Origin of the sequence: Camelimonas fluminis (genome assembly GCF_014656355.1) — a bacterium.
Lineage (GTDB): Bacteria > Pseudomonadota > Alphaproteobacteria > Rhizobiales > Beijerinckiaceae > Camelimonas > Camelimonas fluminis.
Genome location: NZ_BNCG01000012.1, coordinates 1 through 115,343, shown reverse-complemented (window position 1 = coordinate 115,343; position 115,343 = coordinate 1). Strand labels below are relative to the sequence as shown.

93 protein-coding genes and 1 riboswitch (1 of these 94 running past the window's edge) are annotated in these 115,343 nt (G+C 64.8%); of the genes, 42 read left to right on the top strand and 51 right to left on the bottom strand.

The genetic code is table 11. The features are described 5' to 3' along the window. Nucleotides 1-253, top strand: the 3' end of a protein-coding gene (locus tag IE243_RS14005; protein ID WP_191320013.1) for a TetR/AcrR family transcriptional regulator. Its footprint begins 428 nt before the window's first position; the window shows 253 of its 681 coding nt (coding positions 429-681); its start codon lies beyond the left edge, outside the window; the stop codon is at nucleotides 251-253. A gap of 71 nt (nucleotides 254-324) precedes the next feature. Here the strand turns inward: IE243_RS14005 and IE243_RS14000 are convergent, their stop codons facing one another. After that, a complete protein-coding gene (locus IE243_RS14000) occupies nucleotides 325-1,548 on the bottom strand; it encodes an ABC transporter substrate-binding protein (RefSeq protein ID WP_191320012.1) in 1,224 nt (407 codons plus the stop codon). 299 nt (nucleotides 1,549-1,847) lie between these two features. Here IE243_RS14000 and IE243_RS13995 point away from each other — a divergent pair, with 299 nt between their 5' ends. Then, a complete protein-coding gene (locus IE243_RS13995) occupies nucleotides 1,848-2,912 on the top strand; it encodes a phosphotransferase family protein (protein ID WP_191320011.1) in 1,065 nt (354 codons plus the stop codon). Nucleotides 2,913-3,110: 198 nt separating this feature from the next. On the opposite strand, the gene IE243_RS13990 is transcribed toward IE243_RS13995, so the two are convergent. Further along, the gene (locus IE243_RS13990; RefSeq protein ID WP_191320010.1) at nucleotides 3,111-4,385 is read right to left on the bottom strand and encodes an acyl-CoA dehydrogenase family protein; all 1,275 of its coding nucleotides are present in this window, start codon (nucleotides 4,383-4,385) and stop codon (nucleotides 3,111-3,113) included. 138 nt (nucleotides 4,386-4,523) lie between these two features. Between IE243_RS13990 and IE243_RS13985 the strand changes: the two genes are divergently transcribed. Both IE243_RS13985 and IE243_RS13980 read left to right on the top strand, forming a co-directional pair. Further along, nucleotides 4,524-4,916 (top strand): hypothetical protein, encoded by a 393-nt coding sequence (locus IE243_RS13985; protein WP_191320009.1) that lies wholly within the window; start codon nucleotides 4,524-4,526, stop codon nucleotides 4,914-4,916. A gap of 135 nt (nucleotides 4,917-5,051) precedes the next feature. Further along, a complete protein-coding gene (locus IE243_RS13980) occupies nucleotides 5,052-6,314 on the top strand; it encodes a TetR/AcrR family transcriptional regulator (RefSeq protein ID WP_191320008.1) in 1,263 nt (420 codons plus the stop codon). Between the two features lie 34 nt (nucleotides 6,315-6,348). On the opposite strand, the gene IE243_RS13975 is transcribed toward IE243_RS13980, so the two are convergent. Beyond that, nucleotides 6,349-7,488: an acyl-CoA dehydrogenase family protein gene (locus tag IE243_RS13975; protein WP_191320007.1), complete on the bottom strand. Its 1,140-nt coding sequence runs from the start codon at nucleotides 7,486-7,488 to the stop codon at nucleotides 6,349-6,351. A gap of 195 nt (nucleotides 7,489-7,683) precedes the next feature. On the opposite strand from IE243_RS13975, the gene IE243_RS13970 reads away from it, so the two are divergent. From IE243_RS13970 to IE243_RS13935, 8 genes are all read left to right on the top strand, one after another. Continuing rightward, entirely contained in the window at nucleotides 7,684-8,907 is a 1,224-nt protein-coding gene (locus tag IE243_RS13970) for an acyl-CoA dehydrogenase family protein (protein ID WP_191320006.1), read from the top strand. A gap of 581 nt (nucleotides 8,908-9,488) precedes the next feature. Beyond that, nucleotides 9,489-10,271: a Crp/Fnr family transcriptional regulator gene (locus tag IE243_RS13965; RefSeq protein ID WP_244643167.1), complete on the top strand. Its 783-nt coding sequence runs from the start codon at nucleotides 9,489-9,491 to the stop codon at nucleotides 10,269-10,271. Nucleotides 10,272-10,967: 696 nt separating this feature from the next. Beyond that, entirely contained in the window at nucleotides 10,968-12,392 is a 1,425-nt protein-coding gene (locus IE243_RS13960; RefSeq protein WP_191320005.1) for an ABC transporter substrate-binding protein, read from the top strand. A 48-nt stretch (nucleotides 12,393-12,440) separates the two neighbouring features. After that, nucleotides 12,441-13,373 (top strand): ABC transporter permease, encoded by a 933-nt coding sequence (locus IE243_RS13955; protein ID WP_191320004.1) that lies wholly within the window; start codon nucleotides 12,441-12,443, stop codon nucleotides 13,371-13,373. After that, a complete protein-coding gene (locus IE243_RS13950) occupies nucleotides 13,370-14,230 on the top strand; it encodes an ABC transporter ATP-binding protein (RefSeq protein WP_191320003.1) in 861 nt (286 codons plus the stop codon). Before IE243_RS13955 ends, IE243_RS13950 begins: the two co-directional genes overlap by 4 nt. A 147-nt stretch (nucleotides 14,231-14,377) precedes the next feature. Further along, nucleotides 14,378-15,760 carry an arylsulfatase gene (locus IE243_RS13945; protein WP_191320002.1) on the top strand — a complete coding sequence of 461 codons (1,383 nt, stop codon included), beginning with the start codon at nucleotides 14,378-14,380 and terminating at the stop codon, nucleotides 15,758-15,760. 204 nt (nucleotides 15,761-15,964) lie between these two features. Then, nucleotides 15,965-16,837: a formylglycine-generating enzyme family protein gene (locus IE243_RS13940; protein ID WP_191320001.1), complete on the top strand. Its 873-nt coding sequence runs from the start codon at nucleotides 15,965-15,967 to the stop codon at nucleotides 16,835-16,837. Between the two features lie 125 nt (nucleotides 16,838-16,962). Continuing rightward, nucleotides 16,963-18,477: a SulP family inorganic anion transporter gene (locus tag IE243_RS13935; protein WP_210319863.1), complete on the top strand. Its 1,515-nt coding sequence runs from the start codon at nucleotides 16,963-16,965 to the stop codon at nucleotides 18,475-18,477. 590 nt (nucleotides 18,478-19,067) lie between these two features. Here the strand turns inward: IE243_RS13935 and IE243_RS13930 are convergent. Then, complete coding sequence (locus IE243_RS13930; RefSeq protein ID WP_191320000.1) at nucleotides 19,068-19,742, bottom strand: helix-turn-helix domain-containing protein; 675 nt, start codon at nucleotides 19,740-19,742, stop codon at nucleotides 19,068-19,070. A gap of 306 nt (nucleotides 19,743-20,048) precedes the next feature. Beyond that, complete coding sequence (locus tag IE243_RS13925) at nucleotides 20,049-21,404, bottom strand: sugar porter family MFS transporter (RefSeq protein WP_191319999.1); 1,356 nt, start codon at nucleotides 21,402-21,404, stop codon at nucleotides 20,049-20,051. 238 nt (nucleotides 21,405-21,642) lie between these two features. Here IE243_RS13925 and IE243_RS13920 point away from each other — a divergent pair, with 238 nt between their 5' ends. The 5 genes from IE243_RS13920 to IE243_RS13900 all read left to right on the top strand — a co-directional run bounded on the left by IE243_RS13920 (nucleotide 21,643) and on the right by IE243_RS13900 (nucleotide 27,741). Then, nucleotides 21,643-22,974 carry a DegT/DnrJ/EryC1/StrS family aminotransferase gene (locus IE243_RS13920; protein ID WP_244643166.1) on the top strand — a complete coding sequence of 444 codons (1,332 nt, stop codon included), beginning with the start codon at nucleotides 21,643-21,645 and terminating at the stop codon, nucleotides 22,972-22,974. 85 nt (nucleotides 22,975-23,059) lie between these two features. Beyond that, nucleotides 23,060-24,481 (top strand): sugar porter family MFS transporter, encoded by a 1,422-nt coding sequence (locus IE243_RS13915; RefSeq protein WP_191319998.1) that lies wholly within the window; start codon nucleotides 23,060-23,062, stop codon nucleotides 24,479-24,481. Next, on the top strand, nucleotides 24,478-24,804 hold the full coding sequence (locus IE243_RS13910; protein ID WP_191319997.1) for a hypothetical protein: 327 nt from the start codon (nucleotides 24,478-24,480) through the stop codon (nucleotides 24,802-24,804). The genes IE243_RS13915 and IE243_RS13910 overlap by 4 nt, the downstream gene beginning before the upstream one ends. Continuing rightward, the gene (locus IE243_RS13905) at nucleotides 24,797-26,428 is read left to right on the top strand and encodes a GMC oxidoreductase (protein ID WP_191319996.1); all 1,632 of its coding nucleotides are present in this window, start codon (nucleotides 24,797-24,799) and stop codon (nucleotides 26,426-26,428) included. The genes IE243_RS13910 and IE243_RS13905 overlap by 8 nt, the downstream gene beginning before the upstream one ends. Before the next feature lie 44 nt (nucleotides 26,429-26,472). Beyond that, nucleotides 26,473-27,741: a carbohydrate porin gene (locus IE243_RS13900; RefSeq protein WP_191319995.1), complete on the top strand. Its 1,269-nt coding sequence runs from the start codon at nucleotides 26,473-26,475 to the stop codon at nucleotides 27,739-27,741. A gap of 428 nt (nucleotides 27,742-28,169) precedes the next feature. Here IE243_RS13900 and IE243_RS13895 read toward each other — a convergent pair whose 3' ends face one another. From IE243_RS13895 to IE243_RS13870, 6 genes are all read right to left on the bottom strand, one after another. Beyond that, complete coding sequence (locus IE243_RS13895; protein WP_191319994.1) at nucleotides 28,170-29,696, bottom strand: WS/DGAT/MGAT family O-acyltransferase; 1,527 nt, start codon at nucleotides 29,694-29,696, stop codon at nucleotides 28,170-28,172. A gap of 736 nt (nucleotides 29,697-30,432) precedes the next feature. Next, nucleotides 30,433-30,903 (bottom strand): phasin family protein, encoded by a 471-nt coding sequence (gene phaP, locus IE243_RS13890; protein ID WP_191319993.1) that lies wholly within the window; start codon nucleotides 30,901-30,903, stop codon nucleotides 30,433-30,435. 101 nt (nucleotides 30,904-31,004) lie between these two features. After that, complete coding sequence (locus tag IE243_RS13885) at nucleotides 31,005-31,817, bottom strand: alpha/beta fold hydrolase (protein WP_191319992.1); 813 nt, start codon at nucleotides 31,815-31,817, stop codon at nucleotides 31,005-31,007. Between the two features lie 572 nt (nucleotides 31,818-32,389). Continuing rightward, a complete protein-coding gene (locus IE243_RS13880) occupies nucleotides 32,390-33,385 on the bottom strand; it encodes an AraC family transcriptional regulator (protein ID WP_244643165.1) in 996 nt (331 codons plus the stop codon). 404 nt (nucleotides 33,386-33,789) lie between these two features. Further along, complete coding sequence (locus tag IE243_RS13875) at nucleotides 33,790-34,551, bottom strand: N-acyl homoserine lactonase family protein (protein WP_191319991.1); 762 nt, start codon at nucleotides 34,549-34,551, stop codon at nucleotides 33,790-33,792. Nucleotides 34,552-34,772: 221 nt separating this feature from the next. Next, nucleotides 34,773-35,969, bottom strand: coding sequence for an MFS transporter (locus IE243_RS13870; protein WP_191319990.1), 1,197 nt, complete (start codon nucleotides 35,967-35,969; stop codon nucleotides 34,773-34,775). A gap of 112 nt (nucleotides 35,970-36,081) precedes the next feature. On the opposite strand from IE243_RS13870, the gene IE243_RS13865 reads away from it, so the two are divergent. Continuing rightward, a complete protein-coding gene (locus tag IE243_RS13865) occupies nucleotides 36,082-36,882 on the top strand; it encodes an AraC family transcriptional regulator (protein WP_191319989.1) in 801 nt (266 codons plus the stop codon). Between the two features lie 3 nt (nucleotides 36,883-36,885). On the opposite strand, the gene IE243_RS13860 is transcribed toward IE243_RS13865, so the two are convergent. Further along, nucleotides 36,886-37,491 (bottom strand): TetR/AcrR family transcriptional regulator, encoded by a 606-nt coding sequence (locus IE243_RS13860; protein ID WP_191319988.1) that lies wholly within the window; start codon nucleotides 37,489-37,491, stop codon nucleotides 36,886-36,888. A gap of 70 nt (nucleotides 37,492-37,561) precedes the next feature. Between IE243_RS13860 and IE243_RS13855 the strand changes: the two genes are divergently transcribed. Continuing rightward, on the top strand, nucleotides 37,562-39,589 hold the full coding sequence (locus IE243_RS13855; protein WP_280514598.1) for an oxidoreductase: 2,028 nt from the start codon (nucleotides 37,562-37,564) through the stop codon (nucleotides 39,587-39,589). Between the two features lie 163 nt (nucleotides 39,590-39,752). Beyond that, a complete protein-coding gene (locus tag IE243_RS13850) occupies nucleotides 39,753-41,555 on the top strand; it encodes an acyl-CoA dehydrogenase (protein ID WP_191319986.1) in 1,803 nt (600 codons plus the stop codon). 57 nt (nucleotides 41,556-41,612) lie between these two features. Here IE243_RS13850 and IE243_RS13845 read toward each other — a convergent pair whose 3' ends face one another. From IE243_RS13845 to IE243_RS13785, 13 genes are all read right to left on the bottom strand, one after another. After that, entirely contained in the window at nucleotides 41,613-42,170 is a 558-nt protein-coding gene (locus IE243_RS13845; protein WP_191319985.1) for a helix-turn-helix domain-containing protein, read from the bottom strand. A gap of 173 nt (nucleotides 42,171-42,343) precedes the next feature. Continuing rightward, nucleotides 42,344-42,595: a helix-turn-helix domain-containing protein gene (locus IE243_RS13840; RefSeq protein WP_191319984.1), complete on the bottom strand. Its 252-nt coding sequence runs from the start codon at nucleotides 42,593-42,595 to the stop codon at nucleotides 42,344-42,346. A 2-nt stretch (nucleotides 42,596-42,597) separates the two neighbouring features. Beyond that, nucleotides 42,598-43,653, bottom strand: coding sequence for a FecCD family ABC transporter permease (locus tag IE243_RS13835; protein WP_191319983.1), 1,056 nt, complete (start codon nucleotides 43,651-43,653; stop codon nucleotides 42,598-42,600). Further along, a complete protein-coding gene (locus tag IE243_RS13830) occupies nucleotides 43,640-44,620 on the bottom strand; it encodes an ABC transporter substrate-binding protein (RefSeq protein WP_210319862.1) in 981 nt (326 codons plus the stop codon). Before IE243_RS13830 ends, IE243_RS13835 begins: the two co-directional genes overlap by 14 nt. Further along, complete coding sequence (locus IE243_RS13825; RefSeq protein WP_191319982.1) at nucleotides 44,617-45,456, bottom strand: ABC transporter ATP-binding protein; 840 nt, start codon at nucleotides 45,454-45,456, stop codon at nucleotides 44,617-44,619. Before IE243_RS13825 ends, IE243_RS13830 begins: the two co-directional genes overlap by 4 nt. Nucleotides 45,457-45,530: 74 nt before the next feature. Beyond that, nucleotides 45,531-47,678 (bottom strand): TonB-dependent receptor, encoded by a 2,148-nt coding sequence (locus IE243_RS13820; protein WP_210319861.1) that lies wholly within the window; start codon nucleotides 47,676-47,678, stop codon nucleotides 45,531-45,533. Between the two features lie 167 nt (nucleotides 47,679-47,845). Next, nucleotides 47,846-48,041, bottom strand: a riboswitch (cobalamin riboswitch). Nucleotides 48,042-48,174: 133 nt separating this feature from the next. Then, nucleotides 48,175-48,813 (bottom strand): 2-hydroxychromene-2-carboxylate isomerase, encoded by a 639-nt coding sequence (locus tag IE243_RS13815; protein ID WP_244643164.1) that lies wholly within the window; start codon nucleotides 48,811-48,813, stop codon nucleotides 48,175-48,177. A 5-nt stretch (nucleotides 48,814-48,818) separates the two neighbouring features. Beyond that, nucleotides 48,819-49,538, bottom strand: coding sequence for an ABC transporter ATP-binding protein (locus IE243_RS13810; RefSeq protein ID WP_191319980.1), 720 nt, complete (start codon nucleotides 49,536-49,538; stop codon nucleotides 48,819-48,821). Next, on the bottom strand, nucleotides 49,535-50,287 hold the full coding sequence (locus IE243_RS13805) for an ABC transporter ATP-binding protein (RefSeq protein ID WP_191319979.1): 753 nt from the start codon (nucleotides 50,285-50,287) through the stop codon (nucleotides 49,535-49,537). Before IE243_RS13805 ends, IE243_RS13810 begins: the two co-directional genes overlap by 4 nt. Then, on the bottom strand, nucleotides 50,284-51,240 hold the full coding sequence (locus IE243_RS13800) for a branched-chain amino acid ABC transporter permease (RefSeq protein ID WP_244643163.1): 957 nt from the start codon (nucleotides 51,238-51,240) through the stop codon (nucleotides 50,284-50,286). The genes IE243_RS13805 and IE243_RS13800 overlap by 4 nt, the downstream gene beginning before the upstream one ends. Further along, the gene (locus IE243_RS13795) at nucleotides 51,237-52,103 is read right to left on the bottom strand and encodes a branched-chain amino acid ABC transporter permease (RefSeq protein WP_191319978.1); all 867 of its coding nucleotides are present in this window, start codon (nucleotides 52,101-52,103) and stop codon (nucleotides 51,237-51,239) included. Before IE243_RS13795 ends, IE243_RS13800 begins: the two co-directional genes overlap by 4 nt. A 271-nt stretch (nucleotides 52,104-52,374) precedes the next feature. After that, nucleotides 52,375-53,571: an amino acid ABC transporter substrate-binding protein gene (locus IE243_RS13790; RefSeq protein WP_191319977.1), complete on the bottom strand. Its 1,197-nt coding sequence runs from the start codon at nucleotides 53,569-53,571 to the stop codon at nucleotides 52,375-52,377. Between the two features lie 282 nt (nucleotides 53,572-53,853). Next, a complete protein-coding gene (locus IE243_RS13785; RefSeq protein WP_191319976.1) occupies nucleotides 53,854-54,423 on the bottom strand; it encodes an SOS response-associated peptidase family protein in 570 nt (189 codons plus the stop codon). Between the two features lie 187 nt (nucleotides 54,424-54,610). Here IE243_RS13785 and IE243_RS13780 point away from each other — a divergent pair, with 187 nt between their 5' ends. Beyond that, a complete protein-coding gene (locus IE243_RS13780; RefSeq protein ID WP_191319975.1) occupies nucleotides 54,611-55,867 on the top strand; it encodes a L,D-transpeptidase family protein in 1,257 nt (418 codons plus the stop codon). A gap of 66 nt (nucleotides 55,868-55,933) precedes the next feature. Here IE243_RS13780 and IE243_RS13775 read toward each other — a convergent pair whose 3' ends face one another. Next, nucleotides 55,934-57,295, bottom strand: coding sequence for an ATP-binding protein (locus IE243_RS13775; protein WP_191319974.1), 1,362 nt, complete (start codon nucleotides 57,293-57,295; stop codon nucleotides 55,934-55,936). Further along, a complete protein-coding gene (locus tag IE243_RS13770) occupies nucleotides 57,292-57,957 on the bottom strand; it encodes a response regulator (RefSeq protein WP_191319973.1) in 666 nt (221 codons plus the stop codon). Before IE243_RS13770 ends, IE243_RS13775 begins: the two co-directional genes overlap by 4 nt. 131 nt (nucleotides 57,958-58,088) lie before the next feature. On the opposite strand from IE243_RS13770, the gene IE243_RS13765 reads away from it, so the two are divergent. From IE243_RS13765 to IE243_RS13750, 4 genes are all read left to right on the top strand, one after another. Next, nucleotides 58,089-58,736 carry a DsbA family protein gene (locus IE243_RS13765; protein WP_191319972.1) on the top strand — a complete coding sequence of 216 codons (648 nt, stop codon included), beginning with the start codon at nucleotides 58,089-58,091 and terminating at the stop codon, nucleotides 58,734-58,736. Nucleotides 58,737-58,869: 133 nt separating this feature from the next. Then, nucleotides 58,870-60,732, top strand: coding sequence for a protein-disulfide reductase DsbD (gene dsbD, locus IE243_RS13760; protein ID WP_244643162.1), 1,863 nt, complete (start codon nucleotides 58,870-58,872; stop codon nucleotides 60,730-60,732). Further along, a complete protein-coding gene (locus IE243_RS13755) occupies nucleotides 60,729-61,532 on the top strand; it encodes a TlpA disulfide reductase family protein (protein WP_191319971.1) in 804 nt (267 codons plus the stop codon). The genes dsbD and IE243_RS13755 overlap by 4 nt, the downstream gene beginning before the upstream one ends. A gap of 78 nt (nucleotides 61,533-61,610) precedes the next feature. Then, on the top strand, nucleotides 61,611-62,276 hold the full coding sequence (locus IE243_RS13750; RefSeq protein WP_191319970.1) for a L,D-transpeptidase: 666 nt from the start codon (nucleotides 61,611-61,613) through the stop codon (nucleotides 62,274-62,276). An 86-nt stretch (nucleotides 62,277-62,362) separates the two neighbouring features. On the opposite strand, the gene IE243_RS13745 is transcribed toward IE243_RS13750, so the two are convergent. The 4 genes from IE243_RS13745 to IE243_RS13730 all read right to left on the bottom strand — a co-directional run bounded on the left by IE243_RS13745 (nucleotide 62,363) and on the right by IE243_RS13730 (nucleotide 66,118). Next, nucleotides 62,363-62,848, bottom strand: a complete 486-nt coding sequence (locus IE243_RS13745) for a GlcG/HbpS family heme-binding protein (RefSeq protein ID WP_191319969.1) — start codon at nucleotides 62,846-62,848, stop codon at nucleotides 62,363-62,365. 104 nt (nucleotides 62,849-62,952) lie between these two features. Then, the gene (locus IE243_RS13740) at nucleotides 62,953-63,561 is read right to left on the bottom strand and encodes a response regulator transcription factor (RefSeq protein ID WP_191319968.1); all 609 of its coding nucleotides are present in this window, start codon (nucleotides 63,559-63,561) and stop codon (nucleotides 62,953-62,955) included. Next, the gene (locus tag IE243_RS13735; RefSeq protein WP_191319967.1) at nucleotides 63,558-65,096 is read right to left on the bottom strand and encodes a sensor histidine kinase; all 1,539 of its coding nucleotides are present in this window, start codon (nucleotides 65,094-65,096) and stop codon (nucleotides 63,558-63,560) included. The genes IE243_RS13740 and IE243_RS13735 overlap by 4 nt, the downstream gene beginning before the upstream one ends. 113 nt (nucleotides 65,097-65,209) lie before the next feature. Beyond that, a complete protein-coding gene (locus IE243_RS13730; protein ID WP_191319966.1) occupies nucleotides 65,210-66,118 on the bottom strand; it encodes an alpha/beta hydrolase in 909 nt (302 codons plus the stop codon). 366 nt (nucleotides 66,119-66,484) lie between these two features. On the opposite strand from IE243_RS13730, the gene IE243_RS13725 reads away from it, so the two are divergent. From IE243_RS13725 to IE243_RS13690, 8 genes are all read left to right on the top strand, one after another. Further along, entirely contained in the window at nucleotides 66,485-67,723 is a 1,239-nt protein-coding gene (locus IE243_RS13725) for an acetyl-CoA C-acetyltransferase (RefSeq protein WP_191319965.1), read from the top strand. Between the two features lie 380 nt (nucleotides 67,724-68,103). Continuing rightward, on the top strand, nucleotides 68,104-68,970 hold the full coding sequence (locus IE243_RS13720) for a helix-turn-helix transcriptional regulator (RefSeq protein ID WP_191319964.1): 867 nt from the start codon (nucleotides 68,104-68,106) through the stop codon (nucleotides 68,968-68,970). Nucleotides 68,971-69,124: 154 nt separating this feature from the next. After that, complete coding sequence (locus IE243_RS13715) at nucleotides 69,125-71,299, top strand: TonB-dependent siderophore receptor (RefSeq protein WP_191319963.1); 2,175 nt, start codon at nucleotides 69,125-69,127, stop codon at nucleotides 71,297-71,299. A gap of 56 nt (nucleotides 71,300-71,355) precedes the next feature. After that, on the top strand, nucleotides 71,356-72,123 hold the full coding sequence (locus IE243_RS13710; protein ID WP_191319962.1) for an alpha/beta hydrolase: 768 nt from the start codon (nucleotides 71,356-71,358) through the stop codon (nucleotides 72,121-72,123). After that, nucleotides 72,120-73,244: an ABC transporter substrate-binding protein gene (locus tag IE243_RS13705; RefSeq protein WP_191319961.1), complete on the top strand. Its 1,125-nt coding sequence runs from the start codon at nucleotides 72,120-72,122 to the stop codon at nucleotides 73,242-73,244. The genes IE243_RS13710 and IE243_RS13705 overlap by 4 nt, the downstream gene beginning before the upstream one ends. After that, complete coding sequence (locus IE243_RS13700) at nucleotides 73,241-74,308, top strand: FecCD family ABC transporter permease (protein WP_191319960.1); 1,068 nt, start codon at nucleotides 73,241-73,243, stop codon at nucleotides 74,306-74,308. Before IE243_RS13705 ends, IE243_RS13700 begins: the two co-directional genes overlap by 4 nt. Further along, a complete protein-coding gene (locus IE243_RS13695; RefSeq protein ID WP_191319959.1) occupies nucleotides 74,305-75,150 on the top strand; it encodes an ABC transporter ATP-binding protein in 846 nt (281 codons plus the stop codon). The genes IE243_RS13700 and IE243_RS13695 overlap by 4 nt, the downstream gene beginning before the upstream one ends. Before the next feature lie 77 nt (nucleotides 75,151-75,227). Continuing rightward, complete coding sequence (locus tag IE243_RS13690; protein WP_191319958.1) at nucleotides 75,228-76,349, top strand: siderophore-interacting protein; 1,122 nt, start codon at nucleotides 75,228-75,230, stop codon at nucleotides 76,347-76,349. A gap of 82 nt (nucleotides 76,350-76,431) precedes the next feature. Here IE243_RS13690 and IE243_RS13685 read toward each other — a convergent pair whose 3' ends face one another. Further along, nucleotides 76,432-77,577, bottom strand: a complete 1,146-nt coding sequence (locus IE243_RS13685) for an acyl-CoA dehydrogenase family protein (protein ID WP_191319957.1) — start codon at nucleotides 77,575-77,577, stop codon at nucleotides 76,432-76,434. Between the two features lie 113 nt (nucleotides 77,578-77,690). Between IE243_RS13685 and IE243_RS13680 the strand changes: the two genes are divergently transcribed. Beyond that, nucleotides 77,691-78,899, top strand: a complete 1,209-nt coding sequence (locus IE243_RS13680) for an acyl-CoA dehydrogenase family protein (RefSeq protein WP_191319956.1) — start codon at nucleotides 77,691-77,693, stop codon at nucleotides 78,897-78,899. Between the two features lie 211 nt (nucleotides 78,900-79,110). Here the strand turns inward: IE243_RS13680 and IE243_RS13675 are convergent, their stop codons facing one another. Next, entirely contained in the window at nucleotides 79,111-79,554 is a 444-nt protein-coding gene (locus IE243_RS13675; RefSeq protein WP_191319955.1) for an SRPBCC family protein, read from the bottom strand. 190 nt (nucleotides 79,555-79,744) lie between these two features. On the opposite strand from IE243_RS13675, the gene recQ reads away from it, so the two are divergent. Next, the gene (gene recQ / locus IE243_RS13670) at nucleotides 79,745-81,541 is read left to right on the top strand and encodes a DNA helicase RecQ (RefSeq protein ID WP_191320027.1); all 1,797 of its coding nucleotides are present in this window, start codon (nucleotides 79,745-79,747) and stop codon (nucleotides 81,539-81,541) included. Nucleotides 81,542-82,427: 886 nt separating this feature from the next. Here recQ and IE243_RS13665 read toward each other — a convergent pair. Then, complete coding sequence (locus IE243_RS13665; protein ID WP_191320026.1) at nucleotides 82,428-83,264, bottom strand: arylamine N-acetyltransferase family protein; 837 nt, start codon at nucleotides 83,262-83,264, stop codon at nucleotides 82,428-82,430. A 280-nt stretch (nucleotides 83,265-83,544) separates the two neighbouring features. On the opposite strand from IE243_RS13665, the gene IE243_RS13660 reads away from it, so the two are divergent. Together IE243_RS13660 and IE243_RS13655 are read left to right on the top strand one after the other, a co-directional pair. Next, nucleotides 83,545-84,030 (top strand): pyridoxamine 5'-phosphate oxidase family protein, encoded by a 486-nt coding sequence (locus IE243_RS13660; protein WP_244643159.1) that lies wholly within the window; start codon nucleotides 83,545-83,547, stop codon nucleotides 84,028-84,030. Beyond that, complete coding sequence (locus IE243_RS13655; protein ID WP_191319954.1) at nucleotides 84,027-85,367, top strand: pyridoxamine 5'-phosphate oxidase family protein; 1,341 nt, start codon at nucleotides 84,027-84,029, stop codon at nucleotides 85,365-85,367. Before IE243_RS13660 ends, IE243_RS13655 begins: the two co-directional genes overlap by 4 nt. Nucleotides 85,368-85,539: 172 nt before the next feature. Here IE243_RS13655 and ccoS read toward each other — a convergent pair whose 3' ends face one another. The 11 genes from ccoS to IE243_RS13600 all read right to left on the bottom strand — a co-directional run bounded on the left by ccoS (nucleotide 85,540) and on the right by IE243_RS13600 (nucleotide 97,770). Continuing rightward, on the bottom strand, nucleotides 85,540-85,716 hold the full coding sequence (ccoS, locus tag IE243_RS13650; protein WP_191319953.1) for a cbb3-type cytochrome oxidase assembly protein CcoS: 177 nt from the start codon (nucleotides 85,714-85,716) through the stop codon (nucleotides 85,540-85,542). Then, nucleotides 85,713-88,094 carry a cation-translocating P-type ATPase gene (locus IE243_RS13645; protein WP_191319952.1) on the bottom strand — a complete coding sequence of 794 codons (2,382 nt, stop codon included), beginning with the start codon at nucleotides 88,092-88,094 and terminating at the stop codon, nucleotides 85,713-85,715. The genes ccoS and IE243_RS13645 overlap by 4 nt, the downstream gene beginning before the upstream one ends. After that, on the bottom strand, nucleotides 88,091-88,582 hold the full coding sequence (locus IE243_RS13640; protein WP_191319951.1) for a FixH family protein: 492 nt from the start codon (nucleotides 88,580-88,582) through the stop codon (nucleotides 88,091-88,093). The genes IE243_RS13645 and IE243_RS13640 overlap by 4 nt, the downstream gene beginning before the upstream one ends. Then, the gene (gene ccoG / locus IE243_RS13635) at nucleotides 88,579-90,141 is read right to left on the bottom strand and encodes a cytochrome c oxidase accessory protein CcoG (protein WP_191319950.1); all 1,563 of its coding nucleotides are present in this window, start codon (nucleotides 90,139-90,141) and stop codon (nucleotides 88,579-88,581) included. Before ccoG ends, IE243_RS13640 begins: the two co-directional genes overlap by 4 nt. A gap of 255 nt (nucleotides 90,142-90,396) precedes the next feature. Further along, nucleotides 90,397-91,266: a cytochrome-c oxidase, cbb3-type subunit III gene (gene ccoP, locus IE243_RS13630; RefSeq protein WP_191319949.1), complete on the bottom strand. Its 870-nt coding sequence runs from the start codon at nucleotides 91,264-91,266 to the stop codon at nucleotides 90,397-90,399. A 1-nt stretch (nucleotide 91,267) separates the two neighbouring features. Beyond that, a complete protein-coding gene (locus IE243_RS13625; protein WP_191319948.1) occupies nucleotides 91,268-91,420 on the bottom strand; it encodes a cbb3-type cytochrome c oxidase subunit 3 in 153 nt (50 codons plus the stop codon). An 11-nt stretch (nucleotides 91,421-91,431) separates the two neighbouring features. After that, nucleotides 91,432-92,163: a cytochrome-c oxidase, cbb3-type subunit II gene (gene ccoO, locus IE243_RS13620; RefSeq protein ID WP_191319947.1), complete on the bottom strand. Its 732-nt coding sequence runs from the start codon at nucleotides 92,161-92,163 to the stop codon at nucleotides 91,432-91,434. A gap of 12 nt (nucleotides 92,164-92,175) precedes the next feature. Then, nucleotides 92,176-93,798, bottom strand: coding sequence for a cytochrome-c oxidase, cbb3-type subunit I (gene ccoN / locus IE243_RS13615; protein WP_191319946.1), 1,623 nt, complete (start codon nucleotides 93,796-93,798; stop codon nucleotides 92,176-92,178). A gap of 726 nt (nucleotides 93,799-94,524) precedes the next feature. After that, nucleotides 94,525-96,063 (bottom strand): copper-containing nitrite reductase, encoded by a 1,539-nt coding sequence (gene nirK / locus IE243_RS13610; RefSeq protein WP_244643157.1) that lies wholly within the window; start codon nucleotides 96,061-96,063, stop codon nucleotides 94,525-94,527. 44 nt (nucleotides 96,064-96,107) lie between these two features. After that, a complete protein-coding gene (locus tag IE243_RS13605; protein WP_191319945.1) occupies nucleotides 96,108-97,292 on the bottom strand; it encodes an NnrS family protein in 1,185 nt (394 codons plus the stop codon). 40 nt (nucleotides 97,293-97,332) lie between these two features. Next, nucleotides 97,333-97,770 carry a pseudoazurin gene (locus IE243_RS13600; RefSeq protein WP_191319944.1) on the bottom strand — a complete coding sequence of 146 codons (438 nt, stop codon included), beginning with the start codon at nucleotides 97,768-97,770 and terminating at the stop codon, nucleotides 97,333-97,335. Nucleotides 97,771-97,905: 135 nt separating this feature from the next. Here IE243_RS13600 and IE243_RS13595 point away from each other — a divergent pair, with 135 nt between their 5' ends. Further along, nucleotides 97,906-98,664: a Crp/Fnr family transcriptional regulator gene (locus IE243_RS13595; protein ID WP_244643155.1), complete on the top strand. Its 759-nt coding sequence runs from the start codon at nucleotides 97,906-97,908 to the stop codon at nucleotides 98,662-98,664. A 366-nt stretch (nucleotides 98,665-99,030) separates the two neighbouring features. On the opposite strand, the gene IE243_RS13590 is transcribed toward IE243_RS13595, so the two are convergent. Next, entirely contained in the window at nucleotides 99,031-101,820 is a 2,790-nt protein-coding gene (locus tag IE243_RS13590) for a bifunctional aconitate hydratase 2/2-methylisocitrate dehydratase (protein ID WP_191319943.1), read from the bottom strand. Between the two features lie 981 nt (nucleotides 101,821-102,801). Here IE243_RS13590 and IE243_RS13585 point away from each other — a divergent pair. After that, entirely contained in the window at nucleotides 102,802-103,599 is a 798-nt protein-coding gene (locus IE243_RS13585) for a potassium channel family protein (RefSeq protein WP_191319942.1), read from the top strand. 79 nt (nucleotides 103,600-103,678) lie between these two features. Here the strand turns inward: IE243_RS13585 and IE243_RS13580 are convergent, their stop codons facing one another. Further along, the gene (locus IE243_RS13580) at nucleotides 103,679-104,092 is read right to left on the bottom strand and encodes an HD domain-containing protein (protein WP_191319941.1); all 414 of its coding nucleotides are present in this window, start codon (nucleotides 104,090-104,092) and stop codon (nucleotides 103,679-103,681) included. 316 nt (nucleotides 104,093-104,408) lie between these two features. Here IE243_RS13580 and IE243_RS13575 point away from each other — a divergent pair, with 316 nt between their 5' ends. The 3 genes from IE243_RS13575 (at nucleotide 104,409) to ku (IE243_RS13565) (ending at nucleotide 106,996) form a co-directional block, all read left to right on the top strand. Beyond that, nucleotides 104,409-105,767, top strand: a complete 1,359-nt coding sequence (locus IE243_RS13575; protein WP_191319940.1) for an MBL fold metallo-hydrolase RNA specificity domain-containing protein — start codon at nucleotides 104,409-104,411, stop codon at nucleotides 105,765-105,767. Between the two features lie 137 nt (nucleotides 105,768-105,904). Further along, nucleotides 105,905-106,159 carry a metallothionein gene (locus IE243_RS13570; protein ID WP_191319939.1) on the top strand — a complete coding sequence of 85 codons (255 nt, stop codon included), beginning with the start codon at nucleotides 105,905-105,907 and terminating at the stop codon, nucleotides 106,157-106,159. A gap of 24 nt (nucleotides 106,160-106,183) precedes the next feature. Further along, nucleotides 106,184-106,996, top strand: a complete 813-nt coding sequence (gene ku, locus IE243_RS13565; protein WP_191319938.1) for a non-homologous end joining protein Ku — start codon at nucleotides 106,184-106,186, stop codon at nucleotides 106,994-106,996. 80 nt (nucleotides 106,997-107,076) lie between these two features. On the opposite strand, the gene ligD is transcribed toward ku (IE243_RS13565), so the two are convergent. From ligD to IE243_RS13545, 4 genes are all read right to left on the bottom strand, one after another. Further along, on the bottom strand, nucleotides 107,077-109,683 hold the full coding sequence (gene ligD, locus IE243_RS13560) for a DNA ligase D (protein ID WP_191319937.1): 2,607 nt from the start codon (nucleotides 109,681-109,683) through the stop codon (nucleotides 107,077-107,079). Continuing rightward, the gene (ku, locus tag IE243_RS13555; protein ID WP_191319936.1) at nucleotides 109,684-110,592 is read right to left on the bottom strand and encodes a non-homologous end joining protein Ku; all 909 of its coding nucleotides are present in this window, start codon (nucleotides 110,590-110,592) and stop codon (nucleotides 109,684-109,686) included. A 199-nt stretch (nucleotides 110,593-110,791) separates the two neighbouring features. Beyond that, nucleotides 110,792-113,080, bottom strand: coding sequence for an arginine/lysine/ornithine decarboxylase (locus IE243_RS13550; protein WP_191319935.1), 2,289 nt, complete (start codon nucleotides 113,078-113,080; stop codon nucleotides 110,792-110,794). A 624-nt stretch (nucleotides 113,081-113,704) separates the two neighbouring features. Then, on the bottom strand, nucleotides 113,705-114,919 hold the full coding sequence (locus IE243_RS13545; RefSeq protein WP_191319934.1) for an ABC transporter substrate-binding protein: 1,215 nt from the start codon (nucleotides 114,917-114,919) through the stop codon (nucleotides 113,705-113,707). Between the last annotated feature and the right edge of the window lie 424 nt (nucleotides 114,920-115,343).

The following is a 115,343-nucleotide window of genomic DNA, read 5'->3' as shown; positions in this document are numbered from 1 at the left end:
GACCTGCCTGCGTCCCCTGGCCGAGACCATTGAGCGCGTGATGGACGCCGACATTGCGCGGATGGCGGCGGAAGCCGGCGTCGTGGATGCGGAGCCGCTGCGCATCCGCTCCCGCGCGATGATCGCCGCCATGCGTGGCTTCTCGATGGAGCTGATGTTCAACGCCGACCGGGCGGCAATTCATCAGGCCATCCGCATGACCCGGGCCGACTACGACGATTTCCTGGCGCGCATACTGGAGGCCGGCGCCTGAGCGCTGGCCCCGCCGGAATGCACGCGGATGGCGGTTGGAGATTGGCTCGCCGCGCGCCGTCCGCGAATGGGTCAGTTGGCCTCTGACCGATCGGTGATGATCTCGCCGAAGCGGATCCAGCGCGCGCCGTCGAAGCGCATCATCTGCATCTGCCGGTTGACCTTGTAGCTGTTCGCCGTCGCCGTCGTGATGCCGGGCAACATGAGATCCGGGTCAAACCCCTGGATGTTGGTGACCTGCTTCATGATGTTGTCGCGCGTCAGGTCATCGCCCGCCTGGCCCAGAATGTGAACCAGCAGTTTCGCCGCCATGTAACCATACATGGCGATGCCGCTGTTGGGGTCTTCGCCGGGCATCCATTGCGCCATGAACGCCTTGAAACGCTTCATGCCCGGATCGTCGGCCCATTGGGCGTCGGTCGGGTCCTTGACGTAGGTCGCGGAGATAATGCCCCGGGCGTTGTCGAAGCCCGCTGGCCGCAGCGTCTCGCTGGGGGCGCTGTTGCTGTCGATGATGTAGACCGGCTTCCAGCCGATCTGCGCCACCTTGCGAATGGCCTGGGCGCCGAATTTCGGCGAGGTGACAGCGAACAGCACGTCCGCGCCCGACGTCCGGAGCTTCACAATTTGCGAATCGATCGTCGGGTCAGCCAGTTCGTAAGGCTCCTCCGCGACAATCATCGTCCGGGCCCTGTCGCCGAGGCCTTCCTTCAGACCGTTGAGGTAATCGCGCCCCTGGTCGTCGTTCTGATACAGGACGCCGATCCGGGCTGCCGGATGTTCCTTCAGGAGGTAAGCGGCGTAAATCTTTGCTTCTGATTTGAAGCCGGGGTTGAACGCCGTCGTCCACGGATAGTTTTTGGGGTCGGTAAAACGGGCGGCGCCCGTTGAAACCAGCAACTGGGGGACTTTCCGGGCATTCAGATATTTCTGCACGGCCGCATTGGCCGGCGCGCCGATGATCTGGAATGTGGTGAGCACCTCATCCTGCTCAACCAGACGCCGCACGTGCTCGACGGTTTTGGGGGGATTATAGGCGTCGTCGTACTGGATGAGATTGATCCTGCGCCCGTTCACGCCGCCCTGCGCATTGATCATGCGGACATAGGCGGCCTCGGCGCGGCCGATCAGCCCATACGCAGAGGCCGGGCCGCTCATCGGCACGGTCTGGCCAATCCGGATTTCCGTGTCGCTGGCGCCCGTATCGTACTGCTTTGCCGCGGCCCACGCCGCGGCGTCTCCCAAAAACATGCTTGCGACCAGCGCGAGGCATGCTGGAAGTCCTGAAGACTTCATGAGGTTTCCTCTCCTTGCGAGCGCGGTCTTTGCCGCGTCGGAAAAAACTAGTCAGCAATGCCTGGGCTGTCGATCCCAATTACGTAACCAGAGGCGAGACTGGCCCCTGGGGTGGCGGCGTCATCGGCATCAGAACGGGCAGGGCGGAGCGTCAGTCGCGCCGACCGGGGCGCGCGTCAGGCGGCGCCGGTCAATGGCGGGGGAAATCCCGCCCAAGCGGGGCTGTGGGATTGACGTTGGGGAACGCCCGTGCAGCATGCGCGCCAACGCAAGTGCTTGATGACAGGGATGGAAACGCAATGAATCTGGGCGATTTGCCGCTCCGGGACGTATTGCCGGCGCACCGCTTTGATGCTGGACGTCTTGAAGACTATCTGGCGGCGCGGATTGCGAATTTCGGCGCGAACATGAACGTCCGCCAGTTTGCCGGCGGCGCGTCGAACCCGACATTTCTGTTGTCGACAGCAGCGCCCGATGGCGACCGGCATTTTGTCCTGCGCAAGAAGCCGCCAGGCAAGCTGCTGGCCAGCGCCCACCAGGTCGATCGCGAGCATCGCGCCATGCAGGCGCTGTCGCAGACCGATGTGCCGGTTCCGGTCATGCGCCACTATTGCGATGATCCGGAGCTTGTCGGCACCGAATTCTACGTCATGGATTTTCTGGATGGACGCGTGTTCCGGGACGCGACCCTGCCGGATCTTTCGCCGGCGGAACGGGCGGCGGTATATGATGGCCTGAACGACGCGCTCGCCCGGCTGCACAAGGTCGATTACAACGCGGTCGGTCTTGGAGATTTTGGCCGCAGCGGCGATTTTTTCGCGCGACAGCTCAAGCGCTGGACGAAGCAGTACCGGGACGCCCAGACCGAAGACATTCCGGCCATGGAGCGTCTGCTGGAGGAACTGCCGGCGCGCATTCCCGCCGATGACGCTTCAACCATCGCCCATGGCGACTATCGTCTTGGCAACGTCATGTTCCATCCCACGGAGCCGCGCGTCATCGCGGTGCTTGACTGGGAGCTGTCGACGATCGGCCACCCGCTCGCCGATCTCGGATACAACTGCTTCATGTGGCACACCGATTCCGTCGAACTCGGCAGCCTGAAGCATGTCGACTTCACCCGGAGCGGCATTCCCACCGAGGCGGACTACGTCGCCGCTTATTGCCGCCGCACCGGACGCGCCGGCATCGACGACTGGAATTTCTATCTGGCGTTCGCGGCTTTTCGTCTGGCGTCGATCACCCAGGGCGTCTACCGCCGTGCGCTCGACGGCAACATTTCCACCGAGCGCGAGGTCGTCAACGGCGCCCAGGACATGTCGGCGGTCGCGCTGGCGCTGCTCCACCGTACGCCGCAGTTCTGAGTTAGGCCCCAGGGCGAAGATCCGCTCCACTGAACGGGTTTTCGCCCTGTCTGACTGGCCGCGTTGCCGGCCGGAAGCTGCTCCGTTCCACTGGAAACGCTCTGGCTGGCCCTGTTTATGGCGACGCATGCAAAAACGCCCCGGGCGCTGGCCCGGGGCGTTTTTGCTTCATCGGCGACAGGCGCCGCCCAGCGTGGATCAGATGTTGATCTCGTAGCGGCCGACGACCATGTGGTGCACCTCGTCCGGGCCATCGGCGAAGCGCAGGTGGCGCACGTCGGTGTACAGTTCGGACAGCGGGAACCACTGGGAGACGCCGGCGGCGCCGTGGATCTGCATGGCCTGGTCGATGATGCGGCAGGCCTTTTCCGGCACCATGGCCTTCACCATGCTGACCCAGACGCGCGCTTCCTTGTTGCCGAGCACGTCCATGGCCTTGGCGGCCTTCAGGACCATCAGGCGCATGGCCTCGATCTCGATGCGGGCGCGGGAGATGTGCTCAAGGTTGCCGCCGAGCAGGGCCAGCTTCTGACCGAAGGCTTCACGGGTGTTGCCGCGCTCGACCATCAGATCCAGCGCCTTCTCGGCCTTGCCGATGGTGCGCATGCAGTGATGGATGCGGCCCGGACCAAGGCGAACCTGCGAGATCTCGAAACCGCGACCTTCGCCGAGCAGGATGTTCTCCTTCGGCACGCGCACGTTGTTGAAGCGGATGTGCATGTGGCCGCGTGGCGCATGGTCATGACCAAACACGTGCATGGGGCCGACGATCTCGACGCCCTTGGCGTCGATCGGCACCAGGATCTGCGACTGCTGCTTCGAGGGAGGCGCGTCCGGGCTGGTCTTGACCATGGTGATCATGATCTTGCAACGCGGGTCGCCGGCGCCGGAGATGTAGAACTTCTCGCCGTTGATCACCCACTCGTCGCCATCGAGCACGGCGGTGGTGCTGACGTTCTTGGCGTCGGAGGAGGCGACGCCCGGTTCGGTCATGGCGTAGGCCGAGCGGATCTCGCCGTTCAGGAGCGGCTCAAGCCACTGCTTCTTCTGCTCGGGCGTGCCGACGCGCTCCAGCACTTCCATGTTGCCGGTGTCCGGCGCCGAGCAGTTCATCACCTCGGAAGCGAGCGGGCTCTTGCCCAGTTCGGCGGCGATGTAAGCGTAGTCGAGGTTGCTGAGGCCGACGCCGGATTCCGCGTCGGGCAGGAAGAAGTTCCACAGGCCTTCGGCCTTGGCCTGGTCCTTGGCCTTCTGCAGGCACTCAAGCTGGCCCGGAGCGAAGCCCCAGCGATCTTTCTTCGTCGCGTCCAGCCGGTAATACTCCACCGACATCGGATCGACGGTGTCGCGGATGAAGCGCTTGACGTGATCGAACAGCGGCCGCGCCTGTTCGGACATGCGCAGGTCGTTCAACTCGCTGTCTGGCGACAGCGAATAAGGCGTCTGGCGCGGCGTATATGCTGCTTTCGTCAATTTCGATCTCCCTACGTGTTATTTTTCGAACGGCTATCTGCAGGCGTTTGCGCCCCGTGGCGCACGTTGACCCCCGGCAGGCCGCCTGTCGTCTGTTTTCTGCGATTGGCGGTTCGCATGCGATTTCATGCGGGCCGCATGAGCTGGAGCAAAATCCGTTCATGCCTGAACCGGATCCCGCCCCATGCTTTTGAACGGTCGCGCTTTCCTCGCGCGAAGCGGGGCCCACTTCGCGAAAAAACGCTCAAGCCAGAATTTCTCCACCTGCATATGCGTTGTCTGACCGTCCTCAGTCAAGGCAAATCGAACGCGGTGTACGCGCTGTCGCGCCGCTGGCGGGTGCATGGCGTGATGACCACATGCAGTGATTTTAACTCATGCGGATTTAACTCGCGTGACGGTGGCTATCGCGTCGCCTCGCGCGCATGGCTGGCGTTTTTCGAAAATGGTGTATGGTCAGTTCTGCCTGCGGCGTTTGCTGGGACGTTTCTTGGGACGTTTCCTGGCGTTTCTCCGGGACGCCCGGAGTGACAGGCGAATTCTGGCCATGACGCTGGCGGCCCGCCGCGGCGTCGGGCCATGGCGTTGGTGAGCGCAAGGGATGGGTGGCGTGAGCGGAGCCAGCATTTTGAGGATCTGCGGCGCGGCCCTGGAGCGTGCCCGGGCATGACGGACGAGGCCGTCGCAGGCCAGGGGCAGACCCGCCGGTTCATGCGCAAGCGTGAGGCCGTTCTCGACGCCGCCGCCCTTCTGTTTAACCAGCGTGGCATTCGCAACGTCACGTTGTCCGACGTCGCCCGCAGCGTCGGCCTCGCCACCAGCAGCGTGACCTATTACTACAAAAAGAAAGATGATCTTGTTCTCGCCTGCATGCGCCGGTCGGTGGAGGTTTTTGAGGAACTGCTTGCCGACGCCGGGAAGGCTGAAGGGCCGGAACAGAAAGTCGCGGCTTTCGTGACCGGCTTTTTTCAACTGCTTGCAGATGTCGAGCGTGGTGAGCGGCCGGACTTTGTGACCTTCTCCGACGTCAGCACCCTGATTGACGGACGCACGGACGTCGGCGCCGGGCACGCCCAGGTGTTCCGGCGCGTCCGTGATCTGATCGACAGCGCCAACCCGGCGCAACTGACGCATGCGGAGCGGAACGCGCGGGCGCATCTGCTGTTCACACTGGCGCAATGGGCCCGTTACTGGATCGACCGGCACGAGGTCGCCGGCTACGCCAGGGCGGCCCGCCGCGCCGCGGATATCCTGCTGCATGGCCTTGGCGGCGCAGGCGCTGTCTGGACGCCGCCGCCTGTCGCCACGCTGACGGCCGCCGCCGTCATGGACGATGTCTCGCCTGACGCGTTTCTTCGCGTCGCCACCCGGCTGATCAACGAAGAGGGCGCGCGGTTCGCCACGGTGGAGCGCATATCGTCGGAGCTCAAGGTCACCCGGGGATCGTTTTATCACCACAACGACAATATCGATGATCTCGTTGTCGCCTGTTTTGAGCGTTCGTTCGAGGTCATCCGGCGCGCCCAGCAACTTGCCGGGGCCTGTGAGACCGGCTGGGAGAAACTGGGCGCGGCCGCATCAGCGCTGGTGCGGTTTCAGCTGTCCGCCGATGGCCCCCTGTTGCGCATGACCGCGCGAAGCCGGCTGCCCGCGACCGTGGCGGACGGGATCTGGCGCACCATGCACCAGCTTTCCGAACACTTCGCCGGGGTGATCGCCGACGGCGTCATCGACGGGTCGATCCGGCCTGTCGACCAGGCCATCGCCGCCCAGATGGTCAGCGGCATGATCAATGCCTCTGCTTCGGCCAGGCGGTGGGTTCCGGACGCATCGCCGGCCAATGTGGTGGATCTTTATGCGCGCCCGCTTTTCATGGGCATCCTGTGCCCGTCAGCGTCTGGCGGCCATGAGGGCGGGCGTCGCGGTTGAAAGGGCGGCGCGCCGTCGCCCTGTTCGTCCATGCTCAGGCGTCCACGGCGCCGGCGTGCCGCCCCAGCCGGGCGTAGCGGGCGACGTGGTAGTCTCGCGAGCCGAACTGGCTCTCAATCACGGTCGCCCGACGGAAGTAGTGTCCCAGCGGCAGTTCCTCGGTCATGCCCATGCCGCCGTGCAGTTGCACCGCGTTCTGGCCGATGAACCGCGCCGATCTGGCGATGGTCGCCTTGGCGGCCGAGGCCGCCCTTGCGCGCTCCGTCGCGTCGGCGTTGAGGCTGGAGACCAGTATCTGCACGGCGGCGGCGGACTGCTCCAGCTCCATGAACATCTCGACCATGCGGTGTTGCAGGCTCTGGAAATCGGCAAGCGCCTGGCCGAACTGGCGGCGTTGCCGGGTATAGGCGACGGTGTCGTCAAGCATGCGCCGCATGACGCCGACCGCCTCGGCGCACAGCGCCGCGATGGCTTCGTCCATGACGGCTTCAATGACCGGCAGCGCGGCGCCTGCTTCCCCCAGCAGGGCGTCGGCCGGAACACGCACCTGCTCCAGCACGATGTCCGAGGCGCCGCGACCGTCGATCAGCCGGTAGTCGTACGCCGACACGCCATGAGCGCCGCGTTCGATCACGAAGAGGGATATGCCGTCGCGGTCGCGCTGGCCGCCCGAGGTGCGGGCGCTCACCAGCAGGTGCGTCGCCGAGGGCGCGCCCATGACCACGGATTTCCTGCCCTCGATCACCCAGCCGCCGTCGCTCTGGCGCGCGCTCGTGGCGACGTCTTCCAGGGCATGACGGGTGGAGGCGTCCCAGGCCGCAAACGCGGTGCGGACCTGGCCGGCCAGGGCGCCGGCGAGCAACTCGCGCGCCAGCGGCGCATCGTGGCGACCCAGCAGGCCGACGCCAATGATCGCCGTTTCGAGGTAGGGCTCGAGAACGAGGGCCTTGCCAAGTTCTTCCATGACGATCATCGCGTTGGCGACGCTGCCGTCAGCCCCGGGCGCCGCGACGCCGAGAATCGCCATGCCTGACGCGAATTCCGACCACACCGGCGGCGAGAAGCCGCCGTCCGCGAGAATGGCGCGCCTGCGCTCGAAGCCGTAGTTCGCCCGCAGATACTGCGACACCGAATTTCTCAACAGGGCCTGTGCTTCATCCGGCGCGAACGTCATTTTCCACCCATCATCGTTCAGTTCGTTGCCACGACATGTGACGGTATTCGCCGGATTGGGCAAGCAGGCTGCCGGCCCCGCAGCAGGTCCCCTGACAGGTTCCTGGCTTGTCGGCCCGCCGCACATGAGGCAAGAGGACTGGAAGAGCGCTCGATACAAGAGCATCGGCAGGAAACGCAGCGAACGGGGCGTCACATGAAGAACCAGGCGGCATTGCAGGCAACTTCGCAAGAAAGTTTGGGCGATGCGCTGCATGGCGCCTTTCGTCAGGAGGTGCGCCGGTTTCTGCAGGAAGAATATCCGCAGGATATTCTGGCCAAGGCGCGCGCCGGCGGCGTGCTGTCGCGGGAGGACCAGATCCGCTCCCAGCAGGCGCTGCAATCGCGGGGCTGGCTCGCGGCGACGTGGCCGGCTGAACATGGTGGCCCTGGTTGGGACCCGGTCCAGCGCTATGTCTTCGAGGACGAGCTTGACCGCGCTGGCGCGCCCACCCTGCAGCCGATGGCGCTCATCTATGTCGGCCCGGTGATCTATACTTTCGGCACCGACGAGCAGAAGCGCCGCTGGCTGCCGGACATTCTGTCCTCGAAAGCCATGTGGGCGCAGGGTTATTCCGAGCCGGAATCCGGCTCTGACCTGGCCAGCCTTGGATTGCGCGCTGACCGCGACGGCGACCACTATATCCTCAACGGCACGAAAATCTGGACGTCCTACGCCCAGTGGGCGGACTGGATTTTCTGTCTGGCGCGAACCTCGCGCGAGGAGCGGAAGCAGGCGGGCATCAGCTTCATCTGCGCCGAGATGTCGTCGCCGGGCATTACCGTGCACCCGATCGTCTCCATCGACGGGTTCCACCACCTCAACCGGGTGGAGTTCGAGAACGTGCGCGTGCCGGTTGACCAGCGCATCGGCGAGGAGGGCAAGGGCTGGCATTACGCCACCTTCCTTCTGCAGAACGAGCGTCTGTCTTACGCCCATGTCTCCCGCCGCAAGGCCGAACTGGACCATCTGCGCAAACTGGCGGCGACCTTGCCGTCGGACTTCGGCGGCGTCATGGCTGACGATCCCGATTTCATCCGCCGTCATGCGGAGAGCGAGATCGCCGTGGGCCTGCTCGAGAAAATGGTGCTGAACGCGCTCATCGCCGCCGACCAGACGACGCCAGCCCAGGTGTCGGTGCTGAAGATCCAGGCCACGGAAATCCAGCAGAAGATCACCGAGCTGGCCATCGACCTGGCGGGCCGCGGCGGCGCGGCGTGGGCCGACCGGGCGCATGACGGCTGGCGTGAGACCATGCCGCTGGTTCCGGCATTCGCCGCGCCGGCCATGGGCGGCTACATGTTCGGACGCGCCGTGACGATCTATGGCGGCGCGACGGAGATCCAGAAAAATCTGGTCTGGCGCATGATCGGAAGGTGAGGCGGAAGTCTCCCGCGCTTCCACCGGATCGTGGAATCCGGCGGAAGCGACCGCCTCCGACACGGGAGCGCGCTCCGGAAAGCGGCGGACGTTTCCGTGCCGGGGAGGGGCGTCAACGGTCGACTGTAGAATGCAAATTCGCGTCTTGGGCGCCGCATGTTAGCCAGGCCAGAGTGGCGTGGTCGTGGGATGGCAGGGCTTCCAGCCATCGGGGTTTTCTCCGACGAAATTGAACCATGAGCCGGCGTGACGAACGCAGGCATTCAGATCGCGCTGCCACCTTTTGCCAATCCTGCCAGTTCGCGCCGACGCTGGCCGCCCGGCTGGCGCGTCATTCCCCGCCCGAACCGGGCGCCGCCTGCGCCGCCTGCGCGCCTGCTGGATCAGGTCCGTCTCCAGCGTAATCCGCCGCCCGCATCCTCGCTGACATGATCCCCGGCCCAATGGAGCCGTTATGATGGGTCCCGCAGGTCCGTCCCCGGTTCTGGCGCCAGTTTTGCTTGGGTGAAGCGCGTGATCAGGGCGGCCTGTTGCTCATGCCGCCGTCAGGCGCAGGTCCGCCAGGAAAGGAGCAGGAGCTATTGGCTGTCAGATCGTCAAAATCGGAGCATCCCCCGCAGGTCGCCGGCGGGGTCCGGTTCGGCGCCATGCTCGTGGGCGATTCCAGCCTGCGCCGGAGCAGCGCGCCTTATCTGCTGGATGGGCTGACGGAGGAGGAGGTGGCTGAGGTGCTGGCGGCCGGCCGGCGGCTGGTGGTGCAACGCGGCGCCCGCGTGTTCTCCCAGGGAGCATTGCAGGACGGCATCTATCTGATCGAAACCGGCCGCATCAAGGTGTTCTACACCGCGCCCACCGGCCGGCAGATCACCCTGGCCTACTGGCACCCGGGGAACTTCGTTGGCGGGCCGGAGATTTTCCGGCGCGGCGTGCATATGTGGTCGGGTTCCGCGGCGGCGAACAGCGCCGTCATCCACCTGCCTGGCAACGCCCTGCAACGCATGGTCGCCGCCATCCCGGCGCTGGCCATGCGGGTGATGGAAGGCCTGATTTTCAAGGGAAAATGTTATTCAGCCCTGGCGCAGATGCTCGGCACCCGCTCCGCCCAGGAGCGGCTGGCCTATCTGCTGCTTCACCTGGCCGATCTCTATGGGGTGGAAGAACAGGGGGGGACGATGATCGCCGCAACCTTCACCCACGCCGACCTCGCCCACATGACAGGCGTTACCCGGCAGGGCGTATCGACCGGCATTCGTCAACTGGGCGAGCGTGGCGTCATCGATATCCGCGACGGCCGCATCGTGGTTTTGCAACCGGACGCGCTGGCGGCGCTGCGGGCCGGTTCAGCGGTGAAAACCGACCCCTGATCCTGATCGTCCGACCCCGGCGCCAGGCTCTCAGCGGATCGCCGCTCAGGCCCCCGAAACCTGCATGGCCATGATCAGGCCAGCCGCCATCATGGCCCAACCGATGGGCGTGGCGAAAATGATCGAACCGGCTGATTTGATGGCGCTCATGTCTTTGTCCCCCGGAAGCATCCCCGCTTCCAAGCAAACATAGCCGGCTTCGACCCGCGGCGGCGTGCGCTGCTACACATCCGCAGGCGATGGATGACTGCGAGAAAGGGGAGGGGTGCGCCTCATCCGTCCGGTCGTGGGCCTGGATGGCCGCCTGTCGATCACCTCCCCGATCCTCCCTTGTCCCACGGCCCCTCTTGCTTCCTTTGCAATTGGTTGCGCCCGCGCCTGTTTTCATGCCGCCGGATCCTGCGCAATGCGCTGGCTTTACGCCCGCCTGGCGGGCGCCAACGGCGCCTGGGATTTAGGCAACGACGGTTTTTCGGCAACCGGTTGCCAGCCAGCTCGGATCCGCGTTGCCGCGCCGCTCCCCGCGCCGGAAAGTCTGATCATCACGCAACGGAAGGCCGGCTGCATTGCCGGCGACCCGCGCGTCGCCCCGCCGACATCTCCGCATCTGGCCCGCCTTTTGCAGGGAGTGTCCTGGAAGCACCGACCCCGACGCCCTTCCGCGTCGGGCGGAGATCAGAACTAGAGGGGAAAGCAATGCGTTCTTTCAGGGACTATTGCCGCTATTCCGGCGTTTTGCCCGCGGTGTTCTTCGCCGCCGCCGCCGCATCGTCACCCGTTCTGGCTGAAACCATCACCATCGGCATCGGCACGCAGAACACCACGACCAACACGGCGACTGGCGGCGTCGTTCTCAAGGAGCTGGGGCTTCTTGAAAAGCATCTGCCGAAGACCGGCAAGTATAAGGACGTCAGCTACAGGTTCAACTGGCAGAACTTCACCTCGGGACCGCCGATCACCAATGGCATGATGGCGGACACCATTCAGATTGGCATGATGGGCGACTATCCGCTGCTGGTGAACGGCGCCACGGGACAGGCCTCCGGCAACGAAACCCAGCTTGTCGCCGTTATTGCCTACAATCCGGTCGGCGGCGGCAATGGCGTCGTCGTGCACAAGGACTCGCCCTATTTCGAACTGGGCGACCTGAAGGGCAAGGCCGTTTCGGTTCCGTTCGGCTCCGCGGCCCACGGCATGATGTTGCAGGCGTTGCAGGCCCGCGGCGCGCCGGCCAGCTTCTGGAAGCTCGTCTCGCAGTCGCCCGAAGTCGGCGCCACCAACCTGCAGGAAAAGCGCATCGACGGTCACGGCGACTTCGTGCCCTTCGCCGAGTTGCTGCCGCGTCGTGGTTTCGCCCGCAAGATTTTCGACGGCGCCGAGACCGGCGTCCCGACCTTTCACGGCGTCGTCGTCCGCAAGGATTTCGGCGAGAAGTATCCCGAGATCGTCGTCGCCTACATCAAGGCCCTGATGGAGGCCAATGACTGGGTGCGCGCCAATCCAAAGGACGCGGCGCAGAAGATCGAGGACTGGACCCGGATCGACAAGGAAGTCGTCTATGTTTTCCTTGGTCCCGGCGGCGTCCACACCCTCGACCCAACCATCAAGCCGCTTGAGGTCGACGCGCTCAGGACCGGTTATGGCGTCCTCGACAATCTGAAGATGATCAAGCCGATGGATATCGGCAAATGGGTCAACGACAGCTTTGTCCGCAAGGCGTTCGCCGAACGGGGCCTCGACTACGAAAAGCAGAAGGCGTCGCTGGCCGGCTATCAGGTCGGCGGGCATGATCCGGTCTGCGACAGGCCGGTGACGGACGCGAAGAAGGCCGGCGAAATCTGGATCGCCGGCGGCGACATCATCCCGCTCAGCTCGCCCGAATGCACCCTGAAAGGCGTGAAGACATTCGAGGCAGAGGGCAAGAAAGCCGCCGCCGTCTACGTTGTCGACAACGCGCTCGGCATCAAGGTCTTCGCCGACGCCGCCTTCTACGCGCTCACGGGTGCGTCAGGGCAGCAATCGGTGACGCCGTTCCTGCTCAAGAAGGACGCCGAAGCTTTCGCCGCAAAACACAACGGCAAGCTCGCCACCTGGTCGGAGGCGCTTGCGGCGAGCCCGTGAGGCCTGCCGCCGTCCCCGCCCGCCATTTCTCCGTTTCGAGCGACCGCCATGCAGCCAGCGCCCATCTATCTGATCGACAAGGCCCCGCCGACGCCGCCGGAAAAGGCGCCCCGGAGCCAGCCCGAGGCTGCGCCCGCCGCGCCGCAGCCCACCGTGCGCCCGCCATCGGCGCTGCTGCAATCCATCGCCGACCTGGCGCAGCGCAAGGCGCTGACCATGTTGCTCGGCGTCATCTCGGTCGGGAGCCTGTTTCTGTTCTGGTATGTGGGCACCCGCTACCAGCTGGAGTTCTACATCCGCTTCAAAAACATTCCGACGCCCTGGGCCGTCTATGAAGAAGCGGTCAAGGTCCTGGCCAGCGGCGACTTCTACGTCAACGTCGCCTACAGCCTGCGCCGCATTCTCTCCGGCTTCCTCATCGCCATCCTGATCGGCGCGCCGCTCGGGTTGCTGATCGGTCAGTACCGCCGGGTCCGGGAGATGTTCATGCCGGCGGTGGAAATCCTGCGGCCGATCCCGGCCATCGCCTGGGTGCCGATGGCGATCATGCTGTGGCCGACCAGCGAGGCCAGCATTGTGTTCATCACCTTCATCGGAGCGTTTTTCCCGATCCTGCTGAACACCGTGCATGGCGTGCACAGCATGGACGGCGTGCTGCTTCGCGCCGGCAAATGCCTCGGCGCCAGCGAACCCCGGCTGTTCTGGCATGTGATCCTGCCCGCGTCGCTGCCGCAAATCTTCACCGGCCTGACCGTGGGCATGGGCGTGGCGTGGGTGTCGCTGATCGCCGCCGAGATGATCTCCGGCCAGTACGGCGTCGGCTACTACACATGGGAGGCGTACTCCCTCGTCAACTACCCAGCCATCGTTCTCGGCATGATCACCATCGGCGTGCTCGGCCTCATCTGCAGCGGCGCCATCCGCCTCGCCGGCGTGATCGTCATGCCCTGGCTGGCCTTTGCACCGGGAGGCAGGAAATGAGCGAACTGAACAGAGGCCTCATCGAGGCGCGCGATATCGGCGTGGTCTTCGGCTCCGGCAGCGCAAAAGTCCAGGCGGTCAGGAACGTCGACCTCACCGTCCAGCCCGGCGAGTTCGTCTCGCTCATCGGCCCCTCGGGCTGCGGCAAGTCCTCGCTGCTCAATATCGCCGCCGGCTTTGTCCGGCCGACGTCCGGCGCCCTGACGGTGGACGGCGTTCCGGTCACCGGCCCCGGCTCTGACCGTGGCGTGGTGTTCCAGCAATACTCGCTGTTTCCCTGGCTGAGCGTGCGCAAGAACGTCGAGTTTGGGCTGCGCATGGCCGGGGTGGCGAAGAGCCAGCGCGAAAGCTCCGCCCGAACCCTGCTTGGTCTCGCCGGCCTGCTCGCCTTCGAGAACCATTATCCGGACCAGCTCTCCGGCGGCATGAAGCAGCGCATCGGCATCGTCCGGGCGCTGGCCACCAGCCCCCAGGTGCTGCTGATGGACGAGCCCTTCGGCGCGCTCGACACCCAGACCCGCACGGTGATGCAGGAAATCCTGACCAACATGTGGCAGCGCTTTCGCATCTCCGTGCTGTTCATCACCCATGACATTGATGAATCGGTGTTTTTGTCCGACCGCATCTACGTCATGACCTCCCGTCCCGGCCGCATCAAGGCCGAGATCACCGTGCCGCTGCCGCGCCCGCGCACGGCGGCCATGACCCAGACCCCGGCGTTCGTCGACCTCGTCAACCGCCTCAAGACCCTGATCCGCGAGGAATCCCTCTCGGCCATGGGGTCGGAGTTGCAGAGCGGCGGCGTCTCCGGGTTCGGAATCGACGTCGGCCCGGAAGGGGTCGGCAAGCTGATCTGAGCTGGCGGGCGGCCCTGTTGCTGAAAACAGGTTCGCATCAGGCGAAAGCAATGCGCCGGTTCAATGCGTGAAGATGTAACCAACCTGTCCCTGGCTGAAGCGTCTTCACGGCCAAATTCGCCAATTTTACGCGAGGAGAACAACAAGATGACCTCCAGGAAGCCAAATATCCTGTTCTTCCATGTCGACAATCTGGGCATGGGCGAGCTTGGCTGCTATGGCGGCGGCCGGCTTCGCGGCGCCGATACGAAGCGGATGGACCAGTTCGCCACCGAAGGCGTCAAGCTCACGCATTACGTCGTGGAGCCGCAGTGCACCCCGACCCGCTCGGCCCTGATGACCGGCCGCTTCCCGATCCGCTCCGGCAATCACACCATTGCCCTTGGCGGCAATGGCGGCGGCATCGTCACCTGGGAGCGCACCGTGGCGGAAATTCTGGCTGAGGCCGGCTACGCCTCAGCCATCTACGGCAAGTGGCACATTGGCGCCGAGGACGGCCGCTTCCCGACGGACCACGGTTTCGACGAGTGGTATGGCCCGCTGCGCACCTATGACGAATGCATGTGGCTGGAAGACCCGCACTACAACCCCGAGCGCGACGGCTATTCGCACATGCACGAGGGCCGAAAGGGCGAGGGAGCCTGGCCGCTGCTCGACGAGCAGCTCACCATGGACACCAAGAAGAATTGCGATCTGGAATACCAGAAGCGCGCCATGAAGTTCATGGAAAAGGCCGTTGAAGAAGACAAGCCGTTCTATGTCTACTTCAACCATTCACTGATGCACTTCCCCATGAGCCCGCGCGACGAATTCGTCGGCAAGAGCAGCAACGGCGACTGGGGCGACTGCCTGCTGATGCTCGACCACGACTTCGGCGTGCTGCTCGACAAGCTCGATGAGCTGGGCGTGCGCGACAATACGATTGTGGTCATGTGCGGCGACAACGGCGCCGAGGACCATCTGGCGGGGCGCGGCACCGGCGGTTTCTTCGACGGCTCCTACTTCAGCTCCGCCGAAGGCGGCATTCGCACGCCGCTGCTGATCCGCTGGCCGGACCACGTCCCGGCGGGCGTCGAAAGCAACGAAATGGTGCATGTCACCGACATGTTCACCACCGTTCTGAAGTTCGCGGGCTGCGAGCCGCCGAAGGACCGTCTGATCGACGGCGTTGACCAGACCCCGTTCTTCCTCGGCGAGCAGGAAACATCCAACCGCGAATCCTGCATTGTCTGGCTCAAGGACGAACTGCATGCGGTGAAGTGGAAGGACTTCAAGATCAACTTCAAGCGCCAGCAGCACTTCCACGATCCCGAGCTGGACCTCGGTTTCGCCCGCATCACCCACCTCATGGAAGATCCCAAGGAGCGCGAGCCTGTCAACCAGCGTTACGTGCGCTGGTGGGTGATGCAGCACGCCCACCGCATCGTCCGCGATTTCGAGGATAGCGTGAAGAAGGAGGAGCTCATCCCTCCAGGAGCAGCCCTCGACTTCGTCCCCGTCCAGTACAGGCGCCAGGCCGCGGCTGAGTAAGCCGGCGAACCAGGCAGAGCAAGGAGGCGCGCCATGCGCACGATGACCGGACAGCAAGCCGATGGAAGCCCAATTTCCGACGCAGGTTGTTGCGGGGCGTCCGCCCGGCGCGCCTCCAGCCCGCAGCCCGGGACTGGCTGCCCGCCGGAGGCCGGCGGCGCCCAGGGGGCCTGTACAGCTTTGGCCGCGCCGGCGCCCGCGGGCATGGTCTGGATACCGGGCGGGGCTTTCCTGATGGGCTCCGACCGTTTCTACCGTGAGGAGCGGCCGGCGAAGCCGGCCGTCGTCGACGGCTTCTGGATGGACGCCGGACCCGTGACCAACGCGGACTACACGCGCTTCGTCGCGGCGACCGGCTATATGACCGTGGCGGAGCGCCAGCCCGATCCGGCCATGTATCCGGACGCTGATCCGGCGTTGCTGGCTCCCGGTTCGCTGGTGTTCCGCAAGCCCGCGCGGCCCGTCAGCCTGCGCAACAATCTGGCCTGGTGGTCCTATGCGCCCGGCGCTTGCTGGCGCGCGCCGCAGGGGCCGGGTTCATCGGTGGACGGCCTGGCAGACCATCCGGTTGTGCATGTTGCCTATGAAGACGCCCTGGCCTACGCCGCCTGGGCGGGCAAGGCGCTGCCGACGGAGGCTGAATGGGAGTTCGCCGCGCGCGGCGGCCTTGACGGCGCCGTTTACGCCTGGGGCGATGACCCCGCGCCAGGCGGTCGCATCATGGCCAATACCTGGCAGGGGCGTTTCCCATGGGAAAACCTTGCGGAAGATGGCTTTGAAGGCACCTCGCCGGTGGGAGCGTTTCCACCCAACGGCTATGGGCTGCTTGACGTGACCGGCAACGTCTGGGAATGGACCTCCAGCCTTTATGGACCGACCCCGGATGCTGGCGAGACAGCCTGCTGCCGCGCGCCGGTCCAGACCAGCCAGATCGAGCAGCGCGTGGTGAAGGGCGGGTCGCACCTGTGCGCTCCGAACTTCTGCCTGCGCTATCGCCCGTCGGCCAGGCAGGGTGAGGCTGTGGACAGCGCGACGACCCATATCGGCTTTCGCTGCATCATCCGGCCGCCATCCTGACACGCCAGATCTGAAGCGTTTTCCAACAGGGCGGACGCTGTCTCGCCTCAGGAAACCCGTCGAATGACGACGACCGGCAAACTCCGTTTCAGGTTGAATGGAGTCTGCCTGGGAATTTGGAAGAGATGACCGACATGACCGCGCCCTCCGTCGCGCCTCCCGCCCAGCAGGGGCATGAGGACTCTCCCTCCGTCGTTGCGGTGTTGCGCGCGCCGTCCCTGCTGACCCGGGAAACCCTCGCAGGCGTGGTGACGGCGCTGGCGCTCGTACCTGAAGTCATTTCGTTCTCCTTCATCACCGGCGTCGATCCGAAAACGGCGCTGATGTCGTCCATCGTGCTCTGTCTGGTCATGTCCGCCCTTGGCGGCCGGCCAGCCATGGTAACTGCCGCCGCCGGCTCCATCGCCCTGGTGGTCGGGCCGATGGTCAAGGTGCATGGCGTCGCCTACATCCTGCCCACCATCCTGCTGGCGGGGGGCATCCAGATCGTGTTTGGCCTCACCGGCATGGCGCGGCTGGCGCGGTTCATCCCGCGCTCGGTGATGCTCGGCTTTGTCAACGCTCTGGGCGTGCTGATCTTCGCCGCCCAGGTTCCGCACGTTCTCGACGCGCCGTGGGCGGTGTATCCGCTGTTCGCGCTCACCGTGGCGCTGGTGCTGCTGACGCCGCGCGTCACCACCCTGATCCCGGCGCCGCTGGTCGCCATTGTCGTCGTCACCGCCATCGTGGTGTTTGGCGGCGTCGTCGTGCCGAACGTGGGCGGCGAGGGCGACATGAGCCCCGGTCTGCCGGGCCTGACGCCATTTCTGGCGCCTCTGGAATGGAAAACCCTGGCCATCGTCTGGCCCAGCGCCCTGTCGGTGGCTTTCGTCGGCCTGCTCGAAACCCTGCTCACCGCCAAGCTGGTGGACGAGATCACCGACACCCGTTCGCACAAGGGCCGGGAGTCCTGGGCGCTTGGCGTCGCCAATATCTGCGCCGGCTTCTGGGGCGGCGTCGCCGGCTGCGCCATGATCGGCCAGACCGTCGTCAACGTGAAGATCGGCGGCGGGCGCACGCGGATTTCCACCGTGGCGGCGGGGCTGACCCTGTTGTTGCTGGTCACGGCGCTAAGCGGCGTGATGGCGCGGATCCCCATGGTGGCGCTGGCGGCCGTGATGATGATCGTCGCCGTCACCACCATCGACTGGCGCAGCGTCAGCCCGGCGACGTTGCGGCGCATGCCCCGTTCTGAAACCGCGGTGATGCTGGTGACCCTTGGCGTGACCGTCGCCACCAGTAATCTGGCGCTCGGCATCGCCGCCGGCGTGCTGCTGGCCTTCGCCCTGTTCGCCCGCCGGGTCGCCCATGTGGTCAGCGTCGAGCGCAGCCTGTCGCCGGATGGTTCGGCCGTTCTCTACACCGTCGATGGGCCGCTGTTTTTCGGCAGCAGCAACGATTTGTTCGAACGCTTTGCTTACGCGGCTGACCCCGCTGATGTGACCATCGATTTCAGCCGCGCCCAGATATGGGACGCCTCTACCGTCGCCACGCTGGACGCCATCGCCAGCCGCTATCGCGGCCATGGGGTGGATGTGACGTTCAGCGGCCTGGATAGCCGCAGCTCCGCCTTTCACGCCCGGTTGTCGGGAACCTTGTAAACTGGCGCGAAACCTGCCGCGCCAGCTCAGCCCGGCGTGGCGGGTCGCCAGAAAAATGCGTCGACAGGCCGGAGTTCAGCGGCCCCAGACGCGCAGGGGGCTTGTCGAAAGCCCGGCCTGGCAGTCGGGGCTGACGCGCGATCAACAGAAAAAGCACCGGCGCGGCAATCGCGAACCTTGGCGCCGTCATCGTCAGCGGAGGCGCGGTCATCAGGCCGAACTTGGTCATCGGAATCGAAAAGCCCCGGATGACCGCGAGGAGCAGCATGGCGCCGATGTTGCCGGGGGACGCCGGCGCATTGCGCCGCGCCGCGTCGGGGCCCGGGCGATGAGAGACAAAGCCCGCCGCGCTTTCAGTCGGCATCTGGATAACCCCTGGGAGTTTGCCTGACGCGCCTTTCAGGGTGAGCGGGGACACGCGATCCATGCGCAGCGGGGCGCGCCAGGTCGACCTTGCTCACGACGATCTGGAGGATGCCGCCCCGATCGTTCTGAAAACCCGCCAATACAGCAACAGCGGCCGGGCCCGCAGGTCAATGCTGGGGTTCAATGTCCAGCGATCTGTCCCCAGGCTGCGACATCGGCGGCGCTCAATCGCCATTCCGCCGGTTGAGCCACAGGCTCATCAATCCGGCCCGGCTTCGCACCCCAAACTTCCGGTAGATGGCGCTGATGTGCTGATGCGTGGTGGACACCGCCATGCCGCACTGGTGCGCGATCCATTTTTCCGTGGCCGCGGTGAGCAGGAGTTGCAGGACTTTCTGCTCGGTCGGCGTCAGCGGTGCAGAAGCCAGCAGCAATCCATGACTCAGCATCAGGCGGCGATGAAACCATTTGATGCCCCGCAGCGCGTACGCGACAAGGGCTATGTCCTCGCCGTTCATGGGCTGGTCTGACCAGAAACCGAAATGCGATTCACAGTCCTGGTTGACCGGGAAGGCGACAAACGTGGCGTCCTGAATGCCATGGGCGCCGTAGTGGAGCTGAAAGAACGGACTCGAGAACCAGCCCGCCGGCAATTCCTGGCGGAAGGTGTAATGTCTGAAGCGCCCAAGATCTCGCAAGGGTATGTCCATCGAGACGTCCGTCTCGGGCTTGTCGTAAATCCTGTGAGGCGGGGGGATATAGGGGTGCATTGATCGCGTCGCCGCGACACGCCAGCGTCGCATGACGTCGTCATTCCGGATCCGCTCGCCGCTCGGCAGGCGGACAGCTCCAGCCCAGGTGATGTTGCTGATGTTTGCAAGGCCGGACAGCGCCGCCATCAGATGATCGGACGCAGCGTTTGACTGGTTGGCGTCGAAATCCGACAGCTCATCCCAAAGGGTGTGAATGGCGTCAAGATGACTGGCCAACATCGCCGCCTCCCCATGCATCCGCCTTCCGCGATGACGATGGGTGCAGAAGAGGCAGGCTGATGGAGCCAGTTTTCCTCTGCGATCGGTATCCCCTCTTCAGGGTATTGGCTGCGGCCGGGAGGCGTATCGAAAGGTCACGTTGCTGGCCCATTCTTCTGCGCGCGGCCTGGCTGCCGACGAAGGGCGCGGCGCAGCCTGTCGTGACCGGCAGTTTCATGAAGGCGCTCCGCCAACCAGACGGACAGGCTCTCCGGCCAGCACGCGCTCCTCGATTTCCTCAAGGGTGGCGCCTCTGGTTTCGGGGACAAAAAGCACGGCGACGACAAACGACGCCACGCAAACTCCAAGAAACAGACTCATGGCTACCGTCAATCCCACGGCCTCCACGAGACCGGGAAAACCAAGGGCGATTGCGCCATTGAACAGCCAGCTGATCGTGGTCGCGACAGCCACGCCCTGTTCGCGAATGGCCGCCGGAAACAGTTCCGACATCAGTACATAGGGAAGGGGGCCAAGGCTCAGCGCAAATGCAACGATGTAGAGGGTCAGTCCCGCAAGACCAACCCATGGCTGATCAAGCAACGCCGCGGCCACCGTGAGGCCAAGCCCCGCGACCATCGCCGCCGATCCCCAGACCAGAAGCGGGCGCCGGCCCGCGCCGTCAACCAGCCGCAGGGCGATGACCGTTGCGATGAAATTGGCGATGCCAAGACCAAAGGTCGCGGCGAGGGCGGCGACGCCGGCGTTGAACCCGAGTTTTCCGAAGATGGAGGGCGCGTAGTAAAGTATCCCGTCGATGCCGCTCAGGTTTTGCAGGATAAACAGCAGGCTGCAAAGCAGCAGCACGGTCAGGGTGCTGCCGGCGGCAAGGACGCCCCAGCCGCCATTTTGCGCCCGCGCGGGGGGATAATCCACGCTCCATGTCATTTCATCTGTCAGGCCAAGGCGGTGCGCCGCGTGTTGCGCGGCTTGGGTTTCGCCCTTCGACAACAGCCAGCGTGGGCTTTCCGGAACCAGCATTGTCGCCGCCAGGCAAAGTCCCAGCACCAGTGCGCCGCTGCCCAGAATGGTGGCCCAGCGCGCATCGGCAAAAGCCAGCGCGACGCCATAGGCAAGCATGATCCCGGCAGTGATGGCGAGCTGGAAGATGGCGACGACGGCGCCGCGATAGCGCGCCCGCGTCGCTTCGGCCGCATACATCGGCGCCACCATCGAAGAAAGGCCGACGCCAAGTCCGACCAGCAGGCGCGCCAGGGCCAGCCAGGTGAACCCGGGGCTCGCGAACATGATGAAAAAACCAGGCGCCGCCACAGCGATGGCCGCCAGAAGCGTCCGGCGTCGCCCGATCCTGCCAGACAGGAAGCCGGCGGCGATCGAGCCCAGGCAACACCCGGCCACCAGCGAAGCCACCAGGGCGCCGGTCGCAAGGCTTCCGATGGCGAGATCCCGCGTGATCGTCTCCAGAACGCCGGCGATGCTGGCCGTGCTGAAACCGAACAATACGCCAAAACTTGTAACAAGACTGGCGACGCGAACAGGGGATGTTGTTGCACTATCAGCAGAAATCATGTGACAGCGGCCGCTTTTCCTGAGTTGTTGAGGATTTTTTACAGGAACAGGCTGGCGCAGGCCAGATATCCGGGCGTGATCTGGCATCCTCTAATTAGAGGATAGGAAGCTGAAGGAGAGCTGTTTACACCAGTTGTAACTGGCGCATGTCGCTGGGGAATTCGTGCAGGCGGCGGGTAGAACCGGCTTGCAGCGACCCTGGCTGAAAGTCGCCGGATCCTGATGGGTTTGGGGGAACATGATGGCATCCGTTGGGTCGAAGTCCGCGGGCGAATACGCCAATCGGCTCGCGGTCGAAGGCGGCGCGCCGGTGCGAACGACGCCGTTGCCATGGGAGTTGCCGGGCGCGAACTGGATTGGCGAAGAAGAGCGGGAGCTCGTCGATCGCGTCGTGCGGGCGCGCAGTCCGTTCCGGTTCTACGGCCCGGATCCGCAGCATATGGTCGAGACGTTCGAGCGCGAATGGTGTGAAACCTTTGGTCATCGCCACGCGGTCGCCGTTTCGTCTGGCACCGCGGCCCTGAGCATCGCCATGTCGGCGCTCGAGGTTGGGCCCGGCGACGAAGTTCTCATCCCCGGCTATCTGTGGGTCAGCTGCGTGTCGGCGGTGGTGCGGGCCGGCGCCATTCCCCGCCTTGTTGATATCGACGACACCTTCTGCATGGACCCGGAAGATCTTGCGCGGAAGATTGGTCCGCGCAGCCGGGCGGTCCTGTGCGTTCACATGAGCGGCGCTCCGGGACGCATTGAGGACATCGCCCGGATTTGCCGGGAGCGCGGCGTCGCCCTGATCGAGGACTGCGCCCAGACCGCCGGGGCCGGACAGCACGGTCGGCCGGTCGGGCGTTTCGGCGACATCGGCATTTTCAGTTTTCAGCTCAACAAGAACATGACCTCTGGCGACGGCGGCATGATCGTCTGTGAGGATGACGCGCTGTTCCGGCGCATCATCGCGCTGCACGATCTGGGATACGCCCGCAACGTCGCCGGTCGCCTGGATACGTCGGACGAGACCTGCCAGCTCTGGGGCATTGGTGCCCGCATGTCAGAGCTGGCCGGCGCCATGGCGCTGGCGCAGATGCGCAAGCTGCCGCGGATCACCGGGGCCATGAAGTCGGCGAAGTGGCGCATCCGCGAGGCGCTGGCCGATATTCCTGGCCTGGACTTCCGCAATATCATCGATCCCGCCGGTGACAGTGGTCCCTTCCTGATCACGCTGTTCCGGGATTCCGCCGTCTGCACGCGCTTTGTCGAGGCCGTGCGCGCTGAAGGCATCGTCGGCCAGCCGGGCAGCCTCACCTGCATCACCATGCGTGAGTGGGGGCTGCACTGGTACTCGAACATTCCCAGCCTGGTGCACAAGCGCTCCAACAGCCGGGACGGGATGCCGTGGACCCATCCCGCGAACGCCTTTGCTGAAGCGTACGACTATGGCCACGGCGCCCTGCCGGGATGCGACGACCTGCACGCGCGCGGCGCACTGCTGGCGATCGCCTCCAACCTGAACGACGCCGACGTCAACGACATCATCACCGCGTTCCGCAAGGTGGCGCGAGTCGTTCTCGCCTGATCCGGGGCCGTATGTCCCGGCGCGCCGGGGAAAAAAGAACTTGGACAAGGCTGGCGGTCACGGGTCGCCGGGCGGGGGGAATGCGATGATTTACCTGGTCGCAGCAATTGCCGGCATGGCGGGGTTCCTGTTCGGCTTCGATGAAGGCGTGATCGCCGGCGCGCTCGGCATGTTGCGCGGCCAGTTTGGCATGACCCCGTTCCTTGAGGGGCTCGTAACGTCGGCGGTGCCGTTCGGCGCGTTGTTCGGCTCTCTCGTCGCAGGGTGGATGGCCGATGCGCTGGGCCGCCGGCGCACCCTGCTGCTGGCCGGCCTGCTGTTTGTGCTGGGGGCGCTCGCCGCCGGCGGGGCGCTGGGCAACGCCACCCTGGGCGTCGCGAGGCTGGCGCTCGGCTTCGCCGTCGGTTTGGCGGCGATTGTCGCGCCGCTTTACATTTCGGAGAATGCTCCGGCCGAGAAGCGCGGCATGCTGGTCTCCATCTACCAGCTCGCCATCACCCTTGGCATTCTGGGCGCCTATCTGGTCGGTTACGCGTTCTCTGACTCGTGGCGCATCATGTTCGCGATCGGGGCGTTGCCGGGCGTGGCGCTGGCGCTTGGCATCGCGCTGATGTCGGACACGCCGCGCTGGCTGACAACCCAGGGCAAGGTCGATGAGGCCCGCGCCGCCATCGCCCGGGTGCGCGGCTGGACCGTGAACGATCCGCGCGTGGACAATGAGTTGCAGGCGATCCGCAGCGCCGCTGCGCTGGAAAAAGGCTCCACGGGCAGCTGGGGAGACCTTGTCACGCCAGTCGTGCGACCTGCCCTGGTCGTTGGCGTCGGCCTGTTTTTGCTGCAGCAGCTCAGCGGCATCAACGCCGTGATCTATTACGCGCCGACGGTGTTCCGCGAGGCGGGGTTTGACGCCCACTCCATCCAGTTGCTCGCCACCATGGGCATCGGCATCGTCAATGTGCTGATGACCTTCGTCGGGATGGCGTTCATCGACCGCATCGGCCGGCGCAAACTGCTCTACTGGGGTTTCGCCGGAACGGCCCTGGGCCTTGGCATGATCGCGGTTGGCGCCGCGACTGAAGCCCGCGCCCTCGACATGATCGCGATCATCGGCCTGACGGTGTATGTCGGCGCCTTCGCCGCGAGCATTGGCCCACTGCCGTGGGTGATGATGTCGGAGATCTTCCCTCTCAAGGCGCGAGCCCAGGGCATGAGCATCGCCTCTGTCGCCAACTGGGGCATGAACTTCATTGTCGTCTTCAGCTTCCCGGTATTCGTAACGTCATTCGGACTGGCGTGGGTCTTTGGCTTCTACGCGCTGTTTTGCCTGATTGGCCTTGTCTTCACCTGGCGTCTCGTTCCGGAAACAAGCGGCATCTCGCTGGAAAAGATCGAAGAACATCTGCGCTCCGGCCGGCCATTCCGTGAGCTGGGCGGGCGCTCCGGCGCCCTGGGCGCCGCCGCCGCTTCCCGTGTGGCGGCTCATAACCGGGCGGGAGGTCTGCAATGAGCGTCGCCAGCATCCCGCATTCATCGTCTGGAGCGACGACGAAACCCGCCGCCCTGCTGGAACAGTTCATCGCGAAGAGCCCATACCGCGCCATGCTGGAGCCGATCGCCGCCGACGTGGAGCGCGTGGCCTTGCACAACAACCAGATCCAGGCGGCGCTCGCGACGCTGGCGTCGCAACCCGGTTTCCGGCCGGGCGGATGGTTGCGGCGGCCAGGAGCCGACGAGCGCGCGGTGCGGGCGTTCCTTGAATTTGTCGCCTTCGCATCTCCCGCCTTTCTTTCGTCCGTGGGCGAATGGCCGATGGGGCAAATCCGTGGCTGATGCTGAATTTTGCGACGTATGCGTGGTGGGCACCGGCGCCGGCGGCGGCGTTCTGGCGTACGAGCTGGCGAAGGCCGGTTTGAATGTCGTCTCGCTTGAGCAGGGCGGACGTCTCCCGGCCGACCATTTCCGTACGACCGATCGCCCTGGCGCCGCCACCGATTTTGGCGTCCGCGCCGGCACTGTCTGGCCCAGCGATCCGCACGACAGCCTGTTCGTGCACGAACTGTTCGCCGGCGCCGATACGGGTTCGGCGGTCCAGCGACCCGGCGGGTTCCGGCAGTACCAGATTCATGCCGTCGATGGACTGCAGTCGCTGTGGAACGGCGTGAGCGTCCGCTTCTCACCCGGAGATCTCGCGGGTTGGCCGTTTGGCTATGATGAGCTGGCCGGGCACTACGCCGCCGTGGAGCGTCGCATCACCGTTTGCGGCACCGCCGAAAACATTCCGGAGCTTCCCGACGGTGATTACATCCCGCCGAAGCCGCTGCGACCAAGCGACCGGATGATCGTTGACGCCGTCAGGCGGCTTGGCGAGCAGGATGCGTACGCCATCCCCAATCGCAAGGCGATCAATACGCGCGCCGGCATGGAGACGAGCTGCATTTCCACCGGGATCTGCACGTCCGGCTGTCCGGTTGGCTCGGTCTACAAGTTTTCGGCCCGCCTGCTGCCGGAGATCGCCAACCTGCCCAATTATGAACTGCGGACCCACGCCAAGGTGGTGCGCTTGCTGCGCGACGGGGACGAGCGGCGCGTCGAAGCCGTCGAATATATCGATACGCGCACCGGCGAGACACGTCGCCTGCGCGCGGGCCTCGTCGTGCTGGCGGCGGGCGCCATCGAGACGCCGCGCATCCTGTTCAATTCAGCCGATGAAAGAGACCCCGCCGGCCTGGCCAATCGCAGCGGCCAGCTTGGCCTGCGGCTGCAGGACAATCCCAAGGCGGTGCTGTCGACCTCCCTGTGGAAGCTGTGGGGCAAGCGTCGCAACTACGACATCGGTTACGGCGATTTGCTGATCCTGATGGCCCGGACCGGCCTGCCGGACGGCGAGGCATTCCCGTTTATTGGTCACGCCATCCACGGCATTCCCGATGCGCCGCATTATCTCGGCGGGCTTGCGCCGTTTCCGGCGCCGGTCAAGCGCGAGCTGGCCCGTCTGATGTTCCACAGCTACGTGACGCTGGGGCTGTTCTGCGCCGGGGATCCCAACCCGGCCAACCGCGTGCGGCCAGGGCGCCAGCTGGATCGTTTTGGCGTGCCGCAGGTGGAGATTGATTTCACCGTTTCCGCGCGCACCCGGGACATGATGCAGGCGATGGCCGTCTGGGGCCGGCGCGTGCTGCGCAAGGCCTCCGCCACCTCAATCTATGAGACGTCCGACAACAGCGGCACGGGCATTCACTACGCCGGCACGACGCCGCTGTCGGCTGACCCGGCGCAAGGCGTCATCAACGCCGACCTGCGCAGCCACGACATCGACAATCTTTATATCTGCGACGGCGGCGTCATTCCGACGCTGCCTGACAAGCACCTTACCCTGACAATCATGGCGCTGTCGCACCGGCTTGGCCGGCATATCGCCGCCCGCTCCGGGCGCGACCAGCTGCAGGCCGCGTGAGACGAGACGATATGCCTGCACGGTTTTTTCAGCGAACGGCCTACATGGTTTCTGTATCCGCATCCCTGGCGATCGCGGCGACCCTGCCGGCGCGGGCGGAAGATCCCCCGCCGCAACTCACGGGCGATTGGGGCGGCTGGCGCACGGAGCTCGCCAACAGGGGCATCGAGTTCCAGATTGGCTATACTGAAGAGGCCGCCGGAAACGCCAGCGGCGGCCAGCACAATTATGTCCGCGCCGCAGGCCAACTTGTTCTGGGGTCGACGCTTGATCTGCAAAAGCTGTTTGGTGTGAGCGGCGCGACCATGCAGATCACCCTGACGAACCGGAATGGCCGTAATCTTTCCGATGACGCCGGGCTCAACACGCTGCAGCAGGTTCAGGAAGTCTATGGTCGCGGAAACATCTGGCGGTTGACGCAGTTCTGGTACGAACAGAAGGCGTTCGACGGCGCCGTCGCCCTGAAATTCGGTCGGGTGACCCTGGGCGAGGATTTCGCGGCCTTTTCATGCAATTTCCAGAATCTGACTTTCTGTGGCTCCACGCCGGGCAACCTTGCCGGAAATTACTGGTTCAACTGGCCGCTGAGCCAGTGGGGCGCCCGACTCAAGGTCAAGTCCGGCCAGGTCTATGTTCAGGCCGGCGCCTATCAGGTCTCGCCGCGCAACAGCGACCCGGACCGTGGTTTCTACCTTGGTTGGGAACAAACAAGCGGCGCCCTGCTGCCGGTGGAATTCGGCTGGACGCCAACCGTCGGGGGCCTTCCCGGCAAGTACACCGCAACGCTCTGGTATGACACGTCGCACGCCAATGACGTGTTGCGAAACCGCCAGGGCCTGCCGCTCGCCGTTTATGGCGGCGATCCACGCCGCGAGCAGGGCCGCTATGGCGTCAGCTTCCAGTTCCAGCAGCAGCTTACCCGGCCTGACGTCGCTGATCCTGTGCGGGGATTGAGCGCGTTTCTCAATATAACCCAAACCGACCGCCGCACCTCGCAGACGGATAACCAGATCGCATTCGGTCTGTTTTATACGGGATGGCTCGACAGCCGGCCGCGCGACGTGATGGCGATTGCGATCGGGCGCACCCAGGTGAACGGGCGCTATGCGGAAAACCAGGCTCTGGCGAACTTTAACGCCAGGGGGTTCCTGCAACGGCCTGAAGCCGAGTATGCAATCGAGGCCTATTATAATCTCAATTTACACAGCGGCCTCGATATCCGCCCCAATATCCAGTTCATCCGGCATCCTGGCGGCATTACCAACGCAAAAGACGTGCTGGTGCTGGGCGTCAAGGCGATCGTCAATCTTTGAGGGGGATGGTCCCGACAGCGCCGGCCGCCCGCTGATCCGGTCGGCGCCTGCTGAACCATCCGCGTGACGCGGGCCTGGAGCCTGAACTCGCCAGTATTGCCCGGAGCCGGTTTCCTCCGAGGATGCGTCCGGTGTCAGGGGCCGGGCCGGATGCATTTCAGTTTCCGCGAGCCAGCCGTCCGGATGCGGCGTTCTCAAACCGGATCACCGGGATGCTGACGCGCCGGTGCTCCGCAAGGCGCCTGGCGGCGCCGGGTTTTGAGATTTGAGCCTGTCTGGAAATGTTGGACAGTCCGATCCGGCGGGGCTGGCTTCGTCCCGCCGCGTCGCCAATCCCGCCAGCATCAATGGATGCTGGCGGCGCCGGTTTCGTCGCAGGGCGCAAAAACCTCCGCCGGATCGCTGTCGCTGAATTCCCCAACCGGCGGTTATGCCGGCTTTGGCGTCGCGGCCCGGGCCGTGGACGTCGCCCTGGCGGCGGGGGCTGGTTTGTCGGCGTTTTGACTCTCTGGCGTCGCTGGCGAAACCGGGGGGGCGCCAGCAACGGGAGGCAGCGCCTCGATTTCGTGCAGCGCTTCCTTCAGGCGTCCGATCATCTCGTAGGATTCCTCCTGGGACAGGACGCGCCGGCAGCACGTCAGTCCAAATTCCAGCTTTCCGGCATAGCTCTGCACGGTGATGTTCAGCGCGCTGCCATGATAGGGAATCGACACAGGGAAATAGTGGCGCATGAGGGCGCCAGCCAGGTAGAGCGGCGTTGCCGGACCAGGCACATTCGAGATCATGACGTTACCGGCCGAGGGAAGCCGGCCGAAGAGATTGGAGCGACCGATCAGGGACGCCAGCCCGGTCATCAACCAGGGAGCGCCGGTGATTGGAATATTCATTCCCAGCACAGGCTTGAGTTCCCGGACCACGGCCTTGGCCGCTTCCGATGAGGCATGAATCGCCTTGAACCGATCAGGCAGATCGGCGATGTCGGTTGCCAGATCAACGCGCACCGCGGAAACCTGATTGTTCATCGAGCTGTCGCCTTCGGCGCGCAGGCTGACGGGAACCATTGCAATCAGCGTCTCGTTGGGCAGCAGGTCGCGCTCCTTGAGAAAGCGATGCAGGGCGATGCTGCACATCGCCATCACGATCGTATTCACGGTGCCCCCGACCCGTTTGCCGAGCGCCTTTATGTCAGCAAGCGGAACGGACAGCGTGGTGTATGAACGCTGGTTGGTGATTGATTCATTGAAGATCGTCACCGGCGCAAGGCCAAGGTTCAGAGGGCGTTCGCCAGCTTTTACCCGCTGGCTGGCGACGATGTTTGCCGCGGCGCTGAACGCTTTCATCGCGCTTGGCATGGTCTCGGCGATCTTGAGATACTGCTGCGCGGTGTTTTTGGCTGCCGCCTGCAACAACTCCGTGACGCCGAGCTGATACTGGCCGCTGGAGCGCCGGCGACGTGGTGGACGCACCTCGCGCATTTCCGGCGTGGTGTCATAGAGAACCTTTGCAAGCTCCACGCCTGCCTTGCCGTCGACGCCGCTGTGATGGGCCTTGGTGTAGAAGGCCATCTGGCCGCTCTCGAGCCCGTCGATCACGTACATTTCCCATAGGGGGCGGCTGCGATCGAGCAAGGTGGAATGAAGGCGCGCAACCAGTTGTTCAAGTTGCGCCATGGAGCCAGGACGGCGGAGCGTCACAGCCCGGACATGGTAGTCCAGATCGATGTCATCATCTTCGATCCAGGCGGGCTCAGCCAGTTCGAATGGCATGGGCGCCAGCTTGCGCGTCAGCACCGACGCCAGATGGAGTCTTTTGGCAAGCATTCCCCTGACGTCATCGTAGTAGTCGCCTGTATAGCCCTTTGGGAGATCAAGCAACATGAGACTGCCCACGTGCATCGGGGTCTCAGGTGTTTCAAAATGCAGGAATGACGCGTCGACGCCGCTGAGATGGTCCATTGTCGCCTCCTCCAATGTCACATTACTTCAGTTTTTATGTACTCTTTCGGGATGACGTCGCGAGCGTCCGCCAATCACAGAAGGCGGAGCGTCGCGGTCTAAAGCGATACGTCTGGTTCCCCGGAGCTTCGGTTTTGTTATTTGTATCTGGTGGCAATCAACCTGCGGCGACATCAGCCTCGCCCAGACACTTTAGTCTGCACAAGTTCGGGCGACGAGCAATACACGTTTGCTTGCCAATGTCCTGGATTTGCATCGGGGGACTGATTCTTTGGGAATAATCTCCCGTATCTTTTCAGGGTATATTCGCCGGGCGCTGCTCTCCACCGCGAAGTTCATGGCCGGGGTGGTGGTCAACTGCATGAGTATTGGAGCGCCGCAAATCCACCGTCTGAATGCGGGGCGCTCCCATGGGTCAGGCGATGACAAATCTGAACCAGCCCCCGGGAAAATATCCGTACGTTGGGCCTGTCGCTTCGCTTGACCTTCAGAAGCCTCTCAAGAGCACGCAATGACTTCTGGCGCCCGGCCAGAGTATAAGTCGCTTGCATAATTTTTCTGAGGCTGGAGCTGGCCCGTCAAAACCCGCATGGCGCCCCCAACATGACGCGGCTCTTGTAAGCCGCGTCACCTGTTTTGCTGCACATCCTGTCCGGAATCCCTGTTTCCTGTTCGCCCGTGACTGGCGCACCGGCCAGCATCAGAATCTCGGAGACGCCTCCAGGACGACAGCGACTTACTTTTCTGTCTTTTCTGTCTGTTCCGTCTTTTGGGCCTTGAGCAGGTTCTGGAGGTTGCTCATGTTCTCCCGCATCCGCTCCTGCACAACTTTCCATGCATTGGCGTGCGCCTGCACCTCCAGTTGCGTCAGTTCACGAAAATTGGCGACGGCCTTTTCAACGCTGCGGCGGGCCATATCCGTCCGCTTGGACAATGGGTCGGTGGCGTTGAAGGTTTTGACGGCGCCCTGCCACTCGGCAAAGGTCTCCGACAGGATTTCCTGGCGACGTTCGATCAACGCGCGGATGCCTTCGTTGGCTTTCTGATTTGCTTCAACGAGGGCTTCCATGTCCTTGCGATGCCATTCGAGCAACGCCGTGACGTCGACGTTTGGCAACCGGTAGCGTTCAACCAGTTTTTTGAAGTCATCCAGTCCGGGTATCGCGCCCGCCACGCGCTCCGCCTGCTTGTCGTTATCTGCTGCCATGAGGGACCCCTTTGTCGTTTCTTCTGTCGTGAGACGTCGCCATGCGGCCAGACCTTCGTAGCGTTGCCAGGCATGGCGCCGTATGGCCCTTCACGTCATGTTCAGGACGCGAAAGATCTGCTGCGGAAAAAGCTGGCGCAATTATCTTCCCTACGATCGGGGTCGGGGTACACCAGGCCCCGAACGCCGCTACGGTCGAATGGGCGCCATTCCCCTTCCTTCTGGGCAAGGCGATCCGCGATGGCGTAGAGCACCGCCGGATTGTGGCCGAGACCGCAATGACTTCCCTCCACCTCGATATTCTGCGTGGTGCTGGAGGCCTGTTCGCGGCAGCCCTGCCAGGCGACGACGCCGTCCGTACGCGAGTAGATCGCGGTGCTTGGCGCTGGCGGGGGCAACTTCATGCCCTCCCGGTCTGGCCAGTCCTCAACCTTGCGATCGCTGAGGAACTCATAGACCCGCCAGGCGTTGCTCGCTTTTGGCTCGCTGGCGAACGGGCTGCCAAGCGTGATGACCTGACGGACCGCCGATGGCAGGCGCCGCGCCAGTTCACGGGCGAAAATCCCGCCAAGGCTCCAGCCAATCAGGCTGACCTTGCGCTGGTAACGTTGGGACAGCTCAGAAAGCCTTGCCTCCATCGCATCCTCAACGCCAGGGCGCGGGCCACGATTCTGGCCGAGCTTCCAGCCATGAGCAGCGTAACCCTGAGCCTTCAGATACGTACGCAAGGGCCTGGTGGATACGTCGCTGGCGGAAAGGCCCGGCAACACCAGCACAGGACTGCCGTCTCCGCGCGGCGCGCGACGGAGCAGGGGATAGAGCGCGAAGAATGCCTGCAATTCCCAGATGCCGCGGGCTTCAAGCGCCAGGAGGAGCTTTGAGGGCGGGTTAATCTGATTGGTGTTGACGCTCATCCTGAACACTTTCCTGAATGTCGCGACAGCTTGTCCCGCCTGTTGCCAATGTTCCGAACCCAAAACGCTATCGAGGGTTTGGAAGTCGGGAAAGGTGCGATTGGCCATGTCAGGCAGCTATTTTTGGGGTAAATTGCCCCGGCGACATGGCCTGTGCGGCATGCGGGCGCCGATGTCGTGGATCACATGATGGTTGCAAGGGGGGGCATATTTCACGTTTCTGACGCCATTCGATGATCAGTGCTGCCCCTGAAATGCTTTGCCGAGCGAATTCGGCTCTCATTTATGAAGATTTTCCCTTAAGGAAAGCATGGGAAGTCATTCCCAGAACAAGACGGCGACCCTGCCTGCGGATGGCCGCGGCGCGGAGGTTGGACGCTTCAGTGCGGGGCGCCTCCGGGCGTCATCTCCGGGGCGTCATCTCCGGGCGTCATGAAGAATTGATGACGCCGCCGCTTTGACAGCCTGAACGCCAGGCGTCATGGACGCGGTCGTGCGACAGACCCACAGCACGACGGATTGTCGTGGATGATCGAGGGCTCGCCCGGTTTGGCCGGTGTTTGTCCGGCGCATCATTCCAGGCGCGTCGCCTTGCGGAAACTGGATGGGCTCTTGCCGGTCCACCGGATGAAGGCATGACGGAAATTGGCGGCGTCACTGTAGCCGACGAGGCCTGCGATCTCCTCGATCGTCATATGCGTCTTGCGCAAATATTCCATGGCCAGGCGTGTTCTGACCTCAGCCAGCACATCGCGATAAGAAGCGCCCTCCATCTCAAGTTTCCGGCGCAATGCGCGCGGATGCATTTGCAGCCGCTCCGCCATGGTCTGGATGTTTGTATAGCGTCCCGGCTGTTCCACAAGGATTCGACGGATCTCTGCAGTCACGCCTCCGGTCCGGTTAACCTCTTCCAGCAATTGTTCGCACATCTCACGCGCTATCGCATGGCTGCGCGGATCGGCAAGCCTGACGCGGCCATCTTCCTTCGGGCGCTCAAAGCCACAATTCCGCTGCCTGAAAACAACATCACATTCAAATATGGTCGCATAGGTTGGGGCATGGGACGGCGCGGCGTAGTCCAGCCGGACCCGGCTGAATGCGAAGTGGGAGCCAGCCCAATCCCTGGTCGCCGTCAAATGGGCGGCCAGAGCGAACTCAATCGCGAACTGGTGGGCCCGGTCCGTCGGGTCTGGCCAATAAATGGGATCAAACGTGATGGTGGCGCTCACGTCGTCCGAGGCGACGGTGAAATCACAGCACGGTCCAACGGCCCGGATATATTTGGCGGCGAACGCCCGTGCTTCGGCGCGGGTCGCGCTGCTCAGCAATGCATAGCCATACATGCCATAGGCGGTAATGTGCATGCGCAGCCCGGCCTGCAGGGCTATCGCAGCATTGTTTGACAACGCGATCGTATTGCGGATGACGCGATCGAGATCACGGTACGAGACTTTTGTGGTGTGGCAACCAAGTTGTTCGGGCGCAACGCCTGTCCCTTCAAGAACCAGGGAAGGTTCGTGCCCCTCTTCGGCCATCTCGGCCACGATCGCGGCAATCGTATGCGGCATGTATATGCGCCGCGTGAATTCGGGGAGAGACCGGCGCGCCACGCCGTTGCCGGCAGGATCGCGCCGTCGGTCACTTGCGGTCATGGCCGTTCTCCCTGCGTGGGCGCCCGTCCGGTTTCGTGTCCGCGGGTCCTTGCAGGAAGTATGCGCGTTCGCTGGGGTAAGGCAATATGTCGCAGCCCAGGACGCGACTGGCTCGTCCTGGCGTTCCGGATGATTGGTCGCGCGGGATGTGCTGTTGTCTGAAGGTGCGCCCTGGAAACCGGTCCGCTGCGTGATGATCCGGTCGGAAATCCCCGCGCCCGAAGCCTCGACTGCATGCTGGCGCGCTGCCAGGCAGGCGCGACCTGACATGCGCGCGACATTGCGGCATGACGGCCGCCCCTGCACCAGAACGCCGGGCTTCAGGCGTAGTGATCGCTGCCCCGACGCAGGGTGCGCCATTGCGCGTCATCGTGCCCGTAAATCACGGTCGCGCCAGCCTGCCTGATGTCGCGTATGCGCGCATAGCTTTCCAGACACTTCTCCACGCTCCAGGTGTTTTTCGGCGCGAAATTGTCGTCCAGATTGGCTTTGACGCTCGCCGTGTCGGAGGCGAGCAGGAACAGGCCGTCCCGGTCGAGGCGCACCAGCGCCCCCATGGCGCCCGGCGTATGCCCAGGCAGATGCAGCAGCCGGATTCTGCCGTCGCCGAAGACGTCGTGGCCTTCGCCAACCAGTTCGACCTGCAGGGGGTGGTCCCAGTCGGTCGGGAGGTAGCCCATTTTCACGCCGTCCGGCGCGCGCGCGGCGGCCAGCTCCGCCGGGTGGATCAGAATTTTTGCCTTTGTGAAGAACTGGTTGCAACCGCAGTGGTCGGTGTGAAGATGTGAACAAACGACATGGGAGATGTCGTCCGGCGACAGGCCGATGCATGCGAGGCTGGTCAGGAGGTGATCGTTCTCGGCCATGATCGGGGTCATGAAACGCGCCATGCCGCCCCAGCGCGACGTGGGATCCTTGCCGATATCGGGGTGGCAACCCGTATCGAACAGGACGTTGCCCTTGCTGTGCCGGAGCAGAATGCAGGATACGGGAAGCTCCAGCGTCTCCTCCGCCGCCGCGTCCGGGTAGTAAATCGCCTTGCGCATGCGAAGGCGACCACCTGACAGGATGTGCATCTTCATGGACAGGGCGCTTCCCTTCCTTGCCCGTGGGCGCCGGGGTTCGCCGGCGCGCTGGACCAGACGTGGGCCGGGGTTGAACCGTTGGACGATTGCCGGCCGCTGATCGCTGGCGCGCCGGAGCCAGGTCTCACGGCAGTCTGGGCCAAGCCTCCATGTTCGCGCGGTGAGCGTCAAGAACGCCCGCTCCGCAAGTGAAGAGAGCGGACAGGCGTCGGCGTGAATCACCGCTCGGGCGTTGCGTGCGCCACATTGATATGGACCGCACGACCCGCGCCGAGGCCGAGAAGCGCCAGAATGATGCACAGGGCCGCGCAGATCGAGAGAACCACGGGCCAGCTGTCGACGGCGTCGTGCAGGGCTCCGGCCAGAACAGGCCCGGTGGCGGACATGAGGTAGCCGACCGATTGGGTCATGCCTGAAAGGCTCGCTGTCTGGGGGGCGGATGCGGTTCGCAGGCCGATGAAAGCCAGGGCGAGAATGAAGGCGCCGCCAATCCCGAAGCCGAACAGCGAAACCCACAGCACGGCCCAGGTCGGGACAAGCTGTAGCCCAAGCAGCGAGGCCAGGCTGGACAGGGCCAGCGCCGCCGCAAGTCCACGCTGGTCCCTGGCGCGGCGCACCAGGGGGGCGATCACGAAGCCGGGCAGGGCCGTGGCGAGCTGCATGGCTCCATGAAGCGAACCAGCCTCAGCCTGGGAATATCCAAGGCTCACCAGAATCGACGGAAGCCATGCGCCGATGGCGTAATAGACAAATGAGTTGATCCCGAAGAACAGCGTGACCTGCCACGCCAGGGCGGAGCGCCAGACGGCCCCGCCGTGCGCGGGCGCTACGGCAGCCGCCGCGGGGCGGGAAGACGCGCGCAGTTGCGGCGCCCAGACCAGGGCGCTTGCGACCGGCAGGACCAGGAAGGCGCCGAGCGAGATGCGCCAGTCGAAAGCATGCATGAGCGGCACGACCATGGCTGATCCCGCCGCCGACGCCACGCCCATGGTGATTGAATACACTGCGGTAAGGCCGGTGATCCGGTCGGGAAAATCCCGCTTGAGCAGGCTCGGCAACAGGGTGTTGCCGATCGCGATGCCGGCCCCGAGGATCGCCGTCCCGAGAAACAGCGCCCAGGCCGGGCCGGACGAGCGCACGACAATGCCCGCCGCGATCACCGCCAGGGCCATGAACAGCGCCCGTTCAAGCCCAAACCTGCCGGCCAGCGGCGCAGAAAAGGGTGAAATTACACAGAACGTCAGCAGGGGAAGGGTGATCAGGAATCCGGCTTCGCCCGCGCCCATGCCGAATGTATCGCGGATGGCGTCCAGCAGGGGGCTCGCCGCGGTGAAGGGCGCGCGCAGGTTGGTGGCGAAGAGCAGTATCCCGGCAATGATCCAGGCCGGGTGAAGATGACGGGCGGTCGGGAGCATGGAGGCACGCGGGCAGGAGTGGGGCGATGTCGGATTGCCGGAACCTTATCACTCGCAGTGCGTGGCGGATCAGGATATTATGCCATTTTATTGCTGAATCCGGCCAAAGATCATGGACCAGCCGCACCTCTGCCTTGAAACCTTCGATCCGGACGCCGCGCCGCAGACAATGCTCGCGCTGGGCGTTTCGGTGAAGGACCAGAAATTTGAACTGCCGATGCACCTTCACCGGAAGGGGCAACTGGTCGTCGCCCTGCGGGGCGGGGTGATGTGCCGGGCGCAGGGCGGCCTGTGGATGGTTCCTCCGGGTGGAGGCGTCTGGATTCCGGGCGGGGTGGCGCACAGCAACCGCGTCACGATCAACGGTCAGATCTGCCTGCTCTTCATCGATCCCGTGCATGTCGGGTTGCCGGAGCATTGCTGCACGCTCTCGCTGACGCCGCTCATTGTCGAGATCGTGAAGCGGCTGGCGGACTTCACTCATCAGGATGCAGCCCGGGATGCTCACGCCGACAGGATCGCGGCGGTGTTGCTGGAGGAATTGCGCCGGGCGGAGGTTTCGGCGCTTCATTTGCCAATTCCGGACGATCCGACGCTGACGCGCATCGCCAACGCCCTCATCCAGTCGCCTGACGACCGAAGCACGGTCGGGCAATGGGCGGCGCGGATGGCGATGAGCGAGCGGACGCTCGCCAGGCTGGTGAGCAGCAGGACGGCGATGAGCTTCGGGCGCTGGCGGCAGCAACTCCACATCATCATGGCGCTGCAAAAGCTGTCATCCGGGATGAGCGTCCAGAACGTCTCGGACAGCCTCGGTTATGGCTCGGTCAGCGCGTTCATCACCATGTTCAGGAGCGTCCTGGGGCAACCGCCGGCCCGCTACATCGCCGGACGCGGCGGCGCCAGCCTCTGAACGTCAGGCGCGGCGGGGGCGGGCGCCCCGCGTGACGATCCGCGCCGCCTCCAGCCGGAGACGGTCAAACGTGGCGTCATCATCAAGCTTCCCGGCCATCCGCAACACGATCAGGCCATGCAGGCTCGCCCAATAGGCATGGGCGATCAGATCGGCGTCGCCTTCCAGCAGGCCTTCGGCGACCATCTCGCGCACATAGCCGGTCAACAGCTGGCGCGAGCGCGTCATGGCCTGGCGCAACTCCGGGGTGTTCTCGCCCTCATCCTGTCCAAAGGCGAAAATCAGCTGGTAGGCCGCCGGCTCCCGAAAGGCGAAAGCAGCGTAGGCGTCGCCAATGGCGCGCGAGCGCTCCCACAGATCCGCCGCCCCCCTTGAGGCAGCCTCGATGCAATCCGAGAAGCGGTCGTAGGCAGCGGTCCGCGTCGCCGTCAGCAAGTCCGTTTTTGCTGGATAGTAACGGTAGAGGGAAGCCGCGGACCAACCCATTTCAGTCGCGATGGCGCGCATGGAAACGCCCGACGGGCCCTTGCGCGCGATATGCCGCTCCGCAACCACGCGGATGCGCTCGCGGACATCATGGACCTGCTCATCTGTCAGCAAAACCGCCATGGCGCTTGTCATACTGAACACTGTTCGTTATGGCAAATGTCAAACGCTGTTTAGAATGATTGGAAACGCCGTGTCCGCCAGGTATCCGAACATCTTCTCGCCCCTGAAAGTGGGCTCGACCACGATCAAGAACCGCATCCTCATGGGATCGATGCACACCGGTCTTGAGGACGTCGAGAATGCGGCGGAACGGCTGTCGGCCTATTTCGTTGAGCGCGCAAAAGGCGGCGTCGGCATCATCATCACCGGCGGCATCGGCCCGCATCCGACCGCTGGCGCCGGCGCCAAGCTGCTCAACGCAGGTGACGTCGCCATGCACCGGCAGGTGACGGACGCGGTTCACGCGGCGGCCGACGATGTGAAGATTGTCATGCAGATCCTGCACAGCGGTCCGCTGGCCCGCACGTCCGCCTGCGTGGCGCCGTCGCCGGTCAAGTCGCGCATCGCCCAGTACCAGCCCGCCGGCCTTGATGAAGCCGGCATCGAGGAGCAGATCGCGGCATTCGCCAATTGCGCGAAGCTGGCGAAGGAGGCTGGCTACGACGGCGTCGAAATCATTGGCTCGGCCGGCTACCTCATCTCGACCTTCCTTGTCTCCAAGACCAACCTGCGCACCGATCGCTGGGGCGGCGAATGGAGCAATCGCATGCGCTTCCCGCTGGAGATCGTGCGTCGCACCCGCGCGGCGGTCGGGCCGGACTTCATCCTGGTGTTCCGCATCTCGGCGATGGACATGCTGCAGGAAGGCCTCTCCTGGGAGGAGGTCGTCAGCCTCGCCAAAGCGCTGGAGGCCGAGGGCGTGGACGTGATCTCCACGCACTTTTGCTGGCATGAGAGCTTCGTTCCGACCATCGCCACCATGGTGCCGCGCGCCGCCTTCACCCAGGTGACCGGCCGGTTGCGCAAGGAACTGTCGATCCCGGTCATCACCAGCAACCGCATCAACATGCCGTCGGTGGCGGAAGAGGTGCTGGCGCGCGGCGACGCCGACATCGTGTCGATGGCCCGCCCGATGCTGGCCGACCCGGACCTGGTCAACAAGGCCGCCCAGGGCCGTGAGGATGAGATCAACACCTGCATTGGCTGCAACCAGGCGTGCCTCGACCACACCTTCACCGGCCAGTTGACCACCTGTCTTGTCAATCCGCGCGCCTGCCGCGAAACCGAGCTGACCGTCGCGCCCGCTGGCGCGAAGCGGAAGATCGCCATCGTCGGCGCCGGGCCAGCCGGTCTCGCCTATGCGGTCACCGCCGCGGAGCGTGGTCACGCGGTCACGCTGTTTGACGCCAGCGACGAAATTGGCGGCCAGTTCAACTACGCCAAGCGCATTCCCGGCAAGGAAGAGTTCTACGAGACGCTGCGTTACTACCGCCGCATGATCGATGTGCTCGGCATCGAGCTGAAACTGGGCGTGCGCGTCGACGTCGATACGGTGCGGGCTGGCGGCTTCGATCATGTGGTGGTGGCTACCGGCATCACGCCGCGCACGCCGCAGATTCCCGGCATCGATCACGGCAAGGTGGTCAGCTATATCGACGTCATCACCGGCAACGCGCCCGTGGGACAGAAAGTTGCGATCATCGGCGCCGGCGGCATTGGCTTCGATGTCGCCGAACTCATCACCCATGCCGGCAAGAGCAGCGCGCTCGACGTCAATGTCTTCGCGAAAGAGTGGGGCATTGATTTCACGAATCATCCGCGCGGCGGCGTCACCGGCGTTACGCCGGAGGTTGCCGCCAGCGGCCGCGAAGTGACGCTGCTGCAGCGCAAGGAAACGCCTGTGGGGCAGGGGCTTGGCCGCACGACGGGCTGGACCCATCGCATGACGTTGCAGCGTCGCGGCGTGAAGATGATGCGCGGCGTTGAGTATGTCGGGATCGATGATGCGGGCCTGCACGCGGTCGTCGGCGGCCAGCCGGAGCTGTTCGACGTCGATACGGTGATCGTCTGCGCCGGCCAGGATCCGCAGCGTTCGCTGCACGATGCGCTGGGTGAGGCCGGAATTTCGTCCGAACTGGTTGGCGGCGCCTTCGAAGCGACCGAACTCGACGCCAAGCGCGCCATCAAGCAGGCGACCGAGTCGGCGGCGCTGGTCTGACGCCCCCGGGCGGCGCCGGGCGAACGGCGCCGCCATTTCACGCTGTCGCAGCCTGTTTTCCCGCCCAGTCCGGGGAGCCGCCGCGCGGCGCCGGCCGCCGGGGCGGATGGGTTCGACACAGGCTTCCGGCCGGCATAGTTTGGCGCCACAACCGGAGTGCCTCATGTCCCTGATCGTTGACCGCCGTGACCTGGACTTTGTCCTGTTTGAAATGCTGGACGCCGGACGTCTGGCTGAACGGCCGCAGTTCGCCCAGTACGACCGCGCCGCCATGGGCCAGATTCTCGACACGGCGCAGACGCTGGCGGAGGAGGTGTTCCTGCCCATCGCGGCGGAAGTCGACGCCAACGAGCCGCGCTTCGTGAACGGCCAGGTGGAGCAGCCTGCTGCGACAGGAGCCGCCCTGCGGGCCTGGGCGGACGCGGGGTTCTTCGGGCTGGCGTTTGACGAATCCAGCGGTGGCCTGCAGGCGCCGTGGACGCTGTATACGGCTGCGACTGGCATGGCCGTGGCCGCCAACACGCCGGTGACGAACTACGCCTTTCTCACTGTCGCCGCGGCGAATTTGCTGAATGCCTTCGGTTCCGAAACGCTGAAGCGCCTGTATCTGCCGGCGATGATTGAAGGGCGCTGGTTCGGCACCATGTGCCTGTCCGAGCCGCAGGCCGGTTCGTCGCTTGGCGATATCCGCACCATGGCCACGCCGCGCGGCGACGGAACCTATGCGGTGCGCGGCAACAAGATGTGGATCTCGGGCGGCGAGCAGGCGATCACCGACAATATCGTCCACATGGTGCTGGCGAAGCTGCCGGATGCGCCTCCCGGCTCCAAGGGCATTTCGCTGTTTCTCGTGCCGAAAATGCGCGTCGATGGCGACGGGAACATCACTGGCCCCAACAACATCGCGCTGGCTGGCCTCAACCACAAGCTGGGTCAGCGCGCCACCACGAACTGTCTGCTGAATTTCGGCGAGGCGGGCGAATCCATCGGCTGGATGATTGGCGAGCCCAATCGCGGCCTGGAATACATGTTCCACATGATGAACGAGGCCCGCATCGGGGTTGGCCATGCCTCCACGATGGCTGGCCTCGCCGGTTATCTCCATTCGGCGGACTACGCCCGCACGCGCCTGCAGGGGCGGCCGGTTGACAGCCGCAATCCCGCCAGCCCCCAGGTTCCGATCATCCGCCACGCGGACGTGCGTCGCATGCTGCTCTCGCAGAAGGCCGCCGTCGAAGGCGCGCAGGCATTATGCCTGTTCTGCTCGATGCTGGTCGACGACGCCGCCACCACAACAGACGCGGCCACGCGGGAGCGGGCTGGCCGGCTGCTCGGCCTGCTGACGCCGGTCGTCAAGTCCTGGCCGTCGGAACATTGTCTTGAGGCCAACAAATGGGCCATCCAGATTCTCGGCGGCTACGGCTACACGCGCGACTATCCGCTGGAAAGGCTCTACCGCGACAACCGGCTCAACCACATCCATGAAGGCACATTCGCCATTCAGGGCATGGACCTGCTCGGACGCAAGATCGGCGCGGACGGCGGAGAAACCCTGCGCGAACTGATCGGCGTGATCCGCGAGACGCTTGATGACGCGCGGGCCTTTGAACAACTCGGCCCGGATTGCGCGCGGATGGACAGTGCGCTGGCGGCGCTTGAAAGCGCGACCCGGGCGTTGCTCGCCTGCCAGGAACCCGAGCGGCGCACCGCCAATGCAACGATCTTCCTCGACGCCTTTGGTCATGTGGTGCTTGGCTGGATCTGGTTGTGGCAGGCCCGTCTCGCCGAGGCCCGCCTCGCCGATCCCACGCTCAGCGAGGCGGAAAAATCGTTCTATCTCGGCAAGCGCCAGGCCTGCCGATATTTCTGCCTGCACGAGTTGCCCCACGCCGTCGTCCGCTTCGCCCTGTGTGAGAGCCTTGAGTCGCCGGCGCTCGACTGTGCGCCCGGGTTGTTTGGCGAATGACCTGAACCTGCGCGTCCGGAAAGGCCGCCCGCTGGCGCCGGCCATGACGGCCCTGCCTCATGGGCGCGCGAGAATCCGGTAGATGGTTGCGGCGGATACGCCAAAGCGTCGCGCCACCTGGCGGATGGACAGCCCCTGTTCCTGGACAAGGCAGCGAACGTTGACGTGATGCTCCGCGGCGATGGCCATGGGCCTGCCGCGCGGGCCGGTGGGCGCGGCCTGATCCTCCACCGGCGCTGCGTCGTGTGACGCGTTGACGGACGTCGGGGTTTCCAGAGCCCGGGTGAGGCATCTGGCGACCTCGACCAGAACATCGCCCGAAACGCTTTCCGACCCGGGGGGCAGGTCCAGGATCCGGAGACTGGCCCCGGTATCCGCCAGCGCTTTCGCAACGTTCATCACGTCGCATATGGACGCGCCAAGCCGCTCGACCGATCGCACCAGGAAACTGTCATGGGGCCGCAGGAAACCCATGGCCTGCTCCAGGATCGCCGAACGCCCGGATGGGTTGGAGACAACGAAACAGCGTTCCGCGCCCATGGCGTCCAGGGCGGCGCGGTCGCAGACCGGGTCATTGTCCCTTGTGTGGAAAGACCAACCATAGCCAATCTGCATGGCGTTTTCTCCCCCTTGCTTTGAAGAGAACGGTATTCCCGCGGTTGTTTTGCTTGTGTGCGCTATCAAACCTCAGAAACCGCAGGCGCCAGCGAGAATTCGCGCCGCGGCGCAGGCAGGTGAGCTTCCCAGGCAGGCGGATGGTTGCGTCCGCCGGCGCGCGGCAGGTAAAATCAGGCCAGACGCGGGCCGTCCGCCGCATCGATCTTCACGCCAGCCTGCTCCAGTGCGATGCGGATGGCCTGCTGGTTTGACACGGCCATTTTCCGCGCGCCCTTTTCGAAAAGCGTCACCGTGGCGCGGCTCATCGCAACGGCGTCAGCCAGTTGCATCGGGGTCCAGCCCAGCAATTCCCGGGCGGCCTGGCATTGTTGTGGGGTAAGGCCGGTGCGCCCGGCCTGTCGCTGGCGGCGTGAGGCGGCCAAGGTCAACCGCCTGCCCGGTTGCGAAGCATCAGGACAAAGAACAGGCCGCCGACGACGCCGGTAACGACGCCGACAGGCAGATCGTCGGGCGCGATGATGGTGCGCGAGACGATGTCGGCGAGCACAAGGAACAGGGCCCCGACCAGCGCGCTTGCTGGCAAAACCAGGCGATTGTCGCCGCCCACAACCATGCGCACCAGATGCGGCGTCATGAGACCGACGAAGCCGATCATGCCGGAAACCGAGACCATGACGCCGGTGATGAAAGCGCCCGCCGTCATATGCAGCAGGCGGGCGCGGGCGACGCGGACGCCCAGCGTGGTCGCGGTTTCATCGCCCATGGCCAGCGCGTTCAGGTCGCGTCGTTTCGCCAGGAACCATGCGCCGCCGGCCGCGAGCGCCACGGCGGGAGCGGGCAGAACGCTCCAGTCCGCCGCGCCGAAGCCGCCCAGGGTCCAGAACGTCACATTGGCGGCGGAGCGCTGATCCGCGAACAGGATCAGCAAGTTGGCGCAGGCGGTGACGACAAATGAAACGGCGACGCCGGAGAGGATCAGCCGGTCGGCGGTGGTTGAGCCGGTGAGCCGCGCGATTGACAGCACGACGAGCGTTGCGCCGAGAGCGCCGGCGAAGGCAAAAAGGGGCGTCGTCGCGGGCCCCAGAATGTCGCCCACATGCAGGATCGCCAGGTTCGCGCCGAGCACGGCGCCAGCGGCCACGCCGAGCAGGTAAGGGTCCGCCAGCGGATTTCGCGTTGCTGACTGCATCGCCGCCCCGACCATGCCGAGCCCGGCGCCGACCAGCGCCGCGAGCAGGATGCGCGGCAGGCGCAGATCCCAGACGATGGCCTCGATCCCCGGCTTCCAGTATGGCGCGGCGCCCGTGGGCATGATGCGGCTCAACAGGATGTCCCGGACTTCGGCGAAGGGAATGCGGGCGGATCCGACCGCCAGCGATCCGGCCATCGCCCCGAGCAGCAACGCTGTGACGGCCAGGCCGGGCAACAGGACGCGATGGCGGCGCGCGCGGGTCGGCGCCGCTGGCTCAATGATCGCCATGAAGAAACTCCGCGATTTTCTCGACCGCCGTCACATTGCGTGGCCCCGGAGTCAGCTCGTTGTAGCCGAGCGTCAGGATGCGCCCCTGCCGGAGCGCCCGCAGCTCGCGCAGGCCAGGCCGCGCGGCAAGGAAATCCATCTTGCGCCGCACGTCGCCCTGGCCGAAGTCCATCATGATGATGGCGTCGGGATCACGTTCAATGACGCGCTCCCAGCTGATCCGCGTCCAGTTGCCGGGCGTATCGTCAGCCATGTTGCGTCCGCCCGCCGCTTCGATGAGCGCCGTGGGCATCGAATGGGCTCCCGCCGTGCCGGCGACGCGTCCGGGGCTGTCGAACAGAAAGACGTCCAGCCGGGGTTTCCCGGCGATTTTCCGGGAGACGGCGTCGATCCGTCGCCGATATCCGGCGACCAAACTGTCCGCCCGCGCTTCCACGCCGAAAATCCGGCCCAGATTCAGCAAATCCCGATAGAGAAAGTCGAGCGTCGGTTTCTCGCGCCTGCCGATCCGCACGCAGCTCTCGGTCAGCTCATAGACGGGGATGCCGAAGCGGGCGAGTTTCTCCGGCGTCACCTCGCCGCCGGCGCGCATGCCGTAGCTCCAGCCGGCGAAGTAGAAGTCGACGCCTTCGCCCAGCAATGTTTCGCGATTGGGGTAGCCGCGCTGGATCTGGCGCAGTTGCGCGGCCTTCGGAAACAGGTCCAGCGCTGAAGCGCGCATACGGTCCCTGTGACCGATATAGCCGGCCATGCGGTCGGTCAGATCCAGCGCCAGCATCATCTCGGTGAGATTGGAATCATAAGACACCGCCCGTTGTGGCGGCTGGGTGACGGTGACCATCCGGTCGCAGCTGCGGACGGTGACCGGCGCGGCCTGCCCGGCGGATGTCGCGCACAGGGCGAGGCCAGCGCCGGCAAGACCCGCCAGGAGGCGGAGCGACGGGAAACCCATGCGTAGTCCGGTCATTCGCTGGATTCCGCGCTGCTGTCAGCGCGCCTTTCCGGCAGGCGGTAATCGAAGCGCAGCGAAGGGCCGCGCGGCGCAATCTCGGCCTCCACGTCGAAGCTCTGGCGGATGAGCGCCGGCTGCAAGGTCCCGGACACGGGGCCGAAAGCCATCTGGCGGCCGGCGCGCAACACCAGCACCTTGCTGGCCACGTCGGCCGCCATGTCGAGGTCGTGCAGCGTGGTCACGATGGTCATTGCGAGGCCCCGCAACAGTTCCACCGCTTCGAGACGGTGGCGGATATCCAGGTGGTTGGTGGGCTCGTCGAGCACCAGAACGCCGGGTTCCTGAGCCAGCGCCCGGGCGATCAGCGCCCGCTGTTTTTCCCCGCCGGACAGGGTTGAGAAGGCGCGGCCGGCCAGATGGCTGACCTCCATCCGTCGCATGGCCGCCGCAACAGCGCGGGCGCCGGCGGCGCGGCCGGCAATCCCGCCCGCATGGGGCGTGCGGCCGGCGTCGACCATCTCCTGGACGGTGAAGGCGAAATCGCCCGGCGCTTCCTGCAGCACGGCGGCGATCTTCCGGGCGGCCAGACGCGGCGCCAATGACCAGAGATCAGTCCCGCCAACGCGCACCGCGCCGGCGAGGGGCCGGTGCAGGCGATACAGGCAACGCAACAGCGTCGACTTGCCGGCCCCGTTGGGGCCGACAATAGCGAGGCGGTCGCCTGGCGTCAGCGCGAAGCTGACGCCAGAAATGAGCGGCGCGCGGCCGGGCGGTCCCCACGCCAGATCGGTCGCCTCCAGGCTGAGGGCGACGTCCGGCTTTTCAGGACCGGCGCCTGACCCGGTTTGCATGACCGGCCGCCTCACCCGGGCGAAGAGCGACGGCGACTTTGGCGGGGATGGTTCTGATGTGCGCGTCATCGCTGTCAGAACCTGACGTGCAACGACAGTTCCGCGGTGCGCGGCGCGCCATAGTACCATTGCAGATCGCCGCCCGCGTAAGCATAGGTTCTGTCGAACAGGTTCTTCACGCGGAAGTCGAGAGTGGCGTAATCCGTAGGCTTCCACTGCAGGCTGGCGTTGACCAGCGCATAGTCCGGTCGGGAATAGTCGTTGCTGGCGGAGGTGTAGGTCTTGCCGACATATTGCAGACCAACCATGGCCTTCCACTGTTCGGCGAAGCGCCAGCTCACCCAGAGATTGGCTAGCGCTTCTGGCGCTCCGGCGGGCGTCTTGCCCTTGCGGCTGATGCTGAGCCCGCCAACGGATTCATTGAAGTCGTCATAGCGCGCTTCCAGCAACGCGCCGTTGGCGTCGATCCGCCAGCCCTGGCCCAGTTCCAGTCCCACCGACGCCTCGACGCCGCGCGAGGACTGCTGGCCAACCTGCTGGGTGACGCCGGGGTTGTTGGGATCGCGCGACAGCAGGTCTTTCTTCACGATGTAGTAGCCGGCAAGCGTCCACTCCAGGCGACCATCCCACAGGCTCTGTTTTACGCCGACCTCAACCTGTTTGCCGGAGGAAAGCTTGTATCCGGCGGACGACGGCGGCAGCGACAGGATTGACGTCACCGGGTCAGAGGCTTCGGAATACTGGGCGTAGAACGCCAGATTTTTGATTGGCTCGTAGATCGTCCCCACGCGCCAGCCGACGGAGTCCAGCGTGGCGGTGGCGCGCGAGCCGTTGCGCAGATTGTGGTAGTCGACCTCAGGGTTATCGTAGCGCAGCCCGGCGACGACCGAGAAATTGTCGGTAACCTTCAGGCGGTTGTCGAGAAACAGCGAATACTGCTGCGTCGTGCTGCGGTATTCGCGGTCATAGACGCTGGTTGTGCCCCAGAAGCCAGGGTCGAAACCGAATGGCGTCAGCGCGGGATTGAGTTTTGGCGCGGCGTAGCCGTTATTGTTCAGGCGGCTGAAGCGGAAATTGTTGGCGTCGAAGCCGACCACGGTTTCGTTGGCCATGCCGAAGATCGTGGTGCGGAACGTGGCGTCGACGCGCCCGCCAAACTGTTCCTGCTCCTGCTTGATGGCGATCCAGTTGCCGGTGGGCCGGCTGATCAGGCCGGTCGCGGCGTTCCAGCGATAGCTCTCCGCGTTCTGCCAGAAGCGGTCGCTGGTCAGATAATAACCAACAGCGCGCAGCGAGAAAGTCTCATCGGGTTTCCACTCCGCCCGTAGCTGGGTGATGTTGTCATTGAACCAGATGTCGCTGTCCCGGACGTTGTAGTTCTGCCGGATCCAGGATTTCTCCATGACGCCAGCGCTGCGCAGCGGCGTTCCGAAGTAACGGCTGGGTTCGTTGTAGCCGCCGTCATGGGAGAGCGTGAAGGTCAGGGCGTCGGTGGGCCGCCAGGCCAGCGCGCCGGAGAAGGCCAGGCTTTTGTATTCTCCGCGATCCATCCAGCCATCGCCGCGCACGCCCGAGACGTCGAGGCTGTAGGCGAGGTTTTCATTGATGGGGCCCGCGGATCCCGCGGCAAGGCCAGCCTGCCCGTTGTCGCCAATGTAGACCCGGGCCTCATTCCGGCGACTGTCGAACAGCGGCTTTTTGGGAATGACGTTGATGGCGCCGCCAATGGCGCCTTCGCCATACAGCACGGACGCCGGCCCGCGCAGCACGTCGATCTGCGCGACCGTCCAGGTATCGAAAGGGAAGGTGACTGTGCCCTGACCGGGGTAGAGCCTGATCCCGTCATACAATGTGGTCACCGAGGTGACGCCGGTGAAGCCGCGCGAGGCAAAGGACACGAAGCCGTTGCCCGGCGCGCCCATGTAGCTGAAGCCGGTGGCGTTCTGGGTGACGGCTTCCGCGAGGGTGTTCTGGCCGCGCTCGCGCATCACCTTGCCGGGAATGATGTCGACGCTGGCCGGCGTCTCCAGCGGGGTCAGTCCGAGGCGGCTCCCTGCGTTGCTGCGCACGCTGAGATTGGGGCCGGCGCCAGCGCCCTGGTCGCCAACCACCGAGATGGGGTCAAGCTCGACGGTGGTTGTTTGTCCATCCTGCGCGGCGGCGGCGTTGGCCGTGAGGGCGGCCGCCATGGCGATGGCGCTGCAGGCGGCGGCCCGGCGCAAACAGGCGGTATCCGCGAAACGCGGAGGACGGGGAAAAGCGGAATACATGAGACGCGGCTCCGGCGACAATATTGACGCGTCACCGCGAACTTGCAGTCTCATCGCCCAGCCGCCATGGCAGGGGCAATCCGCCTACCACCGGTGCACCCCGCCCGATGCGTTCGCGTGCGACAACACGTGCGACGGCAGGTCTCCTGGCTCGCGGGTCGCTGCTTCTCACCGCCTTCCCGGACCGCGAGGCCAGTGGCGTACAGGTGAGAAGCTCGCCGCTTACAGTTGCGGGGGCAGCTGCAGCTTGAGGCCGTGAGGCCGACTGCATTCCCTTTTCATCCCCAGAGGGGAACCATCAGGTCGATGGCAATATGGCTGGACCGCGACAAAGACAAGTGGATTTTTTCCTGGCGCACGCCAGCCAGGCCGGTTTTGGCCGTCGCCGGAGGCTGGGTCAACCGGTGTGTCCCGGGGAAGATGCCTGTTCAATCGGGGGAAGGTTAACTCATCCCAACTGGCGCATTGGTATGGGCGCCCGCCCGCTTGCCAGCACGCCGTCAAGCATCTCCAGCCGGTCCTGCCCCCAGAAAGGTTCATCGCGGTAGAAATAGTACGGCGCCCCAAACATCTGTCGCGCAATCGCTTCTTCCGTCAGTTCCGCCTCGCGCCGATGCACTTCCGGACGTTCGGCGCGGGCAAGCAGCGCGGCGCCGTCAAGCCCGCTGGCGTTGGCGAGACGAACCAGCGTCGCGGGGTCGGCGATGTCCAGTTCATCGGCCCAGACCGCTTTCAGGCAGGCGTGAACGAAGGGCCCCACTTCGGCGCCGTCTTCGATGGCGTTCAGCAACATGCGGTGGCCGAGCGATGGGTCGGCGGGATAAAATTTGGGCTCGAGCACCAGGGGAATGCCGCGAATCTCTCTCCAGCGCTGCATTTCGACAAAGCGGTAGGCCTGGCGCTGCAAGGGGCGTTCTTTCACCGGCTTGCCGCCGCCCGCGGCGAACACCTGCAGCAGGTTCACCGGCTTGTAGACGACCCCGGCGTTGTGACGCCGCGTCAGATCCTGGAACGTCAGGCTGCCGATGTAGGACCACAGCGAAATGAAGCTGAAGTAATATTCTACGTGTGGACGGGATGCGGCCATGGCGTTCAGGTTCCCATATATGCGGCGATGATGGACGGATCGGCGGCGATTTCGTCCGCGGGACCATTCCTGACGGTGCGGCCCTGGTCCATGACATAAACGAAATCGGCCAGTTCCAGCGCAATGCCCACGTCCTGCTCGACCAGAAGAATGCTGGTTCCGTCGGCGCGCACCCGCTCCAGCGTTGTCACAAGCTGGTCGACGATCGCAGGGGCAAGCCCAAGCGACAGTTCGTCGATCAGCAACAGGCCCGGCGCCGCCATCAGGCCGCGCGCGATGGCGCACATCTGCTGTTCGCCGCCAGACATGGTGGTGGCGTCCTGGCGCCGGCGTTCGGCGAGGCGGGGGAACAGCGCATACATCCGCTCCAGATCGGCGCGGATCGCCTGCTTCCCGTCTTTGCGGCGATAGGCGCCGAGCATGAGATTGTCGTGGACTGAAAGACCGGTGATTAACCGGCGCCCTTCCGGCACATGCGCCACGCCATGTTCCACGAATTGCTGCGGCGAGGCGCCGGCCAGGTCGCGTCCGCTCACGAAAATCGCCCCATTCCGCAGCGGCAACAGGCCGGAAAGAGCGCGAAGCAGCGTGGTTTTTCCGGCGCCATTGGAGCCAATGAGCGCGGTGATCGCGCCCTGGCGAACCTCCAGATCGGCGCGCCAGACAACCTGAATGTCGCCATAGCCGGTTTCAAGGCCTTCAACCTTGAGCAGGGTTCCGGTCATATGCCTGCTCCCGCCATGCGTTCAGCATATCTGCGGCCGAGATAGGCCTCCACCACCGTTTCGTCCGACAGCACGCTGGCGACAGGGCCATCAGCGATCAGTTTTCCGTGGTGCAGCACCACGAGGCGGCGGGCGGTGCGCGTCACCACCTTCATGAGGTGCTCGATCAGCAGGATGGTGGCGCCCTGCGCGGCGATCCGCGTGATGAGTTCAAGCGCGGCGTCGACCTCGGCCGGATTGAGGCCGGCGTTGACCTCATCAAGCATGAGCAGCTTTGGCCGCAGGGCCAGACTTTTGGCAAGTTCGAGGCGTTTGCGCCCAGCGAGCGTCAGGTTCGCGGCCGGCTTGCCCGCCTGATCGGTCAGCCCGCAAAACGCCAGATGGTGGGCCGCCGCGTCGCGCGCCTCGGCGATGCTCGCGGCGCCGCCGCCAAACAGGGCGGCGGCGGTGACATTCTCAAGCACCGTCATGGCCGGAAATGGCTGAACCACCTGAAAGGTGCGCGCCACGCCGAGGCGGGCGATGCGATCGCGCCGCATGTGGGCGATGGGCGCGCCGTTGAAGGTGATGGAGCCGGCGTCGGCCGTGTGAACGCCGGTGATGACGTTGACCAAGGTGGTCTTGCCGGCGCCGTTGGGGCCGATCAATCCAACGATCTCGCCAGATTTTAGCGACAGATTGATGTCTGACAGGGCCTCCAGACCACGAAACCTCTTGGTCACGCCCTTCAGTTCCAGCAGGGCCGTCATGGCGCGCGCCTCCAGATTTTCGGCAGGCTGACCAGGCCGACGCCGCGGATCTGGGAGAGGCCGCCAGGCAGGAACAGCACCAGCAGCACAACCAGCAGGCCGAGGATGCCGGCGTGGAACTCCAGCAGGTTGCGCCACAGCAGCTCTTCCAGCAGCAGGTAAGCAAACGCCCCCAACACCGGACCGAACACCGAACCGACGCCGCCAAGCAGGGCCATCAATATGGGCTTCACCGACATGGCGCCGTCATAGACGTCGGTGGGGTCGATATAGGTGACCCAAGAGGCGTAAACGCCGCCCACCAGCCCGATGAACAGGCTGGAAATGACAAAGGCCCAGGTTTTGGCCATGCGGGTGTCGACGCCGATGATCTGCGCCGCATCCTCATTCTGGGCAATGCAACGCAGGGCGACGCCCAGCCGTGAGCGGTCGATCAGCATGCTGGCGCTCGTGGCGGCGGCGGCAAGAAACAGCATCGCCGCCAGGTAGAGCTGGGGTTGGGTGAGCAGCGTGGTTTTCGCCAGCGGCAGGTTGATGCCCATGCCGCCGCCGGTGACGCTGGTCCACGAGTTGGTGAGCTCGCGCAGCACCTCGGCGATCACCAGGCTGGCGATGGCGAAATACTTGCCGCGCAAGTGCAGGATGGCGGAGCCAAGCAGGCCGGCGAACAGCGCCGCGCCGGCGCCGGCGAGCCCGACGCCCACGAGCAGGGGCGCTCCGAGGTTCTGGGCCACGGCCGTGACATAGGCGCCAAGGCCGAAGAAGGCGGCGGTGGCGAAGGACGGGTATCCGGCGATGCCGCCGATGATGTTCCACGCCAGCGCCAGCGCCGCGTACATGCCAAAAGTGGTGGCGAGGCGGATGATATAGGCGTCGGTCTGGCTGAGCAGGACGAAAGCCACGGCCACGATGGCGAAGGGCAGGGCAAGGGGCAGGGCAATACGCAGCATCATGCGAAGCCCTGCCTGCCAAGCAACCCGGACGGGCGCACCGCCAGCAGCGCGATCAGCAGGACAAACGCCAGCGTCAGCGCGTGCTCAGGCCCAAGCAGCAGCGCGCCGAAGCTCTCGATGACGCCGAGCGCGAAGCCGCCGATGACGGCGCCAGGGATGCTGCCGAGCCCGCCAATCACGCAAATGACGAAGGCCTTGCTCAGGTAGCCGGCGGAGGCCACCGGCGAGATCGGGAAAATCGCGCTGAGCAGCGCGCCGGCGCTGCCGGCCATGAACACGCCGAGACCAAAGGCCACCGCATAGGTCCAGCGGACGTTGACGCCAAGCAGCGCCGCTGCGTCGCGGTCCATGCGCACGGCGATGATGGCCCGGCCAAACTGGGTGAAGCGCAGCAGCAGGGCCAGCGCGCTGATGAGAACGAGCCCAACCAGTGTGGCGTAGATCCGGTCCGCCGGCACGACGATCGAGCCAAGGTCAAACACGCCTGGCGCCGGGTTCAGCAGCACCTTGCGGTAATCGGCGCTGAACAGGGCCAGCATCGAATTGTCCAGAAACAGGTTGAGGCCGAAGGTCAGCAACAGTGTGATCAGGAACGGCCGCGCCATGACATGATTGATGACGCAGTACTGCAGGGCGACGCCGCCAGCGAACATGACGGCGCCTGCCAGCGGCGCGAACAGGAATGGATTGATGCCCCAGTACTGGTGCGCGAAAAAGGCGAGATAGCCGCCGAGAACAATCAGGGAGCCGTGGAGGATGTTGATGATGTTCAACACGCCCCAGACCAGCGAAAAGCCCACGGCGATGCAGGCGTAAAGACCGCCGACAGCCAGGCCATTGACCAGAACCTGCAACCACAACATGAGCGATATTCCTGGAGGTGACCGCGCCTGACGCGTTTTCCGGTGAAGCGATCGCACGTCGTCGCGGAACGTGCGATCGCTTCAGAAAACTGGAGCAAAACGCGGCCATGCGCGACCGGATTTTGCTCCTGGCGCCTGATCGTCAGGATGCCGACGCATCAGCTTGACGCGTTTCCTGACGGGAAACGCCATGCGGCGCCAGGGTTTTCCCCAATGCCCGATGGACCTGGCCCATCGGGCATTGGCATGACCTGGCGCGCGAAGGCGGGGCTTACTTCAGACCGGTGCGGAACGTGCTGGTCGCGATTTCGGCCGGCGCCACCACCTGGACCTTGCCGTCCTGGATCTGCAGGACAGGCGGCACATAGCTGTCGGCGATGCCGATGTCCGAGAACGAGATCGGGCCGAAGAAGGTCTTGAAGCCGCCCTTCTTCAACTCGGCGCGAACCTTGTCGCGGTCGAGGCTGCCGGCGCGCTCGATCGCCTGCTGCAGCACCACGCCGACGGCCGAACCGGAGGCCTGGGTGAAGTCAGGCTCCGAGCCATACTTCGCCTTGAACAGCTCAACGAACTTCGCCGACGACCCAAACACATCGTCGCTGCTGTACCTGGCCACCGGGTGGAACCAGCTGGCGGTCGTCACATTCTCGGCCAGAGGGCCGACGGCGCTGATCCACTCCTGGTAGGCCGGGCCATTGATCAGGGTGAAAGCCTCGCCGCCCACCTTGAGATCAGCCGCCTGTTTGCGAATGGTGATGAGATCGTTGATGTAGCCGGTCGCCACGATCCAGTCGGGCTTCGCCGCGCGCAACTGGGTCAGCGCCGAGGCGTGATCCAGCGTGCCAATGGCGTATTTCTCGAAGAACACCACGTCGAAGCCACGCTTTTTGGCGCTCTTCTCAAACTCGTTGGCGAGCGAGAGCGGGTAAAGGTCGTTGCGGGCGAGAATGGCGACCCGTCTGGCGTTCGGCAGCTTCGCCTTCACAAGATCCGCCAGCGGCTCGCTGAAGGTGCTGTTGTCGGTGTAGACGCCGAACAGGTTCTTGTAGCCCTGGTCGAACACTTCTTTCGATGATGCGGACGATGCAATCATCGGCACGCCGGCTTTCTCGGCGACAGCGCTCGCCGCCTTGGTCGCGCCGGAGCCGAACGGAGAAAACAGGAAGTCGACCTTGTCGTCGGTGATGAGCTTCTCGGCGACCTGAATGGCGCGCGGCGTTTGCGACTGGTAGTCGTAGTAGCGCAGGTCCACCTTCAGGCGCCTGTCGCCAACCTTGACGCCGCCGGCGGCGTTCACCTGTTCCCGCCACAGCTCGTAGCCCTGGCGCAGCTTGGTTCCTTCCGGAGACAGCGCGCCCGTCACGGGAAGCGGCGCGCCGATGACGACGCTATCCTTCGCATTGGCCGCGACATTGCCGGCCGCCATGATCATCAGTCCGGCGAGCGCCGAACGTACGGTGAGCTTCATGATGATGCTGTCCTGACCAGGCGCCGGGAGCGAGCGGACCCGCTCCACGGCAGCCATATTTACGATAAATATCGTGAATTAATTCAAAATACAGAGTATCCCGTATTTTTGAGATCGTATAGCCCCACTGATGTTGATGCCAACAGGTTGGGACAGCTAAAAAACGCGGGCCAGTCGTTGGCGGTCCTTGCCGCCTGGTTTTCAGGCTTGGTCACCACGCCGAGGCGCTGGCCTGAGCCCGGTCATGCGAGGGGCAACCGCAGGCGGCGCGCGCCTGGAGCTTCAGCCGGTGTTGGCAAGCGCGACCAGCTTTTCGGGGGCCGGAGGACGTTGCATCCGGGCCGCGACGTCTGGCGCCGCCTCCAGCCAGTCGACGAACTCGTTTTCTTCCGTCAGCACGACCGGCATGGTCGCCGCCCACCCGGTTCCATCGTCGGGAGACGTCAGCCTGGCGAAGAACAGCACCTCCTCGAATGATCGCCACAGCCCGGCAAAAGCCGCCGCTCTTCCGTTCGCTGGTCGCAAGCCGCCGGATGGGCCCGCCGGGGCGCTGAAGCTGGTGAACGGGATCAGGCAGCGGTTGGCGCGCTTCAGCCAGGGGCGCCAGAAGGTGGAATCCAGGTTTCGCGCGCTTGTAACCAGCTGCTCCCGCCCCGGTGGCGGCGGAAATCCCCAGACCATCGGCGTAATGACCCTTCGCCCGGCGCGGATACGGATGACCCATGCCGGCCGCCCCGGTGCGACGCCGCCATGCAGATCGAGCACAGGATGCTCAGGCGTCGCATGGAACGCGCGCGCCAGCGCCTCCTTGGGCAGATCGATGCGATAGGGGGCAGAGCGGTAGACAGACATGGGGCCAGCGGAATTTCCATGCGCGGATGATGGGGCGCCCAGGCGCGGAACATCCGCCACGACGGCGGATTCCCGATCACGCGGGGGGAGGTCCGGTCGGACCGTCAGCGCGCGCCATTAAGCCTTCCTTGACTATGCCAGGCAATATTCATCGCATTCGCCCTCTGCCCTTTCCCGGGGATGCTCCATGTTCGCGCGCTTCTGCATTCTCGCCACGGCGGTCGCCACGCTGACCACGGTTGCAATGCCTCCGGCGCGCGCCGATGAGCCGGGCTATGGTCCCAACACCTACGAACGCACGCTGCAGGCGCTGGCGGCGCATGAGAAAATCGCCAGCCAGGGCGGTTGGCCAAAGACGCCCGGCAGCGTCACCGCGCTGAAGCTGGATTCGCAGGGGCCGGACGTGGTGGCGCTGAAGCAGCGCCTCATCGCCAGCGGCGATCTCCCTGCCGCCGCGCTGCCCGGGGAGGTTTATGACGCGACGGTCGTCGAAGCGGTGAAGCGCTTCCAGCGTCGGCATGGCCTGTCGGACCTCGGCACGGTTGGGCGCCTGACGCTGAAAGCCATGAACACGCCGGTCGAAACGCGCGTCAACCAGCTCACCGCCACGCTGGGGCGCCTCAAGGGCAACGGTTTCAACTTCGCCCATCGCTATGTCGTGGTGAACATCCCGGGCGCCAGCGTTGAAGCCGTCGAGGACGGCCAGGTGCGCCGGCGCCATCTGGCTATCGTCGGCCGACCCGACCGGCCGTCGCCGGTCCTGCAGGCCAACATCACGTCGGTGAACCTCAATCCGTACTGGACGGCGCCGATGTCGATCGTGAAGGCCGACATCATCCCGCGCATGCGCAAGGAGCCCGGATTTCTCGCCAGGGCGAACATGAAGCTGATCGGCGCCGAGAACAGGGAAATCGACCCCGCGAGCGTGGATTGGGCGACCCTGGTCAATCCATATTTCTACGTGCGGCAGGAGCCTGGCCCCACCAACTCCCTCGGCCAGTTGAAGATCGACATGCCCAATGGCGAAGCGGTCTATATGCACGACACGCCCAAGAAGGTGCTGTTCCGCAGCGATCTGCGCTTCAACTCCTCCGGCTGCGCCCGCATCGAGGGCGTGCGCGATCTCGCCGCCTGGCTGCTCGAAGGATCCGAGTGGAGCCGTCAGGCGATCGAGGACAGCATCGCGAAGGGGGAGCGCAAGAACGTCCAGCTGCGAAAGTCGACCCCTGTGGCGTGGGTCTATCTCACCGGCTGGCAGGGGGCGGACGGCCAGACGCAGTTTCGCGATGATATTTATGGTCTCGATAATCCGGTGGGAGTTGTTCTCTCAACGATCCAGCCGCGCAAGCCAAGGCCCAAAGCCATTTCAGCGCCGCAGCCCGTGGTTTCGCCGGTGACCGCGATCGGGACCCCGCATTTCACGACCAGGACCGCCAGTAACTGAGCCGGCCCTGCTCTGGCGCCATTGGGCATGGCTGCGGATTTTCCGCCGCCATGCCCACGCGGCGCCTCAGGGCGTGGGGAAGCGCAGCTCCGCCCGCAGCCCGCCGTCGGGGCGGTTTTCAAGATGCAGATCCGCCGCCATGCGCTGCAGGGCGAGATCGGCGATGGCCAGACCGAGGCCGCTGCCCATTGCCGTGCGATTGCGACCGCGGAAGAAACGGTCGCGCGCCTTGGGCAACTCGTCAGCCGGAATGCCTGGACCGTCGTCGTCGATGACGATGCTCAGGCTGGCCGGGTCACGACGCAACCAGCAGGCGACAGGGCGATCCGGCGGCGCATGCAAGACGGCGTTTTCCAGCAGGTTCCGCGCCGCCAGCATGAACAGCGCTCCATTCACCGGCAGGGTGACGTTGAACAGCCCCGGGTCCACCGCGATGGCGGCGGCTTTGGGGTAGTGCTGGCGGATGTCGTCCGCCAGCGTCTGCAATGTCCTGCCGGCGTCGACGCCGTTGGCGTCGTGGCCGAAGGCGCTGCTTTCGGTGCTGGTCAGGTCCGTCAGTTGACGGACCAGCCGCGAGGTCCGGTCCACGCCGATGACGATCTGGCGCAACGCATTGTCGCGCACCGTCGCGTCGCCGTGGCCCAAAGCGATCTGCGCCTGGGTCTTCATGCCAGCGATTGGCGTGCGGAGTTCGTGGGCGGCGAAGGCGGTGAAATCGCGCTCATGCAAGCGCGCCGCCTCCACCCGCGCGAACAGCCCGTTGAGGGAACGGATCATCGGCCGGATTTCGGACGGGCTGTCACGGTCCGGCAAGGGACTGAGGTCGGAAGCCGGCCTGATCTCCAGCGACCGCGCCATGGCGTTGAGCGGCGCCAATCCCTTTTTGACGCTGAGCCAGATCAGCCCCGCCAGAACCGGCAGGATGAGCAACGCCGGCAAGGCGAGGCCACGGATCACATCGGCGACCAGCTGGTCGCGCACGCGCATGTTGTCGCCCACCAGCACGCGCATGCCGAGGGCCCGGTTCTCCACCGCATAGACCCGCCAGGTTTCGCCATTCACCTGGGTGACGGAAAAGCCAACGCCGCTGTCGGTCAGCGGTTGCGCCGGCGCGCCTTCGGAGCGGCTGACCAGGGCGCCGCCGTTGATCGCCCAGATCTGGCAGGAGAGCTGGCGCTCATAGGGCAGGTGCATGGCGGCGATCTCGGCGGCGCGGGCGGCCTTTCCCGCGTCGACCTCCTGTCTGGCGCTGATGTCCTGGCGGGTGAGCAGCGAACTGACCATGCGGGCGGATTCGCTCAGGCGGGCGTCGAGCACCCGCTCCACCTGCATCCGGGCGCCCAGATAGATCCAGGCGATCGCCGACAGCCAGACGACGCCGGTGGTGACGATCAGGATCAGGACCAACCGCGTCCGGATCGACGTCATGACGCGGTCTCCATCAGCCGGTAGCCGACGCCGCGCACGGTTTCGATCACGCCGGCGCCCAGCTTGGCGCGCAGTTTGTGAACGTGCACCTCGATGGCGTTGCTCTCGATTTCCTCCTGCCAGCCATACAGACGCTCCTCCAGCTGGGATTTTGACAGAACCTGTCCTGGCCGGTCGATCAGGGCGTGCAGGATGGCGAACTCCCGGCGCGACAGCCGCACCGCTTCCCCCGCCCGGCTGACGGTCATCGCCGCGGGATCGAGGGTGATGTCGCGCCATTGCGAAGTCGCCGTCGCCCGGCCGGCTGCCCGGCGGATCAGGGCGCGAAGTCGCGCCGCCACCTCATCCAGATCAAACGGTTTTCCGAGGTAATCGTCGGCCCCGGCGTCGAGCCCGGCGATGCGGTCGGGCACGCTGTCGCGCGCCGTCAGCAACAGCACCGGCGCCGCCAACTGGCGGGCCCGCGCCTCGGTGAGGACGTCGAGGCCCGAACCGTCAGGCAGCATCAGATCGAGCACCACGGCGTCGAAGGTCGCGGCGCGCAGGGCCGCCGAGGCGTCGGCGCAGGTGGCGACGGCCTCCACGGTGAAGCCGGCCAGCCCAAGGCCGACCTGCAGGCCATTCATCAAAACGTCGTCGTCCTCGATAACCAGCACGCGCATGGCGCCTCGCCTGTTTCTGCCGTCGCCCGCAACCACCGCTCCCACCTTAAGCCAGCCTTAAGCTGCGCGGCCTGGAAAGCCGCATGGCCGGCGTCACGCCGCGATCCACGCCAGGCAGAAGGAGCATAAGGATGACTGTAACGCGAAGAGGCGCAATCCTGGGCGGGGCATTGCTGGCGACGGGCGGGGGCTTCGCCGGATTGCTGTTCGCAGGCCGGGCCGCCGCCAGCGAGATCGAGGTCACCAAAGAGATGATCCTCAATGATCCCGGGGCGCCCGTCGGCGGCAACCCCAAAGGCGACGTCACCATCGTCAACTTCACTGACTACAACTGTCCCTATTGCAAAAAAGTGGCGCCGGTGCTGGCGCGCGTCATCCGCGAGGATGGCAAGATTCGCCATGTCTACAAGGACTGGCCGGTGATCCGTCCAACGTCCATCGACGGCGCGCAACTTGCCATCGCCGCCAAATACCAGGGCCGCTATGAGATGGCCCATGAGGCCCTGATGAAGGTTCCCGGCAGCGGCGTCACCCGTGAACAGATGCGGGCCGCCCTTGAGACGGCCGGGATCGACATGCGGCGGCTGGACAGCGACCTCGGCGCGCGCAACGTCGATATTGACGCCCTCATCAAGCGCAACATGGCGCAGGGCGATGCGTTGGGCCTCACCGGGACGCCGAGCTTCCTGATCGGTCCGTTCCGCGCCTCCGCGCTCGACTATCAAAGTTTTCGCCAGGCCATTGCCGACGCGCGGGCCAAACAGGCTGAAGCGAAATAGACCCGCCAGACAGCGCGCCATGGCGGCGCGGCCCTTAAGCCTGCCTTAAGTCGCTGCGCCAGGATCTTTTCCCAAAGCCCATTTCCCATCCCGGAAGGTTTTTTCCATCCTGGAGCTGCGGCGGGAGTTCACTGTGTCTCAAAACAATCCCTGGCGGCGCGTGGTCTGGGCGCTGTTGGTCATGCTCGGCGCGCTGCTCGCCGCGCCCGCCGGAGCCCGGTCGCCCGCCGCCGGAACGCGGCCCCTGCCGGCGGATCAGGCTTTCCGGCTTTCGGCGACGCGACTGCCTGACGACAGCGTCCGCTTCGCGTGGACGATCGCGCCTGGCTATTATCTGTACAAGGACAAGTTCGTTTTCCGGCGCGGCGCCGCTGGTCTGCCCGCCCCAGAGTTGCAGGGCGACGGCAAGACGCTGGACGATCCGACCTTTGGCGTCACCACGGTGTTTCATAACCGCGCGGAGGCTGTTGTTCCCGTGGCGGGCGGAAAAACCGGGACCGTTGAGGTCGGCTATCAGGGCTGCCAGGAAAACGGGATTTGCTATCCGCCGGCGGTCCGGCAAATCGACCTCGCGACGCTGGCGGTCGCCGCTGCTCCCCCTCAGGCGACCTCGTCCGTCGCCGACGCCTGGTCCGCGCCGCCAGCACGGGCGCCCGCACAAGCCGCACCCGGCGGCGTCATCGCCGTGGACGATGGCGGCGGCATGGTCAGCGCGCTGCTGAACCAGGGCGGCGCGCTGGTCGTGCTCGGCAGCTTCATGCTGTTTGGCGTGCTGCTGGCTTTCACGCCCTGCGTGTTTCCCATGTACCCGATCCTCGCCGGCGCCATCGCGCGCCAGGGAGAAGCGGTCACCGCATGGCGTGGATTTTCGCTATCGCTTGCCTATGTGGTCGCCATGGCGGCGGCTTTCGGCCTGCTTGGCCTGGCGGCCGCGTGGTCTGGCCAGAACCTGCAGATGGCGTTGCAGTCGCCGCTGGCCATTGTCGCGGTTTCGGCGCTGTTTCTGGCGCTCGCTTTGTCGATGTTTGGGCTGTTCGAGTTGCAATTGCCGGCCTCCTGGGTCAACAGGGTGGGCGGTCTGGGGCAGGGGCGGCGCGGTTCGCTGGCCTCCGCCGGACTGCTGGGCTTCACCTCGGCGCTGATCGTTGGCCCGTGCGTGACCGCGCCGCTGGCGGGCGCGCTGATCTATATCGCGCAAACCGGCGATGTCGCCCTTGGCGCGGCGGCGCTGTTCGCGCTGGGCCTCGGCAAAGGCGTTCCGCTCGTGGTTTTCGGCACGCTCGGCCCCAAAGCGTTGCCCAAGGCTGGCCCGTGGATGGCGCGGGCGCGGCAGGGCTTCGGCTTCATTTTCATCGCCACCGCCATCTGGATGCTGTCGCGCATTCTCGCGGCGGAAGCCGGGCTCGCCCTCTGGGCGGCGCTGGCGATCGGCGTGGCGGTCTGGCTTGGCGCATTTGACGCGACCCGGCCGGACGCGGGCGCTGGCGCCCGCGTCGCCAGGGCCGCCGGGCTCGTTGCGGCGCTTTATGGCGTCATTCTCGGCGTCGGCGCGGCGACTGGCGCCGGCGATCCGCTGCGCCCGCTCGCGCGCCTCGCCGCGCGCGGCGCTGGCGGCTCGGCCCTGGTCCAGGAGCGCGCTTTCCATACGGTCGACAGTGAAACGGCCCTGCGGGCGCGGATGGCGGCGGCCAAAGACCGGCCAAGCCTGCTTTACGTAACGGCGGACTGGTGCGTCGCCTGCTCGGTCATCGAGCGCGCGGTGCTGCCGGATCTGGCGGTTCAGTCCGCGCTGGGTCAATTCAATCTGATCAAGCTTGATGTCAGCGACAACGCGCCGGCGCAGCAAAAACTGATGAAGCGCCTGCAGGTGGCTGGCCCGCCGACGATGATCTTCGTCTCTCCTGAAGGCCGGGAGGCGTCCGGGACCCGCCTTGTCGGCGACGTGACGCGCGCGACGCTGCTGGCCTCGGCTGGCAAGGTGGAGGACGCCCGGTGAACGCTGTCAGCATTGGCCCGCTGGTGTTCGCCTCTGACCGATTGGCGGCGATCCTTGGCGTCTTCGCTTTCATGATCACGGCGACGATCCTCGCCCGGCGGATGGATCGCGCCATCAGCGCCTGGGCGAGCTGGGCGCTGGTCGCCGGGCTCGTCGCGGCCCGGTTGGGTCACGTGGGTTTGCACTGGCACAGCTTCGCAGGTGAACCGTGGCGTGTTTTCGCCATCTGGCAGGGCGGTTTCGAGCCGCTCGCGGGCCTTGCCGGCGTGCTGCTGGTCAGCGCCCTGATGATCCGCTCATCCCTTGCCGGGCTTGGCGCGGCGGCGGCTCTCGGCATCGGGCTGTTTGTCTGGGCTGGCGTCGGCGCCTTGACAAAGGCAACGCTCGGCCAGCCGGCGCCAGCGGTGGCGCTGCAGCAGCTTGATGGTCTGCCCATGGCGATCAGCGATGTGGCCGGGAAGCCGGCCATCGTCAATATCTGGGCGAGCTGGTGCCCGCCCTGCCGCCGGGAAATGCCGTTGCTGGCGGAGGTGGCGGCGAGCCGCACCGACGTGACCTTCCTGTTCGTCAACCAGGGGGAAGAGGCGGACAAGATCCGCAGCTATCTGGCGCGCGACAGGCTTTCCCTCAACAGCATCCTGCTCGACCGCTCAATGCAGGTGGCGCGTCACTACGGCGTGCCGGGCCTTCCGGTCACGCTGTTCCTGAGGGCGGACGGCGCGCTCGCATCAATGCATGTCGGTGAAATCTCTCGCGAAGCGCTCAGCGCCGGCATCGACCGGCTTGCCGGCGCCCGTTGATCCACGCGGGCTCATCCCAATACGCCTTCCCGCTGTCGCGCCGCCGGTTGCGGCCAATCCATACCCCAAGGGCACCCCATGATCCTGTCCGCCAGGAGCCGCGCGCTCCATGCCATCGCCGCCGTCAGTCTGGCGCTCGCTGGCTGCACGACCACCTCCAATCCGTCGTCCAGGGGACAGCCGCCCCTGGATCCGCAGCGCGCCATGGCGCTCGCGACCTACGCCGGGCGGACGGATGAGAAATTCCCTGTCCCGGCGGTCGATGTGACGCAGATGGAGACGCGCAATATCCGGCGTCAGGTGGCCTATCCCACGCCCCATTCGCCGGGAACGGTGATCGTCGACACCAAAAATCGCTTCATCTATCTGGTTCAGGAAGACGGCAAGGCGATGCGTTATGGCGTCGGCGTGGGCCAGGAGGGACTGGCGTTCAAGGGAAACGCCAATATCGGCCTCAAGCGCGAATGGCCAAACTGGGCGCCAACCTCCAACATGATCGCCCGGCAGCCGGAGCGCTACGGCCCCGTGGCCGGCGGCGTGAAGGGCGGGCCAGAGAACCCGCTCGGCGCCCGCGCGCTCTATCTCTACCGGAATGGCAAGGACACCCTGTTCCGCATTCACGGCACCAATGAGCCGGAGACCATCGGCCAGGCGATGTCCTCCGGCTGTATCCGCATGATGAACCAGGACGTCATCGATCTCTACAACCGGGTTCCAGCGGGATCGAAGGTCGTTGTGCTGTAAGACGCCGGGCGCGCGCGCTGGCTGACGGTCACGGCGTTGACCGGCGGCGGTTTCAGCGAACCGCCGCCGGTCTGTTTCCGGGCTGCTTACTGGGCGGCGTTGATTGCCTTGAGCCCGGCGAGCGCGCAGCCGGCGTCAATATCGCCGGTAGGGGCGCCGCCAACGCCGACGCCGCCGACCAGGGCCTTGCCGAACTTGATGGGCAGGCCGCCGGCCTGAATGACCATGCGCGCATCCATGTTGCGCAGCCCGTCATTGGCTGGCTTGGCGGCGATAAATTCAGCAATGCCGGCGGTGTCCCGGCCCATGGCGGCGGAGGCGAAGGCCTTGCCCTGGGCGCTCGACCCTGTGTGCGGGCCGGCGTTGTCGGCTTTCACCAGCACCTTGGTTGCGCCATCGCGGGCAACAATGGCGACGCTGACATTGTGGCCCTCGGCGGCGCAGGCCTTGAGCGCGGCGTCCGCCGCCTTGACCGCCAGATCGAGCGGCAGATAGGGCGCTGTCGGCAGATCCTGCGCGAAGGCCGGCAGTGGGGCGAGCAGCGTGGCCGCGAGCACGAGTTGACGGATCATCATGGTCTCCTTCCCGATAACTTGAGGGAGACTAGGCCGGTCGGCGCCGGCCCGGTATGCGTAGGCCTTGCAGGCGTCTCCGTAGTTCTACGGAGTCCCGGGTTCTATGGAGTCTCGCGCCCGTGAAGCCAGAGGCGGGTCATTTCCGCTTGCGATGTCGTGCCCAGCTTCGCCGCGATGGCGGCGCGGTGACTTTCCACGGTGCGCGGCGACAGGCTGAGCCCGCTGGCGATCTGGCGCGTCGTGAAGCCTTCGGCGATACGGTCAAGCACCTCGCGTTCGCGCGGGGTCAGGACGGCCAGCAACGCCAGCGTTTCAGCCCGCTCGGCCCGGCGATCGAGGGTTCGTTCCAGCACCTCCTGCCCTTTCTGTATGGCCTCGATCAGATCCTGCTCGTCCACCGGCTTCGACAGAAAGTCGACGGCGCCGTTGCGGAAGGCGCGCCGGCAGGCCTCGATGTCGCCATGGCCGGAAACAACGATCGTCGGCCAGTCAACGCCAAGCGCGTTGAGGCGCTCCTGCAACTTCAGCCCGGAAATGACAGGCATGCGGATATCGAGCACCAAGCACCCCGGCTTCAGCCCTGGCAGTCGGGCCAGAAAGGTCTGCGGATCGGCGAAACACATGGTGTCGATGTCAACGGTGGACAGGAGCAGGGCGAGCGCATGGCGCACCGCTTCGTCATCATCGACCAGATAAACCGGATGCTTCATGGCGTAGCCCCTGCCAAACCCTGACGCCGCGGCAGCACGACCCGGAAGGTCGCGCCGGATCCCCCCTCGACCAGGCTGATGTCCCCGCCAGCGCGCTCCACGAGGCGCTGGCTCAAGGCCAGCCCGAGCCCGGTTCCGTTGGCGCGGGTCGTGGTGAACGGCGTGAACAGGCGTCGCCGCAGTTCTTCTGAAACACCCGGGCCGTTGTCGGCGATCTCCAGCACCGCCTGCCGGGCGTCCTGCTGCAGCGTGACGGTCACCTGGCCCGCGCTGTCGCTCGCGGAGGTCGCCTCGACGGCGTTGCGCATCAGATTGAAAACCACCTGCTCCATTTCAATGGCGTCAGCGGCGACCAGAACGGCGTTGTCCGGGATATGGAAGGTCAGCCGCGTTCCGCAAGACGCGGCCAGCGGGGTCAGGAGCGCATGCACGTTTTCAATGACATCGCGCAGATCGCAGGCGGATCCAGGCATCTGCTGCGGTCGCGACCAGTTGCGGAAACGTTCAAGCATCGTGGCGGCGCGGCGCGCCTGCTTCACGGTGTCGTCAAGAACCGTCGCAAGACGCGCCATATCGCCCCGGTCCACCATGCGCCGACCGGCCTGGGCCTGGGCGAGGATGGCGGTCAGCGGTTGCGTCAGCTCATGGGCGAGGCCGCTGGCCATTTCACCCAGCGCATTGACGCGCGACGCATGAGCAAGGCGCGAATCCAGCGCGCTGATCCGCGCCTGCTCCATGGCCGCGCGGGTGCGCGCCCGCTGCCGTAGCGCCGATATGGCCGCCGTATAGCCGAGGCCCACGGCGGCGAGCGTGAAGCCGGTCAACGCCAGCGGGAAAATCTCCGCCATTCTGATCGCCACGCCGGTTTCCAGGATCAGCGGCTGGGAGGCGCTGTCCAGCGTTCGCGAGACGCGGATGGTTTTCGGCGCCGGCCCCGGAGCGAGCAGCGGCTGCCCGTCAGGTAACGAGAGGTTGAGAGAGACGCCAGGCCGCGACCAGTATGGGCTGGCGCCGCCCAGCAGTTTCGCGGCGTCGACGCCAAGCATCAACCCATAACGCGCCGCCGCGGAATTGGGGCTGCGTTTGATCATGATGTAGTGGTGGGCGCGCGTCGGATGGGGCAGCAGAACGATCTTGCCGTCGTGGACTTTGGCCGCCGCCCGGACAAGCTCCGCTGTCTGCGGATCGACGGGTTCCGTGCCGATGGGCTCCCCCCCGGGGTCAAGGGGAATGAGTTGCACCTCGTCAATACGGGGATAAAAGCGCGTGATGGTCGCGGCGACATCCAGAAACAGGTCGCGTCGGTCATCCGCCGCCGCGGCGGCAATGGCGGACAACGCCGTCAGGTGCGCGTCATGCTGGTCGGCGCGCTGGGATGCGAGCCGGTGCAGGGCGACGCTTTCCTGCTCAAGCGCAGCCACAATGGCGTGACGTTGGAAGACGAAGAGCGCGCCGGCCGCCGCGACCAGCAGGCAGCACCCGAGCAGGAATTGCCTGAGCGGACTTTCAAGAAAAGGGCGGCTGGCGCGCGTCATTTCAGCAGTCCTGCAATTCACGCGCAACGCATCACAACCGGACGATCGCGGCAAGCGGCGCCAGACGCCTGGATGGCCGGCGCCGCCAACCTGGTTCCGGGAGGCCCCTGGGATCAGGCCGAAGCTTGCGCAAGGCGTTGCCGCATCCACGCGCCAGTCTCGTCAATGGCGGTCAACGCCGACGGCAGGTAGAAGTGGAACAGCGGCCAGGCGTGCGGCATGCCCGCCGCAACATGCAGGCGCACGTCAATGCCCGTCATCGCCGCATTGTTGGCGAAAGTCACGGAATCAGAGAGCAGGACCTCCTCGCTGCCGACGTGAATGAGCATCGGCGGCAGACCGGAGAGATCAGCCCGCACCGGCGACGTTACCGGGTTGTCCGGTTTGCCGCCAAGATAAGCCAGGGCGACGCCAACAATGCCTTCACGGGTGATCATCGGATCCCGCTTGCCGACGCGCGCATATGATTCCGCCGTGGTTTGCATGTCGAGCCACGCACTGAGCAGGTAAGCGCCGGCAGGTTGCGGCAGACCCTTGTTCTTCAATGTCACCAGCAGCGCAGCGGCGAGATTGCCGCCGGCGGATTCACCGCCAACGATCAGGTTCTCTGGCCGGACGCCCTGTCCGAGAATGTACTGATAGGCCTTCAGCGCGTCCTCGACCGCCGCTGGATAGGGGTGCTCCGGCGCGAGGCGATAGTCGATATGATACGCCGTGACATTGGCCGCCGCTGCAAGGCGCGAGACATAATGGCGATGGCTTTTGATGCTTCCGAAAATGTGTCCGCCGCCATGCAAATAGAGCAGGACCTTGTCGCCAGGCGCGCCGGCGGGGGTGATTTTCTCAACTGGAAGCCCGGATAGTTCAAAGGTCTCGACCGCACAGTCGGGAGCCATGGGCACGGCTCCCATCTCGGCGTCGAACGACGCCCGCGTTTCCTCAAGCGACATTTGCGCCCGCGCCTCCATGCGGGTTGCGCACATCTGCCAGAATGCTTCGAGCTCGGGCGTTTTTTGCGCCATTGACGTTCCTCCCCGTGGATCTTTCGTTCATTGCCGAGTTTCAGCGGATCCGGTGGGAAATCAAGCCGGCAGGGCAACAACGCCTGCGATCATTGCGACGCATTTCCCCCGGGAGCCACGCTCATGCACGCTGCCTGGCGCTGCGCGACGGCTGGCTTGCGCCAACTTCCGCTGGAGCAATTTCCGCTGGAGCAACTTCTGTTGGAGACGGTGAGGGCATCATGCGCATTTGGGCGAGGGGGCGTGCAACTGGCTGGGGGCTGCGTGAGTAAATCCGTTTCTCATCGCCGCGCAGATGTCTATGCTCGCCGGCGCAATCCGGTTGACGGCTCGCAGGAGCCCCGGAAACGAAAGAGGAAACGCCAGATGACCGAAGCCTGGATTATCGACGCCTGCCGCACGCCGCGCGGCATTGGCAAGCACCCGAAGGGCGCCCTGTCAGAGATTCACCCCCAGCACCTCGGCGCCACCGTGCTCAAGGCCCTGGTCGATCGCAACGGCTTCAACACCGCCGACGTTGATGACGTTATCTGGGGCACCAGCGCCCAGGTCGGCCCGCAGGGCGGCGATCTTGGCCGCATGTCGGCGCTGACCGCAGGCTATGACGTGACCAGCAGCGGCGTCACCCTCGACCGTTTCTGCGGCTCCGGCATCACCGCCGTCAATTTCGCCGCAGCGAGCGTAATGTCGGGAATGGCCGACCTGGTGGTGGCCGGCGGTTGCGAGATGATGTCGATGCCGCTGCGCCGTGGATCGAGCGACGGCCCGCCGGTCATGGATCGCGGCAATCTTGAGCTGCGCGCCCTGCATCCGCAGACCAACCAGGGCGTCTGCGCCGACGCCATCGCCAGCATTGAAGGCATCACGCGCGAAGACACCGAGCGCCTGGCGCTGGAAAGCCAGCGCCGCGCCGACGTGGCCATCCGGGAAGGACGCTTCAACCGCAGCCTGGTCCCGGTTTACCGCCAGGACGGGACGCTGGCGCTGGATCATGAGGAATTCCCCCGGCCGGGCACCACGCTTGAGGGGCTGGCCGCGCTGAAGCCGTCCTTCGAAGCGCTGGCCGACATGCAGATCGATGATACCGGCGCCACCTACCGCAGCCTGATCCTGCAGAAGTACCCTGGGCTGAACATTGTGCCGATCCACCATCCGGGCAACTCGTCCGGCGTTGTTGACGGCGCGGGCGCGCTGCTGCTCGCCAGCCCGGAATACGCGAAGGCGCACGGCATGAAGCCGCGGGCCCGCGTCGTGGCCATGGCCAACCAGGGCGACGACCCGACGCTGATGTTGAACGCGCCGGTTCCTGCGGCGCGCCGGGTGTTGAAGAAGGCCGGACTCACGGTTGACGACATCGACCTGTTCGAGATCAACGAGGCTTTCGCGGTGGTTGCCGAGAAGTTCATCCGTGACCTGAAGCTTGACCGTGAGAAGGTCAACGTCAATGGCGGCGCGATGGCTCTTGGCCATCCGATTGGCGCCACCGGCGCGATGCTGATTGGCACGGTGCTGGACGAGCTGGAGCGGCGCGACCAGAAGCGCGGTCTCGTGACCATGTGCGCGGGCGGCGGCATGGCTCCGGCGATCATCATCGAGCGGATCTGAACCCATCAGGTCTTTTGATGTCCGCGAATGCGCCCGATCGTCCTGATCGGGCGCATTTCGTTGTTCTGGAGCCGGTTTTCAGCAAGGCGCGTTCGATCTGTCAGGGAAGGTTCGACGGTCAGGCGCGCGGATGCCGGTTGGGCCGGGTTGTTTCGTCCCAGTCAAGCCACGCGTCAGTCAAGCCAAGCGCCAGGCAGATCAAGCGCCAGGTAAATCGCGTCCCAGGTGAACCACTCGGGAATTGGAGCGAAGGACGGTGCTCCACGTTGAATGAGAGGCGCGCAGCCAGCATCCATTTCAATTTTGAATCGTTCTATATTATTGTTTTTAATTGTAAATTTCTTCCATCAGTGTATCCCGGGCCCGTCATGGGGCGAGTGATGCTGATGCAACCAATCCGGGACGCTGGCGCGATTGCGCCTGGCCTGAACCTGTTTTCGAGACAATTGCAGCTATCCGCTGGCGCGCTCGACGTTGTTGCTGGCGCGCAGACTGTCGGACCCATGCGGCGTGGCCTGAAGATCGGCGTTTTGCTGGATGGCGGCGTATCGCTGACGCTTGATAATCAGCCAACCTTGCAGATTCGCGGCGCCGCCCTGTTCATCGCGGCCAATGCCGGCAACCGGGTTCAGCAACGGGCGGGGTTGTCCGCAGGCGTCATGCGTTACGCCCTGACGCAGTTCGCTCCCGACTTTGTCGTGAATGAATTTGGTGGGCAGGCCGCCGGCCTGCTTGAGGCCGCCGGCCCCGATGACGCGCGCGTCTGGATCCGCCCCGCCGGCCCCGCCGTGCGTTCCGTCGCCCTGCAGATGGTTGCGTGTCCCGTGTCAGCGCCTTTGCGCCGGCTCTATCTCGCTGGCAAGGCGCTGGAACTGGCGACGCTGGCCCTTGACGAGATCGGCCGGGGCGACGCCGGCGGGCGGTCGCGTTTGTCGCGACGCACCCGCGAACAGGTGCTGGCGGCGCGGGATATGTTGCTGGCCGATATGCAGCAACCGCCCGGGCTGCCGGAACTTGCCCATGCCTGCGGTCTCAATCCGACCCGGCTGACCTCGGCGTTCCGCACGGAATTCGGCATGAGCGTCTTTGCCTATCTTCAGGAGCAGCGACTGCTGCGGGCTCACGCAATGATCGCGTCAGGAGAGGTCAGCGTCGCATCCGCCGCGTTCCATGTGGGATATACGCCAGCCTATTTTTCGGTGCTGTTCCAGAAACGTTTCGGAATATCGCCAGGCAAGCTGCGGTAAAGCCAAGGCTGTTTCCCGTACTCTGGATTCATTTGAAATTCTGTCAAAAGAAATACTGCCGGAATCGAAAGTCGACCGCGTTGCCGGCATTTGCGCGACCATGAGACAACCCCGCCAACAGAAGGCCGCGCCAGCGGCGCGCAAGGGTAAGGTCATGGCACGAGCAATCCTGGACAATCGCAATGCCCTGATGACGGGCGCCGCCCTGGCGGCGATCGTCGCAGGCTGGTCGGGCGCGGCGTGCGCGCAACAGGACGCCGCCATCAATCTCGATGCCATCAGCGTTCAGGGCGAGAGCGCGACCGGCCCGGTGAATGGCTATGTCGCCCGTCGCAGCAGCACGGCGACCAAAACCGACGCGGCCATCATGGAGACGCCGCAATCCGTCACCGTGGTGACGCGCCAGCAGATGGATGACCAGGCGGCGCAGACCGTGGGCCAGGCCCTGCGCTACACAGCGGGCGTTCTTGGCGAAACCCGGCTCTCCGCCGGCCGTTACGACAGCGTGTTCGTGCGCGGGTTCGGCGGCTCCGGCAGCGGCGCTGGCTATGTGGGCTATCTTGACGGGCTCCGCTATCTGCGGGGCGTCAACTATCTGGTGCCGGCCTATGATCCCTGGGGGCTCGAGCGCATTGAGGTTCTGCGCGGACCCGCCTCGGTGATCTTCGGACAGGTCAAGCCTGGCGGCATTGTCAACATGGTCAGCAAGCGCCCGCGCGACGTGGCCCATGGCGAAGTCCAGTTGCAGACCGGCAGCTATGGGCGCGCCCAGGCTGCGTTTGATATTGGCGGCCCTGTCAACGCCGACAAGACCCTGCTTTACCGGGTGGTCGGCCTTGGTCGCGCCGCCGATACCCAGGTCGACCATACCCGCGAGGAGCGCATATTTATCGCGCCGTCGCTGACATGGCGTCCCACTGACGCCACCAGCCTGACCATCCTGGCTTCGTACCAGCGCGATCCGGAAACCGGCTTTTATGGCTTCATTCCTGCGGTCGGCACGGTCCTGCCAAGCCGGGCCGGCCGCATTCGCAGCAATTTCTTCCCCGGCGAACCGAACTTCGAGGGCTACAGCCGCAACCAGGCCAACCTCGGTTACGAGTTTTCGCACCGGTTCAACGACGTCTTCACGTTCCGTCAGAACGTGCGCGTTTCGGATATGCAGTCCAACTTCCGCACCGTGGCGGTCGCCGGCATTGGCGCGGACCAGAAAACCCTGAGCCGCCGCGCCACGGCGTTTGATGAAAAGGCGCAAACGGCGACCATCGACAACCAGTTGCAGGCGGACTTCGCCACGGGCCCATTGACGCACAAACTGCTGCTGGGCGCTGACGCCGCATGGACCGACGGCTGGTCCAACGGCGGCTTCCCGGGCGTGGTCCAGACGCTCGATTTCACCAATCCCATCTATGGACGGCGACCGTTCTCCCTGTCCCAGAAAACCCTGACGACGCAGACAACAAGCCAGTATGGCGTCTATGCGCAGGACCAGATCAGGCTGGGCCGGCTGATGTTGCTGGTCGGCGGCCGTTTCGACTGGGCTGAATCAAGCACGCGCGATCACGCCAAAAACGCCATCACCCGCCAGAACGATACGGCGCCGACCGGCCGCGTGGCGCTGATGTACAATTTTGACAATGGTTTCGCGCCCTATGTGAGCTACTCGACCTCGTTTGAGCCGTTGGCTGGCGTCAGCTATGGGGGGCAGGCGTTCAAGCCAACCGAGGGCGAGCAGTACGAGGCGGGCTTCAAATACGAGGCTCCTGGCTCCAACATTTTCTTCCAGGCCGCCGTCTACCAGATCCGCCAGACCAATGTGGCGACCACCGACACGGCCCATCCCGGTTTCCAGGTCCAGACCGGAGAGATCCGTGCGCGCGGCGTCGAGCTGGAGGCGCGCGCCACGGTGCTCCGCAATCTCGATCTGGTCGCCGCCTACGCCTATACCGACGCCGAGGTGACGAAGAGCGCCGGCGCCGATCTGAACAGACGTCCGCCGGTCGTGCCGCGCCACATTGCCTCGCTCTGGGCGCACTATACCTTCGACAACGGCGCGCTGGCCGGCCTCGGGCTCGGCCTGGGCGTCCGCTATGTGAGCAAGGGCGCAGGCGATGCAGGCAACACCTTCTGGGTCCCGGCCTATACGCTTGCCGAGGCGGCCATCAGCTACGATTTCGGCGTGGCGCGGCCGGCGCTGAAGGGCTGGAAGATCCAGGTCAACGCCCACAACCTGTTCGATAAGGAATATATTTCCGGGTGCTATTCCGCCACGGGTTGTTCTTTCGGACTGCGCCGTACGGTGCTGGCGACGCTGTCTTACAAATGGTGACGCGCGCGCGCGCGGAGGCGCCGTTTGTCCTGCCGGGGGCCAGAGAGTTCGCATACGTGGCGCGTGACGGCGCGGCGTACAGCCTGCTGATTCATATCCCCGGGACGCCGCCGCCGGCGGCCGGATTTCCGCTCATCATGCTGGTTGACGGGCGCGCGTTGTTCGCCGCCGCCGTAATGGCGATGCGACTGCAGGCAGGTCGTCCCGGGGTCACCGGCGTCGGGCCGGCGGTGATTGTCGGCGTCGGATACCCGGGCGACGCCCTGTTCGACGTCGGGCGCCGGGCTGGCGACCTGTTGCCGACGGCCGGTGGGGCTGACCGTTTTCTCGCCACGCTGCTTGACGAGATCCTGCCGTGGGTCGGGCGTCTGGCGCCGCTGGATGCGACGCGGCGGGCGCTCGCGGGTCATTCCTTCGGCGGTCTGTTTGTCCTGCACGCCCTGTTCGCCAGGCCGTCGGCCCTGGCCGCCTTCATTGCCGGCAGCCCGTCCATCTGGCGCGGCGCTTCCCCCCTGCGCGCGGCTGAAACGCGTTTTATCGCGCGGCAGGATGGAGTGCGCCCACGCCTGCTGGTTACCGTGGGGGGCGACGAACAGAAACGCCGCGTGGACGACAGCCCGGAGCGCGCCGCGCGGCGCATCATGGCGCGCATGCACGACAACGCGGCTGAACTGACGCAACGTTTGTCCGCGAGTGGGGCGGCGACGTGCACATTCACGGTCTTTCCGGATGAGAACCACATATCGGTGATACCGGCGATGCTGTCGCGGGCGGTTGCCTTCGCCCTGGGCCATACCCGGGCAAGTGGAGAATGCAGCCCATGAGCCCAGGTTTTTCCCGCCGGTCGTTTGTTCTCGGCGCCATGACGGCGCCGCTCGTGGCTCGCCCGGCGAAAGCGCAGGTGGGCGCGGTCAGCGCCACGGATGCGCTTGGACGCACGGTGACCTTGCCAGCGCCCGCCAGGCGGATCGTATTGGCCCAGGGGCGGCAGCTGAATTCGCTTGGCTTCATCCATCCCGACCCGGTCTCGATCCTCGCCGGTTGGGGATCCGATTTCGCACGCCAGATTCCGGACGCTTACATGCGCTACAAGACGCGATTTCCGGCGATCGCCCATGTCCCTGTGGTCGGCGATGGGGCCACGCCGGGCGGGTTTTCGCTGGAACGCACCGTGGCGCTGGCGCCAGACCTCGTGCTCGCGCCGCGCGGCGGGGCTAACGCCGGGGCGGGGCATGGCGATCTGGTCGCCCGACTGGAGGCGGCCGGCGTGCCCGTCGCGGTAGTGGATTTCTTCAACCAGCCGCTCACCGACACGGTTCCAAGCCTCAGGGCGATCGGCCGCCTGACCGGGCAGGATGAGCGGACGGAGCGGTTCGTCAGCTTCTACGAGGGGCGGTTGCGACGGGTCGCCGGCAAGATCGCCAGGGCGCGGCGTCCGCGCGTGTTCATGCATGTCCACGCCGGCGGCACGGAATGCTGTTCTTCGCCCGGGCGGGGCACGCTGAACGATTTCATCCAGGCGGCCGGTGGCGACAACGTCGCCAGCGCGCTGTTGCCTGGCGCATCCGGGCAGATCAGCCTCGAACAGTTGCTGGTCGCCAACCCCGACTGTTACGTGGCGACCGGCGGCCGCCATCTGGAAAAGAGCGGCGGTCTGGTTCTGGGGCTTGGCGTCAGTCGCGCGGTCGCGGAGGAAAGCTTCGCCAGGCTGCTGGCGACGCCAGGCATCGCGGCGCTTGGAGCGGTTTCCGGGCAACGGGCGTTCGGCCTCTGGCATCTGTTCAACGACACGCCCTTGCACGTGGCGGCCATCGAACGTCTGGCAGGCTGGCTGCACCCGGAATCTTGTGCTGACCTGGATCCCGCCGCCACCCTGGCCGAGGCCGCGACATTCTCGGCGATCCCTCTGGATGGCGCGCTCTGGGTTGGGCCGGGGCGGTCATGAACGCAGGCGGACGCGACAATCTGAGCGGTGAAGGTGCCCGCGCCCTGGCGCTGTATGGCGCCCGGTTGCGCTGGCGCGCGCTGCTCGTCGCCGGGCTCGGCGCGCTGGCCTTTGCCGGTCTGCTGGTCGACATGATGACAGGCCCGGCCGGCCTGACGGCGACGCAGATATGGACGGCGCTGACGCTGGGAGACGCGGAGCGGGCCGTTCAGGTCATCGTCTGGCAGGTGCGATTGCCGGTGGCGCTGATGGCGGTGTGCGTCGGCGCGGCGCTTTCCCTTGCCGGCGCCGAGATGCAGACCATCCTCGACAATCCGCTCGCCAGTCCGTTCACGCTTGGCGTTTCCGCCGCTGCGTCCTTTGGCGCGGCCCTGGCCATCATCCTTGGCCTGGGCCTGAGCTTCGCGCCGGCTGGCGTCGCCGTTTCGGTCAACGCTTTCCTGTTCGCGTTTGGCTCGGTGCTGTTGTTGCAGGCGCTGGCGCGGCGGGCTGGCGGCGGTCAGGAGGTGCTGGTGTTGTGCGGCATCGCCCTGGTGTTCACTTTCAACGCCTTGCTGGCGCTCGTGCAGTTTCTGGGTACGGCGGACGCCCTGCAACAGTTCGTGTTCTGGAGCATGGGCAGCCTCGGGCGGGCTGACCTGCGCGCCGTGGCGGCCATGAGCGCGGCGCTCGCCGTGACCCTGCCGTTTTCCCTGGCCGCATCGTGGCGCATGACGGCGCTGCGGCTGGGGAGCGAGCGGGCGGCCAGCTTCGGGGTGAATGTTGGACGTCTGCGGTTCCTGTCGCTGTTGCGCGCCAGCCTGCTGGCGTCCACGGCGGTTGCCTTCGTGGGCGTGATTGGCTTTGTCGGTCTGGTCGGCCCGCATATCGCGCGGATGCTGATTGGCGAGGATCACCGCTTTTTCCTGCCGGCCAGCGCGCTCACCGGCGCTGTCGTGATGTCCTTTGCGTCCATCGCCAGCAAGATGGCGGCGCCTGGGGTGGTGTTGCCGGTCGGGCTGGTGACCTCGCTGATCGGCCTGCCGGTGTTCCTCGCACTGATCCTGCGCCGGAGGAACCCATGAACCCGGAGGCGGCGGCGTTCACCATCACCGGCGTCAGCATCGGCTATCCGGGGCGACCGGTGATTGACCAACTGAGCCTGTCGCCCTTGCCGCCGGCCAGCGTCACCACGCTTGTCGGTCCGAACGCAGCCGGAAAATCGACGTTGCTGCGTGGCGTCGCCGGGCTGTTGCCCGCTCGCGGCGTGGTGCGGCTTGGGGATCTCACGCTGTCGGGCGCGACGCGCGGGGCATGGACGCGGCGCGTTGGCTTCATGCCGCAAACATTGCCGGCTGGCGCGCGTCTTCTGGCGCTGGAATCAGTCGTCGCGGCGCTCGCCGCCAGTCAGCCGGATGAAGGCCTGTCCCTGTCGCAGTCCGCGATGCGCGCTCGCGCCATGGCGACCCTGGAGCGTCTCGGCGTTGGGGGGCTGGCGCTCGAACCGCTTGACGCGCTGTCCGGCGGTCAGCGTCAGCTCATTGCCCTTGCTCAGGCCATTGTGCGCCGCCCCGCCGCCCTGCTGCTTGACGAACCGACAAGCGCGCTGGATCTGCGGCATCAGGAGCAGGTGATGCGGGTGGCGCGCGATCTGGCGACAACCGGCATGATGGTGATTGTGGTGCTGCATGATCTTGCCATGGCCGCCCGTTGGGGGAGCCACATGGTGGTGCTCAGCCAGGGCAGGCTCGCCGCGGAGGGGCCGCCCGACCAGGTGCTGACGTCCGCCTTGCTGGCGCGGGTCTATGGCGTCGACGCCCGGGTGGAGCGCTGTTCGGCCGGGCGGCTACAGATCATGGTTGATGGCGTCATTGATCACGGCTCTTCCCGATCTGGCGCGCCGCCGCCGTCGCTTCCGCCCCCCTGACGCAATGTTTCGCATGGCGCGCCGCTCCCGACCAAAGACGGGAGAGCCGCCGATCCGCCCCCGTTTGAGGATGTCTCATGTTCACCACGCGCGGCCATGTCCCTGTTTCCGGACCGTCCAGACTGCTGGCGCGAGTTTGCGCGCATCTGGCCGACCACGGCGTCTCCGTCGCTTTGGCGAATGACGCGGCGCAAATTGTGCTCGGCGCGGCGCATGGATGCGTCCGCGTTGCCGGCGTGGGGCTTGAGGCGATGGTTTCTGCGCCGGATCTCGGCGCCTTGCGCGCCTTGCGGGCGGCGATCGCCAGCCATGTTCTGGAGTTCGCGCCGCCCGGGGTGGAGGTTGTCATGACCTGGGAAGGGGATGGCGCCGGGGAGGCGCCGCCGCCGGACTTTCGTCTGCTGACGGTGATGGGGACGCAGACGCTGACCCCGCACATGCGCCGCATCCACTTCCACGGCGAGGACCTGGGCCATTTCGATACGCTGGACGCGCTGCATGTGCGCCTGTTCATCCCGCCGCCCGGCGTCGCCGCGCCCGCCTGGCCGTTGATGGACGTGAATGGACGCCTGGTGGAGCAGCCGGCGGATCGCCGGCCGGCAATTCGCAAATACACCATCCGCAGCATCGACACTGGCGCCGGTGATCTCGCCATCGACTTCGTTCTGCACGACGACGCCGGGCCAGGCGCGGCTTTTGCCGCCACGGCGCGCCCCGGCGATGTGATTGGCGTCGCCGGTCCGGGCGGACGCGGTCTGCGGCAGGCGGAGCGATATGTGTTTCTGACGGACGAAACCGGACTGCCCGCGGTCGCCCGCATGCTGGAGGCGTTGCCGGACGACGCTTCAGGGCTGGTGATGGCCGAGGTGGCGGACACCGCCGGGCGCCAGCCATTGAAGGCGCCGGCGGGCGTCACCGTAACCTGGCTCTATCGCGGCGGGCAGAATGCGTCCCGTCTGGCGGACGCATTCGAAACGCTTGCCTGGCCGGAGGATGGGCCAGGCGTCTACCTGTGGGCGGCGTGTGAGCATGCGGCAGCCCGTCTGATCCGCGCCAGCGCCCGGGCGCGCTTGCGGTCCGGGCGGGATCAACATCTCATTGTCAGCTACTGGCGCAACGGGATGGCCGAAGAGCAGCACGCCAGCCACAAGCTACAGGAACAGAAGGGCGCGGCCGCAGCCGATCCTGCTCCGGTTTGACGCAAGCGCGGCGACCAGCGCCGCCGCCAGAGCGGCGCGCCAGCAAATGGCGGGCGGCGGGGCATTTCACAACGACGCGCCGTCAGGCGGCGCGGCCGGGCATCAATCGCATGTGGCGTTGCAGGTGCCAGTCGGCGCGGCCATGTTCGGTCTCGATCACGGTGGCGCGCTTGAAATAGTGCCCGATCGGCAACTCGTCGGTCATGCCCATGCCGCCGTGCAACTGCACGGCGTTCTGGCCGACGAAACGGCAGGCATTGGCGACGGTGACTTTCGCGGTGGACGCCGCGGCGGCGCGCTCCCGGGGCGACGCCTCAAGCCTGAGCGCCGCAAACATGGCGGCCGAGCGCACCTGCTCCACCTGCAGGTACATGTCGACCATGCGATGCTGCAGCGCCTGGAAAGACGACAGCCGCTTGCCGAATTGCTTGCGCTCCTGGCAATAGGCGATGGTATCGGACAGCAACCGCTCCAGCAGTCCGGTGGCCTCGGCGGCCTGCAGGACGATGGCGTGGTCGCGAACCCATTCCAGCAACGGCAACGCCTCGTTCGCAGCTCCCGGCAGGGCGTCGCCGGCCGCATGGACATTTTCAAACGCGAGATCCGCGGCCCTGCGACCGTCGATGGTGGGGTAGGCGTTGAGCTTCAATCCGGGTGCATTGACGGGAACCAGAAACAGCGACAGGCCTGTCTCATCGCCCCGCTGTCCGGCGGTTCGCGCCGCGACGATGAGATGATCGGCCCATGGCGCGGTTGTCACCACCGATTTGGCGCCATTCAGGCGCCAGCCGCCGTCGACAGCGACGGCTGCAAGGCCGATGTCGGCGAACTCCGAACGCATGTCCGGCTCTTCAAAGGCCAGCGCCACGCGCGCTTCGCCGGCGAGGATGCGCGGCAGCAGCGCCTGCGCCGCCGGCCCGCCGGCGCGCTCAAGCAGCGGGGCGGCCAGGAAACAGGTTTCGGCAAGCGGTTCAATGACCAGCGCCCGTCCCATTTCCTCCATCACCACCATCTGGTCGGCGAAGGCGCGGCCAAGGCCGCCCGACGCTTCCGTCACAGCCATGCCGGCAAGGCCGAGATCGATGGCAAGGGCGCGCCAGATGTCCGCGCGGAACCCCGGTTCGGCGCGCGAGGCGGCGACACGGTCGGAAAAAGCGTACCGCGCTGACAGCAATCCGGCGACGGCGCCCTTCAACAGGGCCTGCTCTTCTGTTGGCGCGAAATCCATTCTTCACTCCCGCTTTTACCTCCGCATCGCATCATTTGACCGGACAATCAAATGCGATATGACCGGAGTGCGCGTGGCGCGGGCGCCGGCGGCGTTGGAGGAAAAAGACTGCCATGTTGTGGACCGACGCTGATCAGGCTTTCACCGCGGAAGTACGCGCTTTCTTCGACGCCGAGCTGACCGACGACCTGCGCGCCGCTGGTCGCTGGATGACCAGCGTCTATGGCGACCATGACGCATCCATGGAGTGGCAGGCGCGCCTGCATCGCAAGGGATGGGCCGCGCCGGCCTGGCCGCGCCGTTATGGCGGTTGCGAATGGAGCGTGACCCAGCGTTACATCTTCAGCCGCGAGCGGGCGCTCGCCGGCGCGCCGCCGCTCTCGCCCATGGGCATCGCCATGTGCGGGCCGGCGCTGATAGGTCATGGCAGCGAGGAGCAGAAGGCGCATTTTCTGCCGCGCATGCTGTCCGGCGAGCATTTCTGGTGCCAGGGCTATTCCGAGCCGCAGGCTGGCTCGGACCTCGCGGCGCTGGCGATGACGGCGCGTCGTGACGGCGACAGCTTTGTCTGTAACGGAACCAAGATCTGGACCACGCACGCCAATGTGGCCAACTGGATTTTCTGCCTGGTCCGCACCGGACAATATGACGTCCCGCAGCGTGGGATCACCTTCCTGCTGATCCCCATGGATGCGCCCGGCGTCACCGTGCATCCGATCGTCATGTCGTCGGGGGAGCGCATCCAGAACCAGATCTTTTTTGAGGACGTGCGCGTTCCGGTTGCGAATGTGGTTGGGGCCATCGACGACGGCTGGACTGTCGCGAAATACCTTCTCGAGTTCGAGCGTGGCGGATCGGCCTATGCGCCGGAACTGCAGGTGCGTCTGGCGCGCATTCGCGAACTGGCGGCCGGGGGGCTGCGTCCGCTGATCAGCGACCCGCTGTTTGGCGCCCGGCTCGCGGCGGCGCAGATGCGCGTGGACGTGCTGGAGAGCTATGAATTCCGCGTGCTGGCGGAGGCGGCCCGGGGTGGTCGCCCTGGCGTGGCGGGCTCCGCGATGAAAATTCTTGGCACCGAACTCAGTCAGCACCTCACCGAACTGGCGCTTGAGGCCGCGGGCAGTTACGGCGTCGCCTTCCAGCCAGCGGCCGGAATCGCCGGCGGCCCCAATCTGATCCCGCACCTGACCGATGACGTCTTCGGGCCCCGCGCCGCAGCGATCGCTCCGCTCAAATATCTGAACGACCGCGCCGGCTCGATCTACGCCGGCTCGAATGAAATCCAGCGCGGCATCATTGCGAAGGCGCAGCTCGGTCTGTAAACCGGCGGAATCCATGAATTTGACATTTGCTCGCCGCATGACGCGAGGGTGGGCGCAAATGTCAAATTCGCTTCGCCAGGCTGACGCAGCGTTTTGTGGGCGCGGTGGCGCGTCGTCGCGCAGTTTTGACCGGTTTCGCGGAGTTTCGCCTGGAGCATTTTCGCGAAATGCGGAGTCCACATTCCGGTGAACCGGTTTTCACCGGAATGCGCTATTCGCTGATCTCGGGCTCCACAAGCCGCGCGAGCTTGTACAGGGATTCCTGCCAGCCGAGATAACAGGCCTCCAGCGGGATCATGTCCGGAACGCCCCGTTGCTCAATATTGACCTCAGCGCCGACCGATACGGCTTTCAGCTCCACGGTGACAGTCATCTCGCCGGGCAGGCCCGGATCATCAAATTTGTCCGTGTAGACGAGACGTTGACCCGGAACGAGCTCCAGATAGGAGCCGCTGAAGGCGTGGCTATGTCCCGTGGTGAAGTTGCGGAATGACATGCGGTGACCGCCGCCAACCCTGGCGTCAAGCTCATGGACCGTGCAGAGGAAGCCAAATGGCGGAAGCCAGCTGGCGATGGCGTCCGGTTCGACAAATGCGCGATACACTTTTTCGGGGCTGGTTGCGATGACGCGGTGCAAGCGGACGACGCCGGGCATGCTCTCCTCCTTTTGTCATGGCTTGTGCCGGCCGGGCTGCTTCTTCGGCCGCCGCATCCGGTTCTGTCTGGGAAACGCTAGTCCGTGAATGGGGCGGGAACGGGGGCGCCGCTGGCGAACGGGCAAAAACCGCATGCATCGCGGCGAAGCTGCTATGAAGGGACTCTCGTGATTCCCCAAGTTGCAGCCGATGACCGCCGCCCTCGACATTCTCAAGACCGTGTATGGCTACGATGCCTTCAGGGGACCGCAGGCGGACATCGTCGCCCACGTCATTGAGGGTCATAACGCCTTCGTGCTGATGCCAACGGGCGGCGGCAAATCGCTTTGCTACCAGATCCCCGCGCTTGTCCGGCCTGGCATGGGGCTGGTGGTTTCGCCGTTGCTGGCGCTCATGGCTGATCAGGTGACGGCGCTGCGGCAGGCGGGGGTGCGGGCGGCGGCGCTGAACTCGGATCTGCCGTGGGAGGAGCGGCGCCTGCTGTGGCGCGACATTCGCGCGGGCGGGCTCGATCTCCTTTACGTGGCGCCGGAAACGTTGCTGCGGCCTGACGTGCTGGAACTGCTGGATAGCGTGAAGCTGTCCGTTATCGCCATCGACGAGGCGCATTGCCTGTCGCAGTGGGGGCATGATTTCCGGCCGTCGTACCGTCAGCTTGACGCGGTCGCGCAGCGTTTCGCCGATACGCCGCGCATGGCGCTGACGGCGACGGCGGACGCGCCGACGCGCGCGGAAATTCTGTCGCATCTCGCCATCGCCGAAACCGACGCCTTCATTGCCGGGTTCGACCGGCCCAACATTCGCTACGCCATTGAGGAAAAGGACAATCCGCGCGCGCAGCTCAAGGCGTTTCTCAAGCGTCACGAGGGTGAAAGCGGCATCGTCTACTGCCTGTCAAAGCGTAAAACCGAGGAAACCGCCGCCTGGCTGCAGAGCCTCGGTTACGATGCGCTCGCCTATCACGCGGGCATGGACAAGACGGCGCGCGAGGCGAACCAGTTGCGCTTCCAGTATGGCGACGCCGTCATTATGGTGGCGACCGTGGCCTTCGGCATGGGCATCGACAAGCCGGACGTCCGCTTCGTCGCCCATATCGATCTGCCGGGCAGCATCGAGGCCTACTACCAGGAAACTGGCCGCGCCGGCCGCGATGGCCTGCCGTCCGACGCCCTGATGCTCTATGGCTACGAGGACATTGCGCTTCGCAGCCGCTTCATCGAGGATTCCGAGGCGCCCGAGCCGCGCAAGCGCATGGAGCGCCAGAAACTTGATGCGCTGCTGGGACTGGCCGAAACGGCCGGCTGTCGCCGACAGGTGCTGCTGTCGTATTTCGGCGACCATGGCGCGCCATGCGGCAATTGCGACACCTGCGCCGAGCCGCCTGAGCTGTTTGACGGGGCTATCGCGGCGCAAAAGGCGCTGTCGTGCATCTATCGCACTGGCGAGCGCTTTGGGCAGGCCTACATTGTCGACGTGCTCCTCGGCGTCGACAATGAACGCATCGCCAGGCTCGGTCACGACCGCATCTCCACCTTCGGCATCGGCGCCGAGCACGATAACCGCACCTGGCGGGCCATCCTGCGCCAGTTGATCGCGCTACGACTGGTTGACGTCGACCTTTCGGGCCATGGCGGTCTGTCGATCGCGCCCGCCGGCCGCGATTTCCTGCGTGAACGGCCGGCCCTGATGCTGCGCGCGCCAGCGCCGCCCCGGGCCAGACGTCCCAAGGCGGCGTCTGGCGCGGCCAGGTCCGCCGTCGCCGATGTGGATCAGGAACTGTTCCAGGCGCTACGGCGCAAACGCGCCGAAATCGCGCGCGCGCAAAGCACGCCGCCTTACGTGATTTTCCACGACAGGACCCTGATCGAGCTGGTGTCGGCGCGGCCGACATCGCCCGCCGAGATGGCGAAGGCGCCGGGCGTCGGCGAAGCGAAGCTGGAGCGCTACGGCGCCGCTTTCCTGGCTGTGATCGCCGAGCATGGATGACGGAGCGGCCTCAGGCGGAGCAGGTCGTCAGGTCGAACGGAATATTGTCATATCTTTGCGGTAACGTTCCCTGATGCGCCATGGTTGCGGCCATGCTGGAACCCGCTCCTGCCGGCCTGTTGCGTTTCCGGTGAAGCCTGGCGGCGTCCGGGCGCCAGCATGAGGTTCTCCAATGTTCTACCCTGGGCCCGGCCGACATCGCCGGGCTGCGCGTTCGGTCGTCCGCGCCGCAGGGTGCTACACTCAGATTCCCAAATCAGAAGGAGTGGAGAATGATGATGAAACGCCTGACCCTCTTTGCCGCGGGCATTCTGTGCGGATCGTGCATCGCGCTGGGCGCAAGCGCGGCGCCCCTGACTCCAGCTCCCCTCGCAGCGGCTTCGGATATCGAGCTGGCCCAACATCGCCCGCCTCAACATCGTCCGCCCCACGCCAGGCCGCGCCCGCCGCACCATGCGCATCCGCATGTGAGGCATCCGCGCCACCATCACGTGCGGCGCCATTGCACCACACGGCGTGTGGTTGTTCGCAACCGGTTTGGCCACCCGGTGCGCGACCGCTTCGGTCGGCCGGTCTTCCGGCATGTCCGGGTTTGCCGGTAATTTTTCCCTGGGTCGACGCCTTGTAACGTTGCGAAAGGGTGCCGAACCATGCTGACCTGACGACGCCCCGTGGCGGATGTTACACGCCACCTGAATGGTCGTCAGGTCAGATCAAAGCTGTATTGCGGCGGCGCCAATGCTGGCGATATGAAAATATCCGCTGGTCAGGACAGCCCGCCGCAATGCATTTTCTGCTTTGATTGGCGCCGGTGCATAACGCCGCCAGCCAGCGGCCGCGGTCGTTATGGGTGGGCGCGGTTGGCGCCCACAAGCGCGACGCCTGCTCAGGCGGCCCTGTCCCGGGTCACGTCCTGCAACCTGTCCCAGATCCGTCCTGGCTCGGGAACTTCCAGCTGGAAAACTGTCGACAGTGTTTCAGCGAGATGGTCGGCGCCGCCGATGCGCTGCTCGCGAATGCTGCTCGCGGCGACATGGCGCAGGGCGTCGTTCTGCAGGGCGATATAGCCATCGCCCGTGTGCCTGAACATCACCAGGGCGCCGGTGAACGGCGAGCCCGGGTCCTGCGTCAACCAGCCATGCGTCGCCGCCATTGCGGCCTCGTCGCTATAATCAGGCCGGAAATCAAAGCTTGGGGCAGCGCCCCGCGCGTGGTTCCTGAAGCGTAGCCAGCCGTCCCCGGCGGGCGTGATTGAAAAATCAAAGTTGCGCTGGCTGAACGGCCCGATGGTCAGCGGCGTTGGCCTGACAATGGCGTCCCCAACGCCGACTTCCGCAAGGTAGGGGCGGTCCAGATCAACGCGCAACGTCAGGTGGTTGCCGATGGCGAGATCGCCAAGCTTCTCCCGGTCAACGCCGCCACAGAGGCGGGTGACCTGGAAACCGAGCGCCGTCAACGCCGCGCCAAACAGACCATTCATCTCGTAGCACCAGCCGCCGCGCTTCCCTTCAACCATTTTGGCGAAGGCGTCCGCCGGGGTGATGGTGGACGGCCACCCCATGAAGGCGTCGAGCGCCTCCCAGGTGAAGGCCATCAGGTGGGCCTGGTGCAAGGCCGTCAGGCTGGGAAGGTCAGGGGAGGCGGGGGCCTCAAGGCCGATCCGTGCAAGATAGGCGGCGAGTTGAGAGGCCGTCAGGGACATGGGCGTTTCCGTCGCGAGCATAAGGGTCACCCTTCGGTCTCCTTGCGGCAGACCGTTATCCAGTTCAGGGACGTTGTTGGTTCCGGACGGCCCGCAGCCAGATCAGGCCGCGTCGCGACAGCCGGCGCGCTATGGCGGACGCGCTGTGCTCGACCGTATCCGCCAGACCGGGGCGTGGGGCGCATTCCGGTCCAGGGGGGCAGGATCGTTATAGCGCATCTGGCGGGCGGCCATTCCTAAATGAATGTGCAAGACGCGCTGGATATCCTAAAAGTTTGTCGGGCAAGCCTGAGAACTGGCGATGACAATGACGATGCGGCTCGACGACAGGCTTCTGGAATTTCTGCGGCGACCATTGATGTGCATTATTGCCGGGGTCGATCAAACCGGGCGCCCCTCTGCCGGGCGCGGCGTCGGCTTTAACGTGCTGGAAGATCGCACGACGATTGATCTGATCTTTTCGGGCTGGCAGTGGCCGCGCCTCGTCTCCGATATCCGTCAGACCGGGCGGCTCGCCGTCACGTTCGTCAGCCCGGCCGATTATGTCAGCTTCCAGCTCAAGGGGCGCGCTGATCTGAGCGAGACGGAAGTCCCAAACGCTGACCACGCCGCCAGGTTCATAACCGCCGCAACCGATGAACTACAACGCCTCGGCGTGGCCCCGCATGTCATCGCTCCGTGGCTGACGGCGCAAGGCGCGCGGCTCGCCCGGCTTTCCATTCAGGAAATCTATATCCAGACGCCTGGTCCCCACGCCGGCATGATGACGGGCGCTGAGGTTCGATGAGCCTGCGTCTTTCCGACCTCTCCGCCTGCTTTGAAGGGGTTATCCCTTCCATCATCGCCACGGCCTCGGCGGACGGCGCGCCCAACATCTCCTATCTTTCCCACGTGGTGCGGGTCGACGGCGAGCATGTGGCGCTTTCGAACCAGTTTTTTGCGAAGACCGCGGCGAACGTGCGCGCCAATCCCAAAGTCACCCTGATGCTCGTCGACGGGCTCACGGGCGACCAGTTCCTGCTCGACATCAGCTTCGTGCGTTCCATTGACGCCGGCCCGCTATTCGACCGGATTGCCGGGCAACTTGCGGCAAGCAGCGCGCAGGTCGGCATGTCGGACGTCATGCGGCTCAGAAGCGCGGATGTCTTCCGGGTGCGCGGGATCGAAAAGGTCCCGTCTCCTGTGGCCGCCACAGCCCCGGCGCCGCGTCGGGCGCCTGTTGACCTTCCGGCTCTCGCCGACGCGATCCGGGCCATCGGGCGACAGGCCGAGGCGGGCGCCATCATCGACAGCCTGCTCTGCGGCGTTCAGCAGGTGCTCGGATACGCCAATGCGCTCGTCCTCATTCATGACAGTCATCGTCAGAGCCTGATCACGACCGGCAGCATTGGTTATGAGAACTCCGGACTGGGTTCCGAAATCGTCAGCGCCGGGGGGATGATAGGCGCGGCGGCGGCCAGCGGGCAGACGATCAAGGTCAGCGATATGAGCCGGGTGCGCCGCTTCGGCGAAGCCATCGGACTTGAGGCGGGAGCAACGGAAAACACCACGCGCACCGTTGTTTTCCCGCAGTTGCCAATGGCCATGAGCCAGATCGCGGTTCCGATGGTCACCCGCGGCGTCGTGGCTGGCGTGCTCTTCATCGAGAGCACGGAGCGGCTGGCCTTTTCCGAAGAAGACGCGGCGGCTCTCGACATACTGGCGGGGCAGGCCGCCAACGCCTTGCGGGCAAGCGAAGGCGAGGCCGCCGCCGCCGAGGCCGGGCACGCGACGGCGACGCCCGAGCCAGCCGCCACGGAAACGGACATCCGCATTGTCTGTCACCGGTTCGATGACAGCGTGTTCGTGGATGGCGTCTATATCGTGAAGGGGGTCGCGGGCGCGTTGCTGCGTCTGATGATCGAATGGCGTCTCGGCGAAGGGCGGAGCGAGTTCACCAACCGCGAAATGCGCCTCGCGGCGGGCGCCAGGATGCCGGAAATAAAGGATAACCTCGAAACCCGGCTGCTGCTGCTGCGCCGGCGCCTTGATGAGAAGCAGGCGCCCATACGGGTGGTGAGAATCGGCCGCGGGCGGGTGCGCCTTGAAGCGGGCGGCCCGCTCGCGCTGACGGTGCGGGACTAATTTCCAGCGCCGTTCCTGTCCATCTGGTTGAGGGCGGCCGTCACGCTCGCTGCGTGCGCCCCATAGGTGACGATCCCGTCGCCGTTGGCGTCGCTTTGCTGAAATACGCCGCGTCAGGCCGGGGCCTGGCGCGACCCAAGGGGAGACGGTCAGCGCTCTCCCGGAGGCGGCGTTACCTGGCGGTTTCACCGTGCTTCGGGGCGAGCGGGCCAGCGTCGTCGAACAGGATGCGCTCGCCAGCGCCGTCCAGATCCTCATACTGGCCGCTTTTCATCGCCCACATGAATGCGGCGAGGCTGGCGCCGCCGAGGAGCAGGGCGGCGGGGATGAGATAGACGAGGACGCTCATGTGGCGCCTCCTTCCGAATAGCGACCCGGATAGTGGCCAACAACCGGAACCCGGTCAGGCTTCGCGGTGGGAGACCTCTCGCCTGAGCGAAGCAGCCGCAACGCATTGGCGATGACCAGGATCGACGAGCCGGACATGGCGACTGCGGCGATCAGCGGCGTGACAAGGCCCAGAAAGGCAATGGGCACCGCAATGATATTATAGACGAGGGCGAGCGCAATATTCTGCCGGATCAACTTGCCGGCCTGCTCCGAAACGTCAATTACGAATGGCACGGCCTCCAGGCTGTCGCGCAGGAAGACCAGATCGGCGATATTGCGGCCGACATCCGCGGCCGTGGCGGGGGCCATCGACGCATAAGCGGCGCTGAGCGCCGGCGCGTCATTCAGGCCGTCGCCCACCATCAGCATCTTGCGCCCGGCCTGGGTCATCGCATTGATGCGCGCCACTTTTCCGGATGGCAGCAACCCGGCGGCGTATTGCTGGACGTCCAGACGGCCTGCGATGTCACGACAGGCGGCTTCAGTGTCGCCCGACAGGATTTCGACAGACTTTCCGGTCCGCTGCAGCGCCTGGATCGCCGCCGCCGCCCCAGGTCGCACCGTGTCCTCGAAGGCGAACCGGGCGCATTCGCGGCCATCCCGCGCCAGCATCGCGCCGGATCCCGAGGCAAACCACGCTGCGCCGGCCGCGTCTTTGTCGTTGTCAAAAGTGGCTTGACCAAAAGTTGCCTGGCCAAAAGTCGCCTGGCCAACCGTTTCCTGGTCAACTGTTTCCTGACCAAGCGCCCAGCCAGGCCGGCCCAGCCGCCAGAGGGAGCCGTCGCGCCAGCCTTCAATGCCAAAGCCGGGAACTTCCGTTACAGCGTCGAAGCTGACCGGCGGCGCATCGCTGCCGGCGTCGCCAGCGGCGGCATGTCTGGCGATGGCCTGTGAAAGCGGATGGCGCGACTGGCCGCCGAGCGCCGCCGCAATCAGGAGCATGTCCGGGGCGATGTCCGGGGCGTTGACCAGCCGCGGCTGCCCCATGGTCAGCGTGCCGGTCTTGTCGAACGCCACCGCATCAATTTCGGTCAGGCGCTCCATGGCCGAGCCGTCGCGCACCATGACGCCGCGCTCAATCAGGCGGCGGGCGGCGACAACCTGGACGATGGGCACGGCAAGGCCGAGCGCGCAGGGGCAGGTGATGATGAGCACGGCGATGGCGATCGTAAGCGCCTGGTGCCAGTCGCCGCCCATGACCAGCCAGACGATGAAGGCGACAAGCGCCGTCAGGTGGACGACAGGCGCATAGAACGCCGACACCCGGTCGGCGATCCGCCGGTAGCGCGTGCGTCCGCCTTCGGCCGCTTCCATCATGCGCACCATTTCGGCCAAGAATGAATCCGTGGCGCGCGCTGAGGCTTCCAGCGTCAGCGGGCCGGTGAGATTGAGCGTGCCCGCCCGCACCGTGGAGGCCGGGCCGACCGGCTGGGGCCGGCTTTCGCCACTGACCAGGGAGCAATCAAGATCGGAGGCGCCGCCAATGACCCGCGCATCCACCGGAATGCGCTCGCCCGCGGCGATGAGCAGCCGGTCGCCTGTTTCAATCTCGTTGACTGGCCTGTAGTCGCGGCTCCCGTCTGGCGCGAGGACGATCGCGCCGCGCGGGGCGAGGCGCGCCAGACCGAGCACGGCGGAGCGCGCCCGGTCGCGCATCAGGTGGTCGAATGTCCGCCCGATGAGCAGGAAAAACAGCAGCGTCACGCCAGCATCAAAATAGGCGTGCTGGCCATGGTGGAGCGTGTCGTAAATGCTCATGGCGTAGGCCAGAGCCACGCCGATGACGATGGGCACGTCCATGTTCATGCGCCCGGCCCGCAGCGCCTGCCACGCCGAACGATAGAAGGTGCGACCGGCGTAGAGCAGGGTCGGAAAAGCGATCAGCGCCGAGATCCAGTGGAACAGGTCGCGCGTGGCGCCGTCAGCGCCAGACCAGACCGACACCGAAAGCAGCATGATGTTGCCCGAGGCGAAGCCGGATACGGCGACGCTGCGCAGCAGTTCGGCCAACGTCCTGTCCTTGCCCTCCGCCTCGTCGAACAGGTGTGGCGGATAGCCAAGCCCGGTCAGGGTTTCCACGATCGGCGGCGGCGCGCTTTGCCTGAAACGGATTGAGATGCGCCGGGTGGAAAGATTGACGCGGGCGCTGATGACGCCGTCGAGACGCGACAGCGCCTGCTCCAGTTTCTGGATGCAGGCGCCGCAATGGATCGCCGGGACGGACAGTTCAATCTGGGCGACGCCGTCGCCGAGGCTGCGGGCGGCGTGAAGCAGTTCGTCCGGAGACGGTGCGCCGGATGCAGCATTGATATCAGCGCCGGGAGCACAGCAACTCATTGGATTGCGCCATTGCTTAGCGTCAGGCGGCGCGTATCGCGATAGGGAGCCTCCAGACCCACGTCAGCAAGGATTTCGATGCTCCAGAGCCCGTCCCGCAGATGGACCGGAGCCGCGAGCGCGCCGTCCGGTTGCAGTGTCAGCGCGACGCTCTGGTCTTCAGAGGCGTAGGTTGGGCGCCGCACGTTCGCCGTTGCGGTTTTTGCGCGGATGGGCTTGCCCGCCGCGTCGGTCAGCCAGTAGCTGATTTTTCCGTCAGCAATGGACATGCGGGATTTCCAGCCGAGCGCCGCCTGGGCGCGCGCCTCCGCGGCCTTCGCATTGAATTGCTGGCTCGCCACATGGGTGTTTTCCGCCACGGATCCTGTCCAGCTCCGGCTGGCGAGAAATGCGTTGGTCAGGTTCACCGCAATGATGACGCCGAAGAACGCCAGCATGATCACCAGGACATGCCGGCCTGTGAGTTCGCGGTTACGCGCCGGGCTCATCTGATGGGCTCCACTGGTGCATCGAAGGTCGCTTCATACCGGGCGCTCTCCTGGCTCGCCGTGTCCTGGACAACGAACCGGAAGGACTGTTTCGGGCCGGCGATGCTGTCATGCGGCTGACGTACGAAAACCTTGAGCGTTCTCAGCTTGTCGGGTTCGACCTCGACAGAGAAGGCGCGTCCGGCCGGGTGGTCCATGCCAACGACGTTCATATCCGCGCCCGGCAGGTTTTCAAGCGTCACCGTGAAGGTGCGCGGCTCGGGGATCATGTTGAGCAGCTTGACGGTGTAGCCGTTGCGGATCGAACCGTCGGATAGGACGACAAACTGCGGATTGCGGTCGGCCAGCACGTTCACCTGCAGCCGCTCGCGGGTGAGCAGGGCATAGATGAGGCCAAGACCCACGGCCGACCAGGCGGCGAAATAAATCAGGTTGCGCGGTCGCAGCAGCTTCTTCAGATGGAAGGTCGCGACCTTGTCGGACAGCTTGCCGTTGGCGTCGCGCACGCGTCGCGGATCGATGGCGGAGGCGCCGCCGGCTGTCGCCAGCAGCCTGTTGGATTCATATTCCGCCAGGGTTGCATAGGAGATCAGGCCGCGTTCCTTGCCGATCTTGTCCATAACGCTGTCACAGGCGTCGATGCAGAGAGCGCAGGTAATGCATTCGAGCTGTTGCCCGTCGCGGATGTCGATGCCCATCGGGCAGACGGCGACGCAGGCGTTGCAGTCAACGCAATCGCCCACCACCTGTCCCGCTGCCGCCGCCTTCTTGGAGTGGCGCGAGCGCGGCTCGCCGCGCCAGTCGTTATAGGTGACGGTCAGCGAATTTTCGTCGAGCATCGCCGCCTGGATGCGCGGCCATGGGCACATGTAGGTGCACACCTGCTCGCGCATCAGTCCGCCGAACACATAGGTCGTGCCGGTGAGGATCGCGATGGTCATGTAGGCGACTGGCTCGGCCTGGCCGGTGGCCAGTTCGCGCGCCAGGGTTGGCGCGTCGGCGAAATAGAAAATCCATGCGCCGCCTGTCAGCACCGCGATCAGCAGCCAGATGGCGTGCTTGGTGACGCGCTTGAACAGTTTGCTGGCCGACCATGGCGCGGCGTCGAGCTTGATGCGGGCGTTGCGCTCGCCTTCAATGGCGCGCTCGACCACCAGGAACAGGTCGACCCAGACAGTCTGCGGGCAGGTATAGCCGCACCAGGCGCGCCCGACCGTGGAGGTGAGCAGAAATAGCCCGAAGCCCGCCATGATGAGCAGACCGGCGACAAAATAGAATTCCTGCGGCCAGATTTCGATCGGAAAGAAATAGAAACGCCGGTTGGCGAGATCGACGAGCACGCCCTGATCCGGCGCGTATGGCCCGCGGTTCCAGCGAATCCATGGCGTCAGGTAGTAAACGCCAAGCGTAATCAGCATGACGATCCACTTGAAGCGCCGGAAGCGGCCCTCTGCGCGCTTGGGGAAGATCTTCTTGCGCGCCGTATAGAGCGGTTGGCGCACCCGCGCCGAGTTCACCGCTGTTGCGTCAAATGTTTCAACTTCCGACGCTTCGCGCATCGCCATGCCTCCCGCAGCGTTCGCAGGAACGCCGGTCAGTCTCCTGTGGTTCGGCTCCGACATGCGCATCCCGCGATTCAGGGTGGCGGGGCGCACGTCGGAATCAGGAAAACCACTGGCAACTCATGAATCTGGCATTTGCTCGCCGCATGACGTGAAGCCGGATGCAAATGTCAAATTCGCTCCACCAGATATGGACGCCGGCTGGCGATGGCCTGTGCGTGGCCATCGCTTTCAGGCGTCAACGCCGCCGCTTTATTCGCCACCTCCGAGCGAGTGAACATAGACAGCCAGTTCCTTGACGGTGACGTCGCCGAGACGCGCGCTCCATGCGGGCATGACGCCGTGTTTCGGCGCCCTGATCTGCGCGGCGATTGCTTCCGGCGTCGAACCGTAGAACCAGATGGCGTCCGTCAGGTTGGGCGCCCCCATCTCCCGGTTGCCCTTGCCATCGGCGCCGTGGCAGGCGGCGCAGTTCTGGGCGAAGATTTCCTTGCCGGCGGACAGGTCTGCGGCGGTGGCGTCTCCGGCCTTGCCAGAAAGCGACACAACATAGGACGCGACCTGCGTGATCTGCTTCGGCTCCAGCATGCCGCCGAACGCCGGCATTTCCGACATGCGGGTGTCCTTGTCCTCGGCAAAGCGGACGCCGTGGGCGATGGTCTTGCGAATGTCCTCGGGTTTGCCGCCCCACAGCCATTCGTCGTCGTTCAGGTTCGGATAGCCGGGGGAGCCCTGCGCGCCGGAGCCATGACACTGCACGCAATTCACCTTGAATGCGGCGGCACCGGCGGCGGCGGCGAAGGTGCGCAGTTTCTCATCAGCGAGAATCTGCTCAACTGTTTTGGCGTTGATTTCAGCGATATAGCCGGCCTTGGCCGCCTTCGCCGCATCCAGTTCCTGCCTGATCTCGCCACGGCTGGAATAGCCAAGCAGGCCGGTCGTCGCCTTGCTGATGAGCGGCCACGCCGGGTAGGCGATCACATAGGCCGCCGCCCAGACGACCGTCGCGTAATAGACAATCAGCCACCAGCGCGGCATCGGGTTGTCGAGTTCCTTGATGCCGTCCCATTCATGGCCGGTGGTCGAAACGCCCGAAATTTCATCGATCTGCTTTTCGCTCATGTCACTCGTCCTTGAATGGAATACGGGCGGCGTCGTCTGAGAGAGCCCGACTGCCAGGACGGAATGCGAAAGTCACAGCGCCGACGAAGAACAGCACCATAGCCAGCAGGCCCCAGCTGTCGGCCATGTGACGCATAGCGGTATAGGTTTCCATGTCCCTTCCCCTCAGCGGCGGCCGGCGGCTTCGTCATAGGTCGAGAAATCGACCAGCGTGCCGAGCATCTGGAGATAAGCAACCATGGCGTCCATTTCGGTCAGCGCCTGTTTGTTGCCGTCGAAATTCGCCGCCCGGGCCTTCGGATAGCGGGCTTCCAGCCCGCTGACATCGGCGTCAGGATCGGCCTGGGCCTTCATGTCGGCTTCGGCGTTGGCGATCATCTCGTCCGTGTACGGCACGCCCACCCGGCGATTGGCGATGAGGTGCGCCGCAATTCCCTTCGTGTCGAGCGGCCTGTCCTTCAGGAAGGCGTAGCTCGGCATCACCGATTCCGGCACCACGGCGCGCGGCTCGATCAGGTGCTGGACGTGCCATTCGTTGGAATAGCGCTGGCCGACGCGCGCCAGGTCGGGGCCAGTGCGCTTCGACCCCCACTGGAACGAGTGGTCGTACATCGACTCCGCCGCGAGGCTGTAGTGGCCGTAGCGCTCAACCTCGTCGCGGAACGGGCGGATCATCTGCGAATGGCAGGCATAGCAGCCCTCGCGGATGTAGATGTCGCGGCCGGCAAGCTCCAGCGGAGTGTAGGGCCGCATGCCCTTCACCTTCTCGACCGTGTTCTGCAGGTAGAACAGCGGCGCGATCTCGACGATGCCGCCGACCGTCACCACGAGCAGCGACATGATCAGCAGCAGGGTGGCGTTCTTTTCGAGTCGGGAGTGACGCTTCAAAAATGACATGGATTTCACTCCTCACTCAGCCGGCTGCACGGCGGCGCCGGCGGCTGGCGCCGGAGCCCCCATGGGGGTCTCGTCGCGCACCCGTCCCCGGATGGTCTGATAAACGTTCCACGCCATGAGGAAGCCGCCGGTGAGATAGAACAGCCCGCCGGTAACGCGCATCACGTAATAGGGGTGCATGGCGGCGACGGTTTCCACGAACGAGTAGACTAGGAAGCCCTGCGAGTCGTACTCGCGCCACATCAGGCCCTGCATGATGCCCGACACCCACATCGAGGAGGCGTAGAGCACGATGCCCAGCGTCGCCAGCCAGAAGTGCCAGTTGACCATGCGGACCGAATAAAGCCGCTCGCGACCCCACAGCTTCGGCGTCAGGAAGTATACGGCGGCGAAGGTGATCATGCCGTTCCAGCCCAGGGCGCCGGCGTGAACGTGAGCAATGGTCCAGTCAGTGTAGTGCGAGAGCGCGTTGACCGACTTGATCGACAGCATCGGCCCCTCGAAGGTCGCCATGCCATAGAAGGCGATCGCCGCCACCATCAGACGCACGATCGGATCGGTGCGGATCAGGTCCCAGCGACCTGAAAGCGTCATCAGGCCATTGATCATGCCGCCCCATGAAGGCATCCAGAGCATGATCGAGAACACCATGCCGAGCGTTTGCGCCCAGTCCGGAACCGCCGTGTAGTGCAGATGGTGCGGGCCGGCCCAGATGTAGAGGAAGATGATCGACCAGAAGTGAACGATTGACAGGCGATAGGAATAGATCGGCCGGTTCACCTGCTTCGGCACGAAGTAATACATCATCGCCAGGAACGGGATCGTCAGGAAGAACGCGACCGCGTTATGCCCGTACCACCACTGGGTGACCGCATCCTGCACGCCGGAGAAGGCCGAGTAGCTCTTCGAGCCGACAAACGAAACCGGCACGGCCAGATTGTTCAGCACGTGCAGCATCGCAATCGTGATGATGAACGACATGTAGAACCAGTTGGCGACGTAGATGTGCGGTTCCTTGCGCCGCAGCACGGTCCCCATGAAGATGAACAGGTAAACCACCCAGACGATCGTCAGCCACAGGTCGACGTACCACTCCGGCTCCGCGTACTCGCGCGACTGGGTGATGCCCAGCAGATAGCCGGTCGCCGCCATGACGATGAACAGCTGGTAACCCCAGAAAACGAACCAGGCGAGGTTGCCGCCGAACAGGCGCGTCCGGCAGGTCCGTTGCACCACATAGAACGAGCTGGCGATCAGGATGTTGCCGCCGAAGGCGAACACGACGCCGGACGTATGCAGCGGCCGCAGACGGCCGAAATTCAGCCAGGGCTCAAGGTTGAGGTCGGGGAAGGCCAGCTGCGCGGCGACGAGCACGCCGGCGAGAAAGCCGACGACGCCCCAGAACACCGTGGCGATGACGCCATAACGGATGGGCCCATCCATATATCTGGTGTCGTCAACCGGCCCCGCGGGTACGAAATCCTCTTTCCGCATCAGGGCGATGGTGAAACCGCCGAGCAGGACGACCGCAATCAGCATGTGATAGCGGAACGCATCGTCGACCGCGAAAGCGGCGCCCAACAGGGCTATGAGGGTGAGTATTGCAGAGAATACGATCTCTGTTCCGTACTTCATGAAACGGTTCCCCAGCCTGGATTACACGTTTGTATTCGCGCGATTGTCAGATTTACATCAATCAGAACGCAGAATTCCGGTCGCCGCCCAGTCGTGGCTGGTCGGCGCTGACCCTGGCGACCTCCGCAAAGGTGGCCCTTCGTGCTGTGACGTTGCCCGTGTAACCCGCCCCTATCTACACATATACTGTTTGTATAATAGCGCCCGGCCGGCCGCCATGCGATATAATCGCCCAGCGAAAAAATGAGGGTTTCCGGACGCTGGAGCCACGACGATGCGCCAGCGGGCCATGCCGGCGACGCGTCATGTTCCAGCCATCATCGGCTCATCATTGGCGCTACCGCAGCCTGTTGCGGCGCCACGTTGCCCCGACAGTTATTTTCAGGACGCCGCAGTAATAGCGGCGCCGGCCAGTTCGCCCGCAAGCAATGACTGGCTTCAGCTTTTCGACGATCAAGGCGGTCAGTCATCCGGTGGTCCTGTTTCAGAACGAGTCCGCTGAACGCGGGCGCTCATATTGAACCAGCAAAAAATCCGGAAGCCGTCGTTGCGTTTTCACAAATAGCGGAGCGGGCGCCCGCGATTGTCATCGCGGACGCCGTCATGAGCGCAGGCCCGCACTGGATCGCCGGAGCAACAAGTGCGGAGGAGCGCGCGAACTGCGCACAAGGTGCGCCGGACCAGAGTGGCGGGCGCTGTCGGTGAAAGGCGTTTCTCCGACCGGCACTACCGCGCGGGCGCGTCAGCCGGGCCGGCGTGCATGATCGCGTCGTTTTCAGGTCCATCGACGATCAGGTGGCCAGCCAGCCCGCGTTCAGCGCGCGACAGGGCGTGATCTACGAGCACATAATTGCCGCCCCGATCGATCTTGAAGTCGACAATTGTCGCGCCCCCCGGCGGCACCAGGACAGTCTGCACGCTTTTGACCGGCGGGGCTTCAACGCTGCCCATTGGGTAGACATTGTCGAAGATCTCGCCAATGACGTGGAACGATGACGTGAAGTTTGGGCCGCCAACGCCGAAAAAGATGCGGATCGTTTCGCCGACATTTGCGTAAAGCGGATGCGTTTTGGTCAACGAACCGACCGCGCCATTGAACAGGAAATACTCAGGCCTCTCCGAGATCAGCTTGTCATAGTCCAGTTCCTGCATGCCGTTGGTTCCGAATGACGCCGTGGTGTAGAGCTCGCCCTGCATCACGTAGAATTCACGGTCAACCCTGGGCAAGCCGCCTTCCGGCTCAACGAGGATGAGACCGTACATGCCGCTGGTGATGTGATGGGCGACGCTGGGCGTGGCGCAATGATAGACGAACAGGCCGGGCTTGAGCGCCCTGAAAGTCACGACCGTCTCGGCCCCTGGATCGGTTTGCGTGGTGTGGGCGCCGCCGCCCGGGCCAGTCGCCGCATGGAAATCGACGGAGTGGGCCATGACGCTGTTGGCGGGATTCCTGACGTGCACCTCAACCATGTCGCCGACCCGCACGCGCAGGAACGGGCCCGGCACCTTCGAATTGAAGGTCCAGTAAGTATAGGTGGAGCCGTCATCAAGACGTCCGACCAGTTCCGCTGTTTCGAGATCGACCCTGACTGTTTTCGACGGCCGCTGGCCGATCGGGCCTGGCAGGTCAGCCGGATCGCGCACGATGTCGGCGCCGCCGCTGGCCATGGTTTCTCGCGGGCCCGCCATCACCTGGACGAGGCCTTCCATGCCCGCCTGCCGGTGACCGGCGATTGAGCAGAAGTAGGCGAACTCGCCGAGTTTGTTGGCCTGGAAGGATATGGTTGTCGATGCGTTCTTGCCAACCACGACGGCTGATCGGGCCGGAAACTGGTCGACGACGATATCGTGCTCCGCGCCTTCGCCATTGATCAGGTTGATCTGGATGAGTTCGCCCTGATGCGCCATCAACGTCGGATTGATCTTGCCTTCAATGGCGCCGCCAACGCCAATGTAGACCATGCGCCCCCCGGCGATTCCTGTTTTCAGGGTGAAGGTCGTCGGCGTGTGATAGCTGATGGTCGGGGGCGTCTGGTTTGGCGTTGCCTGTGACGCGGGACTGGCCTTTTCCGCCGCCGCTTTGGCCGGAGCGACCTTGGCCGGCGCCGTTTTGGCTTGTCCGGCTTTTTCTGGCGCGCCGTGCGCGTGCGATTGGGCCAGCGCCGGGGCGAGGCCAAATGCTGCAAACAACAGGGTGATGAGAGCCAGCAGACCAGCGCGCCTGGAGGGAGCGCGGACCGGATGATTCACAAGTAGCAATCTCATTGTGGCGTTTCCTTTCTGGTCATGGGTCTCAAGGTCCATGGCGCTCATCTGCGCTCCAGGCGCGGACCGAGCAGCATGGCGCCATAAAACAGGGCGAAGCCGATAAAGGCGGCGGCCCATACGGCGCCGCTCAGCTCCATGAGCCAGGGGCCGGTGAGGTTCAGCGCGGCGACGATGCGGAAGATCGCGGCGATCACGATTGCGCCGAAGACCGCGCATCCGGTGAGGCCGGCGCGCAGGGGGCGGCCGGTATGGCCGAGGGTTGCGCGCACCATCACCGCCAGCGTCATCACGCCAATGGCTCCGGCGCCAAGGGCATGCACGCCAATCGCCGGCGCAAGGCGCGCAGGGTGCAGTATCTGGCAGCCCACAAGCAGCAGGCCGACGGGAACGAAGGCGTAGCCAAGGTGAAGAATGATGACGAGCGGATCGCGCAACGCCCGGTAACCGGCCCATCGCCCCAGCCGCAGAGCGTTGAACCCAGCGGCGGCAATCAGCAGCAAGGCTGTCGCCAGGGCGCCTGGAGCCAGTGTCCAGAAGGCAAGGCTGAGGGTCGTCAGCAGGATCGTCGCCATGTCAAACCGGCTGACAGGGGCCGGGAGTCTGCCCGGGTTCTCGCGGGCCAGCCAGTTGCGCGTGAAACTCGGAATAATGCGTCCGCCGATCAGCACGACGAGGACAATGGCTGCGCCGACGCCAAGCCGGCGCGCGATGTCGGAGGCACCAGCGAAATGCGCCTCCAGATGGAACAGGATATTGGCGAGGGCAAATATACTGACCGGAATGATGACTTTCAGATTGCGCCAGTTGCGTCCGCTGACGATCTCGATCAGCGCCGCCGCCATAACCGCCAGGAGGAAGGCGCTGTCGATGACCGCTGTCGCCAGCCAGCCGATGGCGGCCGAGCAGAAAACGGCGATCCGCCCCACAATCCAGAGCAGCACAAGGCCAAGCAGGGGGTAGCCCTGCACCGGCAGCCGCCCGGTCCAGTTGGGGATTGCGGTCAGCAAAAAGCCGGTGAGAACGGCGGCGAGGTAGCCATACAGCATCTCATGGCTGTGCCAGTCGAGAGGCGCGAACAGGCTCGCTGTGTCAAGCGCGCCCCGTAACACGGGCAGCCAGACCAGAACCGCCAGCCCGGCGTAGAGCGCGCCGAGCAGGAAGAATGGTCGAAACCCGTAAGAGAGCAGGGCCGGCAGGGTGTCCGGTCGCGTGCGCGGAACAGGCATGCTGATACCTCCGGCTTCTTACGGGCGCGCGCGCGCGGGTTTACGGCGCGGCGGCCTGGGCGAGAAGCGCCTCGAAGGTTTTCTGGGCCTTGCCGGGGTGCTTGACGGCCTTGGCTTCATCCAGGTTCACGGGTTTGCCGACGGCAATCAGCGCCACCATGCCCATGCCATAGTGCGGCGTGCACTTGACGCCGTAGAGCCCATCGGCGTCGAGCTTCACAGTCAGCTTTTCGTTCATCTTGCCCTTGAAGGGCGCCGCTCCGGCCGGCTCCATTCCCTTGATGGACCCTGCGTCATGCGACTTGTCGGTGGGTATAAAGGTGACCGTGTCGCCAACAGTCGCCCGCACGAAATCCGGCTCGAACACCATGACGCCCTTGGCGCCCTTGTTGAGCATTTTGATCTCGTGGTCCGCCGCATGCGCGAGACCCATAGCCGCGCCCAACATCACCGCGGCCAATGCTACCCGTTTCATCATGGTGTTCCTCTCCAACTGGCGTCCATGACACCCGATGTCGGGGGGACTATAGGTGGTGGAGCACCAGACAGATTTGCGATAACGCAAAGAGTTTGCTGTCTTTGCTCTCAGGAGCCTGGAAGCGTGGAGGCGGCGATGCGCAGTTCAGATGCAGGTGGCGGCGTTGGCGGCGCCATGCGGCGACTTGACCGGACGCTGATCGCTGACATGGAGGTGTTTCAGGGCGCGACGGCGGAAATGCTGGATGCGGTCCTCGCTGACGCCCGCGTGCTCAGGGTTGAGCGGGACATGGCGGTTTTCGGGGAAGGCGGGGAGGCGGCGGCCTTCTTTCTGCTGCTCGATGGCTATGTTCGCGTGGTCAAGACCACCCCCGCTGGCGATCAGGTCATCATGCGCTATATCGGCGCCGGCCAACTGATCGGCATCGCCCAGGCCATCGGCCAATCGACATATCCCGCCAGCGCGGTTGCGGCGGTGGACTGCGTGGCGCTGGCCTGGCCCGGCAGCCTGTGGGCGCGTTTCACCGCCCAGGTTCCGGGTTTCTCCGCCGCGACCTGCCGCACAGTCGGCCGACGGCTGCAGGACACGCAGACCCAGTTGATGGAAATGGCCACCGAACAGGTGGAGCAGCGCGTGGCCCGGGCGCTGTGCCGGCTGGCGCAGCAGAGCGGTCGCCCGACGGATACGGGATTGCAGATCAATTTTCCGATCTCGCGCCAGGACATAGCCGAGATGACGGGCACCACGCTGCACACGGTCAGTCGTCTGCTTGCCGCATGGGAAGCCATGGGCATGATCGCAGGCGGTCGTCAGCGGGTTACGGTGACTGATCTCGCGCGCCTCCAGGCCCATGCTGGAAAGCGCGTGTCGGACGCATCGGGAGCCGGCGTTTGACGGGCGCAGCTTCGCCGCTTCTCGCCAGGTCACACATCAGGGGGGCAGACATCCGGCAGGTCCGGGATCGGGTCCCGCGCCGCGGACGCATGTTGCGCTCCGCGATTGATGGAGTGCTTCGGGAAGCCGGTTTCGCCGGAAGCGCTCCAGGGCGTCCCCCGGCCGGCCTGAAGCGACGCCCGCCTGTTCACGTTATCGTCGGGAGCGGCGGCTTGACCGGGCCGCGCGCCTGGCGGGCCGCGAAGATGTTGACGCAACCGCGACCTGCAAAGTCCAGCCCGGCGCAGCGTATTTCCTTGCAGGAAACGCACCGCGCCGCCAGGGCTTCAGCAAGACCCAATGAGCCTGGCCCATTGGGTCCTGGCGTCAGTAATGAACGGACCGTGCGCCGAGCGGACCGGCTTTCGGCGGCGCGAACTTGGTGAGATCGATCCCCTCGACGGCCGCCTTGTACTCTTCGGCGCTCGGGGTGCGGCCAAGGATCGCCGACAGCACGACAACTGGTGTCGAGGCCAGCAACGATTCACCCTTTTTCTCGGCGGAGTCCTCAACGACGCGGCCCTGGAACAGGCGGGTCGACGTGGCCAGAACGGTGTCGCCTTTCTCGGCCTTCTCCTGGTTGCCCATGCAGAGATTGCAGCCCGGACGCTCCAGATAGAGGATATTCTCGTATTCGGTGCGCGCCGCGTTCTTCGGCATCAGATCATCGAACTCGAAGCCCGAATACTTCTGCAGGATTTCCCAATCCCCTTCAGCCTTCAGTTCATCGATAATGTTGTAGGTCGGCGCGGCGACCACCAGCGGCGCCTTGAACTCGACCTTGCCGTTGGTCTTCTCGATGTTCTTGAGCATCTGGGCCACGATCTTCATGTCGCCCTTGTGCACCATGCACGAGCCGACGAAGCCGAGGTCGACCTTCTTGTCGGAGCCATAGTAGGACAGCGGACGGATCGTATCGTGGGTGTAACGCTTCGACACGTCGGCGTTGTTCACGTCCGGGTCGGCGATCATCGGCTCGTCGATGAGATCCAGGTCGACGACGACTTCCGCGAAGTACTTCGCATTGTCATCCGGGCGCAGCGCGGGCTTCTCGCCCGAGCGGATTTCGGCGATGCGGGCGTCGGCCTTGGCGATCAGGCCCTTCAGCGTGCCAGCCGCGTTGTCCATGCCCTTGTCGATCATGATCTGGATGCGCGACTTGGCGATTTCCAGCGACTCGATCAACGTCTCGTCCTGCGAAATGCAGATCGAGGCCTTGGCCTTCATCTCGGCCGTCCAGTCAGTGAAGGTGAAGGCCTGGTCGGCCAGCAGCGTGCCGATATGCACTTCGATGATGCGGCCCTGGAAGACGTTGTCGCCGCACTGCTTGAGCATCTGCGCCTGGGTGGCGTGCACCACGTCGCGGAAGTCCATGTGCGGCTGCATCGCGCCCTTGAAGGTCACCTTGACCGACTGCGGGATCGGCATGGTTGCCTCGCCCGTGGCCAACGCCAGCGCCACGGTGCCGGAGTCGGCGCCAAAGGCCACGCCCTTGGACATGCGGGTGTGGCTGTCGCCGCCGATGATGATGGCCCAGTCATCCACGGTGATGTCGTTCAGCACCTTGTGGATCACGTCCGTCATGGCGTGATAGACGCCCTTCGGGTCACGGGCGGTGATCAGGCCGAAGTTGTTCATGAAGCTCATCAGCTTCGGGATGTTCGCCTGGGCCTTCTTGTCCCACACGGAGGCCGTGTGGCATCCGGACTGATAGGCGCCGTCCACGAGCGGGGAAATGACGGTGGCCGCCATCGCCTCAAGCTCCTGGGCGGTCATCAGGCCCGTGGTGTCCTGGGAGCCGACGATGTTGACCTTGACGCGCACGTCCGACCCAGCGTGCAGCACCTTGCCAGGGGTCACGCCGACGGCGTTGCGGTTGAAGATCTTCTCGACCGCCGTCAGGCCCTGGCCTTCGACGGTGATTTCCTTGTTCGGCGCGAACACCGGGGTCGCTTCGATCCCAAGCGTTTCCGCGGCGAAGGTCTGGAGCTTCTTGCCGAAGACGATGGCGTAGGAGCTGCCAGCCTTCATGAACTCCATCTTCTGGGGCGTGAACGAGGATGCGATATCGACCAGTTCCTGGCCATTTTCGTCGCGCAGCTTCCGGTTCTTCGTGTCGATGGTCAGAACCCGGCCGGTCTCGACGGAAAACTGCTGCTCCAGGATCGGGTTGCCTTCCGCGTCCAGCACGGGCTTGCCATCAGCGCCGGTCTTCCGGGTCCAGTTCTTCAGGTTGAGGCCGATGCCGCCGGTCACATCGACTGTGGTCGCGAAGATCGGCGAAATGCCATTGGTGCCCGCGACGATCGGCGCGTAGTTCACGAACGGAACGTAGGGGCTGGAGGGCTTGCCGGTCCACAGCGCGACGTTGTTCACGCCAGACATGCGCGACGAGCCAACGCCCATCGTGCCCTTCTCGGCGATCATCATCACGCGCGCATCAGGATGCTGCTTCTGCAGCGCCACGATTTCCTGCTGGGCTTCAGGCGTGATCATGCACTGGCCGTGCAGCTCACGGTCCGAGCGTGAATGGGCCTGGTTGCCCGGCGACAGCAGATCGGTCGAGATATCGCCTTCAGCGGCGATAAAGGTGACGACCTTGATCTCCTCATCGATGTCAGGAAGCTTGGTGAAGAATTCAGCCCTGGCGTAGCTCTCAAGCACGCCTCTGGCGATCGCGTTGCCGGCCTTGAAGGCGTCGCGCAGACGGAACATGTCGGCGTCGTACAGGAACACCTGGGTTTTCAGCACGTCGCCAGCCTGGGCGGCGACCGCCGGATCATCGCCCAGGGCGATGTCGAGCAGCACCTTGACGGACGGGCCGCCTTTCATGTGCGACAGCAATTCGAGAGCGAAAGCCGGCGTGATCTCAGGAACGACCGTTTCGCCGAGGATGATCTTTTTCAGGAACGCGGCCTTGACGCCAGCAGCGCTCGTGGTGCCCGGCAGGGTATTGTAGATGAAGAACCGGAGCGCGTCGGCCCGGCGCCCGTCGCCGGCGTCCTCGATCAGGGCGGTGATTTCAGCGATGAGCCCGCCATCGTCAATCGGCTTGGGTGCGAGGCCCTGAGCTTCTCGGCTTTTGATCTCGGCCAGGTAATCCAGGTAGAGGGTCATCGCAATTCCAACGTCATGGGGCGCATGGCGCTGCAGGGCAGAGCCAGCAACCGGTATTGTTAATCGGCCTGGGGCTTCACCAGGCGGGGACGGCTCTTCCCCGCCTGGTGAAGCCCCGTTTGGCGTCCGGGCGTTTCAGAGCGCCGACGTGGCGTCGGCGCCTGCTCTTATATGGGGTTCCGAGTACGCCAACCAGGGCCGACTGACAAGGCGCCGCGTTCTGGCAAAAAAATACACTTTGAGATCAGCGGCAAAGGCGTTGAGCGATCATGTGTCTGGCTTCGGGGCCCGGATTGGCGCGGAGCGGTCGGCTCGCCAATCCGCGCGTTGCGCTGACCCGGAGGCTTCAATGGGGCTGCATTTGCAGATGGCGTGGCTTCGGGTCGCCCTGTCACGCCCCGCAGCAATTGGCGCGGTGAAACGAACGGCAGGCTACGTCGGCTGTTGGGGAACTCAAGGGCGGTTCCGGCGGCGGCGTTTTGCGGCTCACCAGAGAAGAACGCCACGTGCATCAGGGATGCTGGCAGGGTTGTCGACGCCGCACTGCGATTTTTGCGGCGTCGAACAGAACCTTGCGGGCAATTATTTTGGCGGCGTCGGCGTCAGGGTTGACCAGCGTGTCAGCCTTGCTCTTTGCGCCCTGGCGTAATTGGCCAGCAGCGCCACATGCAGCATCGGAGTTTGCTCCTGATGCCGTGAACGCCGGGCAGCCGGTTTTGCAGCGGCTCCGTTGTCACGGTCCGAGTTAGCCATTTATTCCTCCCGCCGTCACGCTGGTTTCTGGCGGCGTGACCCCGCATAGGGAGAAGTCGCGATTGCGGCCAAGGTTCCGTCAAAATGGCAGATCTGCGACAGCGCGTGCAGATATCCGGGTCACAGATTGCCTCCGCTGCCTGGCAGAACCGTTTGAGCGCGTTATGCTCTGGCGGCTGCTTCTGATTTGAAGCGCGTCCGATATCAAGAAAGTGCGCGTGGTAGCTGATGGACAGCAAATGGACCGGGAGGGAAAGCCGCTGGCTGACGCGTCTGCGCGACCACCTTCGCAACCTCTATCTCGGCGCGACGCCGACAGCGTTCCGGTTCCAGTTCGCGGTCGTTGCCATTGATCTGGTGATCATTGCTTTCTTTATCGCGACGCCTGTCCTGAGGGAAACGCCGTCATTCCTCTGGCTGGATTACGCCGTGGCCGCCATTGTCGCCGCGGACCTGGGCGCGCGGTTGCTCGCCTCCAACGATCCATGGCGACTGATGCGTCAACCCACGTCCTGGGTCGACCTGTTCATCCTTGTCACCCTGCTGCTTCCGGCGACGCTCGCCAATCTGGGCTTTCTGCGAATTTTGCGCCTCTGGTCCTTGTCCCGGAGCGGCGCGCTGTGGCGGCATTTCGGGCGCGGCGCCATGCGGGAATGGCGCGACGTCAGTCATGCCGTCATCAATCTGCTGACGTTTTTGCTGGTCGTGACTGGCTTCGTTTATACGTTCTTCTTCCGGAGTGACTCCGGCATCGCCGGCTACGTCAATGCGCTTTATTTCACCGTCGCGACCGTGACGACCACCGGCTTCGGCGATCTGGTTCTGCCGGGTATTGCTGGAAAATTGACATCCATTGTCACGATGCTTGTGGGAATTTCGTTGTTCGTGCGGCTGGCGCAAGCCATCTTCCGGCCCTTCAAGGTCTATTTTCCGTGTCCGGAATGCGGCCTGCAGCGCCACGAACCAGACGCGGTGCATTGCAAGGCCTGCGGCCATCTTCTCAAGATACCCGATGAAGGCGACTAGGCCGCCTCTGTCCCCTGTCGCGCGCTGGCGCGCTGCGGTCCATTTTGCCGACGGACGAAGCGGCCTGTCATGCTCCGCATCAGGGCTGCGCGCCGATCAGTTCAAGCGCCCTGAGATATCTGGACCGGCGCTCCCCGGCCGCCGCATCGTCTGACTGGCGCAGATTGTCGCGCAAGTCAGCAATTTTCACTGGCCTCGCCAGCGTATTGGCGGCGGCGCGCCGCGCGAAGTCGAAGTAATCCTCGCCGTCTCGGCGGGTCATCGCATCCACCGCGTCAACGATGCGTGGGCTCCAGCCAGCCTCAGCCAGATCCGCGATGGTTATGCTGCTGTCTTCAACCACGTCGTGCAGGGCGGCGACGGTCATCGCGTCGATGTCGACCTGGGCCAGCATCACGCGCAGCACATGGAGAATGTAAGGCTCGCCCGCCTTGTCGGTTTGCCCGGCGTGGGCGTTGACGGCGAGCACAATTGCTTCATTCAGTCCGATCATGATCCTGTCCCCGGGCCGCGCCATGTCACGCCGCTGCTGGCGCCATGCAGATGCAGACAAACGGCGCCGAACCACTGAACGCGCGAAGTTTCTGCTGGGCCATGCGCCTGCGCCGCGACGGTGGAACCCTGTTCCAAAAACACAGGTTAACACGCGACGCCCCCCGCGGCGCACGCCTGGGCGCTGTTTCTTCAGCCATGTTCAGGCTATCGCATCCCCGCCGGGAACCAGGGCGCGGCGTGTGTGTGGCGGCGGATGACGCCCCAGCAAAAGAACGCTGTATTGTCAGGACAGGGCCATACCCATGGAGGTCGACGTGCTGACATTGAAATCTCTTGGCGCCGCGAAGACGGTCACAGGATCGAAGCACCTGCTCACCTTTAATGGGCGTCGCCTCCTTGTCGATTGTGGCCTGTTCCAGGGACTGAAGAACCTGCGCGAGCTAAACTGGGCGCCGTTGCCGGTGTCGCCGCGAAGCATCGACGCCGTGGTGCTCACACACGGTCATCTTGACCATTCCGGGTATCTGCCCCGATTGGTCGGGGATGGATTCCGCGGAAAGATCTTTGCCACTGAAGCTACCCGGGATGTGGCGGAACTGATCCTCAAGGACAGCGCCTTCCTCCAGGAGAAGGACGCCGAATTCCTTAACCGGCACGGGTTGACGAAGCACAAGCCGGCGCTGCCGCTCTACAACGTCGCGGACGCCCAACGGGCGATGGAACATTTCTCGACTGTGGCTTTCGGCCAGACCATTGGATTGCCCAGCGGCGCCACGCTGCGGTTCCGGCATGCCGGACACATTCTCGGCGCTGCGAATGCGGAGATCCATTGGGGCGATCGCTGCCTCATGTTTTCCGGCGACATTGGCCGGTACAATGATCCGCTGTTCCCGGATCCGGTTTCGGAAGGCGCGCCTGATTACATCGTGGTCGAGTCGACCTATGGCGATCGCCTGCACCCGGATGAAGACCCGGCTGAAGCGCTGGGCGCGATCGCGGAGCGCACCACGGGACGCGGCGGCACGCTTGTTATTCCAGCCTTTGCCGTCGGCAGGGCGCAGCAGTTGCTTTACTACTTCTGGACGCTGAAACAGGCGGGCCGTCTCGGCTCCGTTCCGATTTTCCTCGACAGTCCCATGGCGATTGACGCCACGGAAATGATGTGCCGGCACGGGACACACCACCGGCTGACCCCTGCCGCCTGCCGCGCGGCGTTCAGCATCGCCCACTATACAAATGACGTGGAAGCCTCAAAGGCGATTACGGCGAGCCGGTTTCCGAAGATTGTGATCGCGGCGTCGGGCATGATGACGGGCGGGCGGGTTCTTCATCATCTCAAGACTTTCGGCCCTGACGCCAGGAACACCATTCTGCTGGCCGGGTTTCAGGCCCCGGGAACGCGTGGGCGCCTGCTTCAGCAGGGCGCAAGGGAGCTCAAGATCCACGGTGGCTGGACGCCAATCAACGCCGAAGTCACGCAACTGGACATGCTGTCCGCCCATGCTGACAGCAACGGGCTGATGCGCTGGCTCTCCGGTTTCAAACGCGCGCCAGAATGCGTCTTCATTGTCCACGGCGAACCGCCTGCATCTGCGGCGTTGCAAGCGCGCATCGAGCAGGAACTGGGCTGGCGGAGCGTCATTCCGGATCCAGATGAGGAGTTTGACCTGTAGCGGCTTCAACGCGCTCTGGCAGACAGTTCGCCGGCGTGCGCCGGACGTTGCCCGCGGTCCCCCTGAGCCGGTCCGGAACAGTTTTCCCCTTCGCCGTGTTGATGTTTTTTGACCCAGGACGGCGAAGGAGGCTGGCCATGATTGCGTGCGATCAATGCGGCAACCACTACGACAAGACGTTTCGCGTCACGATGGGCGGGCGGGATTACAATTTCGACTGCTTTGAATGCGCGGTTTCCAGACTTGCGCCGGTTTGCGCCCACTGCGACTGCCGGGTGATCGGCCACGGCGTTGAGAAGGGGGATGTTATTTACTGCTGCGCCCATTGCGCCAGCGCCAGCGGCGTCACCGGACTTGCCGACCGTCCGCCGGAGGAGGCGCGGTCGCATTAAGCGTTCCGCTGGAGGGTTTGGGTCATGGCCCAGCGCGCGTTCTGGAAGGGCTATCTGAAGCTCTCGCTCGTCACCTGTCGGGTGGCGATGACGCCGGCGACCAGCGAGAGCGGGAAAGTGCGGTTCCATACCCTCAACGCTCGCACGGGCAATCGCCTTGTCAGCCGTTATGTGGACGCGGTTACTGGCGAGCCTGTCGACGCAGAGGATGAGGTTCGCGGCTATCCCCGGGGTGAGGATGAATATGTCCTGATCGAGGATGAGGAACTCGACGCCGTCGCGCTGGACAGCACCCATACCATCGACGTGGATTCCTTCGTGCCCGCCGACAGCATCGGTTGGTTGTGGTTCGATCGCCCGCACTACCTGCTGCCCGACGATACGGTGGGCGAGGAAGCCTTTTCGGTAATCCGCGAGGCGATGAAATCCACCGGCATGGTCGGCATTTCGCGGCTGGTGCTCTATCGCCGCGAGCGGGCGGTGATGCTGGAGCCACGCGATCAGGGCATTGTGCTGTGGACCCTGCGCTATGGCGACGAAGTGCGTGACGCCAAAGACTACTTCGCCGGTCTGGATGACGACAGGCCCGACCCTGAACTGATGAAACTGGTGTTGCGGCTGATCAATGAACGCACCAGGCCGTGGGATCCGGGGATGGTGCGCGATCCGGTTCAGGACCGGCTGCTTGATCTGATCGCGGCCCGCAAAAAGGGTCGCAAACGCCAGACAAAACCACGCGAGCAGACGCAAGAGCCCGCGTCGAACGTCGTCAATATCATGGATGCGCTACGCCGCAGCATCGCTTCGGACAGCGCCTCGCGGAAGAAAACGCGCTAGAGCGCTTCCGGTCACGCAAAGCCCGCATGTTGCGCCCGCCATCCAGGCCGCACAGGGCGCGGCGGCCACCGCTGCTGGTTTCAGGCTGATTTTGTTTTGCCCCTGGTTTTGCCGGTCCGGCTTTCCATATCAAGCGGCGTCGCCGCGGCGCGAAAATCAGCCCAGGGGTCGCTGGCAAGCGCCGCCAGCCGGCCAGGGATATTGCTAACGGTGAAATAGGCCGGGCCGATCTCCGGGCCCAGTTCATCCCATCCCAGGGGCGCCGAAACCGCCGCGCCGGGCCGGGCGCGGGTCGACCAGGCTGCGACCGCCGTGGCGCCGCGCTGGTTGCGCAGATAATCGATCAGGATTTTGCCGCGCCGCTTCGCTTTGGTGATGGTGGCGACGTAAAGCTCCGGGCTGTCGGCAGCCATGGCTTCGGCGAGGGATTTGGCGAAGGCCTTCACCGCCGGCCATGTTGCGGCTGGTTTCAGGGGCGCGGCGACGTGCAATCCCTTGCCGCCGGAAGTTTTGACGAACGGCTCAAGTCCCGCATCGGCGAGACGCCGCCGCACCTCATGGGCGGCGTCGATTACCGCCTGCCAGGCCACGCCTTCCCCAGGGTCGAGATCCATGACGATCATGTCCGGCCGCTCCCAATCCGCGACCGTGGCCCCCCACGGGTGTATCTCCAGGGCGGCGGACTGCACCAGGCCCATCAGGCCGTCCAGGTCATTGATGCTGATCAGCGGCGCGCCATCCGGCTCTTTCGGATCCTGCACCAGCGCCACTTTGGGGTTAAGACCCTTCCAGGCGTGTTTCTGGAAAAATTTCTCGCCGGCAATGCCGTTGGGGCAACGCAACAGCGCCAGTGGCCGTCCGACGACGAACGGCGCCATGTAGCGCCAGACGTCGGCGTAATAGTCGGCCAGACCTTCCTTGGTGACGCCATCATCAGGCCAGTACAGCCGGTCCGGATGGGTGAGCCGAACGGTGCGGCGGGGCGGCGGCCCCTGATCACTGGCGTCTTTGCCCGCGACCTTGCTGGTGCGCTTCGGCGTTTCGCGCACGATCTCGCGGGCCGGCTTGTCCTCGCGCAGGCCCCGGAAGGCGGCGTGCCGCAGATGGCCATCCGCCGTCCACGCCCGGAATTCCACTTCCGCCGCCAGCTCCGGCCGGACAAAAGTCACCTGCCGGCGCTCCGTGGTGGTGAGCGGCGCGTCGAACGGATTCTGATCAGTGCGCAAGGCATGCAGCCGACTGAACAGCTTCTCCGCCGCCGTCGCGCTGAAACCGGTTCCCACCCGGCCGACGTGATGCAGGGCGTCGCCCTCATAGACGCCGAGCACCAGCGAGCCGATAGCCCTGGGCGAGACGGAGGAGGGCGTATAGCCGCCGATTACGAACTCCTGCCGCGCGGAGCATTTTGATTTGATCCAGGTGCGGCCGCGCCCGCCGCGCCACGGGGCGTCGGATTGCTTGGAAACCACGCCCTCCAGGCTCAGCCGGCAGGCGTGCCGCAACACGAGGTCGCCGCTTTCGCGGAAATGGCCGCTATAACGGACAACGCCTCCTGTCGCGCCCACCAGCTTTTCGAGCTGTTGTTTGCGATCGATCAGCGCGACGCGGGTAAGATCGTAGCCATCCAGATACAGTAGATCGAAGACATAATAGACGAAACGGTCCGCGCGGCCTTCGCTGAGATCGGCCTGAAGCGCAGAGAAATCAGAAGCGCCGGAGCCACCTTCCACCACCAGTTCGCCATCGATGATCGCCGCGTCGACCGGCAGGCCGGCGAGGGCCTCCGGGATGCGCTCGCCAAATTTCCCTGTCCAGTCGAGACCGCTGCGGGTCAGAAGGCGGGTTCCGCCATCCTGGATATGAGCCTGCAACCGGTAGCCGTCGAACTTGATTTCATGCAGCCACTGCTTGCCTTTGGGCGGCGCCGCAGCCAGCGTCGCCAGCGTTGGCTCCAGAAATTCGGGCATTGCCGCTTTGCGCGCGCCCTTGATCCCGGCCAGGTGCGCGCCTGGCGAGCCGCCGGTCACCGCCACTTTCCCCGGCATGGCCTCAACGGTCTTCGGCCGGGCAGGTTTCCCCGTGTCGCCAGTAATCCGTCCGGTTCTGGACGACCAGCCCGGCGCTTCGCCGGCGACCTCGGCAATATCCCGGCCGGTTTTCACCGAGTTTGGAGCTTCCTCCAGAATGTCGGCGGCGGCGTCCGCCCGGGCCCATTCGTCGTCGCCCTTGATCAGCAGCCAGTTCTCGCGTTTCTCGCCCGGCTTGCCGCGCATGCGCACCAGATGCCAGCGCCCGTGCAGCTTTTCGCCGTCCAGCTCGAAGTCCAGATGCCCCTTGGCGTAGCCCTTGTGCGCATCGCCGATCGGCTTCCAGTCGCCCCGGTCCCAGACAATCACCGCGCCGCCGCCATATTCGCCCTTCGGGATCGTTCCTTCGAAATCGCCATACTCAAGCGGATGGTCCTCCACATGCACGGCGAGACGCTTTTCGCCCGCCACCAGGCTGGGTCCTTTGGCAACGGCCCAACTTTTCAGCACGCCATCCATCTCCAGGCGAAAATCGTAATGCAGGCGGGTGGCGTCGTGCTTCTGGATGACGAAATGCGCGCCGGGCTTTTGCGCCTTGCGGCCACGCGGCTCGCGCGTGCGGCTGAAGTCCCGCTTTTGCCGGTAAGTTTCGAGCGCCATCTAGCCAGCCTTTCTGCGGGACGCAGTTGTCCGGGTGGCGGGGCCGTCGCCGGTTTTCTCTGGCTTGACGGAGTCGGTCTTGCTCCTGGCCGGCCTGGCGTTGCGTGGGGGGCGACCGGATGGCGACGGCTTGCCCATGGCCCCGGCGCTCTCGCGCAAGGCGGCCATCAGGTCGCCGACCTTTGCGGGTGGTCGCGGTTTGCGCGCCACGATCTTCCGGCCCTCCAGCTTCGCCTTCACCAGATCGGCCAGCGCCGCTTCATAGCGATCGTCGAACGTCGCGGGATCAAAGGTTCCGGCTTTCATGCGGATGATGTGGCCGGCGAGCTCCAGCATCTCATCCTTGATCTTCAGCTCCGGAATATCACTGAAGGCCTTTGCCGCCGGGCGCACCTCGTAGTCGAAATTCAACGTCGTCGCGATGAGGCCGTCGCCGGCCGCGCGGATCAGCAGCGTGCGCACGCGACGGAACAGCACGGCCCGGCCAATGGCGGCGGTTTTTGTCTTGCGCAGGCCATCGCGGATCAGGGCGTACGGTTCGTGGGCGGCGAGGTCTGAAGGCGTCAGATAGTATGGCCGGTCGAAATAGACGTCGTCGATCCCGGAACAGGGAATGAATGCCGAAACGTCGATCGTCTTGTCGCTGGCCGGGGTCGCCTCAGCCACTTCCTCCGGCGTCAGGACAATGTAGTCGCCCTGGGCGAGTTCATAACCTTTGGCCTGATCGTCGCGCTCAACCGGCCGGCCGGTGACGCCATCGACGAACTGTCGATGCACCCGGTGGCCTGTGGCCCGGTTAATGGTGTGGAACGCGATGCGATCTGACGTCGAAGCGGCGGTGAACAACGCCACCGGGCAAATCACTTCGGCGATCCTCAGCACCCCTTTCCAGTTTGCCCTCGGCGCCATGCCAAGCCCCTGTCTGCGCCGGATGCAGAAGAACGCCTGCTGTCGAAAAAGTGCGCCGCGGACCGTTGGCGCATGGCCCGCGTCTGAATCAAACGCGGCGGCGCGCAGCGGTGTTCCACAATTGCTCCTTCAATAACGAACCCCGATGAGCCTGGCTCATCGGGGTTGCCTGCCGCACGGCAGATTCCAGCAATTGGTTCTAGCGGGCTACGCAGTCAGCGTAATGCCGCACGATCCCGTCGGCTCCGGTTTCCAGGACGAGCCCGTGAATGTCGGTTTCAAACCCCGGACACTCCCGGGCGAATTCACGGTTGAAGCGCAGATAGTCAACGATTCTGGTGTTAAAGACCTCGCCGGGGATGAGCAGGGGGATGCCCGGCGGGTAGGGCGTGACGAGGCTGGTGGTGACGCGCCCTTCCAGCGCGTCGATCGGCACCCGCTCGGTTTTGCGGCGCGCGATATGCGAAAACGCTTCGGTTGGCGTCATCGCCGGATGGTGATCCGACAGATAGATCTCGGTGGAAAGTCGCGCCACGTCGTATTTTGAATAGAGCGCATGAACATGCTGGCTCAGGTCGCGCAGGCCCATGTGTTCGTAGCGCGGATGTTTGGCGCAGAACTCGGGCATGATCCGCCACAGCGGCTGGTTGCGGTCGAAATCGTCCTTGAATTGCTGCAGGGCCGCCACGAGGGTGTTCCAGCGACCCTTGGTGATGCCGATGGTGAACAGGATGAAGAAGCTGTAGAGGCCGGTCTTCTCCACCACCACGCCGTGTTCGGTGAGGTATTTCGAGACGATCGAGGCGGGAATTCCGGTGGCGTCGAACCGTCCGTCAATATCAAGGCCGGGGGTGATGATGGTGGCCTTGATGGGGTCGAGCATGTTGAAGCCCGGCGCCATGTCGCCGAAGCCGTGCCAACTGTCCTCGCCATCACGCTGGACTCCTTCGGAATCCGTGCGGCGCAGCACCCAGTCCCCGGTGTGGCCAATGCCCTCCTCGGTCAGTCCGTCCGGGCCCCAGACCTGAAACCACCAGTCGTTTTCACCGAACTCCTCGTCGACCTTGCGCATGGCGCGGCGGAAATCGAGCGCTTCGAGGATACTTTCCTCGACCAGCGCGGTGCCGCCGGGCGGTTCCATCATCGCCGCCGCCACATCGCAACTGGCGATGATGGAGTACTGCGGCGAGGTCGAGGTGTGCATCAGGTAGGCTTCATTGAACAGGTGCCGGTCCAGCTTGGTCTGATCAGAATCCTGCACGAGAACGTGGCTGGCCTGGCTGATGCCGGCCAGCAGTTTGTGGATCGACTGGGTTGCGTAGGTGACGGAATGCTTCATCCGCTCACGCTTGCGACCCATCGCGTGATAGGCGCCATAGAACGGATGAAACGCTGCGTGTGGTAGCCACGCCTCGTCAAAATGCAGGTTCTCGACATAACCGTCGAGCATGCGCTTGATCTCTTCGGTGTTGTAGAGAACTCCGTCGTAGGTCGACTGGGTCAGCGTCATGATGCGCGGCTTCACCGCATCGGCGTCGACGCCCTGCAACAGCGGATTGTCGCGGATCTTGGCGCGGATCGCCTCTGGTTCGAACTCGGAATGGGCGATCGGGCCGATGATGCCCCAGTGGTTGCGGGTGGGGCGCAGGAACACCGGTATGGCGCCGGTCATGATGATCGCGTGCAGGATCGACTTGTGACAGTTGCGGTCAACCACCACCACGTCGCCGGGGGCGACGGTGTGGTGCCAGACCATCTTGTTTGACGTCGAGGTGCCGTTGGTCACAAAGAAGCAATGGTCGGCGTTGAAGATCCGCGCCGCATTGCGCTCCGAGGCGCCGATGGCGCCATTGTGGTCCAGCAACTGCCCCAACTCCTCGACGGCGTTGCAGACGTCGGCGCGCAGCATGTTCTCGCCATAGAACTGGTGGTACATCTGCCCGATGGGGCTCTTGAGAAAGGCGACGCCGCCAGAGTGGCCGGGGCAGTGCCACGAATAGGAGCCATCCTCGGCGTAATCCAGAAGCTGCTTGAAGAAGGGCGGCTGGATGCCCTCCAGATAGCTTCTGGCCTCGCGAATGATGTGCTTGGCGACGAATTCCGGCGTATCCTCAAACATATGGATGAAGCCGTGCAACTCGCGCAGGATGTCATTGGGCAGATGGCGCGACGTTTTGGTCTCGCCGTGCAGGAAAATCGGCACATCGGCGTTCTTCCAGCGCACCTCCTCGATGAAATCGCGCAGCTTGGCGATCACTGGGGACGGCTCGGGGCCAGGGCCAAATTCCTCATCGTCGATGGACAGCACAAAGGCTGAGGCGCGGCTTTGCTGCTGGGCGAATTGTGAGAGATCGCCGTAGCTGGTGACGCCAAGCACCTCAAAGCCTTCGTTCTCGATCGCCTCCGCCAGCGCCCGGATGCCCAGGCCCGAGGTGTTCTCCGAGCGGAAGTCCTCATCAATGATGATGATGGGAAATCGAAACTTCATCAGCTTTCCTTCGCCTGACGGCTACCGGGTCGTTGTTTCGCCGGTGGGCGTGAACGTCAAGCCCCTGGCCGCCCAGCCGGTGGCCAACCTCGCCGGCAAGCGGTTTTGTCGCGCCTGGCATGTGTCAGGTCCGGCTCGCGGCAAAGCAGGCCGTCTCTCCGGATCCAACCAGGATTGTCGGACAAGCCGCATTCATGATCGCTCACAATCGCGACAATGCGGTGAATTTCGCCCCTGGAAAGACGGGATCATGTCACAGGACGCATCGTTCCCGCCGTGTGGCGGCAGCGTCTGTTATAATTCCCGGCCGGTTGACGTCGCGGCGTTGCGACGCATGGAGGGCGGGCTGCTTTGTCGGCGCCGGCTGGCGCCGCGGCAGGTTCGCAAGCAGGGGGCGCCGTTCCGGACATGGCGGCGGGCCTGGCAATGGCGCGATCCTTCTGACGCGCGAGCAATGCCGGTCCGCGCCTGACCTGTTGACGTCCGGTGTTCAAATGTAAAAAGGCCAGGCGTCGCCGCCTGACCTTCCCTGAATGCGGTCTTGCGCCAGAAGCCGCCGACGCTGGGCCAGAGGCAGGATTACCTGGCGCAGGACTACCTGGCGCAGGATTACCTGGCGTAGAATTATTTGCGGCCGGCGTTGATCGGCTTGCCGAAGAGCTCGAAGCTCTCGCCTTTGAAACGTTGCATGCGCAGGGTGTTGAAGGCGCTGTAGTTGTCCGGCTTGATGTCAACGATCACACCGTCCAGCAGCAGCGGCGCATCGGTCATCTTCAGCGACGTGACCTGCTTCAACAGGTTTTCACGCGTCAGGTCGTCGCCCGCGTTCTGGATGGCGCGGGCCAGCACGTTGGCCGACAGGTAGGCCAGCACGACATTCGAGTCGGTGAGATGCTGCTCCATATTGTTGCGCTTCAGGAAGGCGACGTACTCTTTCATGTCAGGGCTGTTGGCGTACTGCGGGTCGCCCGGAGTCTTCATGAATGATGCGGTGATCAGGCCCTGTGACGCGTCGAAGCCAGCCGGTTTGAACACAGCGCCAATCGACGCGGCGACGCTCGACACCAGGGTCGTGGCCTTCCAGTCCAGTTCGTGCTTCTTGCGGATCGCCTGGGCGCCGAACTTTGGCGTCGCCATCAGGAAGAACATGTCTGCGCCGGTGGCTTTCAGCTTCACCATCTGCGAGTCGACCGTCGCGTCGGTGACCTCATAGGTGGTCTCGCCAACGATATCCTTGACCTTGTCGCCAAGGCCCTTCTTGAATCCCTTGACGTAGTCGCGACCCGAGTCGTCGTTCTGCGACAGGATCGCGATCTTTGCGTTTGGCAGGTTCTCGACCACGTAGCGGCCAAAGATCTCGCCTTCGACGTCATAAAGCGGGAAAAACGGCGTGGTCCACGGGAACTGCGACGGGTTGTTCCACTTGGAAGCGCCTGTCGAGATCAGGATCTGCGGGACCTTTTTGCTGTTCAGATATTTCTGCGTCGCGGTGTTGCTGGGCGTGCCAAGCGAGCCATAGACGCCAAGTACGTCTTCCTGCTCAACCAGTTTGCGGGTCTGCTCAACCGCCTTGGGCGGGCTATAGGCGTCGTCCAGCGAGATCAGCTTGATCTTGCGGCCGTTGATGCCGCCCTTTGCGTTGATCTCGTTAAAAACCAGCTCCTGGGCCTTGCCCTGGATGCCGTAGGCCGAGGCCGGCCCGCTGTAAGGCATGGTCTGCCCAAGCCTGATCTCGGTGTCGGTAACGCCCGGACCGTATTTCTTTTCAGATGCAGCGGCCACGGAGCTGGCGAGAACGCCAGCGATGCCGGCGAGCAGAAGCGAGCGCTTGCTGAACATGAGCGTGTTCCCCCTGGGTGTTTCTGGAACGGTTTTGTGGATCTCCAGTAATGGAGACCCTGGCGGCGCGCCTGTGTTACGCGTCTGGTAAGCCACGCATGTGTTGGCTACAAGCTGCCGAAACGCATCGATCCATCGGCTTCCCACAGGGAATGTGGGTCGTTGCTGCAATGCTCGCCGGTCTTGCGCCGGGCCATGTGGTCGCGGACATGTCCGATGGACGGGCAGCGGCGGACAAGCCCCGCCGCCGCAGGCATCGTGCTCTGTCCGGGAGGGACCTGGCTGCTGGCTGTGGCCAGCACGCCCCCTGATCAGCAGACAATGGCGGGCGAGTTGTCCGATGATCCGCCCGGTTTCGTCCCGCGTCATACCAAGACTCTCTGATCAGAACCCATGCGCCCATTTGCGGAGTCCGATTGACATG

Coding starts and splice junctions, on each gene's coding strand:
- IE243_RS13785 (WP_191319976.1), bottom strand. CDS start 54,423: ATGTCTGTCTACCGCTCTGCCCCCTATCGCATCGATCTGCCCAAGGAG.
- IE243_RS13715 (WP_191319963.1), top strand. CDS start 69,125: ATGGCACGAGCAATCCTGGACAATCGCAATGCCCTGATGACGGGCGCC.
- IE243_RS13685 (WP_191319957.1), bottom strand. CDS start 77,577: ATGGATTTCGCGCCAACAGAAGAGCAGGCCCTGTTGAAGGGCGCCGTC.
- IE243_RS13915 (WP_191319998.1), top strand. CDS start 23,060: ATGATTTACCTGGTCGCAGCAATTGCCGGCATGGCGGGGTTCCTGTTC.
- IE243_RS13980 (WP_191320008.1), top strand. CDS start 5,052: ATGACGGACGAGGCCGTCGCAGGCCAGGGGCAGACCCGCCGGTTCATG.
- IE243_RS13770 (WP_191319973.1), bottom strand. CDS start 57,957: ATGCGCGTGCTGGTTATCGAGGACGACGACGTTTTGATGAATGGCCTG.
- IE243_RS13735 (WP_191319967.1), bottom strand. CDS start 65,096: ATGACGCGCGCCAGCCGCCCTTTTCTTGAAAGTCCGCTCAGGCAATTC.
- IE243_RS13625 (WP_191319948.1), bottom strand. CDS start 91,420: ATGGAAACCTATACCGCTATGCGTCACATGGCCGACAGCTGGGGCCTG.
- ccoP (WP_191319949.1), bottom strand. CDS start 91,266: ATGAGCGAAAAGCAGATCGATGAAATTTCGGGCGTTTCGACCACCGGC.
- IE243_RS13780 (WP_191319975.1), top strand. CDS start 54,611: ATGTTCGCGCGCTTCTGCATTCTCGCCACGGCGGTCGCCACGCTGACC.
- IE243_RS13695 (WP_191319959.1), top strand. CDS start 74,305: ATGAACCCGGAGGCGGCGGCGTTCACCATCACCGGCGTCAGCATCGGC.
- IE243_RS13835 (WP_191319983.1), bottom strand. CDS start 43,653: ATGGCGATCATTGAGCCAGCGGCGCCGACCCGCGCGCGCCGCCATCGC.
- ccoG (WP_191319950.1), bottom strand. CDS start 90,141: ATGCGCGAAGCGTCGGAAGTTGAAACATTTGACGCAACAGCGGTGAAC.
- IE243_RS13880 (WP_244643165.1), bottom strand. CDS start 33,385: ATGCCGCATACGATTGCCGCGATCGTGGCCGAGATGGCCGAAGAGGGG.
- IE243_RS13700 (WP_191319960.1), top strand. CDS start 73,241: ATGAACGCAGGCGGACGCGACAATCTGAGCGGTGAAGGTGCCCGCGCC.
- IE243_RS13865 (WP_191319989.1), top strand. CDS start 36,082: ATGGACCAGCCGCACCTCTGCCTTGAAACCTTCGATCCGGACGCCGCG.
- IE243_RS13850 (WP_191319986.1), top strand. CDS start 39,753: ATGTCCCTGATCGTTGACCGCCGTGACCTGGACTTTGTCCTGTTTGAA.
- IE243_RS13675 (WP_191319955.1), bottom strand. CDS start 79,554: ATGCCCGGCGTCGTCCGCTTGCACCGCGTCATCGCAACCAGCCCCGAA.
- IE243_RS13795 (WP_191319978.1), bottom strand. CDS start 52,103: ATGTTGTGGTTGCAGGTTCTGGTCAATGGCCTGGCTGTCGGCGGTCTT.
- IE243_RS13745 (WP_191319969.1), bottom strand. CDS start 62,848: ATGATCCGTCAACTCGTGCTCGCGGCCACGCTGCTCGCCCCACTGCCG.
- IE243_RS13590 (WP_191319943.1), bottom strand. CDS start 101,820: ATGACCCTCTACCTGGATTACCTGGCCGAGATCAAAAGCCGAGAAGCT.
- ligD (WP_191319937.1), bottom strand. CDS start 109,683: ATGGCGCTCGAAACTTACCGGCAAAAGCGGGACTTCAGCCGCACGCGC.
- IE243_RS13800 (WP_244643163.1), bottom strand. CDS start 51,240: ATGATGCTGCGTATTGCCCTGCCCCTTGCCCTGCCCTTCGCCATCGTG.
- IE243_RS13845 (WP_191319985.1), bottom strand. CDS start 42,170: ATGCAGATTGGCTATGGTTGGTCTTTCCACACAAGGGACAATGACCCG.
- IE243_RS13690 (WP_191319958.1), top strand. CDS start 75,228: ATGTTCACCACGCGCGGCCATGTCCCTGTTTCCGGACCGTCCAGACTG.
- ccoO (WP_191319947.1), bottom strand. CDS start 92,163: ATGTCATTTTTGAAGCGTCACTCCCGACTCGAAAAGAACGCCACCCTG.
- IE243_RS13640 (WP_191319951.1), bottom strand. CDS start 88,582: ATGAGCCCGGCGCGTAACCGCGAACTCACAGGCCGGCATGTCCTGGTG.
- IE243_RS13975 (WP_191320007.1), bottom strand. CDS start 7,488: ATGACGTTCGCGCCGGATGAAGCACAGGCCCTGTTGAGAAATTCGGTG.
- IE243_RS13600 (WP_191319944.1), bottom strand. CDS start 97,770: ATGATGAAACGGGTAGCATTGGCCGCGGTGATGTTGGGCGCGGCTATG.
- IE243_RS13660 (WP_244643159.1), top strand. CDS start 83,545: ATGACAATGACGATGCGGCTCGACGACAGGCTTCTGGAATTTCTGCGG.
- IE243_RS13825 (WP_191319982.1), bottom strand. CDS start 45,456: ATGCAAACCGGGTCAGGCGCCGGTCCTGAAAAGCCGGACGTCGCCCTC.
- IE243_RS13930 (WP_191320000.1), bottom strand. CDS start 19,742: ATGGCGGCGCTGTCCGGCCTTGCAAACATCAGCAACATCACCTGGGCT.
- IE243_RS13545 (WP_191319934.1), bottom strand. CDS start 114,919: ATGTTCAGCAAGCGCTCGCTTCTGCTCGCCGGCATCGCTGGCGTTCTC.
- ccoS (WP_191319953.1), bottom strand. CDS start 85,716: ATGAGCGTCCTCGTCTATCTCATCCCCGCCGCCCTGCTCCTCGGCGGC.
- IE243_RS13585 (WP_191319942.1), top strand. CDS start 102,802: ATGGACAGCAAATGGACCGGGAGGGAAAGCCGCTGGCTGACGCGTCTG.
- IE243_RS13740 (WP_191319968.1), bottom strand. CDS start 63,561: ATGAAGCATCCGGTTTATCTGGTCGATGATGACGAAGCGGTGCGCCAT.
- IE243_RS13680 (WP_191319956.1), top strand. CDS start 77,691: ATGTTGTGGACCGACGCTGATCAGGCTTTCACCGCGGAAGTACGCGCT.
- IE243_RS13875 (WP_191319991.1), bottom strand. CDS start 34,551: ATGAAGATGCACATCCTGTCAGGTGGTCGCCTTCGCATGCGCAAGGCG.
- ku (WP_191319936.1), bottom strand. CDS start 110,592: ATGGCGCCGAGGGCAAACTGGAAAGGGGTGCTGAGGATCGCCGAAGTG.
- IE243_RS13885 (WP_191319992.1), bottom strand. CDS start 31,817: ATGAGCGTCAACACCAATCAGATTAACCCGCCCTCAAAGCTCCTCCTG.
- ku (WP_191319938.1), top strand. CDS start 106,184: ATGGCCCAGCGCGCGTTCTGGAAGGGCTATCTGAAGCTCTCGCTCGTC.
- IE243_RS13985 (WP_191320009.1), top strand. CDS start 4,524: ATGAGCTGGAGCAAAATCCGTTCATGCCTGAACCGGATCCCGCCCCAT.
- IE243_RS13580 (WP_191319941.1), bottom strand. CDS start 104,092: ATGATCGGACTGAATGAAGCAATTGTGCTCGCCGTCAACGCCCACGCC.
- IE243_RS13945 (WP_191320002.1), top strand. CDS start 14,378: ATGACCTCCAGGAAGCCAAATATCCTGTTCTTCCATGTCGACAATCTG.
- IE243_RS13970 (WP_191320006.1), top strand. CDS start 7,684: ATGAAGAACCAGGCGGCATTGCAGGCAACTTCGCAAGAAAGTTTGGGC.
- IE243_RS13870 (WP_191319990.1), bottom strand. CDS start 35,969: ATGCTCCCGACCGCCCGTCATCTTCACCCGGCCTGGATCATTGCCGGG.
- IE243_RS13910 (WP_191319997.1), top strand. CDS start 24,478: ATGAGCGTCGCCAGCATCCCGCATTCATCGTCTGGAGCGACGACGAAA.
- IE243_RS13765 (WP_191319972.1), top strand. CDS start 58,089: ATGACTGTAACGCGAAGAGGCGCAATCCTGGGCGGGGCATTGCTGGCG.
- IE243_RS13830 (WP_210319862.1), bottom strand. CDS start 44,620: ATGACCGGACTACGCATGGGTTTCCCGTCGCTCCGCCTCCTGGCGGGT.
- IE243_RS13805 (WP_191319979.1), bottom strand. CDS start 50,287: ATGACGGCCCTGCTGGAACTGAAGGGCGTGACCAAGAGGTTTCGTGGT.
- IE243_RS13665 (WP_191320026.1), bottom strand. CDS start 83,264: ATGCTCGCGACGGAAACGCCCATGTCCCTGACGGCCTCTCAACTCGCC.
- IE243_RS13925 (WP_191319999.1), bottom strand. CDS start 21,404: ATGATTTCTGCTGATAGTGCAACAACATCCCCTGTTCGCGTCGCCAGT.
- ccoN (WP_191319946.1), bottom strand. CDS start 93,798: ATGAAGTACGGAACAGAGATCGTATTCTCTGCAATACTCACCCTCATA.
- IE243_RS13940 (WP_191320001.1), top strand. CDS start 15,965: ATGGTCTGGATACCGGGCGGGGCTTTCCTGATGGGCTCCGACCGTTTC.
- IE243_RS13595 (WP_244643155.1), top strand. CDS start 97,906: ATGCGCAGTTCAGATGCAGGTGGCGGCGTTGGCGGCGCCATGCGGCGA.
- IE243_RS13860 (WP_191319988.1), bottom strand. CDS start 37,491: ATGGCGGTTTTGCTGACAGATGAGCAGGTCCATGATGTCCGCGAGCGC.
- IE243_RS14000 (WP_191320012.1), bottom strand. CDS start 1,548: ATGAAGTCTTCAGGACTTCCAGCATGCCTCGCGCTGGTCGCAAGCATG.
- IE243_RS13935 (WP_210319863.1), top strand. CDS start 16,963: ATGACCGACATGACCGCGCCCTCCGTCGCGCCTCCCGCCCAGCAGGGG.
- phaP (WP_191319993.1), bottom strand. CDS start 30,903: ATGGCAGCAGATAACGACAAGCAGGCGGAGCGCGTGGCGGGCGCGATA.
- IE243_RS13730 (WP_191319966.1), bottom strand. CDS start 66,118: ATGGCGCAAAAAACGCCCGAGCTCGAAGCATTCTGGCAGATGTGCGCA.
- IE243_RS13950 (WP_191320003.1), top strand. CDS start 13,370: ATGAGCGAACTGAACAGAGGCCTCATCGAGGCGCGCGATATCGGCGTG.
- IE243_RS13705 (WP_191319961.1), top strand. CDS start 72,120: ATGAGCCCAGGTTTTTCCCGCCGGTCGTTTGTTCTCGGCGCCATGACG.
- IE243_RS13810 (WP_191319980.1), bottom strand. CDS start 49,538: ATGACCGGAACCCTGCTCAAGGTTGAAGGCCTTGAAACCGGCTATGGC.
- IE243_RS13775 (WP_191319974.1), bottom strand. CDS start 57,295: ATGACGTCGATCCGGACGCGGTTGGTCCTGATCCTGATCGTCACCACC.
- recQ (WP_191320027.1), top strand. CDS start 79,745: ATGACCGCCGCCCTCGACATTCTCAAGACCGTGTATGGCTACGATGCC.
- IE243_RS13920 (WP_244643166.1), top strand. CDS start 21,643: ATGATGGCATCCGTTGGGTCGAAGTCCGCGGGCGAATACGCCAATCGG.
- IE243_RS13955 (WP_191320004.1), top strand. CDS start 12,441: ATGCAGCCAGCGCCCATCTATCTGATCGACAAGGCCCCGCCGACGCCG.
- IE243_RS13750 (WP_191319970.1), top strand. CDS start 61,611: ATGATCCTGTCCGCCAGGAGCCGCGCGCTCCATGCCATCGCCGCCGTC.
- IE243_RS13790 (WP_191319977.1), bottom strand. CDS start 53,571: ATGAAGCTCACCGTACGTTCGGCGCTCGCCGGACTGATGATCATGGCG.
- IE243_RS13605 (WP_191319945.1), bottom strand. CDS start 97,292: ATGCCTGTTCCGCGCACGCGACCGGACACCCTGCCGGCCCTGCTCTCT.
- IE243_RS13900 (WP_191319995.1), top strand. CDS start 26,473: ATGGTTTCTGTATCCGCATCCCTGGCGATCGCGGCGACCCTGCCGGCG.
- IE243_RS13645 (WP_191319952.1), bottom strand. CDS start 88,094: ATGAGTTGCTGTGCTCCCGGCGCTGATATCAATGCTGCATCCGGCGCA.
- IE243_RS13655 (WP_191319954.1), top strand. CDS start 84,027: ATGAGCCTGCGTCTTTCCGACCTCTCCGCCTGCTTTGAAGGGGTTATC.
- IE243_RS13550 (WP_191319935.1), bottom strand. CDS start 113,080: ATGAAGTTTCGATTTCCCATCATCATCATTGATGAGGACTTCCGCTCG.
- IE243_RS13725 (WP_191319965.1), top strand. CDS start 66,485: ATGACCGAAGCCTGGATTATCGACGCCTGCCGCACGCCGCGCGGCATT.
- IE243_RS13995 (WP_191320011.1), top strand. CDS start 1,848: ATGAATCTGGGCGATTTGCCGCTCCGGGACGTATTGCCGGCGCACCGC.
- IE243_RS13960 (WP_191320005.1), top strand. CDS start 10,968: ATGCGTTCTTTCAGGGACTATTGCCGCTATTCCGGCGTTTTGCCCGCG.
- IE243_RS13815 (WP_244643164.1), bottom strand. CDS start 48,813: ATGGCCGCATCCCGTCCACACGTAGAATATTACTTCAGCTTCATTTCG.
- nirK (WP_244643157.1), bottom strand. CDS start 96,063: ATGAGATTGCTACTTGTGAATCATCCGGTCCGCGCTCCCTCCAGGCGC.
- IE243_RS13720 (WP_191319964.1), top strand. CDS start 68,104: ATGCTGATGCAACCAATCCGGGACGCTGGCGCGATTGCGCCTGGCCTG.
- IE243_RS13895 (WP_191319994.1), bottom strand. CDS start 29,696: ATGGACCATCTCAGCGGCGTCGACGCGTCATTCCTGCATTTTGAAACA.
- IE243_RS13570 (WP_191319939.1), top strand. CDS start 105,905: ATGATTGCGTGCGATCAATGCGGCAACCACTACGACAAGACGTTTCGC.